A 103802-nucleotide genomic window follows, 5' to 3' on the forward strand; every position below is an offset into this window, starting at 1 on the left:
TCATATAAGATTGCACTCTGCTTTTTAAACTTTTTGATTTTCCCACATATATAATATGATCCGATGAATCTTTCATTAAATATACACCTGGAGAAGAGGGAAGCTGCTTTGCCTTATCCTTGATATTCATCGATCATCACTCCACTCTCAATACTTTTTATCATTGTACATTAGAATATTTAAAAACAATAAAGGAAAATAAGTTCTTATGAGAATAACATAACAAAAAATCAGTCATGAACCTCTGCTTAAACGTATAAGTTACGGTAGGAGGTGTTCAGTTAGTGGTTACTGTTTTATCCATAACTGCTGCAGTTATTTTTCTCTTGATCGCTATTTTTCAGGTGCTGCTGGCACTTGGTTTTCCGTTAGGAGAATTTGCGCTTGGAGGCTTTCATAAGGTCCTGCCAAAAAAACTGCGTTTTGTAAGTATAGGAAATGCCGTCATTTTGTTTTTATTTGCATGGATTTTTTTACAGCATGCATCTGTTTTAGAAAGTATTTTGCCTTTTTCAACACATGTGTTTGTTTGGATCATTGCCATTTTTTTAGCATTAAACTCGATCGCAAATTTGTTCTCTGTTAGTAAAAAAGAGAAATACGTCATGACCCCTTTATCTGCTGCAGCGTGTATCTTATGTTTCTGGATTGCTCTAATATAAAACTTTCAGATAGGCGGTGTCTATATGAATAAATTAGCATCAAAACGTTTTTGTAGAAAAGAATACCTCACAATAGATGGGCACAAACACGGCATGTTTATCGAAGGTACCAGTCCCGATCACCCGGTTATGCTGTATCTGCACGGAGGGCCAGGCTACCCGCAATATCCAATGATCCAATCTGCAGGTTTAAATTGGAGTGACTATGTAACGGTATGCTACTGGGATCAGCGGGCAGCGGGCATGTCTTACAATTCAAAAACGCAGGGAAAATTGACGATTGAACGATTTGTTCAAGATGCACTAGTCGTCACCGCTTTTTTAAAAAGGGAATATAAAAAAGAGAAAATCTATTTGTTCGGACATTCCTGGGGAACATTAATAGGCTCTATTTTAGCCAGCACTTACCCAGAGCATTTTATTTCCTATATTGGTGCGGGACAAATGGGGAGGCATCTGCAATCGAATGCAGATACTGTGGAGTTCCTCTTGCAAACGGCAATTGAAAAAGGCGACCAAAAGGCTGAAGAGGAAATTCGAAAGGTAGAGATTGATGAGCATTTTTATAAGGATAATCAGTATCGGAAGGTGTTCAGCCGTTATTTAATCAAATACGGAGGAGGAATGAAGAGAGCTGATTATTCACAAATGAAAAGCTTGTTAGAATTGTTTTCGTGCAGAAGGTATACCTGGATAGAAAAGCTGAATATTCCAAAGGGGATTTTTATGAGCTATGAGGCATTTGCAGAACAGCTGGCGAAGCTTGATGTGGCCGAACTAGCACATGAGTTTAAAATTCCGGTATACGTTGTGCAGGGAAAATACGATTATCAAACCTCTTATAAAGAAGCGAAGCGGTTTTTTGATAGCATCACTGCACCTTATAAAAAAATGTATACGTTTGAAAACTCTGCACATTCACCCTTTTTAGAGGAACAAGAAGCATTCATGGAAATCTTTAAAGATGAAATCCTCTTAATGCAGAAATAAATGAAGAGGCTGTCCAAGTGTTTTGCTTTTGGAGGCCTCTTTATTATGGTGTCTTAATTATTTAGATCGTAAAGTCCAGGTGCATGCTCATTCGGCATATCAGGAAGCTCAGGAACTGGATAACCTTTAGGCGGTTCAGTTACTGCCAGCTCTCCGCCATTTCTGCTTGGCGTTGTGCCAGAGAAAACCTCACCGATTCTTGTTTCATCAAGACGGAAATTAAATTGAGCATTGTGGAAGCCCATATCTACATATTTGCGGCATTCAGGATATTTATTGAGGTCATAGTTAGGAACAGGGAATGTTTTGCCCCAATCAACACCCAATGTTTCTAATGCTTTAGCGAAAGCATTTTGATGAGCGTTATCACGGACCATCAAGAAAGCGATTGTCTCTCTTAATGTTTTGTTGCTGCTCATTTCATAAATGCGTGACTTTTGCAGAACACCTGTTGATTCGAGTACAACATTATTAAGAAGATTGGCAACTAGATTTCCATGATCATAAACCCAAGAGCCATTCCACGGATTTCCGCCAGCATCAACAGGCAGTGATGCTTTTGCACCCATAATATAATGATGCGGGTTTGCTCCAGATTGAATTACATCGTCAAGTGGTGCTCCGTCAGATGCTTGATTTCCTGGAAGCTCGCCTCCAGATTCATTCAGCAGCTGGTTAATAGTAGTCTGTACAAGCTCTACATGGCTAAGCTCTTCAAGAAACACGCCTCTAATTAGGTCACGGTATTGCTTTGCTTTTCCTCTGAAATTCGCACTTTGGAAAGAGAACTGCATCAGTGTTCTCATTTCTCCGAATTGTCCTCCAAGTGCTTCCTGAAGAACCTTTGCTGCAGCAGGATCTGGACGATCAGGAACAATCATATTGATTAAATCTTCACGATAAAAATACACGGCACCAACCGCCTTTCTTTTAAATTCACATTTATTTTGCCAAAGAAAAAATTTCCTATACAGGCTGATTAAACGATTTCTAGTGATAAAAAAATACTGATGAAAAACTTTAGTAGAGGCTGTTTTTGCAAAAATTTTTGCTATGAACGTAAATGAGTAGAAGATGATTTTCGCTCCAGACTGCTTGCTGTCCGAGGAGAGGGGGTGAGAGTAGCATCTATCACTTTTTCATTTAATCAACAGGCATAGTACGAAATTGATTTTCTTAAAAATTGCCGAAATAACAAATCCTCATAAATAGACGGAGAAATTCCGCTTAAATCGTAAAATCACTTAAAATCTGCCTAAATAGACGGATATATTCCGACTAATTGACCAAAAAACGTGCAAATGAGTGATTTTATTCAACATAGCCGGAAAACCTCCGCTTATTTCGCCGGAAAATAGCTCAATTTTTGAAATAAGGGTAAAACCTCCGCTTATTTTCACTGGTTCATCATATGGAAGGCAGAAGAAAGTATACATCTTATCACTCTGCAGTAATTCAAAAAACAACAATCGTTCAGAAAAGAGTAAAAGCAATTATGCGACTTCTAAATGCACAAAAACACACTGGAATTTTTGTGTAAATGTCCGATGTTTACTCTTTTACATAGGTGTATCATTAAATTGTAAGTAATTTCAAATAGAAGGCAGCAGGTTTTTTTACGCTAATAAACAATGATTAATCATGTGAAAAGAATCACAAATAAACAAGAGTCATAAGCGAAAAAATAATAAAGTGAGGGGTTAGAAATGGCCATTCCGCAAAAAAAGCTAGAAGTAGTTGAAAAAACTCCGACTAAAGGATTTTATTATAAGTATAAAAAATTCATTTTGCTATCACTTTGTGTCTCGGTTGGCGCAGCAATTTGGTTCTATCCTGCACCAAATGGTTTTAGTGAGGCATCTTGGCATCTATTCGCCATTTTTGCCAGCACAGCTTTAGGATTTATGCTTCAGCCGGTACCTAATGGTGTTGTAGCTATTCTGGCTTTAGTAATGACAGTAGCAACAGGAATTTTAGAAATTAATCAAGCACTGAGCGGATTTTCTGCGAGTGTTATCTGGCTTATTGTATCAGCCTTTATTTTCTCGGTAGGCTTAATTAAGACAGGATTAGGTGAAAGGGTCGCCTACTTATTAATGAAGAAGTTTGGAAGCAATTCTCTCAGACTTGGCTATTCACTTTCATTTGGTGATCTTCTGCTAAGTTTATTTATCCCTTCTAATACAGCAAGGTCTGGAGGCATTATGTTTCCGATCATTAGAAGTATTTCTGAGGTAACGGGTTCCACTCTTGAAAAAAGACCAAGAAAGATCGGGGCATATTTAATTCAAACCGTCATGCAGACAGAAAACATAACGAGTGGATTAACGTTAACAGGAATGGCCGGAAATCTAATTATTATTGCATTTATATCACAGATTGCTAATGTAGAAATCAGCTGGATTGCCTGGTTCGCAGCCGCAATTGTTCCATGCTTAATCTGCTTGCTTTTTATTCCATGGATTGTCTATAAACTTTATCCGCCAGAAATGAAAGAGACACCTGAAGCAAAAGTCCTTGCAGAAAAAGCGCTGGCTAAACTCGGTCCGATGAAGTGGCAGGAAAAGGTTTTAGGAATAATATTAATTTTAACGATTACAGGCTGGGCAACAACAAATCTGACGAATATTGACGCAACCACAATAGGGTTGGCAGCCGTATGAGCGATGCTTATTTCAAATGTGATTAACTGGAAGGATGTTACGAATCAAAGTAATGCTTGGGACACATTGATTTGGATGGGCGGAATGTATAGCTTAGCTGATAATTTAGCTAAATTGGAGTTCTTTGATTCTTTTGCCAACAATGTGGGAGGTGCTCTGGAAGGAGTTTCATGGGTGCCAGCTCTAATCCTGCTAGTGCTGATTTATGTGTTTTCGACTTATGCATTTGCCAGCGGAACAGCTCATATTTTAGCCATGTATCCCATTATGTTAGGGCTTGCTATTGGGCTGGGGGCTCCTCCTTATTTGGCAAGTTTAGTCCTTGCTTTTTCATCGGCAATCTTTCAATCCATGACTCACTATTCATCTGGACCAGCAGCTGTTTTCTATGCTGGAGGATTCGTTGAACAGAAAACATGGTGGAAGCTTGGCTTACAGCTTGTGTGCCTGTATTTAATCGTCTTTGGCCTGGTCGGCTCTCTCTGGTGGAAAGTATTAGGGCTTTGGTAACTCATTATTCACAGGTCCCTTATGAGGGGCTTTTTTATTTTTACTAATAAAAATTCATATCCATTTCAGGTTGTTTGACAAGTTCTTAAAAGGAAATTGCAATTCACAAAACTTTGTATTTGCACAAAAAAATAAAATAATCCTTGTTCCTTTGACCGATGATTTCTATGTTATGCACATATACAATGAACTTGTAAAGAATAACTAAGCTTCAAATTTTATTGTGAATGTAATCACAAACTATTCAATCCATATAATAAGTCATCAAAAGATATCATCCTGAATGAGATTTTCATCAGGTTCTAATTTTAAGAAAGTTTGTGAATGAAATCACAACAATTACTTCGTTTCACATGGCAGCTTACTTTAAAGATGATGCTTCTAACCTCTTAATCATGTGAATTTTAGTAACTTAAATCAGAATGTGGAGGTGAGCGAGAGAGCACGCAAGGTGAATTTTCTAAATCAATCTTTTTAGACGCAGAAGTATTCAAAAAATTGGAAGGGAAGTGGCAATATGTCACGCAGAATCGTGTTAAATACGTTAGCTTACAAGCAAATTTTTTCACAAGATCCGGCCCTTACTCAACTCGACATTCTCCAAGAAATTAAAGCAGCAGGATATCAGGATATTGAAATTCGCAGAGAATATGTAAAAGCTGGCGAAGAAGAGATTAAAAGAATTGCAGTGACCGCAAAAGTGCAAAACCTAAATCTTTACTATTCAGTCCCAGACGAACTATTTAAAGACTCAGAATTGAATCCTGTCTTAGAGATGTATTTTAAAGAAGCTGCCATATTAAACTCATCGCAAGTCAAACTCAATCTCGGAAAACTTCACACACTTCTACCAGAACAAGCACAGAAGCTACTACAGGTAACTAATACGTATCCTGCCATTAGGCTGTTAATCGAGAATGATCAAAATCAAGAAAAGAGTAATTCTCTTAGACTTAAGACTTTTATGGAACAGGCAAAGGAATTCAATGTACCAGTTGGATTAACCTTCGATATTGGGAATTTTCATGTCATTCAAGAGGATGTATTTGAAAGCGTAAACAATTTGCTTCCCTATGTAGAGTATGTTCATATCAAAAACGCGAAGAAGACAGAAACAGGCTATGAATCTACTGATATAGCTTCCGGAGATGTAAATATTGAAAAGGTGTTAAAACTCTTCCCGCCAACCATTCTTTGCGGTATCGAATACTCTTGCGGAGGAAAAGAAGAAATTCAGCAAAAAATGGAATATGAAAGAAACCTAATTTTAGAGATGGCTGCACAGGGATCCCTTTAAGATCACACAAATAATGATTTAGGAGGAAAAAAGATGAACTATAAAGTACTAATTCCACAAGATATTGCTCAAGAAGGAAAAGATTTTTTATTGGAAAAAGGCTATGAGGTGAAAGTTGGCTCTGGAACAGACGAGGCAACGGTGATTTCAGAAGGAAAAGACGCTGATGCAGTACTGTTAAGAACCTCTGTCGTTGACCGGAAAATTTTAGAATCGCTGCCAAATGTCAAAATTGTGGCAAGGCATGGAGTAGGGTTTGATAACGTAGACATTCAGGCTGCGGCTGACTTAGGTATTTGGGTGACAAACACGCCTTTATCTAATGCAAAAACCGTTGCAGAGACAACATTTGCCCTTATCCTGACTGCCGCCAAAAATATTATTGATGTAAGCCAGAAAATGAGAGAAGGAGATTTCTTCTATAAAAATCAGCATAAAGGAATGGATTTAGAAGGAAAAAAATTAGGGATTCTCGGATTTGGAAGGATCGGCAAGATGGTTGCAAAACAAGCGGATGCATTTGATATGGAAGTGTTGGTTTATGATCCGTTTGTTTCATCTAGTGTAGAAGGATTTCCAAATATTAAAATAGTGGATCGGGAAGAACTGTTTAAGCAAGCGGACATTGTAACACTTCATCTCCCTTCAACAGACGAAACAAAAAATAGTATCGGCGAAAAAGAATTCAGTTTAATGAAGGAATCAGCTTATTTTATTAACCTTGCAAGAGGAGAAATTGTGAATGAGCCAGAGCTGATCAGCGCATTGAAGAATAAGCAAATTAGAGGAGCCGTTTTAGATGTCTTTTCGCAAGAACCGCTGCCGATGGATCATCCCTTATTTGATTTAGAAAATGTCATCCTTACTCCTCATATTGCTTCAAATACAGAGGAATGCATGGCGAGAATGGCCTTGCATGCTGCGATGGAAATAGACAGAGTATTATCAGGAGAAAAACCGAGCTGGCCTGTAAATTCACCGCAACGATAGTAGTCGTCACTGGAATTGAATCTATAGGAAATGAGGGATCTCAATGGGTTTACCACAGCAAAAACCTCATGTAGAAGAACAGAAGAAGCCAGACGGTTTTTTTAAGAAATACAAACGCTTTATTTATCTCGCAATTTGTTTTCTCATTGGTGCAGCAATTTGGTTCTATCCTGCTCCGGCAGGTTTTAGTGAAGATGCTTGGCATTTATTTGCGATTTTCTTTGCTACGGTAGTAGGGTTCATATTACAGCCCATACCAACTGGTGCTGTAACCTTTATTGCCATCGTCATATCAGTTATTACCGGAATATTAAACATTGGGCAGGCAATCAGCGGATTTGCTGCCAGTGTGATTTGGTTAATTGTTGCCGCTTTCATTTTTTCTGCCGGCTTACTAAAAACAGGATTGGGAGAAAGAATAGCCTATCTTCTAATGGGGAGATTCGGAAAAACTTCATTGAGTTTAGGGTATTCACTCTCCCTTGGAGATCTTGTATTAAGTTTATTTATCCCTTCCAATACCGCACGATCTGGTGGAATCATGTATCCAATAGTAAGAAGCATATCGGAGGTTTCAGGGTCCACTCCCGATCATAAGCCAAGAAAAATCGGTGCTTACTTAATCCAAACGGTCGTGCAAACAGAGAATATTACCAGTGGTTTAACCCTGACAGGGATGGCTGGAAATCTCATGATTATCGCGTTTATTTCACAAATTGCCAATATTGAAATGACATGGATTGGATGGTTGGCCGCAGCGATTGTTCCTTGTGTTATCTGTCTCGTCATGATTCCATGGCTGGTTTACAAGCTCTATCCACCTGAAATGAAAGAGACACCGCAAGCAAAAATCATTGCAGATGAAGCGCTTGCTAAGCTAGGACCAATGAAAAGGGAAGAAAAAGTATTAGGGATCATCCTTCTCCTTACTATTATTGGCTGGGCTACTACAACTATTACTGGTATTGATGCCACTACTGTTGGCTTAACTGCCGTATGTGCAATGCTAATCACTAGTGTCATTAATTGGAAGGACGTTACGAGTCAGACGAGTGCATGGGATACAATGATTTGGATGGGCGGAATGTACGGAATAGCTGATAATTTAGCTAGGTTAGAATTCTTTGATGCATTCGCTGTTACCGTTTCCAGTACTCTTGATGGAATTTCATGGATTATAGGCATGATCATTTTATTTCCGCTATATGCTTTTTCAGCTTATGCTTTTGCTAGTGGAACAACTCATATATTAACAATGTATCCAATTTTCTTAGGGCTTGCGATTGGAATAGGAGCCCCGCCGTATTTAGCAGGCTTAGTATTTGCATTTGCTTCTGCGGTCAATCAGACAATGACACATTATGCATCTGGACCAGCGGCTGTTTTTTTTGCAGGAGGATATGTTGAACAAAGAACCTGGTGGAAAATTGGATTTCAATTGTTAGTATTTTATATTGTTGTCTTTGGTGTAGTTGGATCAGCATGGTGGAAAGTGATTGGACTTTGGTAGAAATAATATTCACGGGCCCTTTTTAGGGCTCTTTTTTTCAACCCAAAATGATAAATGTGCAACGTAAAGCCGAAGAGTATTCAATATCCATTGTTCTTGTTTCTGGTTATGCTCCTGTTGGGGGAAATAGTTAATATTTATATTGCAGATTAAGAAAACATCATTTACATATGGAAAACAAGTATAAATAATAACTGAGATTTTTCTCTTTACATACCCTTTAGGGGTATGTTATTCTGAGTATAAGTTAGGAGGGATTAGTATTGGAGAATTCATGTTGTGATACTGGTCATATAATCTCTGACCGAAGAAGTCATCATTCTGAAGAGGTTAAAAAGAATCTAACCTCCCGCTTAAATCGCATTGAAGGCCAGATACGAGGCATCAAAGGGATGATTGAGAAGGATGTTTATTGTGATGATGTTATTACACAGCTAGCTGCGACTCAATCGGCACTAAATAGTGTAGCTAAGATTTTATTAGAAGGCCATCTAAAAGGCTGTGTAGTTAATCGACTTTCAGAAGGCGATCTAGAGGTATTAGATGAATTTGTGGTTACCGTTCAAAAGTTAATGAAAAAATAATTATATTTTTTTAGGTTTTATATACCCCTATAGTGTATATAGTGATAAATATAACATCATATTAAGGAGAGAATATAAATGAAAAATGTAACGTTAAATGTACAAGGAATGTCATGCGGACATTGTGTAAAAGCGGTAGAAGGCAGTGTTGGTGAATTAACAGGTGTTGAACAAGTAACTGTAAAATTAGATGATGCGCAAGTAGAAGTTGTTTATAATGAATCACAAGTTTCCCTTGAAAAAATCAAAGAGACGATTGATGATCAAGGATATGACGTAGAATAAGAGTGCTTCTATAGCACTCTCTCATTTTAATAAAAATATACCCCTAATAGGTATGTGAGGTGAAAGGTATGAGCTCTCTAGCCAATGAAGCAAAAGAAGCTAATATACAAATTACAGGTATGACATGTGCAGCATGTGCGACCCGGATTGAAAAAGGGTTAAACAAAATGGAGGGTGTACAGTCGGCAAACGTCAACTTAGCACTCGAAAAGTCCTCCATTAAATACGATCCATCAAAATTAAGTGAAGCAGATTTTGAGAAAAAAATAGCAGCACTTGGCTATGGTGTTGTAAAAGAAAAAGCAGAATTCGAAATTACGGGTATGACCTGTGCAGCATGCTCTTCCAGGATTGAAAAAGGTCTAAATAAAATGGCTGGCATTGCCTCAGCAAATGTCAACTTGGCTCTTGAAAAAGCTACGATTGAATTTAACCCATCCGAAGTAAGCATCGGTGACATTATTGGGAAAGTAGAGAAACTGGGTTACGGTGCACACCAAAAGAAAGATGACAAGAAAGAACAAGTAGACCATCGGGAAAAGGCAATTAAGAGCCAGGAGAGAAAATTCATTATTTCTGCCATTCTATCACTGCCTCTTCTTTGGACGATGTTCGGACACTTTTCATTTACATCGTTTATGTATGTACCTGATCTATTGATGAACCCATGGTTCCAAATGCTATTAGCAACACCAGTTCAATTTATTATTGGTAAACAATTTTACGTTGGTGCTTATAAAGCACTTCGAAATGGAAGCGCCAATATGGATGTTCTTGTCGTAATGGGTACATCAGCCGCTTACTTCTATAGTGTCTATCAGGCGATTGTTTCGGTTGGAGAACATCATGGTCCGCATCTTTATTTTGAAACAAGTGCAGTGTTAATCACACTCATTCTTTTAGGAAAATTATTCGAAGCAAAAGCAAAAGGACGTTCATCTGAAGCGATTAAAAAACTAATGGGACTTCAAGCAAAAACAGCGATCGTTTTACGTGATGGAGCAGAAAAAGAAGTACCTTTAGAAGAAGTGGTGATTGGTGATACCATTTTAGTAAAGCCGGGCGAAAAAATTCCGGTCGATGGTGAAGTTTTAGAAGGAACAACTGCAGTTGATGAGTCGATGCTGACAGGAGAAAGCCTGCCAGTAGATAAAAAGAATGGTGACGTTTTATACGGCTCTACCATCAACAAAAATGGATTCATTAAAATGACAGCAACAAAAGTAGGACGAGATACAGCACTAGCACAAATTATCAAGGTTGTCGAAGATGCACAAGGTTCAAAAGCGCCGATTCAGCGTCTGGCCGACCAAATTTCAGGCATATTTGTTCCGATCGTAGTCGGGATTGCCGTTCTGACATTTCTGGTTTGGATTATTTGGGTCCAGCCTGGAGAGTTTACGCCTGCATTGGAAGTATTAATTGCCGTGCTTGTTATTGCTTGTCCATGTGCACTCGGGTTAGCAACGCCTACTTCTATAATGGCAGGGAGCGGACGTGCAGCTGAATTCGGCATTCTTTTCAAAGGCGGAGAGCATCTGGAGCAAACGCAAGGCATTGATACTGTTGTTGTTGATAAAACAGGTACTGTCACACACGGGAAACCGGTTTTAACGGATGTTTTAACAGCTGAAGGACAGGATGAGGAACAATTTTTATCCTATATTGGCGCAGCTGAAAAACAATCTGAACATCCGCTGGCAGAAGCAATTGTCCAAGGAATTCAGGAAAGAGGAATTGAACTAGGAGATGTTCAATACTTCGAAGCCATTCCTGGTTATGGTGTGCAAGCAACGATTTCAGGTCAAGCTGTAATCGTTGGAACTCGGAAGCTAATGCAGCGATATGGCGTTGATGTTCAGGAAGTTCTATCAACAATGGAACAGTTAGAAAGCGACGGTAAAACAGCGATGCTTGCAGCCATTAATGGCCAGTACGCAGGAATTGTAGCTGTTGCAGATACAATCAAAGATACTTCCCGCCAAGCTATTCGCCGCTTACAGGATATGGGCATTAATGTCATTATGATGACAGGTGATAACCAGCGGACAGCAGATGCAATCGGGAAAGAAGTTGGCGTCAATTCAGTGATCGCTGAAGTGCTTCCTGAAGGTAAAGCAGATGAAGTGAAAAAACTGCAGGAGCAAGGAAAGAAAGTAGCGATGGTTGGAGATGGAATCAATGACGCACCAGCACTTGCGACAGCAGATGTGGGGATGGCGATTGGCACTGGTACGGATGTAGCGATGGAAGCAGCTGATATCACACTTATTCGCGGAGACCTAAATAGTATTGCGGACGCGATTCTCATGAGCCGCAAAACAATGCGCAATATTAAACAAAACCTATTTTGGGCATTTGCCTACAACACAATCGGAATTCCAATTGCCGCAATCGGCTTGCTTGCACCATGGGTGGCAGGAGCAGCTATGGCATTCAGCTCGGTATCTGTTGTGTTAAACGCATTGCGATTACAGAGAGTTAAATTATAAAAAACAAATGAAGAGTAAACTGCCTGATTGCAGTTTACTCTTTCATTCATAAAGGGGTGTGAGAGAATGCAAGAAACACAGAAAAAAATAAAACTGGCTATTAACGGGGGGATAACGTTTGGAGCCAAACTGAATGCGAAACAGCTTGTGACGATCTCAGAATACATGAATGATGAAGATGAACTGGAGTTAACCACCTTTCAGCAGCTTTACATAGAGGTTCAAGAAAGTAAGGTTGAAGAAGTTGAGGAGAAGCTTCGAGATGTTGGATTGTCCTGTTACCCGGTTGGAAAATATGTGAAAAGCTTAAGAACATGCAACTTTTGCAAAGGTTCAGAAGAAGAAGGCATGCCCGTAGCAATTGAATTAAATAACCGCATTGCAGGAAAGCCGGTTCCGTTTACTCTTCGGCCAGCATACACAGGATGTCCGGTTGGATGCGGAGAGCCGCTTGTAAATGATATCGGCGTCATGAAAATTAAGGATACGTATCATTTATATCTAGGCGGAAAAGCAAAAGGAAAAGATGCTCATGTAGGTGCCTTATTCATGGAGAATTTAACACCTGAAATGCTTTATGAGACAGTTGAGAACATACTGGATATCTATGCTGAACATGGGAAGAAGAGAGAGCCATTCTTCAAGTTTCTGAATCGATTTGGGCTTGAGAATTTAAGAAATCTTGTCGTACTATAACAATCGACCAATCATTAAATTTTTGCTAATCTTAAAGTGAGTAAGTCTAGAAACAACTTAAAACGCAGAGAAATGAGATCAATTATATGAAAAGAATAGAGTTCCTGCACTGGGTTTTAGAGATTGATGTAGACAAAACGAAAGATTTTTATAAGAAAGAACAAGAGGTTTGTACATGTTTGGATTGTGAAAACTTTAGAAAAGCATGTAAATATATCAACAGCTCTGTAATGGAGCTGTTTTTGCAGTTAGGCGTAGATCCGTCGAAACCAAGTCAGTTATCTGAATTTGGAGAAGATGAGGATGGGAAGCGGTTTTATATAGGCAATTACCATTTGACAGGTAAAGTAGTGAAAGGACCCACTTGCACAAGTTCGACCTGGAATGCTGAAAATACAGCCACCGTTGGAGATGCAACAATTGGATTTGAGATAGATCTTATGGATATTGCAGATACTCTTTCGTCTCCTGTATTACAAATAGGTTTTGAAATGAAACTGCCTTGGGTTTTAAAGGAAGATCTTGAGCAGGATGAATAACGGTTTACTTTTCAATGATGAGTAGAAATGGAGAGTTGTTTATGAAGCCTAAAATGAATAAAAAAGAATTAGTTCATAAAGATGACATTTGGAATGCAGTAATCTCTGTCTTAAGCGAATATGACTATTCTTCAGAAGACAAAACAGCAAAAGAAGCTTTTACGGTATTTCAATATTACTCCGAAATGGAAAGCGGCGGGCATGAAATTTTACTCAATTGGACTTCCGATTATATAAAAGAAGTAGGAATTAAAGTATATGTAAAAGAATTAATAGAGAATCTTGAGAAGATAAATGCCCATGATTATGCTGCGATCATCAGAAAATACGGGGAGCAAATGTGGAAGCTGCATATCTCCTTAGAAAATGATGAAGTGGAAGAAAGTGAATACTATGAAGTTATTGAAAAAGCTGATGGAGAATATTACAGTTTGGACGATCAATTAGCTGTATTATTAGAAGCGTATTTCGTGGAAATTTATGAGGAATTGATTGATGTGGTGGAGGATTGAGTGTTTGGTAAAAAAAGGATGGAACAATCTAAAAGCCCATCCTTAAATACAGTATATTCTAGCTTTCAAAACAAGTCCGTTGCGGACACTTGCTTTCCGCTGGGGAGCTAGCTGAGCATTCTCGGCAAGCCTGTCGGGTCTCAACCTTTGCTCTACTTCCCGCAGGAGGCGAGTGTCCTCCGCTTCATTTCACTCAGGTTTAAACATTATATTTCTAATCAATCATTAAAAATGTAAGTTTCTAATCTTGATTATAATCGACTCGTCCAGTTATTGAAAAATTCCCTCTAAAGCCGACTACTCAATTAGTTCCTTGAACTTCTCTATAACATCTCCCTTCAAAATTTCCTCTTGATAAAAATGATTCACATATACAGTTAGGATCATTTCGTTTTCTTCGTTTATTTCAATTTTGCTAAGAACAGTGTTAATGATGTCCGCCAATTCCTGAGGGCCACGATACATCGTGTTCCATGCACGCACTTGTAATTCCAAGTCATCACTTAAAGCCGCATCTTCCAGCTCGTCTGCTGGTACAGGCTCATTTTGCTGTTCATAAGGGTTTTCATATGTATCAGTGTAAATAAACTGAAGAGGAGAGTATTCTTCGATATCATATGTAAATTGCTTATGATGTGTGGAAATAAGGATTTCATCCTCAGTTATTTTCAATGATCCATTATCGATAAGCAGTTGACCTGAATCAATTTGCATATCTAATTCAGCATCAGGTGTAAAAAGCCAATAGCGGTGATCAGGATTCAGCTCTGAAACGTATTCTTCAAGAGATGTGGATTCAAACCGATCTTCATCATATAGTAGAGAATATTGCTTTGGGCGATAGAAACTTCTGGAATCGACTTCCTTCATCGTAATGGTCCATTGTGATTCTGGACAATCAAATAAAACGCGAAAAGCAAAGCCATATTCAGTTTTCTGAAGTTCATCATAGATAAAGTATTGCCCAGCCTCCAGCGGCACATCTGTTTCTTCTGACGTAACTCCTTTTAACATTAGATGAACATATGCTTTAGTAGAAAAGCCGCCTTCTGTATTGATGTAAATATGAAGTGTATCACTTTCTCTTATGATGCGTTCGATTCTTCCATCATGAAAGCTCTCATTAAACACTTCCTGAGCTGCAGCTGATAAAAAAGGAATCGCATGCTCCGTACTCTCACCTGCAGCTTCTAATATCTGTTCAAATTCCTGATCACCTTCACGCATCCACTGTAAATAATCTTCTCGAACAGCTTTCGGAAGTGAAGGATGATTTAAAGTATTATTATCTAAATATGGAATAAAACGGCTTGGCAGCACTTGCTGAAGCTCTTCCCGAACTTCATCGAGATCTTCTTTTAATGAGGCAAAAAGATCCTCGCCTTCTTCCTCTGCTTCACTTAAAGCAATCTCCCACTCTTCATCACTCTCGTGTATAGGCAGAAGATTTACCTGAGCAAACCTTACTTGTGCTTCTCTAGTTAAATGCCACATTAGGATCACCTCTTAAGTATTGGTAAATTTAGTATACTATAAGTTTTTGGTATATGGGATGGGATCGGTTTGCAGTATTTAAAAGGTGAAGAAGTCGTTTAATGGGAAATCTTTATAATTTGATAGGAAAACAAAAAAGTTTGATAGGAAAGCGATCGAGATTGATAGGAAAGTTAAAAACTTTGATAGGAAAATCAAAAATTTTGATAGGAACCCTACTATTCAATGCAAAATCAATCGAATTTAACAGCATCCGAGTTAAAATCTCCCCGCTTCTAAAGAAAATCAAACGAATATACAGGCACATCCCTCATTCAAGGTCCAAATGTTTGATTTCCTCAACTGAAATCAACAATCTTTCAAACTTTTATAAAAATTTCAAAACCAACCTTCAATTTCCAATTCAATAAATGATAAAATAGTAGTAATTTACAAAAATAGTAGGTGGGATAGGCTTGAAGGAGTTAATAGATAAGATTACTGCGTTTAGAGATGAACGCGGCTGGTCGCCTTATCATAATGAAAAAGATCTCGCAATTTCCATTTCGCTTGAGGCGAATGAACTATTAGAGAATTTCCAATGGAGAAGCAGCGAGGCAGCAGTTGCTGAAAATAAACAAAATATAAAAGAAGAAATGGCGGATGTATTCATTTATCTTTTGCAATTGGCTGAGAAGATGGATGTGGATCTAATGGAAGAAGCTTTTAAAAAAATGGAGAAAAATGCAGTGAAGTACCCAGTTAAATGAGAAAAAGACAGGATACAGGGGGAAATACATTCATGATCCCAGCAAAAACGGATAAGGTGCATGTCAGCAATATGAGTGATAGCAGTTTGATTGAAACACTTTCCTGGTTCGGTCAGCATAGTCAATCGCTTTACAATATTGCCTTGTGCCATTTCACAGACCATCAGAAAATAGAAGAAGTTTTTTATCAATCTATTTTAAAAACGGACAAGGAATCTTCACGATTTAAGAGAGAAACCTCATATGAAGGCTGGGTTACCGCAAACTTTGTACATAAATGCCAAGAGCTTGCTGGTGGTGGAAATCGAGAGGAGACAGAGGGAACAGAAGAACTGATCGCCGCGATTTATCAATTAAAAAAGCAAGAGAAGGAAGCTATCCTTCTAACTTATGTAAAAGGAATATCATATGATGAAACGGCAGCTCTGCTGCAAATAAATATGGATCAGTTAAAAGCCCTTTTAGCTACAGGAATTCAGTCCATCAGAGAGACAATAGGAGATGGGCCAGAATTCCAGGGCTGCCAGGAATTTATTCCACACTATCTTACTTATTTAAACCGGGCCATGGAGCGATCCGAAAAGATTGATTTTGAGATTCATCTATACCACTGTCAAAACTGCCAAGAGGATTTAGCGACATTCCAAGAAGTCACGCTGATGCTGGCAGATCTGCCTAAAAAACAGATGCCTGCTGCCATATGGAGAAGGATCAAAGAAAGTGTGGAAGAAACAGAAAAACAAAGACAGCAGAAGAGAAAAAAACGAAGAAGATTTGGCCTTATCACAGCAAGTGTTTTTACGGTACTGATCGCATTAGGATTTATTACAGGTATTTTTGCCTCTACTTATTATGCCCTGTCAGAGGATGATCCTGAACTGCGCTATTATCTGCAGGAAAACCTAGGAGAGCGGCTGAACCTGGTGGCGGAAGATAACGGAATTAAAATTAAGATTAAAAGTGTTATTGCCGATGAATATCAGACACTTGTTTATTATGAAATTGAAGATTTGGAAGAAGAGAATCAATATATGATGATTTATGAAGATGGAGTTACTGTGGAAAACGAATACCAAAGTTTAAACAGCATGATTTATCCGCGCTACTTTATGCCGGATATGGAATCGGATTTGAACAAGAGAGAAAAAAATGTGTATCATGGAAAGCTTAGTCTACGGCCACTCGTAAAGGATAACGCGACGATTAACCTTAATATTAGAAGCCTTCATCAGGTGACTGAAGAAGGGAGTATCAACTATGAATATACACAGGCTGCAAAAGGGGAATGGGAATTTGAACTTCCTCTAACGAAACAACCTTCAACTGAATATACCTTGGATGGAAGTGCAGAAATTGACGGAACAGAAGTAACCTTTAATACATTGACGTATGCACCGACTTCAACCGTGCTTCAGTACACAGTAGAAGGAGATCCTAACATGCAGAGAATGTATACCTACATGATTGACCATTTAGAAGTTGATGAGACAGTCATTCAGTCAGACTATTACGGTTCTTACTATAACTCAACTCACAATAACAATGGGTCAATAACCACTGAAAGCTTGTTTGATCCTCTTTTAGGTGCAGAAGCAAATGAAATGAGCATTCATTTTGGATCTGTTCATTTATCGGTGACGGATTCATTAACCATTCCGTTGGATACGATCCAGGAATATCCTTATACATTAGAATATGCAGATAGCACCATTTCAATTGATAATGTCCAATCGAAGGATGCCACTGAAATTACGCTCAGTAATTATGAAACTGAGAATCGAAGTTTTGATTCCTTACAGTACAATGTTGCAACTGAAAACGATGCTGAAATCACCTCTATGGAAATGGATGGAGAAGGAGTGATTGTCGATAAAAACGGTAAAGAATATGATATTCATAATCCCACCATTCCATATGAAGAGCTAGTTCATCCCCGCCATATAAGAACTGTGGAGAGAACAAAATATTACGGCAACAATGTTAAACCTACTGCAATTGAACTGTATGGGTATGATTCTACTAAATACTTAGATGATGTGGTAAAAGTAAAAATTAACCCAGCTGAATAATGGAAATGAAGCCCTGATGTCGTAATGGTGAATTAAGACATCAGGGTTTTTCTCTTGGTGAAAAATTAGGATGTATTTGGTTTATATGCAACTTAGCACCTGAAAAATGCAACATAAGTGAAGTGCTATTGAGGAAAACGATCAGCTATTTTACACTTTAAAAAAATGAGGACTGGAGGAACTGATATGAAGGTTACGGTTGAGTATATTTCAACAGGTGATCAAGAAATTGTTATTAAATGCAAGCAGATGGATTCAACTATTCAAAGCCTCCTGACCTGCATAAAACAGGCAGATGAAAAGATATTTGCTGTAAAAGAGCGGGAAACATTTGTATTGCATTCAGGAGATATTTATTATGCAGAATCTGTGGATCATAAGGTGTTCCTTTATACCAAAAGTGATGTTTTGGAATGTCAGGATTCACTTTTAAATCTGGAAAAGAGCTTACACTACAGCGATATTGTTCGCATTGGTAAATCCCAGTTGGTCAACCTGATGCATATACAAAAGCTAAAAAGCATCCTTCACAGCCGAATAGAGATTACACTTACATCAGGGGATAAACTAATTGTTTCACGTCATTATTCACAAGCATTTAAAAACAAGTTAGGTATAAACCCATAAACGAAGGAGGGAAAGGAAATGAAAAAATGGCAGGAAATTTTTCTATTTATGTATGAATCAAAAGCAACAGCAGGTATGTACTTTATTGCCTTTGTATTTTTCTATCTTGTGCTTGGGAGTATTGATAAGAGTATGCAAACCTCACTGCAATTTTGGACCTGTATTCAACTCTTTTTGGCTTGTTTGCTCATCGGCTTAGGTCAAGGGATTATTTTATCTAAAAGGGATTTGACGGTGTGGAGACTAATACTATGGAGCGGCTGGTCTCTTTTTATAACCATCTTGTTTACAGAATTCTTTTCATGGTTTGCAGGGTATCCGAACTGGTATCGTTATACCTTTTATGGCGCTATTACTCTTTCATTTATCATTTTTGGGCTGGCCTTAAAATGGAAATTAAACAAAGAAACGAGAGAATTGAACATGGCTTTACACCACTATAAGGAAAATATAGACAAAATATGAAACTGTTTATTATCTCAAACGTATATAAAATAAGGAGAATCAATTTATGGAACGAGTTGTAGAAACAGTGTCAATAAACGGCCGTCAGTTGGAATATTCGATTTTGGGTGAGGGTGAACCTATCCTGGTTATGCATGGGGGACATTCAAACTGTTATGAAGAATTCGGATATAAAAGTTTACTTGATAATGGGTTCTCCATCATTACGCCATCAAGACCTGGGTATGGTCGCACTGTGAAAGAAATTGGCGAAAATCTGGCTTCAGCTTGTGAATATTATCTGGATTTACTGAACCAGTTAGGAATTGATAAGCTGCATGTTATTGGAATATCAGCAGGCGGACCGAGTGCTATATATTTTGCTGCTCATTATCCTCAACACGTCAAAACCCTCATTCTACAATCAGCAGTCACGAAGGAGTGGCTTACACCAGAGGATTTGACGTATAAATTAGCACATGTTATTTTTCATCCTCGAATCGAAAAAACGACATGGACATTGCTGTCTAGGATCAATCAGCTTTTTCCAGCGTTTATTTTCAAGCAGATGTTTTCATCCTTTAGCAGTTTAAGCTATCGGGAAGCGAAAAAGAGAATTGGTACAAATGATATTGAAGAAGTTAGAAAAATGAACAATCGGCAAAGATCCGGACATGGTTTTTTAATCGATTTAAAACAAGTAAACGAACTGCCGGGAAATGAGTTAGAAAAAGTACTTTGTCCTACACTTATTTTGCATAGTGCATTTGATGGCTCTGTTCCATTGGAGCATGCCTATTATGCGGCAGAAAAAATTTCAGATGCAAAGATTTATGTATTGGATTCATGGGGCCATTTGATCTGGCTTGGAAAGTCAGCCAGTGATATGAACGAAGCCTTGATGGAGTTCCTTAATAACAATTATTAGAATAAAAAGAAAACGATCCGATTTTTAGTGTTACAGTACTAAACTAGACGTCCCATCTAATCTGAAAAGCAGGAAAAGGGGGAAACAGAATGGATGCAAATCAAGTCAGCAATATGAGGCTAAGGCAAGCGGGCACAATCAATATGTTAATACTTGTTCTTCTCGCTGTTTTTTTTCTTATTGTCAATGTCTTTACGCTAACGTTCTCTCAATTTTATTTAACTGCGGGGATATTAGTATTGATTCAGAGTGTTTTTGGTCTCATAAAGAGAGATTCTACAAAATCTATATTCCCAATACTTGAGCAGGCAGCAGAATATGAGAAAGAAAAAATGGGCAGTGAGTGGTATAAGTATAAAAGAACAGGACATATTTGGAGCTTAGTACTGGGCTGCATGTTCATTTTACAATCCGTTTTGTTCAGTGATTCTGGTGACGGTGTTTTTGATTTAGAGATCGTGCTGATGCTGATTATTGCATTTACAGTTTTTATCATGATTAATGTCAGTTTGATCATTCATTTTAGAAAAGTAGATCAGGCGAGCACCCCCTTCTGCGTTTAAAGGCTATACGAGGAAATCTTATGCTGCTGCTTTTGGAATTGGAATAGCATTAGGGATTCTGCTGATCTTCTTTATTGTTTCACTTTTTTTACCATGACTTTAAGAAAAGGAAAGGGTGCAGGAAATGAAGGTTTTTATGACGCTATTTTTCTTTCTACTAATCGGATTATATGCTTTTAAATTTCTGCAGCTTCTCGTTAAAATGAAACAGAAGCCTGTATTGCCTTTGACGAATGAAGAACTGCAGGATATTCGTAAAAATCCTCAGACACCTGTTGAATTCCCGACTTTTTCTAATCATAAAACCGGCCTAATCATTTATGCCTTGCTGCTTGTCTATTTGAGTGTCATGGTCTGGATGGGGGTATTCTATTGGGACATTGAATGGGCTCTGTATTTGTGTATATTTCTTCCGTTAATTCATACAAATAATCTCCTGAACTTATTCGCTGTTTTAGATGATGGTCTATTATGCGGCACGCGGTTCGTACATTGGAAAAGCATCAAATCTTTTCAATTTATTCCAATTGATCAGAATCATAAATTTTATGGATATGGCAAAGAGGTGAATGGAGGCTATGAGCTGAAAATCCAAACAAAATTCCTGCCGGTCAGCTGTATTGTGACGTCAGATAGTATGAAGGAAAAATTAACAGTGATTATGGAGGATAGGAGTACACAAATAGAAAGAGATCTTAATCACACGATATAAATGTTCGATATAAAATATTTTTAATTAAAGGTAAAAATACGGTTGACTTCTTTAACTGTAAATATTAATATTACAGTATAAGGTGATAACGATTATCACTTATTCATTTATTTAAACTGTAATTTTTTATATTACATTTAGACTAATACTATGTCGGGAGTGTTGAAACTCATGGTACATTTATATACGACTTCAAGCTGCACATCTTGCAGAAAAGCAAAAGCATGGTTAGAGGAGCATCAAATCGATTTTGTAGAAAAGAATATTGGAACAAACCCTTTAACAGTGGATGAAATTAAATCGATCTTAAGATTAACTGAAGCAGGGACAGAGGAAATTATTTCAACAAAATCAAAAACGTTTCAAGCTTTAGATGTGGATGTGGATGCACTACCGCTGAAGGAATTATATCAGTTAATTATGGATCATCCGCAAATGCTGCGCAGACCCATTTTGTTGGATGAAAAACGTTTGCAGGTAGGTTTTAATGAAGAAGAAATCCGCAGTTTTCTGCCGCGCAAATTCCGTTCATTTTCCTTTAGTGAATTGCAGAAAATGGCGAACTAATGCACTCGGACAGGATTCTTGACAACCCTATCTGTAACAATTAATATTACAGTACAGATAACAAACTTTGCATTTTTTGGAGGCAAAAAATGAATAGTGACTTTACTCTTGCCATACACAGTTTAACGTATCTTGCTCTTCAATTGGATCATATGTCAACGAGTGATGCTATTTCGGAAAGTGCATGTGTACATCCCGTACGAATTCGCAAGGTTTTAAGTTTATTAAAAAAACATGGGTTCATTGTATCAAAAGAAGGAATCGGCGGCGGTTTTATCTTTTCAAAAGATGCAAGTGAAGTCAACTTGTGGGATATATATCGTATCACTTCAGATGGAGCCTTACAGCCCAAATGTCCAGATTCGAATGAGGATTGCGTAGTAGGCGCAAACATGCAAAAAGTATTATTTTCGATTTTTATCGGTGCAGAACAGCATCTCGGACAATATTTAAAAAACTATACTATTAAAGACATTGTGGATCTTGTTAACCAGAAAAATCAATTATGCTGACAGGGGAAAGAACATTTTTTCCTGCAGTCTAACTGTAATGAAAATATTTACAGTTTAAAATAAAAGAGTAGGTGAACATATATGACGAATTTGCAAATCGGCGATTGGATCAAAGGACAATCAGCAGATGGAGAATTAATTTTAGGATACATTGATTCCGTAAATGAACAAGAACAATTTGCAAAGGTAATCGTTGTAACCTCTGATAACAATGAAGCAGTTGGAAAGAAAATTCCGATTCTGCAGAAACAGCTAAAGAAAATCCCTAATGCCAAGGTGACTAACCTAGAACAGCTTCGCTTTCTCATTGATCTTGCTCTTGAAACGGGAGACCGAGAGTGGTTTAACGAACTATCAAACAAGCTGAACTCCATGAAGAAACTTGTGGATGATGTGAAATAAAAAGTTGAGTGAACAGGTTAGACTTTAAAGCCTATTAAAAGAGCTTGGGACATAAATATTTAACATCATACTTGAATGATTAGAAAAGGAGTTATTTCTAATCATTCGGGTTTTTAGTGTTGCTTTTAAAATACGAGAGCTATTTTGACATATCCTCTTCTTCTCCTCCATAAAAAATGAAGCATTGCTTTAACATACAATCAGAAATCACATTCGCTTTCTGCGAGAACATTGGCCGGTACTCCCTTTAATTCTCACGCTAAAAAAGGTATATTGAAGATATAACAATGTGATATGTGGAGGTTAGTCTGTTGCCGCAAAAGCCTAAAAGAATTGCGAAATATAAAATCATTGAAGAATATATACTTGAAAAAATAAAAAGCGGAGAATATACAAAAGGTCAATTAATTGAAACAGAACAGGAATTGATTGAAAAGTTTAGTGTAAGCCGTGTGACTGTCAGGCAGGCTACCAATAATCTAGTGGCGAAAGGATATCTATCCAGAAGCCAGGGGAGTGGCACCTTCGTTTCAAGTCAAAAAATTGTTGGCAGAACGACCAATGTGAAAAGTTTTACAGATGAAATGAAAGAAATGGGGAAAGTGGCCAGTACAGAGGTGCTTGAATTTAAAATTATTTCGGCAAGTCCGGAAATTGCACTTAAATTACAAATGGAAAAGGGCAAACCCATTTATTTTATTAGAAGACTCCGGAAAGCGGACAATGACCCAATGATGCTGGAGACTAGCTATATGAGTGTAGAAGATTACCCAGATCTATCCTATGGAAATATAACTGGATCTAAATATCAGTATATCGAAGAAGTAAAAAATCAAACCATCGATCATTCCCATCATGTAGTAGTGCCGATTATGCCGACTGAGGAAATTGTAAAATACTTTAACTATAACCCAGAGCAGCCTTTAATAAAGTTATTGAATACAACCTTTTTAACAACAGGAAAAATTCTGGATTATACAGAGGTCATTTTAAACTCAGAAAAGTATCAATATCAATCCATAAGAGCAAAATAATTTGTATTAACAAATTTTATGATGTCTATATAAAATTTACAATTGAAATAGCAAAACAATAATGGCATTCATCAATTAGGTGAGTGCTTTTTTTCATTTAATAAAAATAATATTCCATTTTATACATAAGCTTTGCAAAGAAGCAGACACTTACAGTCATAAAAGGCTTAGGAATATGGAGCAAAGGTGTTTACTAACGTCTTTTAAATATATAGATATAGTAATCTATATTATTTATTAATACGTATTGTTAAAATGTATTGACATATTTAATGGATTTGATATTATGTTTATAGAGATTGATTTAACCGTTTTCAACATTCAAACATGAGTAAAAATTTTTAAGGATGGTGAAAGCGGTTCCTATTAACTGTTAATTTTACAAAGAGAAAGGGGTATAAACATGAAAGACGCACTGATGGGTTTTGGTCAAAAACTTGGAAAAGCGATTTTACTGCCAGTAGCGATCCTTCCAGTAGCGGGATTATTGCTAGGAATATCGTCCGCTTTATCTGGTCAAGCAGTTCTTGAAACATATCCAATTTTAGACAACACCATTTTGCAAGCGATTTTACAGATAATGAAAGCAGCTGGATCAGGGGTTTTTAATGCTCTCCCATTAATATTCGCAGTAGGGATAGCGATTGGTTTAGCTAAAAAGGAAAAGGGTCCTGCAGCTTTAGCAGCTGTTGTTGGTTATTTCGTCTTAATTATTACGATCAATGCACTTTTAACTATTACAGGCGAATTAGCTCCACCAGATGCAGATCCACGGGCATATGGACAAGGAGCACAATTTGGAGTTCTGACACTTCAAATGGGTGTTTTTGGAGGTATTTTAACAGGTATTGTAACCGGTTTAATCCACAATCGTTTTTATAATATAAAATTACCTGAAATGCTTGCCTTCTTTGGAGGCTCAAGATTTGTTCCAATTATTAATACATTCGTATTCTTAATTGTTGGTGCTTTAATGTATATCATTTGGCCATTTATCGGTAATGGAATTGCCGCATTTGGAGAATTTGCAACAGGACTTGGTACACTTGGAGCATTTTTATATGGTTTAATGCTTCGTACTCTTTATCTGTTTGGTCTTCACCATGTTTTCTATCTTCCATTCTGGACGACTGCTGCCGGTGGAACATTAGAAGTTGGCGGACAAATGTATGAAGGATTCCAAACGATTTTCTTAGCGCAATTATCTGATCCTGAAACAACTAAATTCTTTGGAAACTTAGCACTATTTAATAGTGGCCGTTATTTACACATGATGTTCGGTATGATCGGTATCGTTCTTGCGATGTATCATGCAATTCCTAAAGGACCAAAGAGAAAAGCAACAGCTGGTTTCTTATTATCAGTAGGTTTAACAGCATTTGTAACAGGTGTTACTGAGCCAATTTCTTTCGCTCTATTATTCGCTTCACCACTTCTTTTCGCAGCAGAAGCAATCCTTTTTGCTCTAAGTTTTGTAGTAGCGAGCATTGCCAATATTACAATCGGTTCAACTTTCTCAGCAGGACTTGTTGAATTCCTTCTATTCGGAGTATTCCAAGGAAACGATAAAACGAATTTCCTTTGGGCTCTCCTGTTAGCCATTCCGGTTATAGTTGTTTACTATTTTGTCTTTAAGTTCTTGATTATCAAGCTTAATGCAAAAACACCTGGCCGTGATGATGACGAGGTGACAGAAGAAGAACAAAGTCATGTAGCAGCAGTAGTAACAGAAGATGATAAAGCTAAATTAATCATTGAAGGTCTTGGCGGTTTTGATAATATTACAGAAATTGATAACTGTGCAACAAGACTAAGAGTAACTGTAGTGAAGCCAGATAAGATTGATGCAAAGGTATTAAAGCAGACTGGCGCCATGAATACAGTTGTCAGAGGCAAGGCGATTCAAGTGATCTACGGACCAAAGGTAAACATTATCCGCGGTGAAGTAGATGATTATATCGAACAAAACAATATTAAGCATTTGTAATAGGGGAAGCGCTCTATCGATTTTTTGATAGAGTCTTTGCCGTTATCCTGAAAGGAGTTTTACGATGAAAAAGAATGTAATCTATATACACACACATGATAGCGGAAAAGTTCTTAGTCCATATGGTTATGATGTTCCGACACCTGCACTGCAGCAGTTTGCGGAAGAAGCAACCATTTTTAGACAGGCATATTGTGTAGGGCCAACTTGTTCACCGAGCCGGGCAGGACTTCTGACAGGAATGTACCCGCATAGCAACGGAATGTATGGTTTATCTCAGCGGGGATTCCAGCTTCATGATTATAATCAGCATTTAGTAAATTTCTTAAAGAAGCAAGATTATCATACTGTCCTTTGTGGTATTCAGCATGAGGCTGGCAGCTATACAGATCATAAAAATGGCGCAAAAATGATTGGATATGATCAGGATATTACGGCTGATAATTCTGGACTAACTGAACAGGAGCTTGTGAAGTGGGATTATGAAAACGCGAATCAAGTTCGTGAATGGCTGCAGCAGACAGATAAGGATAAGCCTTTCTTCTTATCCTATGGAATGTTTGCGACACACCGCAAGTTTCCGGAAGAAGCACACGAGGATTACCCGGAGTTTGATCCAAAGTATGTAATGCCTCCATACCCAATGTCGGATGATAAGAGAATTCGTGAAGATTACACGGGATATCTTAACTCTGCAACTTGGGCAAACGAATCATTTAAAATCGTGATTGATGCATTAAAAGAAGAAGGTTTATATGATAACTCCATTATTATTTTTACGACGGACCATGGTTTAGCTTTCCCATTCGGCAAATGTACATTGTATGATACCGGAATCGGTGTTTCATTAATCATGCGTGTTCCAGGAAGTAATATGATTGGTGAGGAAGTAGAAGGTCTTGTATCTCAGGTAGATATCTTCCCTACATTATGTGAATTGCTGGAGATTGAAAAGCCTTCTTATCTGCAGGGTGTTTCTTTTGCAGAGATGTTTAAAGTGATGGATCATGAGGTGAGAGACGAGATTTTTGCTGAGATCAATTATCACACGTCCTATGAGCCTGCGCGAAGCATCCGCACGAAAAGGTATAAGTATATTAAATATTATGATGAAAACTATTTGAAAATTAACCGTACAAATATTGATAATTCACCAACAAAAACATTATTTCATGAAAATGGCTTAGAAGAAGCTATGAAGCCTCATGAAGGTTTATATGATTTATTGTACGATCCAGGCGAAAGAAATAACTTAGCTGGTGATGAGCGGTACAAAATGATTCTTGAAGAAATGCGTCAAAAAATGCATGACTATCAAGTGAAAACAAATGATCCGATTTTGTCAGGTCACTTCAAAATAGAAGAAGGCTGGAAGGTTAATCGTGCAGAAACGTATAACCCTAGCTCGAAAGATCCTAATGACTATTTAAAGGCTGGTGAGTAACATGTTTGGACTTTTTAATAAAAAGAAAAAAGATAGTTTTGTCAGCCCTGCTGCCGGGACGATTAAATCGATTGATCAAGTAAACGATGAAACTTTTTCACAAAAAATTATGGGTGATGGCTTTGCGATTGCACCGAGTGCTTCGCAAGTATTCTCTCCTGTAGATGCTGTCGTTGATTTTGTTTTTAAAACAAATCATGCGGTCGGCTTAAAGACAGAGGACGGTAAAGAGATTCTCATTCATGTGGGCGTAGATACTGTAAACTTAGAGGGTAAAGGATTTACTTCTCACATCCAAGATGGACAAAAAGTGAAGCAAGGTGACCTTTTATTAACGGTTGATTTTGATTCAATTAAAGATCTTGTTCCTTCAACAGATATTATTCTGATTTTTACAAGCGGGGAAGCCTGCAAAGTAAACAATCCAAATGAAAAAGTAGAAGCACAGCAGGAAAATATTGTTGACCTAACAAAATAAAAGTGCTGGGTAACTCTCGCTTATTCTTCTGAGTAAGCGGGATTTTTCCATTATGTAATCTAAATAGAGGAGGTAATGGTGAAATGCAATCTTATAATGAGAAACAGCAGAAAATGATCCAGCAATTAAAAAATGGTCTTATTGTTTCATGTCAGGCAAAGAAGGACGACCCGATGTATATGCCAGGCATTATTACAGGGATGGCCAAGTCTGCGATATGGGGAGGAGCAGCAGGCCTGCGTCTTAACACTCCGGAACAAATCAGCGAGGTCCGCCAAATCACAGACCTTCCTATTATCGGTTTGTGGAAGCAGCATTCAGAGAATAGTTCTGTTTTTATAACGCCAACCATGGAAGCAGTTGATGAGGTTATAGGGGCAGGTGCCGATATTGTGGCAATTGATGCAACTGACCGGATCAATGCAGATGGTGAAAAAGCATATCTCCTAATTGAAAAAATCAAACAAAAATACCCTGAAACCATCATTTTAGCGGATATCCGCAATGAAGAAGAAGCTGTCATCGCACTGGAGCAAGGTGCTCATATGGTGGCTCCAACTCTGTATCGATTTAATGATAATCCGAAGTCAATTGATAGTCCTGACTTTGAAATGCTGGCTAAAATTGTCCGTGCATGTGAGGGCAAAGGACTTGTCTTAATGGAAGGAAAAATCAATACACCTGAAGAGGCAATTGAAAGTTTATACTTAGGTGCCTATGCAGTCGTGGTTGGAAGTGCCATTACGCGACCACACCTGACGACATTAAGGTTTACAAATAAAATTAATAAATATGAAAATAAAATGCCACTCTATTATTGATTGCTGAAATTTTGCAAAACTCCTGCCCGAATGGGAAAATGATAAAAGTGAGATTTTCTATAGGGAGTGATCCAATGGACAACCAGAAAAGCTGCTGTTCAGCATCCAGATCGTCTATTTCTGTGAATAATACTATTTCAGAAAGTGAACAAAATCTTGAGAGCCAAGTGAAACAGAAGGATAAAGAAAGTATGGTTTACCTTGAAGGAGGCACCTTTTTAATGGGAACGGAGGATGATGACGCCAATCCGTTTGACCAGGAAGGACCGATTCGGGAAGTAAAGGTTGACCCTTTTTATATTGATCCATATACCGTAACAAACCGCGAGTTTCAAGAATTTATTAACGATACAAACTATCAGACAGATGCCGACAAATTTGGCTGGTCTTTTGTTTTTCATCTGCTAATATCTGAGGAAACAGCTGCAAAAGTCACACAGGCACCAGTACAAACCCCATGGTGGCGTGTTGTACATGGAGCCAATTGGCAGCATCCAGAAGGTCCTGATTCTTCAATTGAAGACCGAATGGATCACCCTGTTGTGCATGTTTCCTGGAATGACGCTCAGGCTTATTGCAAGTGGGCTGGAAAAAGACTGCTGACAGAAGAAGAGTGGGAATATGCCGCAAGAGGCGGGCTTGTTCAGAAGAGGTATCCATGGGGAGATACCTTACAGCCTGACGGAGAGCATTACTGCAATATATGGCAAGGTCAATTTCCGGTAAAAAATACAGAAGAAGATGGCTATTTAGGAACAGCACCTGTTCATGCTTTTCCGGCAAATGGATATGGTTTGCACAATATGGCAGGAAACGTTTGGGAATGGTGTGCAAATTGGTTTGATCGTTCTAAAAAAGATGATTCTAACACCAACATGCAGATGCCAGAATCACCAAGAACAATGCGAGGCGGTTCTTATTTATGTCACGATTCATACTGTAATCGCTACAGAGTGGCAGCCCGGAGTTCGAATACAGAAGACAGCTCTTCAGGCAATGTAGGATTCCGCTGTGCAGCTGATGTTTAAGAGAAAAAAGAGGCATCTACAAGCGTAGATGCCTCTTCTTTTTAACAACAGCCTGCAAAAAATTGAATTAAAAAACCTTATATTCCTGGGCTATTAGCCGATAAGACTCGTATTTATCACTAGGATCATACGTAATTGTCACAATCATAAGCTCGTCAGCATGATATTGATCCTGCAATTGGTCAAGTCTCTGCTTAACTTCAGCAGGATTCCCGAAAATGATCTTTTCCTTCATGGCTTCGAGCTTCGTTTTTTCTTCAAAAGACAGCGGGGCATTTTTTGCATTCTCTATGCTTGGTACTCCTTGGTTTCCCTCTTTCTTTTCTCTCTGAATAGACCAGATTAAAGAGCTTAAAGCAATTTTTTCAGCTTTTTCCGTTGTCTCAGCGCAAAACACAGTTGCCGCTATAATGACATAAGGTTTTTCTTTGTGTGGAATTTTGCTGTAAACATCCCGATACTGCTCCACAATTGCAGGGCCATCCTTGTCGCTCATAAAATGGCCGAATACATAGGATATTCCTTTTTCACCGGCAAGAATGGCGCTTTTTTTGCTTGTGCCGAGCAGCCAGGGCTGGGGTGATTGATCAGGGATAGGAGCTGCCTTTACTTTTGCATAGGAATGATCTTCCGGAAAATCATTGTCCAGAAAATGCAAAAGGTCATCAATTGAGTCAGGAAAGGACCATACGCCTTTTAAGAAATGATCAGATAGTGCCTGGCTTGCTTCAGCAGATCCGCCTGGCGCACGGCCAAGCCCGATATCAATGCGGTCTGGAAACAATGTGGCAAGCATATTAAAAACCTCTGCAACCTTATAAGGCTTATAGTAAGGTAAAAGAACGGCACCGGACCCAATTCGAATGGTATTCGTTTGTGCACCAATATAACTCAGCATGATCTCTGGTGCGGGGCAGGCTAGTCCGTTTAAATCATGATGCTCTGCAATCCAGTAGCGGGAATAACCATATTTTTCACCGTGCTGGGCAAGCTTCAAGGAAGCTTCCAGTGCTTCTTTTGCTGTTTGATTCGCTGAAATAGGCGATTGATCCAAAATGCTTAGTTTCATTGTGTTGCTCGTTCCTTTTCAAGAAAGGTTACCGTGTACTCTCCAACATTTCCTTTTTCATAAAGGTTTGTAAGCGAGGTATAGTAGTGAACGATTTCTCCCGTGAAAGCCAGTTGTAGGGAAGGTACGGAAACTTCAAAGGTTTTTTCATATAATAATACTGCGATGTCATGATATTCTTCACTGTTTACATTGAAGACAACAGTGATTTTATGAAGACCCGCTGCTACGTCGTGATTCAAGCTTTTAACTTTAATAGATGTGCCGTTTAAAAGAATTTCATTATTCATATCAAAAGCCTCCTAGCTCTTTCTTAGAAAAACTGCTTAGTTTAATTTTATCCAATTAGAATAAAACTAGCGAACAATGCGCTTGAATAGCAACTGGACAACAGTATCGTAAAAAAGGGATAAAGAAGATAGGGTAATCCAATAAATGGAAAATAAAGTCGTGAAAAAGGGATAAACGAGACACGAAAGTCCAGTAACTGGAGAAAAATGTCGTGAAAAGGGGAGAAACGAGACACAAAAGTCCAGTAACTGGAAAACAGAGTCGCGAAAACAAGAGAAACGAGACATGAAAGTCCAGTAAATGGAAAATGGTGTCGCGAAAACGAGAGAAACGAGACACGAAAGTCCAGTAACTGGAAAATGGTGTCTCGAAAACGAAAGAAATGAGACACGAAAGTCCAGTAATTGGAAAACAGTGTCGAGAAAACGAGAGAAAAAAGACACGAAAGTCCAGTAACTGGAAAACAGTGTCGTGAAAACCGGAGAAATGAAACATGAAAGTCCAGTAAATGGAAAACAATGTCGTGAAAAAGGGATAAACGAGACACGAAAGTCCAGTAAATGGAAAACAGTGTCGTGAAAACCGGAGAAACGAGACACGAAAGTCCAGTAACTGGAAAACAGTGTCGCGAAAACGAGAGAAACGAGACACGAAAGACCAGTAACTGGAAAATAGTGTCTCGAAAACGAAAGAAATGAGAGACGAAAGTCCAGTAACTGGAAAACAGTGTCGTGAAAAACGAGAGAAACGAGACACAAAAGTCCAGTAACTGGAAAACAGTGTCGTGAAAACCAGAGAAATGAGAGACGAAACTCCAGTAATTGGAAAATAGAGTCGTAATAATGGGAGAAACATGCCCTTGAAGTCCAATAAATGGAAAATAGCGTCGTTAAAACCGGTGAAACAAGCCACGAAAATCCAATAAGCGGAAACCGGTAACGTGCAAATGGAAATAATAGAAAATATTCAAGTCTCTTTTAACGGAAGAACAATACAAAAAAACTCCAATACCTAAATAGCTAGCGGTTGAACGATGAGGATAGCAACGATTTCATAACTTTAAGTAAAAACCACTCCTTCAAAGCAAAGTAAAAAGAGGCCTGGAGCAGCCCAAGCCTCTTCAAAAAAATTAAATTTCTTCACTCGTTTCACTTTGAGTTTCTCTGCCGCCGCTTCGCATTGGCATGTCGATCCCTAGTTCAGCTAGTTGTGATTGTGCTTCTTCACGGGTAATCGTCCCACCCTGCTCCTGCTCCATGATTTCTTGTACTTTTTGCTGTGTTTCTTCATCAAGATCTCCAAACAGATCGTTTGGCATCCCGCCTCCCGGTCTTATCCCGCTGCCATCAGGATTTGGCGCACCTTCACCATCTCCAGGCACTACCTGCTCACCTGAAGTGTCAGTCTCTGCAGTTTGTTCACCCGGTGCTCCCAATCCGCCGCGAGCTCCACCGCCGCCAAAGCCCCCGCTGTTTGCCTCGGTTACACCAGACTCATTTATCCATGTAATGGTATCTGAAGTGGTGAATTCTACCAACTTAGTTCCTCCTTCATAGCTTCCTTCAGCATATAAGCCGTTTGTATTGTCCTCAGCGGAAGACCCACCAGAGTACAATGTGTAAGCAGTATCTTTTTTCAGATCAGCTGTACTGATAAAAACAGATTGGTATTCTTTAGCTGGTGCGAATGTTAAAATTGTGTTTCCTTCAGCGTCTTCAAGATGAATGATTGTGCCAGCTTCTTGCTGTTCTGGGTACGTCATCATGATTCCCGCTTGTTCTGATTGAGCTGAAGCGGCTTGGGTCATACCTGAACTTCCGGCAGCAATGATCGTACCGCCGCTGATGGTGAAGCTTCCATCATAGTCCAATGATCCATTTCCGTTGTTCACAGGACCATTTACGAAGACCGTACCACCAGTCATTTCAATCGATCCGTTTGCATCAAGGCCGTCCCCACTTGCATCTACATAGAGTGCACCGCCATTAATTTGCAGCTTATGCTCACCGGAAGAGGCTTGGAAATCCATTGCCGATCCATCATTCCCGCCAGCAGCATTCACTCCATCATCACTGGCAACCAGCTGAATGTCACCATCGTTGATTGTAATATCATTCGCTTCAATTCCTTCATAGCTCTTTGTAATGTTGATATTTCCGCCATTCACCTCAATTGCAGCATCGGCATGAAGTGCGTCATCACCAGTAGCAATCGAGAACTGTCCATCATATATGCTCAGGCTATCATTACTATGAAGGGCGTCATCCAATGTATCAATGGTGAAATCTCCTCCTCCAATCATAATTTGTGCTGAAGCCTTTAATCCTTTTGTGCTCGTTGTATCTTCTTCTGTAACAGCTTCAGTTTCGTTTGTGCTGCTAAAAGGTCTGCCCATTCCAGTATCTTTAACGGCTATTGTATCAGGGCTGCCTCCGCCTGCAGTGACCGTGTATGTTCCTCCTGCAATTAATAATGAAGAAACTGATTGCACGCCATCACTGTCTGCTATTATATTAAAAGTTCCATTTTCAAGAGCAATACTGCCCTTGTCCGCATCTTTATCGTTAGATGATTTTAAGCCATCACCACCAGCATCTATGGTGAATGAACCTTCTTTTACTGCAAGCAGATCCCGTCCCATAATGCCGTCATCAGCAGCCGTAATCTGATACTCACCGCCTGTAATCTTTAGTTCGTCTTTACTTGTTATGGCGTTATTATATTGTCCATTTACGATTAATTTGCCAGGACCATTAATCGTCAGGTTGTCTTTGCTGAAGAGAGCAGCATTTGGTTCGTCCTCATTTTCATCTGCAAATATATAATTTTCTCCGTCTGAAATGGTATTTACTGTGTCTTCAGCAAGAGAGATAACCGTCTTTTCAGCATTTGCAACATAGATGGCAGAACCAGTAGTATTATTGATTTCCACGCCATTTAAAACAAGCTTTACGGTGTTTTTATCTTCAGCATCAATTTTGATTTGGCCGTTATCCCACGTGCCGCTGATTTCATAAACTCCGCCGGCTTTAATTGTAAGAATATTATCTTCGAGTAAAACAGTTGCATCAGAAGGGAATTCTGCTGCGGATCCATTTAAGACTATGCTTGTTGCATTTTCCTTTTTCCAGTCCGAATAGTAATCCTCATCGGTATATGACACTTGTTCATTAATGAGGGCTAATACTTCTTCTGCGCTCGCTGATGTTGCTGCCGTGGCAGAGTTTTCGGGTTCCTTTCCGTCATTGCTGCATGCAAATAATACATTTAAACTTAACAGCGCTGCCGCTGTTTTTACATATGCTGATTTGTTCATATTAAAAGTCTCCTTTTCTTATCATTGCAATGTTACTTGCTAAAGCCATTATGCTGAACCAACCTTAAGGAAACCTTAAAATAAAAAAACATTTTGCTTTTTACACTGTTCGTCCTATAATCTACATATCTTGAAACGGTCGTATATAAGGAGAGCTGGACATGAAATTACTTATTATAGAAGATGATATATATCTTTCTGAAACGATTAAAGAAACGACCATGGGGATGTTTGAGGTAAAGCAGGCGTTCGATGGGGAAGAAGGTTTGTTTTTAGCTGCACAGAATATATTTGACTGTATCATCCTCGATATCATGATGCCGAATATGAATGGATATGAAGTGTTAGAGCAGCTTAGACAGGATCAGATCAAAACGCCGGTTATCATTCTAACGGCTAAAGATGGAATAGATGATAAAATTAAAGGCTTTAAAGTGGGGGCAGATGACTATTTGGTCAAGCCGTTTCATCGTGAGGAATTGCTGCTGAGACTTGAGGCCATTGTGCGCAGAGCAGGTGGTGAGTTTAAAGAACATACACTCACCTTTAAACAGCTGCGAATGAATCTGCAAAATAAGACAGCTCATATTGGGGAAGAAGAAGTGAAGCTTAACGGAAAACAATTCGATTTGCTGGAGTATTTGATCAACAATAAAAATACAATCCTGACAAAAGAACAAATATTTGACCGCATATGGGGCTTTGAATCGGATACTTCCACAACAGTGGTTGAGGTGTATGCGAGCAACCTGCGGAAAAGCTTGAAAAAGTTTCATTATGATGCTTATATAAAAACATTTCGGGGATTAGGCTATATGCTCACAGAAAAAGGTGAAGCGGATGTTTAAAAATAAGGTATTTAGGAATCAGCAGCTCAAATTTATGCTGTTCAACTTAATTGCCTTTACCGTCATTTTTTCAATTTTTGGCATCATTATTTTTGGCCAGGTTCAAGGGACTTTATTCTCAAAAACAGATGATGAGCTTTTGCGGTTCAAGCAAATGATGGAAGAACAGTTTCCAGGGGAGATGAAACTGGAACCAGACCGAGGCACAGAATTTCCGGATGAGCCTCGCCCTGATGATCGTAAGGGGTTCGAGATCAATCCAAGAATAATTATGTTAAGCTGGAATGAATCTGGCGAGATTGTGAACCAAAATCAAATTGGAACACTTTTTTACAATAATTATTTAGAGGATTATCAGCTTGAAGTTGAGAATATGGATGTGATCACCAACATAACTTTTCATGATGAATATGATTTTCGATATTTGCTGTTTGAAGACCAAAATGAAAGTGATGAAATTGCTTATCATCAGCTATTAATCAATATCGATGGAGAAACGGCGATAATTGATCATTTTGGTGAGCTATTAGTACTTTGTTCATCCATATTTGTTATTTTATCGATATCAGCGAGTTACTTATTATCAAAAAAAATGATGAAACCGATTATTCAATCCTGGAACAAACAAACTGAGTTTGTTGAAAATGCTTCACATGAACTGCGTACGCCGTTAACAATTATCCAGAATAAGCTGGAACTGCTCTTAGTAGAACCAGATGAAAAGATAATGAATAAGTTTGAAAATATTGCCTTGAGTTTATCTGAAACAAGACGTTTATCAAAGCTCACCTCAGACTTGCTGACTTTGGCGAGAGCAGATTCGGCTGAAACAGAACTGGTTAAACAGCCATTGGTACTTGATAGATTTATAAAAGATGTATGCGCACCCTACATTGAAATTGCAGAATCACAGGAAAAGCAAATGTGGCTGAATTTACATGCACAAGCAGAGGTAAAAGGAGATGAAGTGCGTCTTCATCAGCTGTTTGTCATCCTGCTTGATAATGCTCTTAAATATACGAATGAAGGAGACAGCATCGGTGTGAGCACTAGCATTTCCGACCATAAAGCGCTCATTGAAATTAGTGATACAGGAATCGGAATTAAGCAGGAAAATGCTGATAAAATCTTTGACCGTTTTTACCGGGAAGACCGGGCGCGTTCCCGAGAAACTGGAGGAGTGGGCTTAGGCCTTTCCATCGCATCCTGGATTATAGCCAAACACGGCGGAACAATTAAAGCCTCCCAAAACAAACAAAAAGGCACAACCTTTACGATTACGCTGCCTATGTAAATAAGCATAAATGAAGAAATCACTGTTATGGTGGTTTCTTTTTTTTGCAAAATAAGAAGCCTTAACGCTCAAGTGAAGTAAACGAGTGCTCCGCAGCATACTTTTTTTGTTTCTCCTTTTTAAGGTTTGTTTAAGCTTCATCCTCAATAATACATACATACACAACAGGAGAGGAGAAACAGAATGATCAGGTCCATCGGCTTAGACGGTTTAAAAGGAAGAAGAGAACTGAAATTTGAAATGACCACAATGGATTGCTACTTACTTCGCAATAAACTAAAGCATTTCATGGAAATCGACCCTCACGCGAACAAAGATGGAAAATATTTAATTCGCAGCGTGTATTTCGATAACTTCAACGATAAAGTATTAACTCAAAAGAAAGAAGGATTCTATGAACGGGATAAATTTCGCGTCAGACTTTATGATTTCAACACAAACTATCTAAATCTCGAAAAGAAGAGCAAACGAAATAATTTAACATACAAGCAGAAATGCAGGCTTACAGCAAATGAATACGAAAAAATTAGAAACAGTGAAATAGTCTGGATGGAAAACGATAGCCGGCCTCTCGTACAGGAATTATATGTACAAATGAAGCTATATCAATTAAAACCTGTAACAGTTGTTGACTATGAGCGCGAGGTCTTTATTTACCGATATGGAAATGTTCGCATCACCTTTGACGGATCTATAAAGACCAGTCTGCGCAACAATGATCTGCTTAATTCAGACCTTGCCATGGTTCATACCAATCCAGAAATAGTTGTGCTAGAAGTAAAATACGACGAATTTTTGCCAGGTATTATTAAGCAGCTGCTGCAGGTAGGCGATATGAGGCAGGGAGCTTATTCAAAATATCATGTCAGCAGAATGTATGGATAATTTAGGAGGAAATAAAAATGGAAAGCATTAATTTTACTGATATATTTAAATCAAGCATCTTAGAAAAGACAAGCAGTTTTTCAATCATTGATTCTCTAATCGGGTTAGCGGTTGCGTTTATCGTCGGTTTGTTTATATATTGGGTCTATAAAAAGACCTTTTCGGGCGTCATTTACTCTCATAGCTTTAATATTTCGCTTATTATTATGTCAATGGCGACTGCCTTAATCATCATCGGTATTTCATCTAATGTTTTATTATCACTTGGTATGGTAGGGGCGCTGTCAATTGTTCGTTTCCGTACGCCTATTAAAGATCCAATGGACCTTGTATACCTATTCTGGGCGATCATTGCAGGGATTTTGTGCGGGGCGGGCTTTATTCCGCTTGTTATTATAGGATCAATTTTAATCGGTCTCGTATTGTTGTTTTTCGTTAATAAAATCAAAATAGAAAATCCTTATTTATTAGTGATTCGGTATTCAAATCACAATATTGAAAACTCACTAGAGCATGTACTATCAAGCAGCACGAAAAAGCATTCAGTTAAGTCTAAATCCATCATGCCAGGTAATGACTTCGAAGTGACCTATGAAGTGCGAGTAAAAGAAACAGACATGACCTTCCTGACAAGCATCTCTGACATTGAAGGTGTGAAATCAGCTGTTATGCTGAGCTATGATGGGAACTTCACGGCATAAAAAGTATTTCAAAATAACAAAACATCTCCAATCATAATGTGAAAGGAGATGTTTTTTATTACCCAGAAATGGTTAAGCAATGATTTAAATCCGGTATCCAAGCTGCTTAGAAATATTTCTCGCAGTTTCCTGAATTTTGTTTTGGAGCTCATCGTCTATTCGTTCCATCGTAATCCGGCTGCTTGGTCCGGAAATACTAAAGCTGGCAATAATTTTACCAGTATAATCATATATCGGAGCAGCAATGCAGCGTATGCCTTCTTCGTTTTCGATATTATCTAGTGCATAGCCCTGTGCTCTAATGGTTTCTACTTCACGTTTTAATTCATCGCGTGAGCGGATCGTATTCTCTGTACGGGTGATAAAATCAGTCTTTGCTGCAATTTCCTCGAATTGCTCTTGATCTTTACCAGAAAGCAAGACCTTTCCCACGCCTGTACAATACATAGGGGCTCTGCTCCCAATTCTTGAATACATGCGGATCGTTTGATTGCTCTCGATTTTGTCAATATAGACAACTTCACCTTTATCCTCCATGCATAAGTGAATCGTTTCATTCACGTCAGAAGAAAGTTTTTTAAGAAAAGGCTTTGAAATAGGGATCAATTCAATATTATTCAATACATTTCTTGAAATATAAATGATCTGGAAACCAATTTTATACTTATCTGTTTCAGTATCTTTACTTACATAATTCATGTCTATCAGTGTGGACAGAAGTCGGTGAACAGTACTTTTTGATAGTCCGACCTGTTCAGCTAGACGTGTAATTTGAATTCCGTTTGGATATTCGGATAGTACATTCAGCAAGGTAAGTGCACGTTCCAATGATTGTACATTCGCCATAATTTCCCTCCATCGTTAACGAACGAAGACTGATCAATGATCATATCTAGATAACTTTTATTATTTATTATTCACGGCAGGTTGACACATTTATCATAGTAAAATCAAATTGGTTTGTAAACTGTGGAAAAATATTATGTATCCCCTTTCATTTTTTTGACTTAAAAGAAAATTTCTTATTGAAATTCATCAGATATCATTTATAATAAAAATTATAGAACATGATTCTATAATGTGGAACAAAGAGGAATTGTTAGTTAAAAGGCAAACGAAGGACGCGGAGAAATGATATCGCTTTCCAAACGATTTAATATTTCAGAGGGGGAATTTTTAAAATGAAAATTCATTATGCACACCATCCGGATGATGTCAAAAACTATACAACTGAAAAACTACGTAATGAATTTCTTATGGAAACTGTATTCAAAGAGAATGAAGTTGAGTTAGCATACAGCCATGTGGATCGCATTATTTATGGAGGAGCAATGCCTGTCGGGAAAGAGCTGACGTTGGATGCTGGTAAAGAACTGGCTGCAGAATATTTCCTTGAGCGACGTGAAATGGGCGTTATCAATATTGGCGGAGACGGAGTAATCGTTCTCGACGGAGAAGAGTATCAGATCAATAACAGAGAAGGAATTTACATTGGCAGAGGAACAAAAGAGGTTGTATTTAAATCAAATGATGCAAATCAGCCTGCTAAGTTCTATATCAATTCATGTCCTGCTCATAAAACATATCCAACCGTAAAAGTAGATTTAGAGAAAGCAATCGCACGCCCGCTTGGAGAAGATACAGCGATGAATAAAAGAACGATTCATCAGTTTATTCACCCGGATGTGCTGGATTCTTGCCAGTTGAGCATGGGGATGACGGTTCTTGAAGAAGGAAGCGGCTGGAATACAATGCCTGCTCATACGCATGAACGAAGAATGGAAGTCTATTTCTATTTTAATATGGAAGAAGACACACGTGTATTTCACTTAATGGGACAGCCACATGAAACAAGACATATTGTCATGAGCAATGAGCAAGCTGTACTGTCACCGAGCTGGTCCATTCACTCTGGAATCGGGACGCGCAATTATACCTTTATCTGGGGAATGTGCGGAGAAAACCAGGATTTCGATGATATGGATCATGTAGCAATGAAGGATTTGCGTTAATAGCGCAAATCCTTCGAATCTACTTTTAACGCTTGAAGGAGGCTGCCATGACAAAGCCCAGAATTATCATTACAGATTGCGACCATGAAAATATTGATATAGAAACAAATGTTTTTCGAAATGAATCATTCACTTTTGAACACTTGGACTGTAAAACAGAAGATGATGTCATTGCTAATTGTCAGGGAGCTTCTGTTTTTCTCAATCAATACGCTCCTATTACAGAAAAAGTTATGGCGAATTTGCCTGATTTGAAGCTGGTTGTCCGCTATGGTGTTGGAGTGAATAATGTGGATCTGGAAGCAGCAGATAAATATGGAGTTCAAGTGTGCAATGTTCCTGATTACGGCACTAATGAGGTTGCGGATCATGCATTGGCGCTGATGCTTGCTCTAACCCGAAAAATACCGCACATGAATCAGCTGGTAAGGAGCGGCGATTGGGATTACCAAAAAAGCATTCCGATCTACCGCCATAGTGAACAAACTGTCGGCATTATCGGGTTAGGCAGAATTGGCACTTCTTTTGCACAAAAAGTGCAGGCTCTTGGCTGCCGCATTATTGTATGCGATTCCAAATATAAAAACAATCAATCTAGAAAACTGCCAGATGGAATGGAGCTTGTCGAATTAGATGAATTGCTTGAGCAATCTGATGTTGTTTCCATCCACTGCCCGCTTGAATCTGCATATAACTTATTAGATGTAGACCAGCTTAAACGGATGAAAAATACTGCTTATCTGGTGAATGTGTCGCGCGGAGGAATCGTGAATGAAAGTGCCCTTGATACAGCACTTGAAGAAGGGTGGATAGCTGGGGCTGCTGTTGATGTAGCGGAAAAAGAACCGCTGTCTGCAGACTCGCCATTATTCAAACACGATCATTTCTTATGTACACCGCATATGGCTTGGTACTCTGAACAGGCCGCATTGGAATTAAAACGAAAAGTAGCAGAGGAAGCTGTGCGTTTCTTGAAAGGCGAACCTGTGCACTACCCAATAAATGAGATTCATAACCTTATAAAAGAGTAGGAGTGGAGTAAATGAAAAAGACTTTTAAAACTTTTGCTATAGTTGTAACCGTTTTCTTTGTAACGATGTTAGCTGCTTGCGGCGGATCTAGTTCTTCTGGTGATACATCAGATGGAGGATCAGGCGGAAGCGGATCAGCTCAAGAAATTAAAGTAGCTTTCAACCAGCCTGAAAACCATCCGCAGTACAAAGCAATGGAAGAGTTCGGTGAAAAATTTAAAGAATTAACGGATGGTGCATATGAAATCAAAATGTATCCAAACGAACTTTTAGGTGCACAGCGTGAAACAATGGAGCTTGTTCAATCTGGGACAATCGGCATGTCCATTGTTGCAGGAAGCTTAATGGAAAACTTCAATGAAGAATTTGTTGTATTCAACTTGCCATACGTGTTTGATTCTAAGGATCACCAAATGTCCGTTTTAAATAACCAGGATATTGTAGGCGATTTATATACGTCAGTTGAAGATCAGGGCATGACAGTATTAGCTGGTTTCCATGGCGGTGTTCGTAACGTTTATAACAGTGAAAAGCCAATCAATACACCAGAAGATTTAGCTGGTCTGAAGATCCGTATTATCGAAAGTGATACAAACATTAAGATGATGGAAAACATGGGCGGAACAGGTACGCCAATGGGTCAAGGGGAAGTTTACACAGCGATTCAATCAGGCGTTATTGATGGCGGAGAAAACAACGAGTTAATCTACTCTAATCTGAAGCATGTGGAAATTGCACCGTACTACTCTTATACACAGCATTTAATGATCCCAGACTATTTGATCATTAACACAGATTTATTAAATGGCATGTCAGAAGAGCATCAAAACATTTTTAAAGAAGAATTGGCAAAAGCAGTAGATCGTGAAGTTGAGCTTTGGGATGCAGATGTAGAAGCTGCGAAAAAAGCTGCTGAAGAAGCAGGTGCTGAATTTAACGAATTAGATATTAAAGTTTTCCAAGATGCCGTTCAGCCGGTCATTGATGAAAAGTTAAGCTCAGACAGCGCAAAAGCTTTATATGAAAAAGTTAGAGAAGTAGCTGAATAAGAGCTGGAGTGATTTTATGAAACTCATAAAAACAATTTTAGACAAAATCCTTGGAAGTGTCTGCATCATTCTTTTCGCTTTCCTTGTATTGCTAGTAACTTGGCAAGTTATCACTCGGTTCGTCTTTGACGATCCGAGTGTCATTTCAGAAGAATTAGCGAAATATTGCTTCGTTTGGCTTGTTTTGTTTGGAGCTGCCTATGTATTTGGTGAAAGAGGACATATGGCTATTGAATTTGTAAAAGATAAATTTCCAACCGGAATCAAAATGGGTGTTGAGCTGTTTATCGAGTTAGTAGTAATCCTTTTCGCAGCCCTGATCCTTGTACAAGGCGGATATGCAGCAACAAGTTTAGCTTGGACACAATTATCCGGTGCGCTGCAAATTCCAGTAGGTTATTTATATGCGGCAATTCCGCTTAGCGGAGTATTTATTATTTTTTACTGTATCTATAATATGTATCTCATTATTAAACATAAGAAACCACTAGAGCAATAGTTAGGCTGAAAGGAAGTAGATAATATGGATATTGCTGTTCAAGCGGCACTGATACTATTTGCTGGCGTGGCATTCTTATTAATAATAGGTGCACCAATTAGTATTAGTGTTGGAGTTGCATCTGCCTTGGCGATGTTCTCTATCATTGACTTTAATAATGGTCTTTTGACCTCAGCGCAAAGAATGTTTACTGGAATGAACTCATTTACATTGCTTGCGATTCCGTTTTTTATTCTAGCCGGCGTTATTATGAACAACGGCGGGATTGCAACCAGACTGGTCAACTGTGCTAAAGTACTGAGCGGCCGTTTGCCGGGTTCTTTAGCACATACCAATATCGTTGCTAACATGATGTTCGGATCCATCAGTGGTTCAGCGGTTGCTTCTGCAGCTGCAGTTGGAGGAACGATGGGACCGCTGCAGAAAAAAGAGGGATATAATCAGGAATTTAGTGCGGCCGTAAACATTGCATCCGCACCAACAGGAATGCTGATTCCGCCAAGTAATACATTGATTGTATACTCCCTTGTAAGCGGTGGAACATCGATTGCAGCTCTCTTCATGGCAGGATATGTACCGGGACTTCTATGGGGTCTGGCTTGTATGGTTGTTGCGTTTATTTTGGCTAAAAAGTATGGATATAAAGGCGATGACAAAGTTAGCTTTGCGGTCGCATTAAAAGTATTTTTAGATGCCATTCCAAGTCTTTTGTTAATTGTGATTGTTATTGGAGGGATTATTGGAGGCGTGTTTACGGCAACAGAAGGTTCTGCCATTGCCGTGGTTTATTCGCTGCTGCTCTCCTTCATTTACAGAACCATTAAAATCAAAGATTTGCCTGGTATTTTATTAGATTCAGCAAAAACAACTTCTATTGTTATTTTCTTAATCGGTGTTTCTTCTATTATGTCATGGGTTATGGCATTTACGAATATCCCGGGCATTATTGCTGATACATTGCTAAGCATTTCAGATAACATGTTTGTTATTTTGCTCATCATGAACCTGGTACTTCTAATTGTTGGAACGTTCATGGATCCAACACCAGCGGTTTTAATCTTTACGCCTATTTTCTTGCCAATTGCGACAAGTTTTGGGATCGATCCGGTTCACTTTGGAATTATGATCGTATTCAACTTATCAATTGGTACCATTACACCGCCTGTTGGACCTGTGTTATTCGTGGGCACAAAGGTAGCTGGTCTGAGAATTGAGAATGTAGTGAGACCGCTGATGCCATTTTTCCTAGTGACCATCTTGGTGCTGTTTCTGATCACATACATTCCACAATTGTCTTTATTTGTACCAGAGTTATTTAACTTAACAGGAAATTAATAAAAAGTGGACAGGTACATGTAGCGTGGAAACGGGACTGTACCTGTTTTTATAATGAGAGTTTGAGAAGCAACTAGAATAATGTTAAATATGTTTTTTTATGTAATGGAGGGATTGATCATGAAAGCCATTTTTTATGAGGGTGCGGAACATGTTGCCTTCAAAGAAGCAGAGATGCCTAAACTGCCAGAAGGATGGGCACTCATTAAAACTTCCCATGTTGGGATATGCGGAACAGATCTAAATATCTATGCAGGAACACATCCCCGCGCTGCGGCGCCTTTAATCATGGGGCATGAATTTTCCGGTACGGTGCTTGAAGGACATCCAACACTAAAAGAAGGAACAAAAGTAACAGTAAACCCATTATTAAGCTGCGGCACATGCGGACCTTGTGTATCAGGACAGTCCCATGTTTGTGAGTCTCTAAAGCTGATTGGCATTGATTGTGATGGCGGGATGGCAGAATATGTTGCTGCACCGGCCGACAGCATTATTGCTTTGCCGGAGGAGATGAATTTAGAGGCAGGAGCATTGGCAGAGCCGGTTGCAGTTGCGGTTCATGCGGTCCGTCAGGGCGGTTATGTGCCGGGAGATCGGGTTGTTGTTTGTGGTGCGGGCACGATTGGCTTATGTGTAGCACTCGTTTTGAGAAGCTTGGGTGCAACAGATATCATTGTGGCTGAAACGAACGAACATCGTCTTGCCATGGCGAAAGAGCTTGGTTTTGTTGCGGTAAATCCACTGAGTGAGGATGTTCACAGTGTGGTTTTAGAGCATACGAACGGCTTAGGTGCCGATTTTGTTTTTGATTGTGCAGGCCATCCATCGGTATTAACTCAGCTGACCGAGCTTGTAAAGGTCAGAGGAAATATAATCATTGTGGCGGCATATAAAAAGCCAGCTCCAGTCAACCTTCTTCAAGGAATGTTTAAGGAGCTCTCCATTCAATTTGTGCGTGTTTACACACCAAGAGACTTTGAGATTGCGATTGACCTATTAAACTCACAAAGCAGCTTTGAAAAAATGATTACACATGTGCTTCCTCCTGAAGAAGCCGAAAAAGGCTTTGAGCTGCTGACAACAGGAACAAATGCGGTGAAGGTTATGTATTCTTTTTAAGAAAAATATTTGCCCTTTAGAAAGGAATAAAAACATGAATAACTTATTTGATCTAACAGGAAAAGTCGCGGTAGTAACGGGCGGTAATCGTGGTCTTGGAAAGGAAATGGCTTTAGGTCTTGCCAGTGCTGGAGCTGATGTTGCAGTGGTAGCGAGAAATGTCACAGAAGAAGTACTGGAAGAGATCCGCAATCAAGGAGTAAAAGCGATCGGCATCAATTATGATATTCGGAATGTGGATGGCTACGGTTCACTAGTGGATCAAGTGATAGATCAAATGGGCAAAATTGATATTTTAGTGAATAATGCAGGAGTGCAAAAACGTCATCCCGCTGCCGAATTTCCGAAAGAAGATTGGGATTTTGTGATGGATATTAATGCAAATGCCGTATTTTATCTTTGTCAGACAGTAGGAAAACATATGCTTGAAAGAGGAAAAGGGAAGATCATCAACATTGCTTCGCTCCTATCCTTTCAAGGCGGTTTAACCGTTCCAGCCTATGCAGCGAGCAAAGGAGCGGTCATGCAATTCACGAAATCATTAGCGAATGAATGGGCAGGCAAAGGAGTAAACGTAAATTGCATCGCACCAGGCTATATGGCGACAGAAATGAATACAGCGTTAATTGAAGATCCAACAAGAAGCAGGCAAATCCTTGAGAGAATCCCTGCACAAAGATGGGGCAATGGCCAGGATATGCAAGGTGCTGCAATCTTTTTAGCATCTGATGCCTCTGACTATATTCACGGCTATACACTGGCGATTGATGGCGGCTGGTTAGGACGTTAAGAAAGAATAGATTAAAGGGAAGAAAGACCTTTAAAACTTGTTCAAACAATAAATTGTAAACCTTAAATAAAATAGAATGATGAAATAAAAAATTTATCTGTATAAAACGAACGGAGGATACACATGACATTTCAATTGGATTACTTTTCACTAAAAGGGAAAACGGCATTAGTTACAGGAGCAAGAACGGGAATTGGCCAAGCAATTTCAATTGGTTTGGCAGCTGCCGGTGCACATGTCCTTCTCTTGGGCCATCGTGATAACTTACAGGAAACACAAACGAAGATTGAGGAAATTGGCGGAACGTACGATACCATCTTAATTGATCTAAGCAAGGTCGACACAATTCGTGAAAAACTTAAACCAATCATTGAAAAACACGAGATTGATATTTTAGTCAACAACGCAGGTGTCATTTACCGTGAACCAGCCGTAGATTTTAATGAGCAAGAATGGATGCGTGTCATTGATGTTAACGTGAACTCCATTTTCGTATTGTCTCAGGAAATTGGGAGAGGAATGGTGGAAAGAGGATCAGGCAAAATCATTAATATTGCATCCCTTTTATCCTTCCAGGGCGGTATTTTCGTACCAGCTTATACGGCAAGCAAGCATGCAGTTGTAGGATTGACAAAGGCTTTAGCCAACGAGTGGGCTGGCAAAGGCGTTCAGGTAAATGCAATTGCTCCTGGATATATTGAAACGAACAACACCGAAGCCATTAGAAACGATGAGCAGCGCAATAAATCAATTTTAGAAAGAATTCCGGCAGGACGCTGGGGAGAAGCAGATGATCTGGCTGGTGCTGCAGTCTTTTTATCCTCCAAGGCTTCTGAATATGTCAATGGCCATGTACTAGTCGTGGATGGCGGCTGGCTGGGACGATAAACATAGGCTAGAAATAACATAAAAAACGGTAAGAGCGTTAAAAGCTCTTGCCGTTTTTTTGTATGATCTTCATGAAAAAGTGTAAAGTTACCTTGACGTAAAGTTTCTTTTACTTTATTGTAAAAATATGAGAGGTGATGAAGTGAAAAATCGATTGCCTGAGTTACGGAAAACGTTTGGTTATTCGCAAGAGCGTCTTGCAGCCAAGCTTGGAGTGTCGCGGCAGACCATCATTTCAATTGAAAAAGGAAAATACTTTCCTTCGCTGCCGCTGGCTTTTGAACTAGCAGCAACATTTGAGACAACAATTGAACATGTATTTATTTATGAAGGAAAAAAGGAGGAAGAATGATGGGATCAAGAAAAACTTTCTTAGTCATGGGGATACTATTTACGCTAATGGGGGGATTTGTAGGATACGCAGGAATTATGGCAGACTCAGCTCCAATATCCATGACCTATATTGTTCTTGCCATGGCTTACATGTCCTTTTGTCTCAGCTACTTATTTCCGCAATTTAAAGAAAATGATGAGCGGGTGAAATTAATCAAGCAGAAGGGGATGTTTGCTTCATTTATAGCGTTTATGCTGTATCTGATTCTGTTTCAAATAGGAATTCAGCTAGGCTGGGTTAACCTCAGCGCATTACAGCTTCTGCATATTTTGAGCACATTAATGATTTGTACAGTCTTTTCTTCATTTGTCATATATTCTAAGAAAATATGAAAACATTGTTTGATCCCATTATTTCCTAGGGAATACTGTCGATTCGGAAATACCAAATCTTTAGGCTGTACCTATATGTTCGACACCTGTTTATAGAGACTCTTAGTTGAGGAAATCCTGCAGAGTTAATTGCTTTAAAAGCATCCAACATAAAAATCAGCAATAGCCTCCTTTTTTTAATAAATATAGGCAACTGTCTCAAACATAAACGAATGTCCAGCATATTTTATCTTATAAATTGGCTGTGCAAATGCATTTGAATTATTTCGTTTCTCTTCCGCATTTTAAATACTGAAAAAGCATGAAAGCTTAGAATAATGTCAGCCATGTGGAAGTAAGGTGCGATTATGATTGGGGCTAAGCCAATTAATTATTATAGGGGGGAGCCTATTAATATGTATGGAAGAAGACCTTATGGATTTGGTTATGGAGGATTTGGCAGAAGACCGTTCGGTTATGGTTTTGGCGGACCGTTTTTAGGCGGTTTTGTTGGAGGTTTGGCAGCAGGAGCACTTCTTACACCTGGATTCGGATATGGCGGTTATCCTGGATATCGACCGTTTTATCCGCCATATTACTATTATTGATAAATGTGGCTGGCTTTTTGCCAGCCATTGCTGTTTTTGCGAGGAATATTATTCTAGTCATCTCTGAATATTTTATTGGAAAAAGAGGTTTACTCTATATAAAATTAGGGAAAAAAGAAGTGTGGATGATCCTTGTGGTTATAAGGAGAAACCAAACTCTGCTGTTTTTCTAAGGGAGCAGCAGCGGTTGATATTGTTTTTTAGTTATGATAAGTTCATATATAAGAAAGGAGGACAGCACAACAATTGGAAATGGAATTATTTTTCCTATATTCGTAATAGTGTACTGAAGAAGGGGATCTGTACTATACAGATAAAGAATGCAGTGCACAACGAGATTATGAGGATATGAAAATTAATTCTTTACGGCGAAATTTATTCTTGCACATAACTCTAGTTTTATTCGCTTCGTTTCACTTCGCAATTTACTTCTTTTATATTAAAAAACCAAATGTTCTTTCCCTTCGTACTAAAACGATCTGAAAGGAAGAATCAATGAATTCTCAAAAGAAAAAATTAAATATAGTTTTTTATGCATCGGCGGTCATTATTGCAAGTTTAGTATTGGCAGGTGCTTTCATGCCAGCGGCTTTTGCAGAAGTTGCCAACACAGCGCTGCAATTCACAACGCATAATTTTGGCTGGCTTTATTTAGGAGCGATATTCATTTTTGCGATCTTTTTAATTTACTTAATTTTTAGTAAATATGGATCGATTCGATTGGGAGGCAAAAATGAAAGACCGAAATATCCGCTATTTACATGGATCGGTATGCTTTTTTCAGCAGGTTTTGGTGTCGCTCTTGTTTTTTACGGAATCGGTGAACCTATGTCGCATTTCTTTGCACCGCCATTTTCAGATGTAGAGGCGCAATCTACAGAGGCAGGAAGAATCGCGATGGGTTACTCTTTTTTTCACTATGGAATTAGCCAATGGACCGTTTTTGGTATAGTGGGTCTTGCAATGGCATACTTCCAATTTAAAAAGGGCACAGATGGAATGGTCTCTACGACTCTTTCTCCAATCATCGGAAAAGGAAAACATGAAAAGCCAACAAAGAGACTCGTTGATATTTTGGCGATCGTAGCAACAGTACTAGGTGTAGCGACTTCAATTGGGTTAGGCGTCATGCAAATTAATGGAGGAGTTACGTCCACATTTGGAATTGCAGAATCCCCATGGACGCTGATCATAATTATGGCCATTTTGACTGGCTTATATCTGTTGTCAGCTACAACAGGATTGGATAAAGGAATTCGCTGGCTAAGTAACTTCAACCTAGGTGCTGCTTTAGTGTTTATGTTGTTTGTATTTGTTACGGGTCCAACAGTGTTCATTCTGGATACATTAATTGTTGGTCTTGGCGATTATATTACAAACTTCATTTCCTATAGTCTGAGATTAAGTCCTTATAGCGGCGGTGAATGGGTCTATGATTGGACTGTGTTTTACTGGGCATGGGCGATTGCTTGGGCGCCGTTTGTTGGAGCTTTTGTAGCACGTGTTTCCAGAGGCCGTACGATTCGTGAATTTATCTTAGGTGTCATGGTCGCACCTCCTGCCATTGCTTTACTGTGGATTGCCGTTTTCGGAGGAACAGCACTTCATATGGATTTATTTGAAGGAGGAACAATTGCGGCTGCTGTTAACAACGACATTACAAGTGCTTTATTTGCTACTTTAGCAGGCTTGCCTTTTACAGAAATTGTTTCCGTATTTGTCCTTCTGTTAATCTTCACTTTCCTAATTACTTCTGCTGACTCGGCGGTATTTATTTTGAGCAGTATGTCGACTGGGGGCTCACTCAATCCTCCAATTAGAATAAGAATTATTTGGGGAGTATTAATGAGTGGAATTTCTTTAATCCTTCTCCTTGCAAGCGGACTGACTGGATTGCAGACAGCTTCAATTATTGCTGCATTGCCATTTGTCATTATTCTCTTGCTGATGAATTTCTCGATCTTTAAAGTCATTAGAGCTGACTATAAAAAAGAAGCAGTTGCCAAAAACCCGGCTGCAGTGAAAAAAGAAACAAGAGAGAAAACACAGAAAACAAGCAAGTTAAAAGAAGATAGTGCAAGTGTCTCATAATAAAATAGAAAAGATTCAAGGCGTTTATGCCTTGAATCTTTTTTTATTCAGGTTTCTATTATACTTCTTTATTTTTCTCTAATCTTGCAGAAATTAAAAGATAAATAGCAATGCCGCCAAAGGTAATCAGTGTGCCTGTAATCAGTCTTGCCTCATCTTGCAGCGATGTTTGTTCAAGCAGGTAGTCAGGCAATGTGATAAGTGCCAGAACAATCACCATAACCCAGGTTTTAGCCCAAAGGGAGGTCCCAATTAGAAACACTAGCAGAATAGTCCCGGTAATGATACTTCCAAGAGTGCCAAAATCGATGACAGGAGTGGCGATCGCTTTGTTTAAAAAGATTAAGCCGAGAAAAAGTCCAATTGGAACAATGGATATCCCCATAAAGATCAATCCTTTTTTTATAGGAGAGCGTTCCAATGTAGAGATTGCCTTAAATCCAATCAATACAAAAGCGATAAAAATAACGGCAATCACGATATGTCCGACAATTTCTAAAACAGAATATGAGAGTGTTCCTTTCAGCAAATCTGGAATGATGTTAAAGGAAAATGAACCTAAAACAATCAGACATATATATTTGAACCACGTCCTCATATCAATAGACATTTCATTTGAAATCATCTGCATATACTCTTTTGGGGACTTTCCAACAATTTTCTCGATTGGTTTCCCCTTTTTTTCTGCTTCATATAGATGAACTTCTAATTCTTCAATCATTTCCTCAATCTCTTTTGGATTTTTACCGCTGGAAAATAAATAAACCCGCAGATTTTCTAAGAAATTCTGGCTTTTTTTCGATAATGTGAATTCATTATTCAACATTTTCAGCTCCTTTTGTTTTATTGTCCAGTGTCTGATTCATGATGAAGCACCCTATTGACACTGCTCTCCAGCTGATGCCAGCGCTCCATAAACTTCTGTAATTCCAGTTCTCCTTTTGGTGTAAGTGAGTAGTATTTTCTTCGTGGACCAGCAGTCGATTTCTTTAATGTAGAAGTAACCAACTCTTCCTTTTGCATCCTAATAAGCAAAGGATAAATGGTTCCTTCACTGAAGGAATGAAATCCATATTCTTCAAGCTTTTCGGCCAGTTCGTAGCCATAGACTTCTTTATTATGAATAATGGCAAGAATACAGCCATCAATAATTCCTTTAAGCATCTGAGTAGATGACAAAGAATTTCACTCCTTTTTCCACTAACTTGTAATACAAGGGTTATGGGTTTTATATACCTTGCAATGCATGATATTAATTAGTATAACTTTGATTATCTTGTAATGCAAGGTAAAAGAAATAATAATGTTATAGCGATTTAAGAATAGGGAATGCAATCAACATAACAAGAATTTAAATAACATATATCAGGAGTGGCAGAATGAATGTCTGATTTTGTCACCTTTTGTATAAATATGATGGTTGAAATATTCGAAAAACAAGCTAAATTAAAAAAATATGCTATAATTTATTTTGTAAATTTATATGAATAGGAGTAATCGCTATGGTGTTAAAAGATGTGTTTATTGGCCTTTCCCAAAATCAATTCTTAAATAATACGGCGAAAAAATACGGGTTAAAATTGGGTGCTCAAAGTGTTGTTGCAGGCACTAACTTAACCGAAGCGATTAAGAGTATTAAAGAGCTTAATGCGAAGGGAATTTCTTGTACTGTAGATAATCTTGGCGAATTTGTATTCGAAAAAAGTGAAGCTACAGAAGCAAAAAATCAAATCCTTGAAGTCATTGAAGCGATTCATGAACATCAAGCAGATGCGCATATCTCTTTAAAGCCGTCCCAGCTGGGCCTTGATATTGATTACTCTTTTTGCTTAGAGAACCTGAGAGAAATTGCAGCTCGGGCCTATCAATATGGCATCTTCATTAATATCGATATGGAAGACTATAATAGACTGCAGCCTTCATTCGATATGCTCGATGAACTCTCAAAAGAATACGATAATCTTGGCACAGTGATCCAAGCGTATTTTTTCAGAGCAGATGATGACATTGAAAAGTATAAAAATTACCGATTGCGCATCGTTAAGGGAGCTTATAAAGAACCCGAAGATGTTGCTTTCCAGACAAAAGAAGAAATAGATAAACATTATATTCAACTGATTGAATGGCATCTGCTTAATGGCAAATTTACATCAATCGCGACACATGATCATCGAGTGATTAATCATGTAAAGCAATTTGTTAAAGAACACCAGATTTCAAATGACAAGTTTGAATTCCAAATGCTATATGGTTTTAGAAAAGAGATGCAGCTCGATCTTGCCAGCGAGGGTTACAATTTCTGCACATATGTCCCTTTTGGACATGATTGGTATGGCTATTTTATGCGCAGATTAGCTGAACGCCCGCAAAACTTAAATCTTGTGGCAAAGCAGGTCTTTACAAAGAAAACGAATACAATTATTGGAGTGGCTGCAGGAGCGTTCTTGCTTGGCAGACTCACGAAAAGAAGAAATAAATAAATGTATTGCCTGTTCGTATGATTACGAGCAGGCTTTTTTGTATATTCGAAGAGAAAAAGGAACTAGAAATCTAGGAGATTGCAAGCAAATTGGAAGATTTTCTGACAAAAAAATAAAATTTATTGTTTTAATTATTCAGATTCTTTAGTAGAATGGATATTAAAATATTAAAGGGGCGGTATCATATGAGTGATATTTTTATATGTGGTGAGATTATTCAGAAGTAAGAACTCCATTTAATGGGTGAGGAGATTACTGTATTTAATTAAGAAAATACTAAAAGTAAAAGAACAGGGGTTATGATTATGAAACTATTAGAAACAATCAGCTCAATCGCTGGTAAATTTTTTGCCGTATGGGTGATCATCATTGCTGTTATTGCTTTTCTAGTGCCAGCGCCATTTCAGCAGCTGGGAGGCTATGTGACAATTCTTTTAGGTGTAGTAATGTTCGGAATGGGATTAACATTAAAGCCTGTAGACTTCAAGATCATTGCCACCAATCCATTTCCTGTTTTAATCGGCTTTGTAGGACAGTTTACAATTATGCCGCTTGTAGCCTTCCTGATTGCAACAGCACTAAACTTACCAGCTGAACTTGCAGCAGGCTTAGTTCTTCTGGGATCTGTACCAGGCGGAACAGCATCAAATGTTATGGTATTTTTAGCGAAAGGAAATGTACCGCTATCAATTGCAATGACGTCACTTTCAACATTGCTGGCTCCTGTTGTAACACCACTTATTTTATTGTTATTAGCAGGGCAATGGATGCCAGTTGACGCAGCTGCAATGTTCTTATCAATTGTTCAAGTCATTATTGTACCAATTGCATTAGGGTTATTGATTCGAAAAGTTTTCCCAAAGACAGTGGAAAAGAGCATTGGGGTTCTGCCATTGATTTCTGTTGTGGCAATTATGATTATCGTTTCAGCCGTTGTATCAGGCAATGCTGAAAGACTTGCACAAACAGGATTGCTTGTTTTTGTTGCCGTTATGCTTCACAACGGTGCAGGATTACTGCTGGGATACTTTGCAGCCCGTATGTGCGGGCTTGATGAAAGTAAACGCCGGGCCATTGCACTTGAAGTAGGAATGCAAAATTCAGGGCTTGGGGTTACACTTGCTACCGCACACTTTGGCCCGGTCGCTGCTATTCCAAGCGCACTAGGGGCGGTTTGGCATAATATTTCAGGACCGATTCTTGCGACTTACTGGGCGAAAAAACCAGTGGTAGAACATGAAGTAAATGCTTCTGTTGAAAGCACAGAACAGGCTGTAAAACATACTCCAATCGGATAGTTGGAAAGGAGTACTGCTCGTAATGAGTGGTACTTCTTTTTTTATGTAAAAAAGACCTAACATATAGTTTCTATGCAGGTCTTATCATACAGGGGGGTGTGCAATTTTTCCTGAATTATAATAGTTTTGTTATATCATCTTCAATTTTTCCAGGCTCAGTAGTAGGTGCATATCGTTCAATGACCTGACCATTTCGATCCACCAGGAATTTTGTAAAGTTCCATTTAATATTTTTGGATAAAACGCCTTTTTTCTGTTCTTTTAAATGTGAAAATAAAGGAGCAGCATTTGCTCCGTTCACGTCAATTTTTCCAAACATCGGGAAGGTTACACCATAGTTGAGCTGGCAAAACTGTGTCGTTTCTTCAATATTATCAAACTCCTGATTATTGAACTGATCACAAGGAAAACCTAAAATTTCCAACCCTTGATCCTTGTATTTATCATATAGACTTTGCAAACCTTCAAACTGAGGAGTTAATCCACATTTGCTTGCTGTATTCACGATTAATAAAACCTTGCCTTTATACTCATCTAATGATTTTTCATTGCCGTTTGTCATTTTAACTTGGAAATCATGTACCGTGCTCATTGTATTTCCTCCCTAATGTAAAATTAAATCGTGTACGATCTAATTTTAAGGTGTTTTTAGGTGAAAAGCAATTGAGAGGTATTTGCTTAAATACCCGCAGATAATCACCAGTTAAAAAAAGCACAATCTGTCACACAATCCTCAAACTTTCACAATCATGCATAAAAGAGATCTAATCAATATATGTTACACTCTATATAGATATAAATGATAGATAACTGAGGTGTACACAGTGAAAACAGTATTAGTCATCGGCGGCGGCATTACTGGAATGGCTGCCATGTATGAACTGCAAAAATGGAAAAAAGAAAACAGCTCTAATGTGAAGCTAATCCTTGCAGAAGGAGCTGATCAGCTGGGCGGAAAGATCCGCTCTGTTAAACAAGATGGATTTCTTATGGAGTCTGGTGCAGATTCAATCGTTACGCGCAAAACTCATTCTATGTCTTTTATGAAGGATTTGAATCTTGAAGACAAAGTGGTATACAATGCATCAGGCAAATCCTATATATATTCAGATGGTCAGCTGCATCCGATTCCATCCAATTCGGTCTTTGGCATTCCGGGAACCATTGAGGCATTAGCTGAGAGCACGCTTGTTTCAGCTGAGGGGAAGGTTGCGGCTTTAAAGGATTTTTATACAAAAAATGAACACTTTACAGAAGAAGATTCAATTGGAGAATTTCTAGAGCACTTTTTCGGGAAAGAGCTGGTAGAAAAGCAAATCGCTCCTGTATTATCTGGCGTGTATTCGGGTGATCTGAATCAATTGACGATTTCAGCTACATTGCCGAGTGTGCTCAAATACAAAAATGAATATGGCAGTATCATAAAAGGCTTTGAAGCCAATCTGGCGATGTATCAAAGCAGCGGCGAAAAACGGTTTTTATCATTTGAAAATGGACTCCATACCGTTATTGATGCCTATGCAGATCGTTTAGAGGACGTGCATCTGCTTATGAATAGTAAGGCTGAGCGAATTGAAAAGCAGGATGGCCACTACAACGTGACGTTTACGAATGGGGAAGTGGTAACTGCAGATCATATTATTTTAAGCATTCCGCATAAGGCTGCTGAAAACATGCTTGCTGACCAGAAGTTGCAGGATAGCTTTCAGCAATTAAAGTCCAGTTCTTTAATTAGTGTCTATCTTGGTTTTGAAGTGCCTGATAGTATACTGCCTGCTGATGGAACAGGCTTTATTTCAGCAGATCCTGATGAATTAACATGCAATGCTTGCACATGGTCCAGCAGAAAATGGTCTCATACGTCAAAAAGCGGAAACCTTCTGTTAAGACTATTTTATAAAAGCAGTCTGACCAATTACGCTTCTATAGAAAAGATGACAGAAGAGGAACTGCTGCAGACAGCCTTAACAGATGTGAAAAAGGCATTAGGAATTGAGGCGGCACCTGCCATCAGCGAAATTACCCGCTGGGAAAACAGCATGCCCAATTACTTAATTGATCATAAAGAAACAGTAACCAGCCTAGAACAAAAACTTGCGGAAATCTATCCTGGCATCGAGCTTGCCGGCTGCTCCTATTACGGAGTAAGTCTGCCGGATTGCATTGAAAATGGAGAGAAGACAGCGCAGAAGGTTATATCTGAATTAGTGTGAAGAGAGGAGGCAGCCAGTGGGGCTGCCTTTTCATTTTTGTATGGAGACAAAAAAAACAGCGATTACTCGCTGTCTTTTTTCAATTATTTAAATATAATCGATACCAATTCGTCCATGGTCATGCCGCTCTCAACTTCAAATGTACCTGGACGCAATTCGTTGGATAAGCCGCGTTTTTCAACTTCTTTGAAAAAGTCGTTAGCGTTTTTGATGACGTTCGCTCTTTCAAGTGCATCACCGACATCAATGCTTGTCATTCCGGAAGTAACAGTCAGCATCGTACGGTATACGACTTTCTCAGCTGATTCTGTTTCCTTCTCATCTTCTTTGGCAGGTTCTTCTGTTTTTGCAGGTTCAGCAGAAGCTTTTGCTTCAGCAAGCTGCTTGCTCCATTCATCCTCTGTAAGAATGATATAGTCTTTATCAGTTAACTCTGCTTTCATCTCATCTTCAGTTAAAGCTATGGCTTCTTCTTGTACTTCTTTTGCTTCTGTTGTTTTAGCTTCACTAGGACTAAGGAAATAAACGATGGCGACTAAAGTGGCAGCTGCCAAAAGGCCCGCTGCAAAACTGCGCATTGTACCAGCTGTCATTGAGCAACCTTACTCCTTTCATCCTTTTGTTTCATATAAGGAGCGAGAACCTGCTGAACTTCATTTGGCGTCAGCTTCATTTTCATTGCAATGCTTTCAAATGAATAGCCGCGGCGATGCATCTCGAGCATCTCTCTCAATGTATTCTTACGTTCTTTCTCATCAGCGGCAATGCCAGCTTCCGTATCAGCGATTTCGCTGTCTAGTTCAAGATTGCGGATTTGCTGCTTCAATTGATGAATTTCATCCATTAGTGAAAAAGAAAGCTGATCGATCTGCTGATCTGTGCTTGCAGCTGTTTTTCTCGCTTTAATAAAAGATAATACGAGTAGTACAGCGGCTGCACCAAATAAAACTGCGATTACCCAACCCATAAAAATTCCTCCTAAAATTAAAGATACATCTATCAATCTGTCATTATGTGAAACTGAATATTAGCAGCAATGGTATGTACCATATAGCCTTTTTGATGGCTGTCATTAAACCTATTTTATTATACACTGCTTACTGCCGAATTTCGATGACATTCGCCAAAATAACACAATAGTCATATCTTTATGAGAATATAAGGAGAAACTGCTACTTTTTTCTGTATGGCCGGACACCTTGCCTTCATACAATGTACTCATGCTGGGGAGATGCTTTTACCTTCTAAAGAGGCGGTTTGATAGCAAACCGGTAAATTTGATAGGAAAATTGGTAAGTTTGATAGGAAAGCTGAAAAGTTTGATAGGAAAGTCAGAAATTTTGTTAGGATACAACAGATATTTGATAGGAAACCCCCAATTCATATACAAAAATCTCAAAGATTGAAGGTGAAAATCCAAATATAGCTCAGAATAAACGATCTGTGTCCCTAACTTTAGTATAAAACCCAAGGATACCAACATTTTCAGCACAATTTCTCATTGAATCATACAAAAGTTCAAAAATTCACATTACCTTCATGCAAATTTGCTATAATACACCATATCCTTTTTAGACAGGTGGTTAGTTTAATGAGAACTAAAGATCATCAGATTGAATCATTTAAAAATAAGATGAAGAACCGGGGCAGACTGTTAATTCAATGTCCAGATCAGCCAGGCATTGTAGCAGCTGTTTCACAGTTTTTATTTGAAAATGGAGCGAATATTATGGAGTCAAATCAGTTTTCAACAAATCCAGAGGGAGGAACGTTTTTCATTCGTATTGAGTTCGAATGTCAGGATTTGCTGGAGAGAAAGAGCTCTCTTCAAGAAAACTTTGCCAAGATTGCAGAAACTTTTTCGATGGAGTGGAAGCTCACGTTTGTTCATGATCTTAAAAAAACGGCGATTTTTGTATCAAAGGAACTGCATTGTTTACGCGAGCTTTTATGGGAATGGGAAAGCGGTGAATTAATCACAGACATTTCGCTTGTCATCAGCAACCATACGGAAGCAAAAGAACTGGTAGAATCGTTTGGCATACCTTTTGTTCATATCCCGATGAGCAAGGACAACAAACGGCAAGCAGAAGAGAAACAGCTTCAGCTTCTGCAGGAGTATGAAGTGGAGACCATTATTTTAGCAAGGTATATGCAAATTTTATCGCCAGATTTTGTGGAAGCACACCCTTTTAAAATTATTAATATTCATCATTCCTTCCTGCCGGCGTTTGTTGGTGCACGTCCATATGACCGGGCGTATCAGCGTGGCGTCAAGATTATTGGAGCGACTTCACATTATGTTACAAATGAATTAGACGAAGGTCCGATTATTGAGCAGGATATAATCCGGGTTGATCATCGAGATCATGCCGATGATTTGAAAAAAACAGGAAGAAGTATTGAGCGCAGCGTACTTGCGCGTGCCGTTAAGTGGCATCTGCAGGATCGTGTGATTGTTTATGGAAATAAGACGATTGTATTTAATTAAGCATGAACAAAAGGGCGCATGAATTTAGCGCCCTTTTTACATCTGTAGAATTGGAGAAATTCTATTTACTCTATGAAAGGTCTGTCATTCCTGAAAAGAACGGAACCCACAGATTTCAGGAATTACCCAAGGCGAGTCATTTCCGAAAAGAACGGAACCACAGATTTCGGGAATGACCGAAGGCGAGTCATTCCGAAAAGAACGGAACCTACAGATTTCAGGAATAACCCAAGGCGAGTCATTCCCGAAAAGAGGAGATGAATTACCGAAGGCGAGTCATTCCCCGAAAAGAGGAATTACCGAATTACCGAAGCGAGTCATTCCCGAAAAAAACGGACTTGATTTCAGGAATAACCCACAGATTCCCGAAAAGAACGGAATTACAGATTTCGGGAATGACCGAGTCATTCCCGAAAAGAACGGAAGCCACAGATTTCGGGAATAACCGAAAAGAAGGCGAGTCATTCCCGAAAAGAACGGAACCCACAGATTTCAGGAATTACCGAAGGCGAGTCATTCCCGAAAAGAACGGAAGCCACAGATTTCGGGAATGACCGAAGGCGAGTCATTCCCGAAAAGAACGGAACCCACAGATTTCAGGAATTACCCAAGGCGAGTCATTCCCGAAAAGAACGGAAACCACAGATTTCAGGAATAACCCAAGGCGAGTCATTCCCGAAAAGAGGAGAAGACACAGATTTCGGGAATTACCCAAGGCGAGTCATTCCCGAAAAGAACGGAACCCACAGATTTCAGGAATAACCCAAGGCGAGTCATTCCCGAAAAGAACGGAAGCCACAGATTTCAGGAATTACCCTCACCCCATTTATTCTTATAATGAGCAAGTGCGAGCAGCGGAAATATATAACGATAGCTATGATAATGAATATATAACTCGCCAGCCATCCCTTGGCCGTGCGGATAATCTGTTGTCCAATCATCTTGATCGAGGTTTTGAATTAGGAAGGATATTGCCTTTTTAATTTCAAGAGTTGGGTGGTCTGAGATGGAAATCAGTGCATCAGCTGCCCAGGCTGTATGTGTTAATGTACTTGTTCCTAGCGGAGTGTAGATCATGTTAGAGTCACTTTTACACGACTCTCCCCAGCCTCCATCAGCATTTTGGATTTTTTTAAGCCAGCTTTTGGCTTTTTCAATTGCTTTATGCTTTGGAGAAACGCCTGCTGCTGCTAATCCTGTTAAGGCTGCCCAGGTGCCGTATATATAACAAATTCCCCATCTGCCATACCACGAACCGTTGCTCTCCTGATTTGAGACAAGCCAGCGGATACCATCCTTCATTGGTGCTAAAGTTTTCCCCATATTTGTATATTTTCCCAAGTATTCAAGCGTTCTTCCGGTCAAATCGGCACTGGAGGGATCGGTCAGAATAAATTCTCCTTTTTCAATCGGCAAAAAGGAGAAAAATCTGCTGTCCGTATTTTTTTCAAAAGCGGGCCAGCCGCCATCATCATTTTGCATCGAGGTAACCCAGTTTGTGCCTTTGTCCCATGCGTATAAGACAGGGCTATGATCTGTTGCTTCTGCTGTAATGGCACGCAGAGTGGCCGTGCTGTCATCTACATCAGGGTTAATGGTATTAATGTTCGAAAAGCCCCAGCCGCCAGGCAGACTTTGTGGATTATGCACCGCCCAATCACCATATTTGCGATGCTGTTTTTTGAGTAAAAAATTATTTGCTTTCGCGATTATGGGATCGTGGGAAGAAACTCCCGCTTCTTGAAGCGCATGACTGATTAAACTTGTATTCCAAATGGAAGCGGTCGTATATTGCATATGTGTGGTTCCTTGAATGGCTGTTCTCATGGATTTCAAGCCATTGATAGCGTTTTGGATAATGGGATCATTTTTAGAATGTCCAAGCGAAATCATCGCATAAATCATAAAGAAGGTGGAGCTGAAGTAGCTGTAAAACGTACCATCCTCTTCAATTCGGCCAAGGATATACTGCTTTGTCTGACTCACTGCCATACTGTGCAATTGGGCGGGCAGGCCGGCAAGATAGGTAAGGCTGTTTTTAATAGCAGAAAAAACCTGCTGCCATTCATTTGAGCGGGACCAGCTGAAAAAAGCATCTTCTCGATTTCCATACAGTTCACGGAGGTCGGGGCGATTTTTTGTTTTTAACCGAAATCTTTTATCAGCTAAGATCATGATAGGTTTAATGTTAGAGCGGCCATAAACGGAGAGACTGTAAAAGTTGATCGGAAAGGATGACGGCAAAAGAATAAATTCAATGGGAAGCGGAAAAAAAGCAGGCCAGCGCTGCTGCCCTGTCAGGGTAAGCATCATTTTCGTGAACATATTCGCTTTTTCCATTCCGCCGTTGTTTAGGATAAATCTTCGGGCTGCACGAAGGCGCGCATCATTTTTCTGATAATAGCGTGAGTAAAGAAGGGCGTAATAGGAGTCAATCGTTGCCGAAATATTTCCGTCGAGCTCATCGTGAAAAAGCTTCCAAGCTCCGTTTTGTTCCTGTCTGCTCATTATCCGCTCTGCTAATTCTTCAATCAATTGTTCATCATCAATCTCTAAGGACCTTAATAAAATAATCATATAGGCATCTGTCGTAATCCCCGTCTCAAATGGATATTCCCATGAACCTTGCTCTGTTTGGTCGTGTTTTAAACGTGTAACCAGGTTATCAATTGACTGAGTAATGTTCATCTTTCAAACCTCCTCGAAACAATCTTCCATAATACATATTCTGAAGAGGGAAACACCATTCACAAAGATAAGGAGGCTGAAGCATGGACGTACTTTTAAAAGTGCTAAAACAACTAAGATTGCCCCCTGAGCTGCAGCCGCTCAAAAAAGAATTGAAAAAAGTGCTGAAAGAGAAGCACAGTGTGAAAGTGTATTCAGCCGAGGACGAAGAACTAATAGCTAAAATTAAAGCTGAGACAATCAGATTAAATAAAAATAATGTGACCAGAACGCAGGCCTACTACGACTACTACCAGGAATGTCCGGAGATTCATTGGTCCTTCTTGGCACATATGGTTTCAAGAAATGCAGGCTGGAACATGACCGATTTACGCGGTGAGTTTCTATCCAGAATTTTAAACGGGGAAGAACAAAAAGCCTTTTTTGCCTTCTTGGAAAGAGGAAACTGGCTGATTTTCCAGGATGCATATCCGCAGCTTCTGCTTTATAGAGAATGGAAAAGAACACGTAAAAATAGGTTCCATTTATTAGCTGATTTTCATGTTTCGGCTTTTATGGAGGTGGTTTGGAACCATTATCTGCAAAGTAAAGATGTTGGGATCTTAACACATGGATTAATCATCAATGAACAGAATTATATCCAAAGCAGAGTGATGAATAATGCTGTCTTTCAAAAGAATGTTGTAGATACATTGGAGTTTAAACTGCAGGATTATTTGGCATTTAATCACATTCTTTTTCCATACATGCAGGATGGCAATGTTTCGTTAAAAGGGGATACTGTTCATCAATTCCAGCATGTGGAGGCACGGATACGGTTCGGGAAAAAGCTGTACCAGATCCTTTTTAGCACTGAAAAAAATCAAGTGAAGCAATGGGCAGCTGCAAACCAGCATACAGGCTCACGAAAGGATTATTGGTCACATCTCTTTAGTGATATACAAGACAAAGTGCCAGATGCTGCTTATACAGCCAAGCTTCAGGGATGCCATCTAAAAAACGCCAGCAGTCGTTTATATAGTCCGCAGCTTTTAGCAGTATGGGATACGTTTGACCATGAACCAGCACAGGCAGAAGAGTGGTGTAAGGATTGGCGAATATTATATTTACTGAAGGAAGAAGAGGCTGCAGGAGACGGAAGAATTGAAGCTGATTATTGTCAGTCCTTAGAGGGGTTAGAGCTTGCAGCTCTTGCAAAAAAAGTAATTTCCGTCTTTACTTGAATTTCAGAAATAATTTTGTGCAAACGTTTGCTCTTTTCGCTGTTTTTGTGGATAATGAAGAGAACGTTTACATTAAATTATATAGAATTAGGTGATACGTAATGGAATGGTGGAAAAAAAGTGTAGTATATCAAATCTATCCGAAGAGCTTTATGGATAGCAATGGAGATGGAGTCGGGGATATTCCAGGCATCATCAGCAAACTTGATTATTTAAAGAAGCTGGGCGTAGATGTCATCTGGCTTTCACCGATCTATGATTCTCCGCAAGAAGATAATGGCTATGATATTCGAGATTATCAGGAGATTTTTCATCAGTATGGAACGATGGCAGATTTTGAACAGCTTCTGGAAGAAATGCATAAGAGAGAGTTAAAGCTTGTGATGGACTTGGTTGTGAACCATACGTCGGATGAGCATCAGTGGTTTGTGCAATCAAAGCAAAGTAAGGACAGTGATTATCGAGATTATTACATATGGAGAGATGGAAAGGATAATGGAGAGCCGCCGACAAATTGGGGTTCAACCTTTGGCGGATCGGCATGGACATTGGATGAGGAAACCGGTCAATATTATCTTCACATTTTTGCTAAAAAACAGCCTGATCTAAATTGGGAAAATGTTAGCTTGCGAGAAGATGTTTATAGCATGATGAAATTTTGGCTGGATAAAGGCATTGATGGATTTAGAATGGATGTCATTAATTTTATATCAAAGGATCCAGATTTCCCAGAAGGTGAAAAAAATCCAGGTGATGCTTATGGAAACGGCGGGCAGCATTATATTAACGGACCGAGAATTCATGAATACTTACGCGAAATGAATCAAGAGGTTCTCTCCAAATATGATGTGTTAACAGTCGGCGAAATGCCAGGAGCAGCTCCGGAAGATGCACAAATTTACACAAACCCGGAGAATCAAGAACTGAATATGGTGTTTACGTTTGAGCATATGGACTTAGACAGTAAGAATGGCGATAAATGGAGTTTTACTGATTTACATCTCCAAGATCTAAAAGAAAACTTTGAAAAGTGGCAGACATCTCTGCATGGTGTCGGCTGGAACAGCTTGTATTGGAATAACCATGACCAGCCGCGCATTGTATCACGCTTTGGGAATGATGGGGAATATCGTGTCAAGTCAGCCAAAATGCTTGCCACCTGTCTGCATATGCTGCAGGGAACTCCGTACATTTATCAAGGCGAAGAAATAGGAATGACCAATGTACGATTTGATAAATTAGACGATTACCGTGATATTGAATTGATCAATATGTACCATGACCGCAAGCAGCAAGGCTGGAATCATGAGAGATTAATGGCGGCAATTTATAAAAAGGGGAGAGATAATGCCCGCACGCCGATGCAATGGAACAGCAGGGAAAACGGCGGTTTTACAACAGGTACACCATGGATCAAATCTAATCCAGTCTACACTGATATCAACGCTGAGCAGGCTTTGGATGATGAAAATTCAATCTTCTACTATTATCAAAACCTGATTCAACTAAGGAAAAAGCATGACATTATAACAACAGGTAAATTTGAATTGCTGCTGAGAGAGCATCCTCATATTTTTGCCTATAAGCGTGTGGAAGGAAATCAGCAGTTATTGGTTCTCTGCAACTTCTCGGATCAGGAGCTGGTGATTGAAGATGAAGAGATTCTGCAGTTCATTGGAGAAGCATCTGTGTTGATTGCGAATGAAGATGCTCGGGAAAATGAAAAGCTGTCTCCTTATGAAGGGATTGTTTATTCATTATAGTGATTTGGGAGAATGGCGGATAAAGTGCTGTTTTTGGCGGATAAAATTTTTTGACGGCGGATAAATCATAAATAACCACGGATATCCTGGTTATTAATCTATTATTTAATGATAAAAAGATAAAATTTGAAGGTCAGAGGGTGTTTCTCTCTGGCTTTTTTATATTTTTCGTTAATAAATAGCAGAGTAGATGAGAAGCTTGAAGCATAACTCCAAACTCCCATGTGATCTCCTAACCTATTCAATCATCTGGTTCGCGATTGCGATGATTTCCTCTCGATGCTGTTCCACAGGAATATCATCATTCATATATACCACAGTAAAGACGACATCGTCGATCTTGAAAGAAAGTGCGCTTTTTAGGTAATAGCCTGTTACACCGTTTTTCATTTCCACTTCTTCATAATTGGGATAACTGCTGTCTGAAACAGGATAATCCGCTTTTACTCTTAAGAGGATTTCTTCATTTTCATTTGCAGAGCGTGCTCCGAAATCAGCGCTGATCATTTTGCCATCACCGTTCAGATCATTGATCACCGGAGGCATATAAGGTTCTGCGTCAAATGGCAGTTCTTCTGGCAAGGTCATGTCAAACGGAAGAGCATCGAGACCTTCTTCTACAGTAGCTGCTTCGTAAGTGGTCGGTGAATTGCCCTGCTGCTCTTCAGTAATGTCTGTTAAGTTAGTTGTGTCTAGTGCGCCAATACTAATATTTAGGAATTGACAGCCTGTCAGGAAAAAAAGACTCAGCAGACTGATAGATGCTATTTTTTTCAGAAAAACTCCCCCTAATTTATTCTCTATTTTTATTAATTTTAACATTAAATACAATAATAGGTAATTGTATTATCAAAATATCTACGCAAAAAAAGCAGATCGTAATTGATCTGCTTTACTGTATTATTTTAACGCTTCCTCAAACTCCTCAAATTCCTTTTCTACTTCTATTGAAGGTTTAGCTGTAAGCATACTTACAACAACAACTGCCAGTAAGCTAGCAGCGAAGCCTGGAATCATTTCATATAAGAAATCGGACAGATCTGCCATTGACCAGATAATTACCGTAGCGGCACCAACGATCATTCCGGAAAGCGCGCCAGCTGATGTCATCCGTTTCCAGTAGAGACTTAAGAGAATGAGAGGTCCAAAGGAAGAACCAAATCCTGCCCATGCATAGCCGACTAGGTCAAGGATCGTTTCATTTTTCTCCCAAGAGATGAAAAGAGCAATGACTGCGACAACTAGCACTGATAAGCGCCCAATCAAGACAAGCTCCTTATCTTTTGCCTCGCGGCGGAAAAATGTTTTATAAATATCTTCCGTTAATGAACTGGATGTTACCAAAAGCTGTGAAGAAATTGTGCTCATGATGGCTGCTAAAATAGCGGCGATCAGGAACCCTGTAATGATCGGATGAAAAAGAATTTCGCCTAAAGTAATAAATACCGTTTCAGGGTCATCGAGCGTTTGGCCAGCCTGAGAAAAGTAGGTAATGCCCAGGAAACCAGTAAACATGGCTCCGATGATCGAGAAAATCATCCAGCCCATTCCAATGTTTTTGGCCTTTTTGATTTCTTTTACTGACGAAATGGCCATAAAGCGCACGATGATATGCGGCTGGCCGAAATATCCGAGACCCCAAGCGAAAAGGGAGACAATTCCAAGTACGCTTGTGCCTGTAAAGATATTCAGAAGAGCAGGATCAATTTCCCGCGGAACCTCCACTGCAGGTCCAATGCCGCCAACATGAAAAATCGTAACAAGCGGAACAAGAATAAGTGCAAGAACCATGATAATTCCTTGAATAAAATCGGTCCAGCTTACTGCTAAAAACCCGCCAAAAAGCGTATAGGCAATAACAACAGCAGAAACCATCCAAAGCCCTGTATGATATTCAAGTCCAAAGATGCTTCGGAATAAAATTCCGCCTGAAACCATGCCAGATGAAACATAAAAAGTAAAAAAGATTAAGATAACTAAACCAGAAATAAGGCGAAGCAACCTTGAGCGATCTTTAAAGCGGTTTTCAAGATAGCCTGGAATGGTAATAGAATCATTGGCAATCTCTGTGTAAGTACGCAGGCGCGGAGCAACATAAATCCAGTTTGCCCAGGCACCCAATGTAAGGCCAATGGCAATCCAAGAAGCACTTAAACCGGAGGCATACATCGCACCTGGCAGCCCCATCATGAGCCAGCCGCTCATATCTGAAGCACCGGCACTTAGCGCGGTAACCGCGGGTCCAAGCGTACGACCTCCCAGCATATAATCTGATAGATTGGAAGTCTTTCTATAAGCCCAGATTCCAATCCCGATCATCCCCGCCATATAGACTGTAATAGAAATGATTAAGCTATAATCCATAATATTCTCCCTTCTTCCCCTAGTAAATGATATAAAATTATGAATTTTAAATCATTTGCCATATTATACAACACTTTAATGCGTCTAGGTGATAAATTTTTCAAACAGAAGAAACTTTATAAAAATAAAATTCGTCTAGTTTAGGGAGGGAGGGATTCTGGTGAATCTGATGAAAAGTTTATTATTTCTTGCACTATGCGGGGTATTACTGCTTGGATGCGGTAAAGAAAATCAGGTTGATACATCAGAAGCTCCTCAAATCGATTACGAACTGATCGCAAGCGAGAAAACACTGCCTGCTAACTTTGATGAGATCGCTTATGAAAGAGAAGAATCTCCTGCTTTTCAGTATTTAATCAAAGCAGCATACAACCCAATTGACTTTGAGCAGTTGTGGAATTTATTTGATTTTGAGAAAAAGATCCCAAAAGTGGATTTTGAATCAAAGAATGTCATGATTGTCGGGCTGCATGAATCCAGCTGTCCCACTCATATAGAAGAGATTAATAATGAACAAGAAACGCTCACCATTAATGTGGCTACAAAGGAAAATACTTGTGATGAGCTTGCTGCACCAAGAGCCTTTGTGATCGAATTAGATAAGGGGATTTCTGAATCTCTGCAAGAAGTTATGATCGTTGAGAGCGAAATAAAAACCATAGTTCCTATTCAGTAAAAAAATTGGGAAAAGCCTAGGAATGTCCTAGACTTAGGTGAATGGTTCCTATTTTCCAACGACTTTATTAACAGCGTCTTCTACATCGTTTCGGCTCATTTTTTCTTTGCCTTCCATTAATGCCTGAAGCGTTCCATGTGCCAGTGTTAATGGGATTTTGCAGAAGTGCAGGATGGTTGTATTGTCGATATCCTTAATATAGAGGTCTGCTAATTCAAGATTGCGCTGTGCATAGGCAAACATCTCATCAAGATTCCAGCCTTCCGGAAAAAAGCTGACACCACGTGTTTCGTCTTCCTTATAATTGCGGAGAATGTTAACGGCCTGGAGTCCTCTGCCAAAAGCAATGCCAAGATTTTTATCCGCGGTTGTGCCGTCATACCAATTCCAGATATCTGTCAGCATGACACCAACTAGCCCTGCAACCGTATAGGTATAATCATCGAGTTCTTCCTCATTGGTGATCTTCCATTCCTTTTCCACCCACTTTGCCATCCCCTCGGCCATTATTGAAGTGGATTTAAGAACCTCTTTTCGAATGCCTTCAGGACAATAGGTAACCCAGTCTGAAATTCGGCTGGTTACTTCCGGAAGTCGGTTTTGATGTGGCTTTAATAATTCATTCAGCTGTTCGCGAGGATCATCTTCTTTAAGAATGGTACTGATTGAAGAGAGAAGCTGTATTTTCAGACTGCTTTCCATTTCTGGATCATCTTCAATTTCATCAATTGCCCTCATGCATAAATAGGCTGAACCAACGCCTTCCTTTAACCCTTCCGGCAGCAGGCTAATAGGAATAAAGAAGGTTCTGCTTGTTTCTTTTAGGACTTCGGTTGCTTCCGTATGTAAATGATTACTAGTTTTCACCGTGTCATACCATCCTTTTTTCATATTCATCATTTTATATTGTACCACCATTCATGAACATATGGTGTTTGCATACATTAAGACTACTGTAATTGTAGCGTGTATGCAAAAGTTTTGTCATGTATAAAGGAGATAGTTTGAGATGGTGTTTTTTTACATATAGAGTGTTCATCATGGGGGATGATAAGAGCAGATAATGAATAACTAGGAATAATGACACCTTTGGGGTGGTAAATAGAATCCAGACTGTATTTTTCACAAAAAACAAACAAATATTCACCAAATTATTTAAAAATTTTGCAAAAGGTTATATGATAAAAAAATACACTTTAATATTTAGCTTTTCGAAAGAGTTTCGCTATAGAGATTTAGGGGGCATTGAATGAAGAAGATCGCTGAATTTTTAAAGCCATATCAACTGGCGGCCGCTGTAGCTATTGTGCTGATGCTGACCGAATTGGCTGCTGAGCTGCTGCAGCCGCTCATTATGGCTAAAATTATTGATGACGGTATATTAGTGCAGGATTTACATGTTATTACGGTGTGGGGGACGATACTGATCGCGATTTCCATGCTGGCATTTGCATCTGGAATCATAAATTCTTTTTATGCAGCACACGTAAGTCAGAGCTTTGGATTTGATGTGCGCACGAGCTTATTTAAGAAAATACAGTCCTTTTCATACGCGAATTTCAATCTTTTTCCGACATCATCTCTTATAACGAGAATGACCAACGATATTACACAGCTGCAGAATACAATTTTTATGGGCTTACGCATCATGATGAGGGCGCCGCTTCTCATTGTCGGGAGTCTGGTGATGGCGTTTGTGGTCAACTTTCAACTCGCGCTGATTCTGTCGGTTGTGATTCCCTTTTTGTTTTTCTTTCTTGTATGGGTGATGAGAAAAGGAGGAGCACTGTTTCAATCTGTCCAAAAGAAACTGGATGGAGTGAATAGTGTCATGAGGGAAAACCTGACGGGCATTCGTGTCATTAAAGCTTTTATCCGCAGAAGCTATGAAGTTAAACGGTTTACAAAAGCAAATGATGAATTGAAGGAAAAGACGACAAAAGCACTGCGGTTAATGGAAGTAACAATGCCGATTCTGCTCTTGATCATGAATGGAGCGATCATCGCTGTTTTATGGTTTGGCAGCATTCAGGTGAATACAGGGGAAGTGCAAGTGGGTGAAGTTGTTGCTGTAGTTAATTACGCCATGAGAGTAACCTCAGCTTTTTCGATGCTATCGTTTATCATTATGGCATTTTCCCGTGCGAGAGCTTCATCAAAACGGATTGCGGAAGTGCTTGAAACAGATGCTGATTTGGTCGATAAGCTGGCAACAGATCAAAATCAAACTGTAACAAACGGAAAAATACAATTCAAACAAGTGGCTTTTAAGTATCCAGAAACAGATAAGCATGTACTAGAAAATATTAATTTCACTATTCACAGCAGGCAAACAGTAGCGTTATTAGGAGCTACTGGCTCTGGAAAAACCTCGCTGTTTCAGCTTATTCCCCGTTTATATGAAACAAGCAGCGGAGAAGTGCTGATTGATGGTCAAAATGTAAAAGAAATGAAGCTTGAAGATCTTAGGAGAAAAATTGGTTATGTACCGCAGGATGCTCTTTTGTTTAGCGGAAGTGTCAGAGACAATATCGCCTGGGGGAAAGAAGATGCGACCATGGATGAAATCATCCTTGCAGCGAAAAATGCTCAAATTCATGACACCATTGAGAAACTGCCCCATCAGTATGAGACGAAGCTTGGCCAAAAAGGCATTAACTTATCTGGCGGACAGAAACAGCGCTTAACGATTGCAAGAGCTTTAGTACGCAAGCCGAAGATCCTTTTGCTTGATGACAGTACCAGTGCACTCGATATGAAAACGGAAGCAAAGCTTCTGGAGGCGATCAAGCAGTATGACTGCACAACGTTTATTATTACGCAAAAAATCAATACAGCGATGGAAGCAGATCATATCTTTCTTTTAATGGAAGGAGATTTGATTGCTGAAGGCAGCCACGAAGAGTTGTTGAAGACATCCGGCCTTTATCGAAGCATTTATGAGTCACAGACAGGAGGAGAGGATCGGAGCTATGCCTAAAAAAGATCTGTTAACGCCTTTCCAATATGATAAATCGATTTTTGCCAAGCAGTCCAGCAAAACACAGGAACAGAAAAAAGCAAAACCAGGCAACTATAAGGAAACATTAAAGAGACTTTGGAAATACTTAGCAGTCAATAAAAGCCTTCTAATCTGGGTAGTCATCATGGTAGTGATCAGCTCGGCAATGGGCTTGCTTGGACCATATTTAGTCGGATACGTCATTGATCATTATATTGTGGAGGATGGAACTGCAAACTTCCTGACTCTATTAGTGATGTTAGGCATCATTTATCTGTTATTTTCCTTGTCAACATGGTATCAGAACTATTGGATGATTGGAATTGCGCAGAAAACCGTTTTTACTTTACGGACGAATTTATTTGCGCATCTGCAAAAACTGCCAATTCCTTTTTTTGATAAAAGGCAGCATGGAGAATTAATGAGCAGAGTGACAAACGATATTGAAAACATTAGCTCAACATTAAATAGCTCTGTTATTCAAGTTATATCGAGTGTTTTAACCTTGGCAGGCACACTCGGCGTCATGCTTTGGATGAGCCCGCTGCTGACTCTGCTGACGCTGACGATTGTTCCGCTTATGTTCTTCGGGATGAAGTGGATTACAAACCGAACAGGCAAGTTATTTAAGGAGCAGCAGAAGAATCTTGGTGAATTAAATGGCTATATCGAGGAAACGATCTCTGGGCAGCGGATTGTTAAAGCATTTTCACAAGAAGAGAAGGTAATCAATGAATTCTTAGAAAAAGGGGATAAGCTCCGCACAGCTGGCTTTTGGGCACAGACGTATTCCGGCTTCATTCCAAAGCTTATGAACGGACTGAATAACCTTTCTTTTGCCATTATTGCTGGAGTAGGAGGCATTCTTGCGATTAATGGCTGGGTTTCCATCGGTACGATTGTTATTTTCACAGAGTACTCACGCCAGTTTACTCGGCCATTAAATGATCTCGCCAACCAATTCAATACCCTGCTCTCAGCTATTGCTGGAGCAGAGAGGGTCTTTGATATTTTAGATGAGCAGGAAGAGTATAAAAATGAAGAGGGTCTTGATGAACTGAGCTCAATCAAGGGTGAAGTAATTTTCGAAAATGTTTCCTTTGAATATGAAGAAGGAGGCAAGACGCTAAAGGACATTTCGATCTCTGTGATGCCTGGCGAAACCGCCGCCTTTGTCGGTCCCACTGGGGCAGGAAAAACGACGATCATTAATTTGCTTTCCCGCTTTTACGAAGTGAATGCAGGCAAGATTTATTTGGATGGAACAGATATTAGCAAGATAAAAAAAGAGAGTATGCGAGAGCATATGGGCTTTGTGCTGCAAGACCCCTTTTTATTTCAGGGAACGGTCATGGATAATATTCGCTATGGAAGATTGGATGGAACAGATGAGGAAGTGGTGGAGGCGGCTAAACTGGCAAATGCTCATTCCTTCATTATGAAGCTGCCGAAAAAATATGAGACCGTCTTAAATCAGGACGGCAGCGGAATCAGTCAGGGACAGCGCCAGCTGCTTTCCATAGCCAGAGCCTTTCTGGCAAATCCATCGATCTTAATTTTAGATGAAGCAACAAGCAGTATAGACACAGTGACAGAGCTGAAAATTCAGGAAGCATTGCAAAAACTGATGGTGGGGAGAACAAGCTTTGTCATTGCCCACCGTTTAAATACAATCCGTCAGGCTGACAAAATCTTTGTTCTGCAAGACGGCAGAATTACGGAAAAAGGAACACATGAGCAATTAATGAAGAAAAAAGGGTTTTATTTTGAGCTCAATCAAGGCTTGGCAGCAGTTGGAGAGCATGTGACATCCTGACTTGCAATCCTGCAGTAGCCAAACAATATATAAAAAACAGCCCCTGGATCTCCAGGGGTCATTTTAATCAGTCAGATCTTCTTGTTATACGCTGATTAGCAGCGTTTGCTCTTGCAATGACTTCAAGCTCAGCTTGATCTGTCAGTTCTCCAGCATACTCTTCATTCGGAGAATTTTTTAAGTTTTTAGGTGTTTGCGGCAGCTTTGCTTTTGCTTTGGAGTTATGATGCTGATTGCCTAAGCGTCCCATAGTAATCCCCTTTCAATGCTTGATAAGCATAAAAAAAGCGCTCATCAGCAGGCTGAAGTACGGATGAGTGCTCCGTAAATATAGTTTGCTCAAGAGACGCTTTTATATGATACAAAAGGGTAAAATTATTAAAACTTATTGCATTGTCCAGTTGCAGCGCCTAGCCCCCTTTGAGGTCTTCAGCCAAGCCAGCGAAAAGGTCAAAGAACGACCTTCTGTCTAGCTCGTCTTAAGCTTGGGGGTCACAGGATGTGCAGACGTTGCCACAGGACGTGGCGGTTTTAGACTGCGTACCTTAATTTGAGAAAGGCGCTTCCGTTTTTCGTATTGTCCAGCTCCAGGCGCTAGGGACTCGAGTCTTAAGCTGATCCAGTCAAAAGGTTAAAGAGCAACCTTTCACCTGGCTCCTCTTAAGCTTGTCGTCCCTGGGCAAGCGCCTTCCGCTTTTCGTATTAATGTTTTGAACGGCCGCCTGTATAGCCGCCAGCGCGATCAGCCATTTTGAATTCCCGGCTATATGTAACTTCCTGCATGCTGGATAAAGTGCTTTTCGTTTTTTCCTTACGCTTTTTTTCTCCTGTCATTTCAGACACACCCTTTCAAAATTTAAGAAGCATTAGCAATTTTCCCTAATTAAGAGGTGTTCATACATAGGGGTTAATAAATATCCTCTAATGCGTCCTTTAAATGGGGATATGAAAAGGGGTAACCTGCTGATAAAAGTTTTTTCGGTGTGACATGCTGTCCTTCGAGCATCAGCATACTCATTTCACCTAACATTATTTTCATAGCAAAACCAGGCAAAGGGATCCAATGAGGTTTATGTAAAACTGCTCCTAGTGTTTTCCCGAATTCATTCATTTGCACAGGGTTTGGTGCGGTAAAATTAACTGGGCCATCTATTTTCTTATTTTCCAGGCAATAAAGAACGGCTTTGACCACATCTTCTATATGAATCCAAGACATCCACTGAATGCCTTTTCCCAATTTTCCGCCTGCGAAGAATTGATAGGGAAGAACCATTTTCGGCAGTGCACCACCATGCTTTGAGAGAATAATGCCAAAGCGGGTAAAGACCAGGCGGCTATTTGGAAGCTTACCTTCACGGGCAGTTTGTTCCCATTTATAGACTGTTTCTGCTAAGAAGTCCGAACCAGCCGCTGTTACTTCTTCTGTAAAGAATTTTGTATCAGACGTGCCGTAATAGCCAATTGCACTCGCTTGAATGACAACATTTGGAGCTTCCTTTAAGTTATGTAAAATACGATTGACCTCTTGTGCCGATTGCGTCCGGCTTTTTATAATCCTTTTTTTTCTTTCCTCAGTCCATCTGCCGCTGTTAATTGACTCTCCAGCTAAGTTAATGAACGCCTCAATGCCTTCTAATTCCTTTTCTGGTGCATCACCATCATTAAGCCATTGCACGTACTTCACTTGATCGGCTGCTGTCTTATTTTGAGTATTTCTTGTGAGAATGAAAATTTCATGACCTTTCTGCTTTAATGCTTCTGTTAAATAGCTGCCAACAAAACCGGTTCCTCCAGCAAGCGCAATTTTCATATCATTTCCCCTTTCACCCTTCAATATATATCTCGTTTATGTATCTTTAATAGTTCTCTCTTTCCTCTTAAAACCCTTTTCTGATATGCTACAAACATAATGATGAGGTGATGAGAAAATGCCGGTGATTACAAAAATTTCAATCCAAAAGAAAAATAAGGACCGTTATAATATTTTTACCGATGATGGAAGCGGGGAAGCGTATTCCTTCAGTGTGGATGAAGATGTACTCATTAAGCATGGACTTAAAAAAGGTATGGAGCTTGATGAATTTCTACTATCTGAAATTGGCTACCATGATGATGTCCGCAAGTCTTATAATGATGCGATTGGCTATCTTTCAAGGCGGATGCGTTCTGAGTATGAAGTAAGGACGTTTTTAAAAGGAAAAGAAGTGGATGAAGCCATTATCCAGGAAACCATTCACAAATTATATGATTACAGCTTTTTAAACGATGAAGAATTTGCTCTTGCATTTGTACGCACACAGATGAATACGACGGATAAAGGCAGAGGCCTGATTAGAATGGAGCTAAAGGAAAAAGGAATCAGTGATGAGCTGATAGAAAAGGCACTAGAGCAATTCAGCTATGAACATGAGCTAGAAACAGCGATTAAATTATGTGAAAAAAACTTGAGAAAAAACACGAAGGAGTCCACCAGGATTGCCAAGCAAAAGCTAGAGCAGGTACTAAGCAGAAAAGGATTTTACTCTGACATCATCAAAGAAGCTATTTCTGCATCTGCACCGGAAAAAGAAGAAGACGAAGAACTGGCTGCATTGCGGCATCAAGCCGAAAAGGCAAGCCGAAAATACAGAGCGCTTCCTGAATTTGAGTATCGCCAGAAAATGAAACAGGCATTAGCACGCAAAGGATTTTCGTTTGATTTAATTGATAAGGTGCTGAGGGAGGAAGAGTAAGTTTCCTGCAATTCCCTTGCTTTGAAAGGACCCTTCTGCTTATCTAATTCTTTGCTTGGTGAGCTATTTTTACTATACTTATACTGAATATAACAAAGGGGCGCTTAGAAAATGTCAGAAAAAAGATATAGCGAACTGACTCCATACGAATTACAGCAGGAAATTGCCAGCTTAAACGAAAAAGCACGTAAAGCAGAACAAATGGGAATGCTCAATGAATACGCGGTCCTTGAGCGAAAGGCTGTAATGGCCAAATCATACCTGCTTGATCCAAAGGATTTTATTAAAGGCGATATTTACGAAATTGAAGGAGACCCTGGCCAATATTTTAAAATTGATTACCTAAACGGCGTGTTCGCCTGGGGCTACAGGCTGGCTGGAAATAAAGAAGAAGAAGCCCTGCCGATCTCTATGCTGAAAAAAACGGCGGCAGTGGAATAGGATTTGGATCTACTGGGGGCTGGTCGGTCGAGAATTGGTGAGAGTCCATTCCTCCACGGCGCGAAAATAGGCATGAAGGAATGGAAAGCTATGAACTCCACACCCAACCGTGCCAGGAGCCAAAAAAAAAGCTTCCAAAGAGAAATTCATTCTCTCTGGAAGCACGCTGCATTTAAAAATCAGGTGTGTCACTGTCGCGGTTAGTTGAAGCTCTCATTCGCTCCTGCGGATGAGTGTTTATGGTGCCGTCTGCGCGTTTTGATGCATATTCAGCTTTTGCGCGTGGTTCACCTTCAAATTTATTGTTGTTTTGATTTGGGAAATTAGTTACTTTGTTACGCATTCTGTTTCTCCTCCTCAGATCGGGGAAATGGTGAATCAGAAATAGTATTTGTAAAAAGACAGCTTATGATACAGCGTAAGAACATGAGAAAGAGGGATTTTTTATGAATGAATATCAGCAAAGACTATATGAACTGCTTTTAGAAAAAAACAAACAAATTTCTGCAGCTCAGGCTCAAACATGGATTGAATTGCTTTGGGAAGATTTTGAAACAACATATGCGAAGGCAGGCCGTGAATATAAGGGAAGTGAAATGACGGCAAAGGTTGTTGGTCAATGGATTGAAAACTATGGAGAAAAGCTTCATGAATTTGTAGCCAAAAATCCTAAATACAAGCATTTACTCAACGAGGATCCTAAAAAACTGCATTAAAAAACGAGCCTTTAAAAAGGCTCGCCTGCATGTTAATTTGGAATAATATCTAATTTTTTTCTTAGCTTTTCCTCACTAAAAATCCAGCCAGTGTAAGAGGTTTTGATATTATAGTCCTGATCGAGCTGAACGACAGCTACGAATGGATAGTAATCGTTGCTGCGATACCTCAAGTCGATGAAACGGACCTCATAATAGTCATCATATTCATCAACCTCCCAGCGGTAGACCGGAGAGAAGGAAAGAAAAGCTGAAAGATTTTCGTCTTTTTTTGCTTCCTCAATAACCTTTGTTTCTGGAACAGGCACCCGGTTAAACTGATCTTGAATCAAAATTTGTTTATTTTCAGATCGTCCCACAAAGAATTGATGCTTGTTTGTGGCGGCAATTCTCCAGCTGTGCATTTTCATGGTTGGTGCAATGATGATATCATGCGCATCTGGGATTAGTACTTTAACCGCCTTCAGCACTTGACGCTGGGCGATAAAACGATAAATATAATACAATATCAGAATCCCGTAGATGATTAAAAAGGTGTACCCGGGATCTGCACCAAACGCCCAAATGAACAAACCAACAACATGAATTCCGAATATAAACGGATCAAAAGTATTAATTGTGCCTAGAGCCACCCATTTAGGGGAGAAGGGTCTTAAGGCTTGAGTGCCATAAGAATTAAAAATATCAACAAAGACGTGTAAAAATACGGCAAGGAATGTCCAAAGCCATAAATGAAGCAAATTAGCTTCTGGGAAAAAAGGATAAACGACAGCTACAATGACTAATGGCCATAAGAGCACTGCCGGTATCGAATGTGTAATGCCGCGGTGATTTCGTATATATACAGCATTATTTCTCAGCTTTAATACGGTATCAATATCAGGAATTTGTGAGCCAACAATTGTGCCAATCATGATGCTAGTCGCTGTAACCGAGTTTTCGGCAACGGCTGGATCAAGTGTTGCCAACCCGCCGAGTGACAGCCCCATGACAACGTGTGTACCAGTATCCAAGAGGAAAAAACCTCCTTGTTTGTTGTATTGCAGCTACTGTCATTTTAGCAGTATTTGTTTTCATATAAAAGTTAAGATTTATTTTTATACGAACAGACAGTATAAATGAGCAGACCAGAAGAATGATCGATATAGCGGCTCATTCCAGGAATGTAGTATAAGTGCAGCTAAGCTTCTGTCTGCGTCCTTTCAGGGACTTGCCAATCGGCAAGTATCATTATGAAAAAAATACTGTTTGTATGAAAAGCAGCTTCATTTGATTGTATGAGTTAAAATGAACACTTACCTATTATATTCCCAAATTTACGTTTCTTTAACATCATGGAGGGGGAAAAACTTGGACAAACAAGATGTACAGCCATTAGAAACCATTGACATAGAGCAATTTCAGACAGACTTAATATCCTGGTTTCAAAAAGAACAAAGAGAACTGCCATGGCGAAAAGATAAGGATCCATACAAGGTATGGGTTTCTGAAATCATGCTGCAGCAAACAAGAGTAGATACCGTTATTCCTTACTTTCATCGTTTCTTAGAACTATTTCCGGAAGTAAAAGACTTAGCACAGGCGGAAGAAGATCAGGTTCTAAAAGCATGGGAGGGGCTGGGCTACTATTCAAGAGCCAGAAACCTCCAGAGTGCCGTGAAAGAAGTGTATGAAAAGTATGGCGGAATTGTCCCGAATACGCCGAAGGAAATTTCGTCCCTGAAAGGAGTTGGCCCATATACCGCCGGGGCAATCCTAAGCATTGCTTACGGGATTCCGGAACCAGCTGTAGATGGCAATGTGATGCGTGTCTTCTCCAGAATCCTTTCCATTTGGAATGATATTGCAAAACCGGCCACAAGAAAGGTCTTTGAAACGGCCGTAAGAGAACTGATTTCGCATGACAATCCTTCCGATTTTAATCAGGCATTAATGGAGCTTGGTGCCTTAATTTGTACACCAACGTCCCCGTCCTGCCTGCTCTGCCCAGTCAGAGATCATTGCGCTGCTTTTCACGAAGGCACTCAGCATGAATTGCCGATTAAAACGAAAAATAAAAAGCAGAAGCATGTGAAAATGGCAGCAGCCATTCTAGTGAATGATAAGGGAGAGATTCTAATTCAGAAGCGCCCGGCAAAAGGTTTGCTTGCGAATCTCTGGGAGTTTCCAAATGTGGAAAGTACATTAAGCTATGTTGATGAAAAAGCATTGCTGGAAGATCGCTTTGCAGATCTTTATTCAGGGAATGTTCACCTTAACCGTTCTATCGGGCAATTAGAGCATGTATTTTCACACCTTATCTGGAATATCAATATATATGCCGGCACAATCGATGATGGTTCAGCCAGCGAACTTCAAAATGTGAAATTTGTTTCGATAGAGGAACTGAACCAATATGCTTTTCCTGTTCCATATCAAAAAATGTTTCGTATGTATCAGCTTGAAAAAGAATAAGGTTAAAATATGTAAAAAGGGCCGCAAAATGTGAGCCCTTTTTTTAATGCAGAGGAGTAAAGGTAAGACTGATGCTTACATAATTCAGCTAAGTTTAAGCTGTTTTTACTTGCGGGCTTGCCGGTCTATCTAAAGGCAGGGTGGACGCTCCCGTATATCCGATTTAATCATAGCTGATTTTTGTGCCGCTCGTATACGTTGCTTCTCTTCGCTCGTTGCCTCCACGTCTTTCAATTTCTTTAATAATTTCCGTCTGAATCGTATGACCCTCAGCGTTTAAATATGGAGTGATTTGCTGTAAAGAATGATGAAAATAAGCTAGCTCACTATCATTCCAATCTGTTTTAGACATCATGGAAAGCTCGGTCATATCTCTGCCTACGTACATGATAATTCCTCCCTTCTCTATAAGAGTATTGTTGTAATCCAGATTGCCAACTATACATGGAAAAGCTAAAATGATAGCAATAGTGTTTAGTACATAAGCATGGTAAAGAGAGGGTTTTGAATATGACACAAAAAGTAGCATTGATTACAGGAAGCAGCAGAGGGATCGGGAAGGAAACAGCCTTAACATTAGCAAAAGAAGGCTACGATATCGTTATAAACTATGCACGCAGCAAAACGGCCGCACAAGAAACGGCAGCGGAAATTGAAAAGCTGGGAAGAAAGGTTCTTACCGTTAAGGCAAATGTAGGAGATGTGGATAAAATTAAGCATCTTTTTGCAGAAATCGATCGTGAATTTGGCAGACTTGATGTGTTCGTCAATAATGCTGCCTCAGGCGTTCAGCGTCCTGCAATGGAGCTAGAGGAGTCACATTGGAATTGGACGATGAATATTAACAGCAAGGCCCTGCTGTTTTGTGCACAGGAAGCAGCGAAACTGATGGAGAAAAACGGAGGCGGAAAAATCATCAGCGTCAGCTCACTTGGATCCATCCGCTATCTAGAAAACTATACGGTTGTTGGTGTGTCAAAGGCTGCATTAGAAGCTTTGACAAGGTATTTGGCTGTAGAGCTATCATCAAAAAATATCGTGGTAAACGCTGTTTCTGGCGGAGCAGTTGATACAGACGCATTAAAGCACTTCCCAAATCGCGAGGAATTGCTGACAGAAGCAGCTGAAAAAACGCCAGCTGGCCGCATGGTATCAATCGATGACATGGTAAATGCAATCATGTTTTTAACAAAAGAAGAATCAAGCATGATCCGCGGGCAAACGATTATTGTTGATGGCGGCATTTCACTGTTAGTTTAAACGGAATTGATTTTGCTCATGGAATCATAGGCTGTAATCATCAAAAAAAATATTTGTTTTTTTTCTAAAAAAAGTTGGATACTTTTCTGCGTTCGGGGACAAATTAATGAGCGTGGAGGTGATTACAATGGCAAAACAACCAAACAGAACACAATCTGGTACTAACGTTCAAGAAGTAAGACAACAAAACGCTCAATCTGCTGGTCAAGGTCAATTCGGCACTGAGTTCGCTTCTGAGACAGACGTACAAGAAGTGAGACAACGCAACCAACAAGCTGAAGCTAACAAAGGTAAAAACTCTGGCTACAGCAAATAATTGATACGTAACGAAAAAAGCACCCTTTCAACGGAGGGTGCTTTTTTCTGGCATTGAGACCAAGAAGTCAAGAGGACAGGTAACTGTCCCCTAAGAATCCCGGATTATTTTAATGATACATTATGGAAGAATGGAGTACCGCTGAAGTTTACAAATAGTCCTTCAATTCCATTAAGTGCATGGACAAAGTCAGGATGCTGCAAGTAAACCATTGGCACTTCTTCTACTAGAATTTCTGAAATTTCTTTGTAAGCTTCATTACGTGCATCTGTATCTGATTCAGATCGTGCAAGATCAAGCAGCTCATCAACACGTTCGTTCTTATAGAAAGAACGGTTACCCGGTGAACCAAACTGTGAAGAATGGAATAATGCATACAGACCGTAATCAGCGTCAGCTGTTACTGTAGTCCATCCTAAGATAAACATTTCGTGGTCACCAGCAGCAGTTTGCTCTAGGAATGCACCCCACTCAACAACTTCGATTGATACATCGATGCCGATAGGAGCTAAATGTGCCTGAACCATTTCAGCAATGTCTGCACGCTCTTGGCTTCCATCATTAACGTATAGAGTAGTTTCGAAACCATCTTCGAAGCCAGCTTCAGCTAATAATGCTTTTGCCTCTTCCACATCATAACCCAGCGGCTCTAAATCCTGGTAGTTTCCTACAACTGTTGGCGCAAGAGGTCCAACTGCAGGAATCCCTTGACCATCCAAAATTCCAGTTACAATTTCATCTTTGTTAATCGCCATGCTGATTGCCTGACGAACTCTAACATCATTAAACGGTTCTTTTGTAACGTTGAAGCCAACATAGTCCATACGTGTGCCTTTCACGCGATCGATATCAATGTTTTCCATTGCTTCTACACGGGAAACGTCAGATGCACCTAAAAGCATAGCATGTGCTTCACCAGTCTCAATCATCGCAACACGAGTTGCTTGTTCAGGAACTACTACGAATTTAAGGGTATCGATTTTTGCAGGCTCGCCCCAATAATCTTCGTTCTTTTCGAATACAATTTCAGCACCGCGGTTCCAATTTGAAAGCTTGAATGGGCCAGTACCGATTGGGTTTTCATCTACTTTTTTACCGCCGCTGTTTTCTTCTTCAATTGCTGATGGAGCAATGATCGAACCAGCATTATGCGCTAAGTGAGCCGGAAGTGGAGCAAATGGCGCACTTGTCTTGAATTGAACTGTGTAATCATCCACAATGACAACCTCTTCAATTACATTCAAAATAAATGCTTTCGGAGAAGCAAAGTCAGGATTTGTAATTCTCTCAATATTCACTTTTACAGCTTCTGCATTGAAGTCTGTACCGTCATGGAATTTTACGCCTTCACGCAACTTAAACTCCCAAGTCGTATCATCAATCGCTTCAAATTCTGTTGCCAGCAATGGAATGATTGAGCCATCTTCACTATAATCAACTAATCTTTCTAAAATTTGTGTAGTAGCAGTATTGGATGCTGTGTCATTAACACCATGAGGATCTAAAGTTGGGGCATCCGATGGGGTAACAAATACTAATTCACCGCCATCAGTACTAGGCTGTTCGTTCTCAGTAGCATTTTCGTCATCACTATCATTATTATCATCTGGTTCTGTGTTACTTCCTGTGCTGCATGCTGCTAACACAAGAATGAGTGATAGCAATAAGATTAAAAAGGCATTTTTTTTGTTTCTCATTTGACTCCCCCTAAAAATAGTAAAGTTTACACACACTTGGCATGTGTATTTTTATAATAGTCTAAAAATTCGATAAGTACAACTAGATTTTTAACAAAAATATAGAATTATTTGAATATTATAGGAATATAAGAAAGTTTTCTCATTAATGAAGAAATATCCTTTCTATTGGACTATCTGCAAACATAGGATATAAGAACAGTGAAATCCAAATAATAAAACTATTGTAATAATTATGAATACTATATATTATAAAAAAGACTGAATTGAAAGAATAATCGACAGAAAGGAAGGAAAAAGAATGAGTCATCCCCAGTTGCAAGAATCTACAGGTATTCCTATTAAAACAAAAAATAAAAGTACAACTCCTTGGGTTTCGTTTTACAAAAAATTAGCAAAAAACAAAGCAGCTCTCGCAGGGGCAATCGTCGTGCTGATTTTTACGATCCTGGCAATCCTCGCACCGCTAATCGCTCCCTATGATCCTACTGCGATGGACATGAGTAAAAGATTAGCACCGCCGTCTGCGGACCATTGGTTTGGAAACGATGACAAAGGGCGGGATATTTTAAGCAGAATTCTATATGGTTCTCGTATTTCATTAACGGTTGGAATCCTATCAACAATCCTAGGTGCAGTCGTTGGCGTCATATTAGGAATCGTTTCAGGTTATTACGGAAAATGGGTAGATTCATTGATTATGAGAATATGTGATGTTCTACTGGCATTTCCGGGAATTCTTTTAGCGCTGGCTATTGTCAGTATTCTTGGTCCAAGCACTACAAATGTAATTATTGCCGTTGCATTTTTTGCTGTTCCTACTTTTGCAAGGATTGTGCGCGGTTCTACTCTCAGTGTAAAAAAGCTGGAGTATGTCGATGCCATTCGCGCAGTGGGAGCAAGTGATTTTAGAATTATTTTTAAACATATCTTACCGAATATTACCTCACCCATCATTGTCCAATCAACCTTATACATAGCATCAGCTATCATTACTGCAAGTGCATTATCATTCCTGGGACTCGGAACACAGCCCCCAACGCCTGAGTGGGGAACAATGCTGGCTCAGGGACGGTCATTTATGGCCCAAGCACCACATATCAGTTTATTTCCTGGTCTGATTATTTTAGTCGTTGTAGTTGGCTTTAACTTATTTGGAGACGGATTGCGAGATGCACTGGATCCTAAAACAAAAAGATAATGAAGGAAGGTGAGAGACATGTTTGTTTTTATCATTAGAAGATTATTTCAAACAATTCCTGTCATGATCGGTGTGACGTTAGCTGTATTTCTTATGATGCATTTGATTCCTGGGGATCCTGCGCAAATAATGGCAGGGGAGAGAGCAGATGAAGCTCAATTAGAACAAATGAGGGAGAATTTAGGGTTAAACGATCCGCTCTATCAGCAGTATTTTCGCTATGTCGGAAACGCCATTCAAGGTGACTTGGGCACCTCTATCCGGACAGATCGGGCCGTAACAGAAGAGATATTTACAAATCGTATATGGATTACATTTGAGTTAGCGCTTTATGGGACGGTTTTAGCGGTGATTTTAGGATTAATCGCTGGGATTATTTCTGCTACTAGAAAATATTCATTTTCGGATGTATCTCTCATGATTGTCGCCCTTTTCGGGATGTCGATGCCGAATTTCTGGCTCGGAATTATGCTAATCTATTTCTTCTCTGTTAATTTAGGCTGGTTCCCAACGATTGGCTGGGAATCATGGAAACATATGGTGCTTCCTGTGTTAACGATCGGTACAGGCGGAGCAGCCATTATCGCGCGTATGACACGTTCCAGCATGCTTGAGGTCCTTGACAACGATTATATCCGCACAGCCTATGCAAAAGGGGTTCATGACAGAGTAGTCATTTATAAACATGCTTTGAGAAATGCGCTCGTTCCGGTTGTCACAATCGTAGGTTTGCAGTTTGGTACATTACTGGGCGGAGCGGTTATCACAGAAACCGTTTTTGCTATTAATGGGTTGGGACGCTTAGTTGTCGATTCAATCCGGATGCGTGACTTTCCAATGGTTCAAGGAACGATTCTCGTATGTGCCGTCTTGTTTGTCGTCGTGAATTTTATCGTTGATATCACATATCGTTTAATTAATAAACGAATTGAGCTGAATTAAAGGAAGGTGAGAAGGATGACTATATCAAATCAAGAGAATATCCTGGAAGTTCGAAATCTCTGTACCTCCTTCTTCACAGATGAAGGAGAAGTAAAGGCCGTTGATGGAGTAGATTTTTCAATAGAAAAAGGTAAAACCATTGGAATCGTGGGGGAATCTGGTTCAGGCAAGAGTATTACTTCCTTATCTATTATGCGTCTGGTTCAAGAACCAGCAGGTAAAGTGGTCGATGGAGAAATTGTTTTTAAGGGAGAAAATCTTTTAACGAAAACAAAGAAAGAAATGAGAGATATCCGTGGAAATAAAATCTCTATGATCTTTCAGGAACCTATGACCTCCCTAAATCCGACCTTAACATGTGGTGAGCAAATTGCAGAGTCACTCCGCATTCATCAAAAGCTTAATCGAAAAGAAGCACGGGTGAAAGCGATAGAAATGCTGAAATTAGTAGGAATTCCATCTCCAGAGAAAAGGGTCAAGCAGTATCCGTTTGAACTATCTGGGGGGATGCGCCAGCGTGTTATGATCGCGATTGCCCTTGCTTGTAATCCCGAGCTATTAATTGCTGATGAACCGACAACTGCCCTTGATGTGACGATCCAAGCGCAAATATTAGAATTAATTAAAAAGCTGCAGGAAGAATTGGGAACCTCTTTAATGATTATTACCCATGATCTTGGGGTCGTTGCGGAAATGTGTGATCGTGTCGCCGTTATGTATTGTGGAAAAGTCGTTGAGTATGCTGATGTGAAAACCATTTTTACGGATCCAAAGCATCCTTACACGATTGGACTCCTAAATTCAGTTCCAAGACATGACTTAAAGGTTGAAGGGGAATTGTCTGTGATCAAAGGGTCTGTGCCAAGTCCATTTGAATTGCCGTCCGGCTGCAGATTCGTGACAAGATGTCCACATGCGAGAGAGATCTGTCATAGAGAGCTGCCTGCATTGGAAACGAAAGAAGATGGAAACCAAGTGCGCTGCTGGATTCACACCGATCAATGGGAAAAGCAAGCAGAGGCGGTGTCAACTCATGAGTAAGAAAGCGTTATTAGAGGTCAATAATTTAAAGCAGTATTTCCCGATTAAAGGCGGCGTGTTTGGCGGTACAGTCAACCACGTAAAGGCTGTTGATGATATTAGCTTTGTCGTGTATGAAGGAGAAACAGTCAGTGTTGTTGGAGAATCCGGCTGCGGAAAATCAACGACAGGAAGGGCGATCCTGCGTTTAGATGACCCCACTTCAGGTGATATTTTATTCGATGGAGAAAATTTATTAGGTTTAAATAAGGCCAAAATGCGAAAAAAGCGCAAGGACCTGCAAATCATTTTTCAGGATCCTTATGCCTCTTTAAATCCACGGCAAACGGTAAGACAAATCTTGGAGGAAGCGCTTGAGATTCAAAATGTTGTTTCCAGGAAAGAGAGACGCCAGAAGGTAGAGGATCTCCTGCAAACAGTAGGCATTGGAGCGCATCAAATGGATCGTTATCCACATGAATTTAGCGGCGGACAGCGGCAGCGGATTGGGATTGCCCGTGCCTTATCGGTCGATCCGAAACTGGTGATCTGCGATGAAGCTGTGTCGGCATTGGATGTATCGATCCAGGCTCAAGTCTTAAACCTATTAAAAGAACTTCAGCAAAAGTTCCAGCTGACGTATTTATTTATCTCACATGATTTAGGGGTTGTCCGCCATATATCGGACCGCATCATTGTTATGTATCTCGGCAAAATAGTGGAAATAGGGGATAAGGATTCTCTGTTTGAAAATCCGCAGCATCCCTATACAAGAGCACTTTTATCTGCAATCCCAAGCATCAATGTGGGAGAGAAAAAGAAAGAAAGAATCATCTTAAAAGGAGATGTGCCGTCGCCGATTGATCCGCCAGCAGGATGCCGCTTCCACACCCGCTGCCCATATGCTATGGACCGCTGTGCGGTGGAAGAGCCTAAGCTCCATTCGCTGAGCGAGGTCGAACATAAAGCAGCATGCCATCTGCTTGAAGATGGACCTTATGATTATTCGTAGAAACCAGGGGAAGTTTCTCCTGGTTTTTTTGCTGCTTCAATATAGAACATTAGCACTCCTCGACAAAACTTCCATTAAGTCTACATTATCAGTCAAAGGGAAAAGGGGTTCTGCCGCGAATTTGTATTAAGAGATCACAAAAGGGATGGTGGCAAATGGTGCGTGAATTTAACCTTTTAGTATCAGAGCAGATGAAGACAATGGACAAGCTATTGTTTCTACAAGGGGAGCTGGAGCGCTGTGAAGAGATTGAGGAACAGCTGCAGCTGATTCAGCAGGAGACAGAACTTGAAAGCATTCAGCATGAAATTAAAATGATGAAAAATGAATTGAAGGCCATTCATAAAATATTCGAAATACAGACAGAAGAGGTGATCCGGTCTTATCAGGACATGAATGTTCCTGTATAAAGGACAGGTTCTACAGCAAAATAGATGCATTATTTAAACCATTGAGCCATTTCAATGGTTCTTTTGTTTTAAAATGAACGTATAACCGTTATAATAAGAAGAAATAGGAATCGTTCTTTGCAAGCCTTTCGTCGTTTGGAGTGAAGAAGAATTTTTAATGATAAAAATTCTTTTCAAAGGATCAGATCAGATAACTTTATTTGAACAGCGGGTCAGCAGATTTACTGCTCCATATTCATATAAGGTACTTCAGTGTCTAAAAGAGAAGCAGCCGTTTTGCTTGCTTCTAGAGGACTATAGGTTTCAAAGCTTCCAGAAATGAAAGAAGGGGAAAAAATGGCCGTACCCATAGAAGGATCTCCAATACAAATACACAGCTATAAACATAATGGGCACATCCATCGCGTCTGGGAGGAAACAACGGTATTAAAAGGTACGCAAAATCTTGTCATTGGCGGCAATGATCGGACCATTGTAACAGAATCGGACGGCAGAACATGGGTAACGAGAGAACCGGCAATCTGTTATTTTCATTCCCAATACTGGTTTAATATTATTGGAATGATCAGGGAAGACGGCGTTTACTATTATTGCAATATCAGCTCGCCGTTTATATATGACGAGGAAGCATTAAAATATATCGATTATGATCTGGATATTAAAGTGTTTCCTGATATGACCTTCAATTTATTAGATGAAGACGAATATGAACGCCATCGTCAAGAAATGAACTACCCTGCTCCGATTGATCAAATTCTGTGGTCCAATGTGGACAAGCTCATTCAATGGATTCGCCAGCGCAAAGGTCCATTTGCACCGGATTTTATCGACATTTGGTATGAGCGCTATTTAACGTACAGACGCTAGGATTTTGGATTAAAAATGCCTAAGAGTTGCCTGTTGAACGGATCGTCAACAGGTTTTAGCTTTTTAAATGTTTTAGCAGCATAGAAATATACGTGAAGCCTAATGATTGTCTTTTCGGCTTGCCAATATGGCAAGTTTTCTTTTTGCATTGAAGGGAAGAAACATTAGGTATGAAAGCATGAGGAACGGGTCAATTTAAAATGAGTGCAAAAGATATGCATTTTTATAGGCCTTGAAAGGGTGGAGGCTACTTGAACAGTATTAAAAGATATATGCAATTTGTAAAGCCATATCGGCTTCAGATTATCGGAACGATTATCATTGGAATTATTAAATTTGCCATTCCTTTGTTGATCCCGCTTCTGATTAAATATGTCATCGATGATATTATTGGCGGTGATGCAGCCGATTCTGAAAAAACAAGTACACTTTTTTGGCTGATGGGCGGTATGATTGTCATTTTTGTTCTGGCAAGACCGCCGATTGAATATTATCGCCAATATTTTGCACAATGGGTATCCAGCAAAATCTTATACGATATCCGTGACCGCTTGTTTGTACATATTCAAAAGCTAAGCTTTAAGTATTATGCCAATACACGCGCTGGGGAAGTCATTTCCCGGGTCATCAATGATGTTGAGCAAACGAAAACCTTTGTTGTCACAGGATTAATGAATCTTTGGCTTGATGTGTCTACGATCATTATTGCTGTCATTATTATGTTTAATATGGATATCACATTAACGATCGTGTCATTGATCTTATTTCCGTTTTACGCTTTTTCGGTTAAATACTTTTTCGGCAATCTGCGAAAATTAACACGTGTACGTTCCCAGGCACTCGCCGAGGTGCAAGGCTATCTGCATGAGCGGGTGCAAGGGATGGCTGTCATTAAAAGCTTTGCGACAGAGGATTATGAACAGGGGAATTTTGACCGCCAGAACAGCAATTTCCTGCAAAAAGCGATTGACCATACAAAATGGAACGCAAAAGCCTTTGCAGTTGTGAACACGATTACCGACATTTCGCCGCTGCTCGTCATTGGCTATGCTGGCTACCAGGTAATTCAAGAGAATATCTCACTCGGTGTAATGATGGCGTTCATTGCTTATATTGATCGCTTATACGCACCACTGCGCAGACTTGTTAATTCATCGACTACACTGACACAGTCAATTGCTTCAATGGACCGTGTATTTGAGCTCCTTGATGAAAAATACGATATTGATGATGCGCCAAATGCAGTGGAATGCAAGGAAGTAAACGGCCATATTCAGTTCAAGGATGTCAGCTTTAAATATAATGAAAATGAGGAAGATGTATTAAAACATATCAACCTCGATATCCAAAAGGGAGAAACCGTCGCCCTAGTCGGCATGAGTGGAGGCGGAAAGTCTTCCTTAGTGGGCTTGATTCCGCGTTTTTACGATGTGTCAGATGGATCAATCCTTCTTGATGGGAAAGATATCCGTTCTTTCAAAGTCCGCAGTTTAAGAGATAAGATTGGCATGGTTCTGCAGGATAATATTCTATTCAGCGAATCGGTTAAAACCAATATTCTGCTAGGGAAACCAGAGGGAACAGATGAGGAAGTTATTCAGGCGGCAAAAGCAGCCAATGCGCACGATTTTATCATGAGTCTTCCAGAAGGCTATGATACGAAAGTGGGCGAACGGGGCGTGAAGCTGTCAGGAGGACAAAAACAGCGGATTGCGATCGCGCGAATCTTCCTGAAAAACCCGCCGATTCTAATTTTAGACGAAGCCACGTCTGCATTGGACCTAGAAAGCGAGCACCTCATTCAAGAGTCTTTAGAGGAGCTGGCAAAAGACCGAACCACGTTCATCGTGGCACATCGCCTTTCTACCATTACCCATGCAGACCGGATCATCCTAATCGAGCATGGTCAAATCATGGAAGAAGGCTCTCACGATGAGCTCATGAAAAAACAAGGAAGTTATTATAAGCTCTTTCAAGTGCAGCAGCTGGAGAATTAAAAAAACGCCTGGAGGCTTCGTGTTCTCCAGGCGTTTTCTATAAGCTTCCAACAAATAATATGAAAATAAGAATAGCTGCCAACCCTAGTGTTAATACCACAGAGATAATACTCCGAACAGCACCTTTCCAATTTTGAATCCCTAAGAATCCTATTAAGCTTAATATAAAAGTGAATATGGTAATAAAGAAAAGAAGATAGAGCGGATGTAAACCAAAAATAGATTCAGTTCCAGGCATTAAAAAAAAGAGAAAAACGAAGCAGAGAGATAATATAAAAGACCAAATATTGATTTGTTTTGTCATAGGTGGACTCCTTGTGTTGAATGGTATATCTCATACTTCCATAAAAAATGAAAAATTCCTCTTTTTGATTAAAAAAACAGCTGACAACATGGTCAGCTGTTTTTATTAATTTTCTGGCGTTTCCTCAATCGATACTTCGTTATCTTCTTTATGATAAGCTTGAAAGCTTGAAATCAGCATATCAAGATGTTCGACTTGCTCAAGATAATCCATGAATGCAGAAACGATTTGCATGGTATGCGGAAGCATGGATTCTTCAATATCGCGATCAGTGTCCATCTGCCGCTGCTGCTGAATGAAGACCTGGAAGAGCTCACGTCTGTTTAACGTGACTTCTCCTTCTTCAAAAGAAACCTGCGGACGAACCTTGCCAATAAACTTCAGCATCACATGTTCATGATAGTGGATAAGGCAATCCAGCTGCTGCTGCAGGGTATACTGAAATTCCTCTGTAATATCCGCCATATCATTATCAAAACGATGGAGCTTCTTCAGCGTTTCTAATGCGCGTTTTGTGGTTGATATCATTTGTCTGTATATAACCAGCTTTCGTGACTTTGCAAGAGCATTATTTTTAAAATAGTTTCTTTCTTCTTTATACATTCCATAGAGCATGTCCAATTTGCTGATAGAATCCTGCATTTTTTCAATATCAGACTTTAAGGTGTGATGCTCAGAGGCACGGCGAACGGTCAGTCGAAGCCACTTAGTCACATCCTCCGTAACATTTGAGATGCGGTTATATAGCTTATTCTCATATTTAGGAGGTAAAAATACAAGATTAATGATAAAGGCTGAAAAGACACCAAGCATTATGGTAGAAAAACGGATGAGAGCAAATTGAATAAAGTCATCACCTGGTGATTCCATAATGGCAAGCAGTGTAACCAGCGATAGTGCAATCGTATTTTCAATTCGAAGCTTTAAGTTAATCGTTATGAGAATAATTGCGCCTAAACCGATGATAAAAATATCATTGCCGAATAATAAAACAAAAATGACGGCGATAAAAGCGCCAATCGAGTTACCTTGAATCTGCTCAATGATGGATAAATACGATCTGTAAATGGTAGGCTGCAGAGCAAAAATGGCTGCGATCCCGGCAAATACAGGGTTAGGCAGCTGTAATAATTCGGATAAAAATAAAGCCAAAATAATTGCGATTCCCGTTTTTAAAATGCGGGCGCCAAGTTTCATACAAAATGTGTTCCTTTCTTATACAGGAGTCTTAATGAATACCTATTGTTTGACGTATTAACATCAAAAAATGTTTCACTCTAACCAATATATACTTCTAAAAATGATGAAGTATGTCCATATTATCTACTTTAAACGTTTTTACAGGTTGTTAAACAATAATGTACTATACAGGGATTATACACGAAGTTCAAGTAACTTTTGAAAGAAAAACAGCCTAAATTTTGAAAGTTTTACTACCTTTTAAATGGAAACGTTTTAATAAGGTGACTTGGTATTGAAGGGGTGTTGTGTTATTTTTAGGGGAATTTATATGTGGTGTGATAACTTTTAAACATGAGATGGAGGCACGGTGTGATATTGTAATCACAACCACTACATAAGTAATAGAGGAAAAAAAGAAACGTTCGCACAAGCAAACGTTTCTTCTCTTTTTATATTTCTCAATCACTCAGTAGAAACTGATGGATCTGCCTGTTCTTTCACAGGGATCACTTGAAGGAAGTGATCATCAAGGTTTTCGAGGAGCTGTGATAATTCAGCAGCTTCTTCGAATTGTTCCTGTGTTTTTAGCATCGCGATGTATTGGCCAAGCAGTTCTTGGATATCTTCTTTGCCTTTTTCAGAAAGGGATGTAATCGTTACTTTTGCTCCTTTGGCGATACGGCGCTGAATGGCTTCTTTTGTCAGGCCTTTTTCTGGCTGATGGCGTAAATAAACGACACCGCCTGTCATGCCTGCGCAAATCCATGGGCCAGGATCGCCAAGGACGAGTCCGCGGCCATTAGTCATATACTCAAAAGCAAATCCTTTAATATTCGCGTTTGTGCCAATATTGCCGAATTCGTTTTCAGGAATAGACTTCGTAAGCTGTCCGCCAATGATCATATCTGCGCCAGAGAGACGAATCCCTGCACGCGCATCCGCATTTCCTTGAGCAACAAGCAGGCCTTCCTGTGCTCCATATCCAAATCCTTTTCCGACAGAGCCATTATAGTAGCGGCCGTTTTTGCCTTTGGATTTGAAAATAAGGATCTGTCCGCCAAATGATGTTTTTCCGATCCCATCTTGTGCACCGCCGGCAACTTCGATATTGATGCCAAAGCTATTATATGCGCCAAGTCCGTTGCCCGGAATGGAGCCGTTTTTATATTTAAGATCAACAGGCGGAAGGGCTTTATAAGATCCATCCAGTCTGCCTCTGACACGGTGGCAGGAAACTCTGCTTCCGAGCACTCGCTGTTCAGAGGTAATGCTGTTAAATTCGCGTGAGCTATGCAATTCTTCGACCGTTGCATCTAAATACTCGGCTCCAACTGCCACTTGAAGCTGTGCTTCGGATAAAGCCGAAGCTGTTTCGTGCTTATCAAGCTGGCGGATTTCCAATGTTTTTAACAGGAAAGTTAAGTCGAGCTGGTCGCTGCCTTTTGCTTGTTCTAAAAGATCGGAACGGCCAACAGCGTCTTGAACGTTTTGGATGCCCATTTCAGCAGCCAGTGTTTGAAGCTCCTTGCCAAAGGCAGAGAATAAATTCATAATGCCCTGTACAGCTAAATCAAATTGGCGCGGCACAAAACGTCTTAAGCCGTGTTCCTTTGCTTGCGCTTCTGAATCGATTTGTGTAGCAATTCCCACATGGCATGTATCTAAATGACAGCCGCGGCAAGTTGTACAGCCAATCGCAAGCATTGATAATGTACCAAAGCCAACCCGGTTTGCACCAAGAAGCATTACTTTTAACACATCAGAAACGCTTTTAATACCGCCGTCTGCCCAAATTTCCACCCCATCACGCAATCCAGCTTCCAAAAGGGCATTATGTGCCGCTTTGACGCCAATTTCAACCGGCAGTCCAACATGCTGAAGCGCATGTATTCTTGCAGCACCAGTTCCGCCATCAAAGCCGCTAAGTGTGATGAAATCAGCGCCAGCTTTGGCAATTCCGACGGCGATTGTACCGATATTCGGAACGACAGGGACCTTAACCGCAACCTTGGCTTTATCATTTGCTGTTTTCAGCTCATGAATCATTTGCGCAAGGTCTTCGATGGAATAGATGTCATGGTTATTAGATGGCGAAATTAAATCCGAGCCAATGGTTGCGTTACGTGCTTCCGCAATTTTGGCGGTAACCTTTGAACCAGGCAGATGTCCGCCTTCTCCAGGCTTCGCACCTTGCCCAATTTTAATTTCAAGCAGGTTCGTCGAGTTTAAGAGCTCAGCGTTAACTCCAAATCGTCCAGAGGCAATCTGCTGTCCGCGTGTGCGCGGATATTTGCCGAGCATATCTTTAATTTCTCCGCCCTCACCATTAAAGCTGATCATATTCAGACGGTCGGCTCCTTCTGCATATGCACGGAACGCTACTTCGTTTTGCGAGCCAAAGGACATGGAAGAGATCATAAATGGCAAGTCATGATCGCCAACCGCGATATTTACCTCTTCAGGCGATAGTGCTTCGCTTGCTTTTTTAAAGTTTGTTAAGTGGCGAATCGTTGTTGGATTTTCTTCTTCCTGCTCGGTAATTTTTTCTTTATAAGCGCTATAGTCACCAGTTGAAGCAACTTCGCCAATGGCTTTCCAGATACGAGGGAAGAGGCTGAACGTTTTGCCGATTCGTTCTTTTTCATTGTTGTAATCAGCTGCACGGGCAATCCCATCTTCACGCATAGAAGCGAAATTGTATTTCAGCTCCTCAGAGCCAAAGAAGTTTACAATATTAAGCTCATCCGCAACTTCTTTGCTTAAGCCGATTGATGAAAATAAGCGGCCATATCCTCTTAATTCATGAATCCCAATGGTAGAAATGACTTTTTCAAGACCTTTCGTTAATGCTGCAAAAAGATTGGTTAAAGGAGCAGTCTGATCCTCATCAGCAACGGTTATAAACATATAATATGGACTTAATAAATCTGCTCCAAGTCCAAATGCTGTAATGATGTCATGCAGGGAGCGGATGGAAGCAGAGCGTAATAATAATGAACAATCCCGTCTTAGCGCTGCTTTTACAAGCGCCTGGTCAATGGCAGACACCGCTAAATGCGGATCAATCCAATAGGCACCTTCCTGATGAACATTCGAATCATCAAGGATTAGCAATGTCTTTCCGCTTTTTACTGCTTCAATCGCTTCACTCTTGAGACGCTCAATTGCGTCGTTTAATGTTTCGTTTTCGTGGAAATGAATATGAATATAGGAAACAAGCTTTTCTTCCTGGAAAAAGTTTGTCACTTGGTCAAAGCTAGGCTGGTTCAATTCGCTGACACAACGATATCCTGACATTCCTTCTATTAAAATAGGAGAAAGCAGTTCGATCGCTGTACCCGGTGATTCTGTTTCAAATAGAGATGGGCGTTTTCCAATAACCGTTCTTGTGGAAAAATGCTCCGTTTCTCTGTCGCGGTCAATCGCTGGGTTTGTAACAACCGCCACGCTTTCCTTAATAAAATCTGCAATGTTCTTACGCTGCGGATTAAGTGCTGCAAGTGGAGAATCATGTCCAAGCGAGCGAATCGGTTCGGCACCATTTTTCGACATTTGCTCCACAAGCTGAACATGATCTCGTTCCCAGCCAAAGGCTTTGTACTGGCCATTATGAATTTTATCTGGGTAGTTCATCGTTACAACTTTATCAAACTTCGGCGGTGTCAGACGTAATTTATATTGATCAACTAGCATTCTAGCGGAAAAGCGCTCATACACTTCCTGCTGGTACTCATTCTGTTCATACAGAACAATGTCATTGCCGTCCCATTTGAGGCCAACTTTTTCACCAGGTGATAAAGGTTTTGGATCATTTACATATTCACTGGACGGAATAATGCCCGGTTCTGATGAAAATAGGTAAGAACTTTGGGTTTCAAGCATCCAGAGAGGGCGCAATCCTAGAGCATCAACACTGAATACCGCTTCGTCGCCAAATCGGGAGATGATGCCTGCAGGACCCTGTGCAAAATGTCCCCATGCTTCGCGGATATAAGCATACAGGTTCTGCAGATGTTCAGGATATGCTTTAATTTCATTTACAATCGGCGGGAAGAGAATATCTACCGCCTCAAACAAAGAATAACCATCACGGCTGATCAATGTGTCAATCGTCCGGTTTAAATCCTGCGAATCACTGCCGTCTTTTACAAGCGGCACACCTACCATTTTTGCTTCATCACGCAGCTTTGCAATCGTGTTAATTTCACCGTTATGGCCAAGTACACTAAATGGCTGCACACGAAAAAAGTTTGAAAGTGTATTCGTAGAATAGCGATTGTGGCCGAGTGTCATGGTTGACGCCACAAGCGGGTTAGCAAGATCATGATAATATTTAGGCAGAATATCTCCAGCGCCCATTACTTTATAGACCGCATGATGCTGACTTAATGAAGCAACATGGACATGTTCGTTCTCTTCAAAATCAATGGTAAGAGCAAAAAGTGTTTTAGAAAGTTCACTTTCCTCTAAATCTGCTGTACAAGCAAATTGCCAGAAAACAGGGTTTTCCTGAATTGCGATTGGTCCTAGTGCAGATGCTTCTGTCACTTGTTCAGATTGAAACACAACATTTAAACCATTATTTTCTAACTTTTCAATCAATTTTTCTTTGAATTGTGCTGTATCTTGTCCTCTAGACATGAAAATATGGCCGACAACAAAATTACTTTGATCTGCAGCACTCTCGTCTGCACCAGCTGCTGCTAATTTTTCCTTCCATAATACACGGGGGATATCGATATGAATACCTACGCCATCACCTTCGCCGTTAATAAAGCCGGCTCTGTGATTCATCGTTACGAGGGCATTTATACAACTGAAGATATTTTCTCTTGTAGGGGTTTTTTGCTTCTCAACACTTGCGACAATTCCACATGCATCGTGTTCCTGTCGATGAAACTGATTGAATTGTGAAGGAGTCCATTGCTCTGTCATCATTTCGGCTATATAGGCTGGGCCTTTAAGCCGTTCACCTCCTGTATAGAAAAATTAATCTGAAACTTCATCGTGTTCATTATGATAGTAGGCTGAAATGTTTGAGGGACGAGATCAGCAGTTATACATAATGAAGTACCGCGTTACCACGTGAAAGTAGCAAAGGGTGTTTTACACAAGAATATTGATTTAATAGTATCATATGAATTTTCAGAAATCAATTAAATATACAGAAAGTTGGATAGAGGGTAGTGGGGTAATTTTATAATCTGTGAATAAAAAGCAATATATGTAAACGTTTTCATCGTTGGTTCAGTGTAAACGAAGGCTAGAACAGCCTTCGTTTAATGAATAAAAAATGTATAATTATTGAGCTGCTAATGCTTCAAATGCATTGTTGACTGCGTGTAATGTTGCTTCAATATCTTCCTCTGTATGAGCAATTGTTAAGAACCATGCTTCATATTTGGAAGGAGCGAGGTTGATGCCTTGGTGCAGCATGAGCTTGAAAAACTTAGCAAACATTTCACCATCTGTGTTTTCTGCTTGCTCGTAGTTTTCTACCTTCACGTCTGTAAAGTAGAGTGTTAATGCACCCTTTAAGCGATTGATTGTGATCGGAATGTTATGCTCTTTCGCTGCTTTTAGGATGCCTTCTTCAAGCATTGCACCTAATCGATCTAAATACTCGTAAACTCCGTCTTGTTTTAATACTTCTAAACAAGCAATTCCTGAAAGGATGGATGCCGGGTTTCCGGCCATTGTGCCTGCCTGATAAGCAGGGCCAAGCGGAGCGACTTTTTCCATGATTTCTTTCTTGCCGCCATATGCTCCAATCGGCAATCCGCCTCCGATGATTTTACCCATTGCCGTTAAATCAGGACGTACACCAAGCATGTCCTGTGCACCGCCATATGAAAAGCGGAAGGCAGTAATTACTTCATCATAAATAACAAGCGCGTTAGCATCATGTGTTAACTCATTCACCTGTTCTAAAAATCCGGGGTGGGGTTCTACAATTCCGAAGTTTCCTACAATTGGCTCAACAAGGACAGCAGCCACTTGATCTCCCCATTTTTCTAATGCTTCTTTAAAAGGTTCGATATCATTAAATGGAACAGTGATCACTTCTTGAGCAATGCTTTTTGGAACACCTGCAGAGTCAGGCGTACCTAAAGTAGATGGACCAGATCCTGCAGCAACAAGCACTAAATCGGAGTGCCCATGATAACAGCCGGCGAACTTGATGATTTTATCTTTACCTGTATAAGCTCTGGCAACACGGATCGTTGTCATAACCGCTTCTGTACCGGAGTTCACAAAACGAACCTTCTCCATCCATGGCATTGCTTCTTTTATCATCTTGGCAAACTTTACTTCATGCTGTGTTGGAGTGCCGTATAAAACGCCTCTTTCAGCAGCTCTTGTGATCGCTTCTGTAATATGAGGATGTGCATGTCCAGTAATGATCGGACCGTAAGCAGCAAGATAATCGATATACTGATTTCCGTCTACATCCCAAAAATATGCACCGCTCGCTCTTTCCATCGCAATCGGAGCACCGCCGCCAACTGCCTTATAAGAACGAGATGGGCTATTTACACCGCCTACAATATGTTCTAGCGCCTCGCTATGTAATCGTTCTGAATTTGTGAATTGCATGGGTATTCCTCCTTGAATCTCTTCTATACACTTTTTAAATACAGGTGTCTCACCTTAAGCTTGTCGTCCCTGGGCGAGCGCCTTCCGCTTTTCTAGTTGTCTAGCTCCAGGCGCTAGGGACTCGAGGTCTTAAGTCAATCCGTCTAGAAGGTTAAAGAACAACCTCCCAGCCGTCTCGCCTTAAGCTTGTCGTCCCTGGGCGAGCGCCTTCTGCTTTTCTAGTTTACCACGTTTTCTCTATAGAGTATGTGCCGGGAACATGACAAGCACTCATAGAAGATATTTTTTGCGCATATGAATGAGTAGACAGGCTTGAAATGAGGTATGGTGATGGTACTTTATATTTCTTTAGCATTAATTCTGCTTTGCATGATCATGAGTCTGCAGAGCTTATTTACTTCAAAAAGGATCAAAGGGAAATGGGTTTCGATTGAGAACATGATTTATTTAGTGTTTTTGTATGGAACGATCATGATCGGGTTTGGGCTCATCTATATTATTCTTGATTTAAATGGACATATTGTTTTAATAGAAGAAACTAGCTATCTGGAGGTCAGTTTTTTGGATCGGCTGGAGACTGGTTTTTATTTTAGTGCGATGACGCTGTTTTCTGTGGGATATGGAGATATTGCGCCAATCGGCATCGGCCGGATGATTGCTGTCATTGAGGCGCTCATTGGTTATGTGATCCCAACTGCATTTGTAGCGCGAGTTGTTTTTGATATCGATCAGCAGACATGATGCTTATTTGTTGTTTTTCTGTTCTTTTTTCATTAACGTAAAAGTGGAGAAGCTTTTGGACAGTTTATTATTTTTTTGAAGAGGGAAACTACTTTTATATATGAATAAAGGAGAGGTCATAATGACAGCAATTACAGGAGAATTCGCTCCGGATTTTTCACTGCCGGCAAGTACAGGGGAGACATTTACTTTATCAGAGCACAGAGGTAAGAATATTGTATTATATTTTTATCCAAAAGATATGACGCCTGGCTGTACGACACAGGCTTGCGATTTTCGAGATCGTCACAGTCAGTTTGCGGAAGAGGATACCATCGTGATTGGCATCAGCCCGGATCCTTTGAACAGACATGATAAGTTTGTTGAAAAGCATGAGCTGCCATTTCCGCTGCTTGCTGACGAGCAGCATACAGCAGCTGAACTATATGATGTCTGGAAGCTGAAAAAGAATTTTGGAAAAGAATATATGGGAGTGGAGCGTTCTACTTTCGTTATTGATAAAGAGGGACGGATTGCAAAGGAGTGGCGCAAAGTAAAAGTTAAAGACCATGTAGAGGAAGTCCACAGCTTTGTAAAAGAAGAATTGAAATAAAGAGGAACCCAATTGAGTCGGATTTCCAGCCTATTTTACAAATTCAAGGCTTTTGTCCAATTCAAAAAGCGGCAATCTGAATATCATTTTATTAGGGCATACCTCCTCAGATAGTCATAATGCGGACCTTTAAAAGGTCCGTTTTTTTATGTCTCGAACAGAACAAAAGGATGATGGGGATTTTAAGTAATGTTCACCTTTAAAAACGTATATACTATTTAAAGAATCATGATTGTTGGACAGGCATATAGAGGAAGAATAATTGTCATTGTTGACAAAGTCACTGTAAAATGAGTACACTATTTATAAACATTATAAAGTAATAATCTATGTTAGAAAGAGGTGCATGACGTGACGCACGATCAACTTAAAGAAGCGCTGGATACTTTAAAAGATACAGGAGTCCGCATTACTCCTCAGCGTCATGCGATACTTGAATATTTAATAAACTCCATGTCACACCCTACAGCAGATGATATTTATAAAGCTCTAGAAGGAAAGTTTCCGAATATGAGTGTGGCTACAGTTTACAATAATTTGAGAGTATTTCGTGAGGTTGGATTAGTAAAAGAACTAACTTACGGGGATTCTTCAAGCCGTTTTGATTTTATTACAACACAGCATTATCACGTAATCTGTGAGCAATGCGGCAAAATTGTTGATTTTCATTACCCGGGTCTTGATGAAGTGGAGCATCTTGCTTCCCATGTAACGGGTTTTAAAGTTAGCCATCACCGTATGGAAATCTACGGAACCTGTCCAGAGTGTCTTGCAAAAGAAGCGCATTAATCTAATTCATTGACTAGGCTGCCTAATTTAAGGTGGCTTTTTTATTTTTGTCTTTCATAGCAAAATAGGAACGAAATAGCCAAACAAAAAACTCGGCATTAGTTTGCCGAGTTTTGCTGTGATTTACGATTGTATTTTTCATCAAACTCTTTGCCTTCTAATGTTTTGTCTAATGTTAAAGGCTCTTTGCAGTACATGCACATATCGACGCGGCCAAGTACCTTTGTATATTTACCGCAGCTTGGACACACAACTTGTACAGCTTTCGTGGATAATAACCCGATCCAGAAATAAACACCTGTACTAGCAACAATGAATATAGTTCCAAGCAACATAAAAAAGGTCATGAGAACAGGAGATTCTCTAAAGAAGATTCCGATATACATAACAATAAAACCGACAAAGATCAAACTCAGTGCAAAGGTACGAATTTTATTGATTTTACTTGAATATTTAGCCATGCAACACCCTCCTAAAAGTTAACTATAGCATATAAGCCTGCCTGCTATAAATATCAATTCCTGTTCCTGTCGAAAATTGTCCTTGTTTTATGAAGGAATTCAACTTCATTTTGGCGAAAGTATTACGTAAATGACCCTCTCTAACTGGCTAAATTCAATTGTTAGCAGGGAAAAGAGATCGTAACTGTTCGTTATGGTCTGGTATAATGACTATTATTGTTTGAAAAAAGGATTGAAGTTTCACTTTAATTAATGGAGGAATTGTAATGGAAGATATTCTCCGCCCGATCTATCAGGAGCGGGCAAGCCAGGCAAACACAAAGGGTGTTTTGCTTGTTGAGAAGAGGCAGAAAGCACTGCCGACAACCGATACCTTTGATGCGGTTCTGCTGATTATTGTAACGGAAGCGGATGAACCGGTTTTTATTAAACATTATACATATATGGAAAAGAAGGCTGCATTATATATCATTACGGAGCAGCAGCTAAATGAATGGCTGCTGATTGGCACTAATAAAAAGGTGTTTGATTGGATTTATAATGGGAAGATTCTGTTTGATCGTAATGAATATATGCAAACTGCGAAGAAAGAACTGCAGGAATTCCCTTTTCACGGACGTAAGTTGAAAATGGGTCTTGAATTTGCCAAGCTTATTAAGCGGTATATGGACGGAAAAGCATTTTTTGAGAACAAACAATATTTTGATGCATATAATCATATTGTTCATTCATTGCATCATTTGGCCAGACTTGCTGTGATTGACCATGGTTTTCATCCGGAGAACACGGTTTGGAATCAGGTCAAACAAATCGAGCCGGAGATTATGAAGTTATATGAAGAGCTAGTAAATAGCCACGAACCTTTAGAAAAACGGCTTGAGCTATTGTTTCTAGCAAGTGAGTTTCTGATTCATTCAAGAACCAAGGATGGAATCAGCCATCTTATTGATATATTAAGTGAAAGAGAGCATTGGACTGTGCAGGAGATCTTAAATCATGAAGAACTCGGCTTATATGCAGTGGATTTAACGATGCTTCTAGAGTATCTGATTGATAAACATTATGTTGAGGTTGTGAATGTGGAGACCAAAGGAAAAGGGATACTCCATCGCTATTATAAAGTCGGGAAAAAATTATCGTAAAAAAGTTTTAAAAAGTATTGACCTTTAATAAAATACTTGGTATATTTATATCCGTCGCTGAGAAACGAACAAAAAACGTTTTTGCAGCTGACGGATGTTTTTTAAAAAAGTGTTGACATGAAAAACTCAACATGTTATATTAAGAAAGTCGCCTCGGAGCGACACTTAAGAAAAATTGCTCTTTGAAAACTGAACGAACAATAAAACGTCAACGTTTAAAAAGATTCTTCGGAATCAACAATGTACTTTAAGTACACAAGAGCTAATCAACTCTTTCTTGGAGAGTTTGATCCTGGCTCAGGACGAACGCTGGCGGCGTGCCTAATACATGCAAGTCGAGCGGACAGATGGGAGCTTGCTCCCTGAAGTCAGCGGCGGACGGGTGAGTAACACGTGGGCAACCTGCCTGTAAGACTGGGATAACTTCGGGAAACCGGAGCTAATACCGGATAATGCTTTTGGACTCATGTCCTTAAGCTGAAAGATGGTTTACGCTATCACTTACAGATGGGCCCGCGGCGCATTAGCTAGTTGGTGAGGTAACGGCTCACCAAGGCAACGATGCGTAGCCGACCTGAGAGGGTGATCGGCCACACTGGGACTGAGACACGGCCCAGACTCCTACGGGAGGCAGCAGTAGGGAATCTTCCGCAATGGACGAAAGTCTGACGGAGCAACGCCGCGTGAGTGATGAAGGTTTTCGGATCGTAAAACTCTGTTGTTAGGGAAGAACAAGTACCGGAGTAACTGCCGGTACCTTGACGGTACCTAACCAGAAAGCCACGGCTAACTACGTGCCAGCAGCCGCGGTAATACGTAGGTGGCAAGCGTTGTCCGGAATTATTGGGCGTAAAGCGCGCGCAGGCGGTCCTTTAAGTCTGATGTGAAAGCCCACGGCTCAACCGTGGAGGGTCATTGGAAACTGGGGGACTTGAGTGCAGAAGAGGAGAGTGGAATTCCACGTGTAGCGGTGAAATGCGTAGAGATGTGGAGGAACACCAGTGGCGAAGGCGACTCTCTGGTCTGTAACTGACGCTGAGGCGCGAAAGCGTGGGGAGCGAACAGGATTAGATACCCTGGTAGTCCACGCCGTAAACGATGAGTGCTAAGTGTTAGAGGGTTTCCGCCCTTTAGTGCTGCAGCAAACGCATTAAGCACTCCGCCTGGGGAGTACGGCCGCAAGGCTGAAACTCAAAGGAATTGACGGGGGCCCGCACAAGCGGTGGAGCATGTGGTTTAATTCGAAGCAACGCGAAGAACCTTACCAGGTCTTGACATCCTCTGACACTCCTAGAGATAGGACGTTCCCCTTCGGGGGACAGAGTGACAGGTGGTGCATGGTTGTCGTCAGCTCGTGTCGTGAGATGTTGGGTTAAGTCCCGCAACGAGCGCAACCCTTGATCTTAGTTGCCAGCATTCAGTTGGGCACTCTAAGGTGACTGCCGGTGACAAACCGGAGGAAGGTGGGGATGACGTCAAATCATCATGCCCCTTATGACCTGGGCTACACACGTGCTACAATGGATGGTACAAAGGGCTGCAAGACCGCGAGGTTTAGCCAATCCCATAAAACCATTCTCAGTTCGGATTGCAGGCTGCAACTCGCCTGCATGAAGCCGGAATCGCTAGTAATCGCGGATCAGCATGCCGCGGTGAATACGTTCCCGGGCCTTGTACACACCGCCCGTCACACCACGAGAGTTTGTAACACCCGAAGTCGGTGGGGTAACCTTTTGGAGCCAGCCGCCTAAGGTGGGACAGATGATTGGGGTGAAGTCGTAACAAGGTAGCCGTATCGGAAGGTGCGGCTGGATCACCTCCTTTCTAAGGATGAAATGAAGTTTATCTTCATTAAAAGACGTCTTTATTTGTTCGTTCAGTTTTGAGAGAGCAATCTCTCACTGCTAGAATTCAATTGCTTTGTGATTGAATCAGTAGTCTTGTTCCTTGAAAACTAGATAATGCAATATAGAAGAAGATTACCAAGTAATCGCCATCTTAGTTTTTTCTCTCTTATTTATTTTAAGTAAGAGCAATAACCATAAACACTGGTTAAGTTAGAAAGGGCGCACGGTGAATGCCTTGGCACTAGGAGCCGATGAAGGACGGTACTAACACCGATATGCTTCGGGGAGCTGTAAGTAAGCTTTGATCCGGAGATTTCCGAATGGGGGAACCCATCATCCGTAATGGGATGATATCTTTACCTGAATACATAGGGTATTGAAGGCAGACCCGGGGAACTGAAACATCTAAGTACCCGGAGGAAGAGAAAGCAAACGCGATTCCCTGAGTAGCGGCGAGCGAAACGGGATTAGCCCAAACCAAGAGGCTTGCCTCTTGGGGTTGTAGGACACTCTACACGGAGTTACAAAGGAGCGAGGTAAGTGAACAGGTCTGGAAAGGCCGGCCAGAGAAGGTAAAAGCCCTGTAGTTGAAACTTCGTTCCCTCCAGAGTGGATCCTGAGTACGGCGGGACACGAGAAATCCCGTCGGAAGCAGGGAGGACCATCTCCCAAGGCTAAATACTCCCTAGTGACCGATAGTGAACCAGTACCGTGAGGGAAAGGTGAAAAGCACCCCGGAAGGGGAGTGAAATAGTTCCTGAAACCGTGTGCCTACAAGTAGTCAGAGCCCATTTACGGGTGATGGCGTGCCTTTTGTAGAATGAACCGGCGAGTTACGATTACATGCGAGGTTAAGTTGATAAGACGGAGCCGCAGCGAAAGCGAGTCTGAATAGGGCGAATGAGTATGTGGTCGTAGACCCGAAACCAGGTGATCTACCCATGTC

The 103802-nt window shown here is 40.0% G+C and carries 98 protein-coding genes, 2 rRNA genes and 1 pseudogene (2 of these 101 running past the window's edge); 72 read left to right on the forward strand and 29 right to left on the reverse strand.

Going from position 1 to position 103802, the window contains the following annotated elements; all coding sequences use genetic code 11:
• Positions 1 to 130, reverse strand: the beginning of a protein-coding gene (locus J1899_RS04445; protein ID WP_214477847.1) for a GIY-YIG nuclease family protein. The gene continues 953 nt to the left of window position 1, outside the view; the window shows 130 of its 1083 coding nt (coding positions 1–130); it begins with the start codon at positions 128 to 130; its stop codon lies beyond the left edge, outside the window.
• A gap of 154 nt (positions 131 to 284) precedes the next feature.
• On the opposite strand from J1899_RS04445, the gene J1899_RS04450 reads away from it, so the two are divergent.
• Positions 285 to 662: a hypothetical protein gene (locus J1899_RS04450; protein WP_214477848.1), complete on the forward strand. Its 378-nt coding sequence runs from the start codon at positions 285 to 287 to the stop codon at positions 660 to 662.
• A gap of 24 nt (positions 663 to 686) precedes the next feature.
• Positions 687 to 1652 carry an alpha/beta fold hydrolase gene (locus J1899_RS04455; RefSeq protein WP_214477849.1) on the forward strand — a complete coding sequence of 322 codons (966 nt, stop codon included), beginning with the start codon at positions 687 to 689 and terminating at the stop codon, positions 1650 to 1652.
• 53 nt (positions 1653 to 1705) lie between these two features.
• Here the strand turns inward: J1899_RS04455 and J1899_RS04460 are convergent, their stop codons facing one another.
• Positions 1706 to 2563 carry a manganese catalase family protein gene (locus J1899_RS04460; protein WP_214477850.1) on the reverse strand — a complete coding sequence of 286 codons (858 nt, stop codon included), beginning with the start codon at positions 2561 to 2563 and terminating at the stop codon, positions 1706 to 1708.
• Positions 2564 to 3358: 795 nt separating this feature from the next.
• Here J1899_RS04460 and J1899_RS04465 point away from each other — a divergent pair.
• From J1899_RS04465 to J1899_RS04515, 10 genes and pseudogenes are all read left to right on the forward strand, one after another.
• Positions 3359 to 4825, forward strand: a pseudogene (locus tag J1899_RS04465) (anion permease).
• Positions 4826 to 5342: 517 nt separating this feature from the next.
• Positions 5343 to 6122, forward strand: coding sequence for a sugar phosphate isomerase/epimerase family protein (locus tag J1899_RS04475; protein ID WP_214477853.1), 780 nt, complete (start codon positions 5343 to 5345; stop codon positions 6120 to 6122).
• 33 nt (positions 6123 to 6155) lie between these two features.
• Positions 6156 to 7112, forward strand: a complete 957-nt coding sequence (locus J1899_RS04480; protein WP_214477854.1) for a hydroxyacid dehydrogenase — start codon at positions 6156 to 6158, stop codon at positions 7110 to 7112.
• Between the two features lie 43 nt (positions 7113 to 7155).
• Positions 7156 to 8622, forward strand: coding sequence for a DASS family sodium-coupled anion symporter (locus J1899_RS04485; protein ID WP_214477855.1), 1467 nt, complete (start codon positions 7156 to 7158; stop codon positions 8620 to 8622).
• A gap of 263 nt (positions 8623 to 8885) precedes the next feature.
• Positions 8886 to 9206, forward strand: a complete 321-nt coding sequence (locus J1899_RS04490) for a metal-sensitive transcriptional regulator (RefSeq protein ID WP_214477856.1) — start codon at positions 8886 to 8888, stop codon at positions 9204 to 9206.
• A 78-nt stretch (positions 9207 to 9284) separates the two neighbouring features.
• Positions 9285 to 9491: a copper chaperone CopZ gene (copZ, locus tag J1899_RS04495; protein WP_066449423.1), complete on the forward strand. Its 207-nt coding sequence runs from the start codon at positions 9285 to 9287 to the stop codon at positions 9489 to 9491.
• Positions 9492 to 9559: 68 nt separating this feature from the next.
• Positions 9560 to 11983, forward strand: coding sequence for a heavy metal translocating P-type ATPase (locus tag J1899_RS04500; RefSeq protein ID WP_214477857.1), 2424 nt, complete (start codon positions 9560 to 9562; stop codon positions 11981 to 11983).
• Positions 11984 to 12049: 66 nt separating this feature from the next.
• A complete protein-coding gene (locus tag J1899_RS04505; RefSeq protein WP_214477858.1) occupies positions 12050 to 12679 on the forward strand; it encodes an NAD(P)/FAD-dependent oxidoreductase in 630 nt (209 codons plus the stop codon).
• Between the two features lie 86 nt (positions 12680 to 12765).
• The gene (locus J1899_RS04510; RefSeq protein WP_214477859.1) at positions 12766 to 13218 is read left to right on the forward strand and encodes a hypothetical protein; all 453 of its coding nucleotides are present in this window, start codon (positions 12766 to 12768) and stop codon (positions 13216 to 13218) included.
• Positions 13219 to 13259: 41 nt separating this feature from the next.
• Positions 13260 to 13730: a DMP19 family protein gene (locus J1899_RS04515; protein WP_214477860.1), complete on the forward strand. Its 471-nt coding sequence runs from the start codon at positions 13260 to 13262 to the stop codon at positions 13728 to 13730.
• Between the two features lie 297 nt (positions 13731 to 14027).
• Here the strand turns inward: J1899_RS04515 and J1899_RS04520 are convergent, their stop codons facing one another.
• Complete coding sequence (locus J1899_RS04520; protein WP_214477861.1) at positions 14028 to 15224, reverse strand: DUF4085 family protein; 1197 nt, start codon at positions 15222 to 15224, stop codon at positions 14028 to 14030.
• A gap of 455 nt (positions 15225 to 15679) precedes the next feature.
• Here J1899_RS04520 and J1899_RS04525 point away from each other — a divergent pair, with 455 nt between their 5' ends.
• The 16 genes from J1899_RS04525 to J1899_RS04600 all read left to right on the forward strand — a co-directional run bounded on the left by J1899_RS04525 (position 15680) and on the right by J1899_RS04600 (position 29589).
• Positions 15680 to 15973, forward strand: a complete 294-nt coding sequence (locus J1899_RS04525) for a nucleotide pyrophosphohydrolase (RefSeq protein ID WP_214477862.1) — start codon at positions 15680 to 15682, stop codon at positions 15971 to 15973.
• 32 nt (positions 15974 to 16005) lie between these two features.
• Positions 16006 to 18042, forward strand: a complete 2037-nt coding sequence (locus J1899_RS04530) for a DUF4179 domain-containing protein (RefSeq protein ID WP_214477863.1) — start codon at positions 16006 to 16008, stop codon at positions 18040 to 18042.
• Positions 18043 to 18228: 186 nt separating this feature from the next.
• A complete protein-coding gene (locus tag J1899_RS04535) occupies positions 18229 to 18669 on the forward strand; it encodes a LytTR family DNA-binding domain-containing protein (protein WP_214477864.1) in 441 nt (146 codons plus the stop codon).
• A gap of 18 nt (positions 18670 to 18687) precedes the next feature.
• Positions 18688 to 19134, forward strand: coding sequence for a hypothetical protein (locus tag J1899_RS04540; protein WP_214477865.1), 447 nt, complete (start codon positions 18688 to 18690; stop codon positions 19132 to 19134).
• Between the two features lie 46 nt (positions 19135 to 19180).
• The gene (locus J1899_RS04545; protein WP_214477866.1) at positions 19181 to 20041 is read left to right on the forward strand and encodes an alpha/beta fold hydrolase; all 861 of its coding nucleotides are present in this window, start codon (positions 19181 to 19183) and stop codon (positions 20039 to 20041) included.
• Between the two features lie 89 nt (positions 20042 to 20130).
• Entirely contained in the window at positions 20131 to 20604 is a 474-nt protein-coding gene (locus J1899_RS04550; protein WP_214477867.1) for a hypothetical protein, read from the forward strand.
• A gap of 124 nt (positions 20605 to 20728) precedes the next feature.
• Complete coding sequence (locus J1899_RS04555) at positions 20729 to 21316, forward strand: hypothetical protein (protein WP_214477868.1); 588 nt, start codon at positions 20729 to 20731, stop codon at positions 21314 to 21316.
• A 171-nt stretch (positions 21317 to 21487) separates the two neighbouring features.
• Complete coding sequence (spxA, locus tag J1899_RS04560; RefSeq protein WP_066449385.1) at positions 21488 to 21883, forward strand: transcriptional regulator SpxA; 396 nt, start codon at positions 21488 to 21490, stop codon at positions 21881 to 21883.
• Positions 21884 to 21972: 89 nt separating this feature from the next.
• Complete coding sequence (locus J1899_RS04565; protein WP_066449384.1) at positions 21973 to 22395, forward strand: RrF2 family transcriptional regulator; 423 nt, start codon at positions 21973 to 21975, stop codon at positions 22393 to 22395.
• A gap of 81 nt (positions 22396 to 22476) precedes the next feature.
• A complete protein-coding gene (locus J1899_RS04570; protein ID WP_214477869.1) occupies positions 22477 to 22797 on the forward strand; it encodes an IDEAL domain-containing protein in 321 nt (106 codons plus the stop codon).
• A 311-nt stretch (positions 22798 to 23108) separates the two neighbouring features.
• The gene (locus J1899_RS04575) at positions 23109 to 23831 is read left to right on the forward strand and encodes a GntR family transcriptional regulator (RefSeq protein WP_214477870.1); all 723 of its coding nucleotides are present in this window, start codon (positions 23109 to 23111) and stop codon (positions 23829 to 23831) included.
• A 403-nt stretch (positions 23832 to 24234) separates the two neighbouring features.
• Complete coding sequence (locus tag J1899_RS04580) at positions 24235 to 25818, forward strand: PTS transporter subunit EIIC (RefSeq protein WP_214477871.1); 1584 nt, start codon at positions 24235 to 24237, stop codon at positions 25816 to 25818.
• A 64-nt stretch (positions 25819 to 25882) separates the two neighbouring features.
• Entirely contained in the window at positions 25883 to 27262 is a 1380-nt protein-coding gene (locus J1899_RS04585; protein ID WP_214477872.1) for a sulfatase family protein, read from the forward strand.
• Position 27263: 1 nt separating this feature from the next.
• On the forward strand, positions 27264 to 27740 hold the full coding sequence (locus tag J1899_RS04590) for a PTS sugar transporter subunit IIA (protein ID WP_214477873.1): 477 nt from the start codon (positions 27264 to 27266) through the stop codon (positions 27738 to 27740).
• An 83-nt stretch (positions 27741 to 27823) separates the two neighbouring features.
• A complete protein-coding gene (locus J1899_RS04595) occupies positions 27824 to 28561 on the forward strand; it encodes an N-acetylmannosamine-6-phosphate 2-epimerase (RefSeq protein ID WP_214477874.1) in 738 nt (245 codons plus the stop codon).
• Positions 28562 to 28635: 74 nt separating this feature from the next.
• On the forward strand, positions 28636 to 29589 hold the full coding sequence (locus tag J1899_RS04600; protein ID WP_214477875.1) for a formylglycine-generating enzyme family protein: 954 nt from the start codon (positions 28636 to 28638) through the stop codon (positions 29587 to 29589).
• A gap of 67 nt (positions 29590 to 29656) precedes the next feature.
• On the opposite strand, the gene J1899_RS04605 is transcribed toward J1899_RS04600, so the two are convergent.
• The 3 genes from J1899_RS04605 to J1899_RS04615 all read right to left on the reverse strand — a co-directional run bounded on the left by J1899_RS04605 (position 29657) and on the right by J1899_RS04615 (position 34265).
• Positions 29657 to 30658 carry an LLM class flavin-dependent oxidoreductase gene (locus J1899_RS04605; RefSeq protein ID WP_214477876.1) on the reverse strand — a complete coding sequence of 334 codons (1002 nt, stop codon included), beginning with the start codon at positions 30656 to 30658 and terminating at the stop codon, positions 29657 to 29659.
• A complete protein-coding gene (locus J1899_RS04610) occupies positions 30655 to 30948 on the reverse strand; it encodes a DUF3219 family protein (RefSeq protein ID WP_214477877.1) in 294 nt (97 codons plus the stop codon). Before J1899_RS04610 ends, J1899_RS04605 begins: the two co-directional genes overlap by 4 nt.
• Before the next feature lie 1130 nt (positions 30949 to 32078).
• Positions 32079 to 34265: a carbohydrate-binding domain-containing protein gene (locus J1899_RS04615; RefSeq protein ID WP_214477878.1), complete on the reverse strand. Its 2187-nt coding sequence runs from the start codon at positions 34263 to 34265 to the stop codon at positions 32079 to 32081.
• 161 nt (positions 34266 to 34426) lie between these two features.
• Between J1899_RS04615 and J1899_RS04620 the strand changes: the two genes are divergently transcribed.
• The 4 genes from J1899_RS04620 to J1899_RS04635 all read left to right on the forward strand — a co-directional run bounded on the left by J1899_RS04620 (position 34427) and on the right by J1899_RS04635 (position 37993).
• Entirely contained in the window at positions 34427 to 35113 is a 687-nt protein-coding gene (locus J1899_RS04620) for a response regulator transcription factor (RefSeq protein ID WP_214477879.1), read from the forward strand.
• The gene (locus J1899_RS04625) at positions 35106 to 36407 is read left to right on the forward strand and encodes a sensor histidine kinase (RefSeq protein ID WP_214477880.1); all 1302 of its coding nucleotides are present in this window, start codon (positions 35106 to 35108) and stop codon (positions 36405 to 36407) included. The genes J1899_RS04620 and J1899_RS04625 overlap by 8 nt, the downstream gene beginning before the upstream one ends.
• 183 nt (positions 36408 to 36590) lie before the next feature.
• The gene (locus J1899_RS04630; RefSeq protein WP_425514995.1) at positions 36591 to 37292 is read left to right on the forward strand and encodes a polyphosphate polymerase domain-containing protein; all 702 of its coding nucleotides are present in this window, start codon (positions 36591 to 36593) and stop codon (positions 37290 to 37292) included.
• A gap of 17 nt (positions 37293 to 37309) precedes the next feature.
• Positions 37310 to 37993 (forward strand): DUF4956 domain-containing protein, encoded by a 684-nt coding sequence (locus J1899_RS04635; RefSeq protein WP_214477881.1) that lies wholly within the window; start codon positions 37310 to 37312, stop codon positions 37991 to 37993.
• An 84-nt stretch (positions 37994 to 38077) separates the two neighbouring features.
• Here J1899_RS04635 and J1899_RS04640 read toward each other — a convergent pair whose 3' ends face one another.
• On the reverse strand, positions 38078 to 38839 hold the full coding sequence (locus J1899_RS04640; RefSeq protein WP_214477882.1) for an IclR family transcriptional regulator: 762 nt from the start codon (positions 38837 to 38839) through the stop codon (positions 38078 to 38080).
• 335 nt (positions 38840 to 39174) lie between these two features.
• Between J1899_RS04640 and kduI the strand changes: the two genes are divergently transcribed.
• The 12 genes from kduI (at position 39175) to J1899_RS04700 (ending at position 50123) form a co-directional block, all read left to right on the forward strand.
• Positions 39175 to 40005, forward strand: coding sequence for a 5-dehydro-4-deoxy-D-glucuronate isomerase (gene kduI, locus J1899_RS04645; protein WP_066449357.1), 831 nt, complete (start codon positions 39175 to 39177; stop codon positions 40003 to 40005).
• Positions 40006 to 40052: 47 nt separating this feature from the next.
• Positions 40053 to 41036 (forward strand): C-terminal binding protein, encoded by a 984-nt coding sequence (locus J1899_RS04650; protein WP_066449354.1) that lies wholly within the window; start codon positions 40053 to 40055, stop codon positions 41034 to 41036.
• A gap of 11 nt (positions 41037 to 41047) precedes the next feature.
• The gene (locus J1899_RS04655; protein ID WP_214477883.1) at positions 41048 to 42085 is read left to right on the forward strand and encodes a TRAP transporter substrate-binding protein; all 1038 of its coding nucleotides are present in this window, start codon (positions 41048 to 41050) and stop codon (positions 42083 to 42085) included.
• A gap of 16 nt (positions 42086 to 42101) precedes the next feature.
• The gene (locus J1899_RS04660; protein ID WP_066449336.1) at positions 42102 to 42584 is read left to right on the forward strand and encodes a TRAP transporter small permease; all 483 of its coding nucleotides are present in this window, start codon (positions 42102 to 42104) and stop codon (positions 42582 to 42584) included.
• Positions 42585 to 42614: 30 nt separating this feature from the next.
• The gene (locus J1899_RS04665) at positions 42615 to 43919 is read left to right on the forward strand and encodes a TRAP transporter large permease (protein WP_371806981.1); all 1305 of its coding nucleotides are present in this window, start codon (positions 42615 to 42617) and stop codon (positions 43917 to 43919) included.
• Positions 43920 to 44039: 120 nt separating this feature from the next.
• Positions 44040 to 45041, forward strand: coding sequence for a zinc-dependent alcohol dehydrogenase (locus J1899_RS04670; RefSeq protein WP_214477884.1), 1002 nt, complete (start codon positions 44040 to 44042; stop codon positions 45039 to 45041).
• A gap of 34 nt (positions 45042 to 45075) precedes the next feature.
• Positions 45076 to 45831: a 2-dehydro-3-deoxy-D-gluconate 5-dehydrogenase KduD gene (gene kduD / locus J1899_RS04675; protein WP_214477885.1), complete on the forward strand. Its 756-nt coding sequence runs from the start codon at positions 45076 to 45078 to the stop codon at positions 45829 to 45831.
• Between the two features lie 123 nt (positions 45832 to 45954).
• A complete protein-coding gene (gene kduD / locus J1899_RS04680; protein WP_066449304.1) occupies positions 45955 to 46719 on the forward strand; it encodes a 2-dehydro-3-deoxy-D-gluconate 5-dehydrogenase KduD in 765 nt (254 codons plus the stop codon).
• A gap of 142 nt (positions 46720 to 46861) precedes the next feature.
• On the forward strand, positions 46862 to 47071 hold the full coding sequence (locus J1899_RS04685) for a helix-turn-helix transcriptional regulator (protein ID WP_066449297.1): 210 nt from the start codon (positions 46862 to 46864) through the stop codon (positions 47069 to 47071).
• Positions 47068 to 47445, forward strand: a complete 378-nt coding sequence (locus tag J1899_RS04690) for a permease (protein ID WP_066449294.1) — start codon at positions 47068 to 47070, stop codon at positions 47443 to 47445. Before J1899_RS04685 ends, J1899_RS04690 begins: the two co-directional genes overlap by 4 nt.
• Positions 47446 to 47840: 395 nt before the next feature.
• A complete protein-coding gene (locus tag J1899_RS04695; RefSeq protein WP_156495821.1) occupies positions 47841 to 48032 on the forward strand; it encodes a spore coat protein in 192 nt (63 codons plus the stop codon).
• Positions 48033 to 48527: 495 nt separating this feature from the next.
• Positions 48528 to 50123: a BCCT family transporter gene (locus tag J1899_RS04700; RefSeq protein ID WP_066449285.1), complete on the forward strand. Its 1596-nt coding sequence runs from the start codon at positions 48528 to 48530 to the stop codon at positions 50121 to 50123.
• 58 nt (positions 50124 to 50181) lie between these two features.
• Here J1899_RS04700 and J1899_RS04705 read toward each other — a convergent pair whose 3' ends face one another.
• Positions 50182 to 50949 carry an HAAS domain-containing protein gene (locus J1899_RS04705; protein ID WP_214477886.1) on the reverse strand — a complete coding sequence of 256 codons (768 nt, stop codon included), beginning with the start codon at positions 50947 to 50949 and terminating at the stop codon, positions 50182 to 50184.
• A 17-nt stretch (positions 50950 to 50966) separates the two neighbouring features.
• Positions 50967 to 51287, reverse strand: coding sequence for a PadR family transcriptional regulator (locus J1899_RS04710; protein ID WP_066451740.1), 321 nt, complete (start codon positions 51285 to 51287; stop codon positions 50967 to 50969).
• A gap of 338 nt (positions 51288 to 51625) precedes the next feature.
• Here J1899_RS04710 and J1899_RS04715 point away from each other — a divergent pair, with 338 nt between their 5' ends.
• Both J1899_RS04715 and J1899_RS04720 read left to right on the forward strand, forming a co-directional pair.
• Positions 51626 to 52603: a proline dehydrogenase family protein gene (locus J1899_RS04715; protein WP_214477887.1), complete on the forward strand. Its 978-nt coding sequence runs from the start codon at positions 51626 to 51628 to the stop codon at positions 52601 to 52603.
• A gap of 305 nt (positions 52604 to 52908) precedes the next feature.
• Positions 52909 to 53901 carry a bile acid:sodium symporter family protein gene (locus tag J1899_RS04720; protein ID WP_214477888.1) on the forward strand — a complete coding sequence of 331 codons (993 nt, stop codon included), beginning with the start codon at positions 52909 to 52911 and terminating at the stop codon, positions 53899 to 53901.
• 115 nt (positions 53902 to 54016) lie between these two features.
• Here J1899_RS04720 and J1899_RS04725 read toward each other — a convergent pair whose 3' ends face one another.
• Positions 54017 to 54493 carry a glutathione peroxidase gene (locus tag J1899_RS04725; RefSeq protein WP_214477889.1) on the reverse strand — a complete coding sequence of 159 codons (477 nt, stop codon included), beginning with the start codon at positions 54491 to 54493 and terminating at the stop codon, positions 54017 to 54019.
• 232 nt (positions 54494 to 54725) lie between these two features.
• Here J1899_RS04725 and hemG point away from each other — a divergent pair, with 232 nt between their 5' ends.
• Entirely contained in the window at positions 54726 to 56114 is a 1389-nt protein-coding gene (gene hemG, locus J1899_RS04730) for a protoporphyrinogen oxidase (RefSeq protein WP_214477890.1), read from the forward strand.
• 83 nt (positions 56115 to 56197) lie between these two features.
• Here the strand turns inward: hemG and J1899_RS04735 are convergent, their stop codons facing one another.
• Together J1899_RS04735 and J1899_RS04740 are read right to left on the reverse strand one after the other, a co-directional pair.
• Entirely contained in the window at positions 56198 to 56707 is a 510-nt protein-coding gene (locus J1899_RS04735) for an endolytic transglycosylase MltG (protein WP_214477891.1), read from the reverse strand.
• Positions 56704 to 57081 (reverse strand): hypothetical protein, encoded by a 378-nt coding sequence (locus J1899_RS04740; RefSeq protein WP_066449265.1) that lies wholly within the window; start codon positions 57079 to 57081, stop codon positions 56704 to 56706. Before J1899_RS04740 ends, J1899_RS04735 begins: the two co-directional genes overlap by 4 nt.
• Positions 57082 to 57705: 624 nt before the next feature.
• Between J1899_RS04740 and purU the strand changes: the two genes are divergently transcribed.
• On the forward strand, positions 57706 to 58605 hold the full coding sequence (gene purU, locus J1899_RS04745) for a formyltetrahydrofolate deformylase (RefSeq protein ID WP_214477892.1): 900 nt from the start codon (positions 57706 to 57708) through the stop codon (positions 58603 to 58605).
• An 804-nt stretch (positions 58606 to 59409) separates the two neighbouring features.
• On the opposite strand, the gene J1899_RS04750 is transcribed toward purU, so the two are convergent.
• A complete protein-coding gene (locus J1899_RS04750; protein WP_214477893.1) occupies positions 59410 to 61293 on the reverse strand; it encodes a terpene cyclase/mutase family protein in 1884 nt (627 codons plus the stop codon).
• Between the two features lie 83 nt (positions 61294 to 61376).
• Here J1899_RS04750 and J1899_RS04755 point away from each other — a divergent pair, with 83 nt between their 5' ends.
• Positions 61377 to 62516: a DUF2515 family protein gene (locus tag J1899_RS04755; protein WP_214477894.1), complete on the forward strand. Its 1140-nt coding sequence runs from the start codon at positions 61377 to 61379 to the stop codon at positions 62514 to 62516.
• 101 nt (positions 62517 to 62617) lie between these two features.
• Complete coding sequence (locus tag J1899_RS04760; RefSeq protein ID WP_214477895.1) at positions 62618 to 64279, forward strand: glycoside hydrolase family 13 protein; 1662 nt, start codon at positions 62618 to 62620, stop codon at positions 64277 to 64279.
• A 237-nt stretch (positions 64280 to 64516) separates the two neighbouring features.
• Here J1899_RS04760 and J1899_RS04765 read toward each other — a convergent pair whose 3' ends face one another.
• Positions 64517 to 65101 (reverse strand): hypothetical protein, encoded by a 585-nt coding sequence (locus tag J1899_RS04765; protein WP_214477896.1) that lies wholly within the window; start codon positions 65099 to 65101, stop codon positions 64517 to 64519.
• A gap of 78 nt (positions 65102 to 65179) precedes the next feature.
• Positions 65180 to 66643 (reverse strand): sodium/proline symporter PutP, encoded by a 1464-nt coding sequence (gene putP, locus J1899_RS04770; RefSeq protein ID WP_214477897.1) that lies wholly within the window; start codon positions 66641 to 66643, stop codon positions 65180 to 65182.
• Between the two features lie 160 nt (positions 66644 to 66803).
• Here putP and J1899_RS04775 point away from each other — a divergent pair, with 160 nt between their 5' ends.
• Positions 66804 to 67319 (forward strand): hypothetical protein, encoded by a 516-nt coding sequence (locus J1899_RS04775; protein WP_066449246.1) that lies wholly within the window; start codon positions 66804 to 66806, stop codon positions 67317 to 67319.
• Positions 67320 to 67367: 48 nt separating this feature from the next.
• Here J1899_RS04775 and J1899_RS04780 read toward each other — a convergent pair whose 3' ends face one another.
• Positions 67368 to 68186: a squalene/phytoene synthase family protein gene (locus J1899_RS04780; RefSeq protein WP_425515006.1), complete on the reverse strand. Its 819-nt coding sequence runs from the start codon at positions 68184 to 68186 to the stop codon at positions 67368 to 67370.
• 382 nt (positions 68187 to 68568) lie between these two features.
• Here J1899_RS04780 and J1899_RS04785 point away from each other — a divergent pair, with 382 nt between their 5' ends.
• Both J1899_RS04785 and J1899_RS04790 read left to right on the forward strand, forming a co-directional pair.
• On the forward strand, positions 68569 to 70299 hold the full coding sequence (locus J1899_RS04785) for an ABC transporter ATP-binding protein (protein ID WP_066449239.1): 1731 nt from the start codon (positions 68569 to 68571) through the stop codon (positions 70297 to 70299).
• Entirely contained in the window at positions 70292 to 72136 is a 1845-nt protein-coding gene (locus J1899_RS04790; RefSeq protein ID WP_214477898.1) for an ABC transporter ATP-binding protein, read from the forward strand. The genes J1899_RS04785 and J1899_RS04790 overlap by 8 nt, the downstream gene beginning before the upstream one ends.
• 67 nt (positions 72137 to 72203) lie before the next feature.
• Here J1899_RS04790 and J1899_RS04795 read toward each other — a convergent pair whose 3' ends face one another.
• The 3 genes from J1899_RS04795 to J1899_RS04805 form a co-directional block, all read right to left on the reverse strand.
• Positions 72204 to 72386, reverse strand: coding sequence for a YfhD family protein (locus tag J1899_RS04795; RefSeq protein ID WP_066449234.1), 183 nt, complete (start codon positions 72384 to 72386; stop codon positions 72204 to 72206).
• A gap of 452 nt (positions 72387 to 72838) precedes the next feature.
• Positions 72839 to 72970, reverse strand: a complete 132-nt coding sequence (locus J1899_RS04800) for a YfhE family protein (RefSeq protein WP_082851741.1) — start codon at positions 72968 to 72970, stop codon at positions 72839 to 72841.
• 73 nt (positions 72971 to 73043) lie between these two features.
• Positions 73044 to 73946 (reverse strand): TIGR01777 family oxidoreductase, encoded by a 903-nt coding sequence (locus J1899_RS04805; protein WP_214477899.1) that lies wholly within the window; start codon positions 73944 to 73946, stop codon positions 73044 to 73046.
• Between the two features lie 118 nt (positions 73947 to 74064).
• On the opposite strand from J1899_RS04805, the gene recX reads away from it, so the two are divergent.
• The gene (gene recX / locus J1899_RS04810) at positions 74065 to 74868 is read left to right on the forward strand and encodes a recombination regulator RecX (RefSeq protein ID WP_214477900.1); all 804 of its coding nucleotides are present in this window, start codon (positions 74065 to 74067) and stop codon (positions 74866 to 74868) included.
• A 111-nt stretch (positions 74869 to 74979) separates the two neighbouring features.
• Positions 74980 to 75309: a YfhH family protein gene (locus J1899_RS04815; protein WP_214477901.1), complete on the forward strand. Its 330-nt coding sequence runs from the start codon at positions 74980 to 74982 to the stop codon at positions 75307 to 75309.
• A 172-nt stretch (positions 75310 to 75481) separates the two neighbouring features.
• On the opposite strand, the gene J1899_RS04820 is transcribed toward J1899_RS04815, so the two are convergent.
• On the reverse strand, positions 75482 to 75652 hold the full coding sequence (locus tag J1899_RS04820) for a small, acid-soluble spore protein K (RefSeq protein WP_066449225.1): 171 nt from the start codon (positions 75650 to 75652) through the stop codon (positions 75482 to 75484).
• Between the two features lie 103 nt (positions 75653 to 75755).
• Here J1899_RS04820 and J1899_RS04825 point away from each other — a divergent pair, with 103 nt between their 5' ends.
• Positions 75756 to 76025 (forward strand): YfhJ family protein, encoded by a 270-nt coding sequence (locus tag J1899_RS04825; RefSeq protein ID WP_214477902.1) that lies wholly within the window; start codon positions 75756 to 75758, stop codon positions 76023 to 76025.
• Between the two features lie 32 nt (positions 76026 to 76057).
• Here the strand turns inward: J1899_RS04825 and J1899_RS04830 are convergent, their stop codons facing one another.
• On the reverse strand, positions 76058 to 77038 hold the full coding sequence (locus tag J1899_RS04830) for a metal-dependent hydrolase (RefSeq protein ID WP_214477903.1): 981 nt from the start codon (positions 77036 to 77038) through the stop codon (positions 76058 to 76060).
• Positions 77039 to 77375: 337 nt separating this feature from the next.
• On the opposite strand from J1899_RS04830, the gene mutY reads away from it, so the two are divergent.
• Positions 77376 to 78479, forward strand: coding sequence for an A/G-specific adenine glycosylase (gene mutY, locus J1899_RS04835; RefSeq protein ID WP_066449216.1), 1104 nt, complete (start codon positions 77376 to 77378; stop codon positions 78477 to 78479).
• A gap of 163 nt (positions 78480 to 78642) precedes the next feature.
• On the opposite strand, the gene J1899_RS04840 is transcribed toward mutY, so the two are convergent.
• Positions 78643 to 78867 (reverse strand): hypothetical protein, encoded by a 225-nt coding sequence (locus J1899_RS04840; RefSeq protein WP_066449213.1) that lies wholly within the window; start codon positions 78865 to 78867, stop codon positions 78643 to 78645.
• A 122-nt stretch (positions 78868 to 78989) separates the two neighbouring features.
• On the opposite strand from J1899_RS04840, the gene fabL reads away from it, so the two are divergent.
• Together fabL and J1899_RS04850 are read left to right on the forward strand one after the other, a co-directional pair.
• Positions 78990 to 79739 (forward strand): enoyl-[acyl-carrier-protein] reductase FabL, encoded by a 750-nt coding sequence (gene fabL, locus J1899_RS04845; RefSeq protein ID WP_214477904.1) that lies wholly within the window; start codon positions 78990 to 78992, stop codon positions 79737 to 79739.
• Positions 79740 to 79866: 127 nt separating this feature from the next.
• Positions 79867 to 80055: a gamma-type small acid-soluble spore protein gene (locus J1899_RS04850; protein WP_066449208.1), complete on the forward strand. Its 189-nt coding sequence runs from the start codon at positions 79867 to 79869 to the stop codon at positions 80053 to 80055.
• Positions 80056 to 80159: 104 nt separating this feature from the next.
• Here the strand turns inward: J1899_RS04850 and J1899_RS04855 are convergent, their stop codons facing one another.
• Positions 80160 to 81752: a glutathione ABC transporter substrate-binding protein gene (locus J1899_RS04855; RefSeq protein WP_066449205.1), complete on the reverse strand. Its 1593-nt coding sequence runs from the start codon at positions 81750 to 81752 to the stop codon at positions 80160 to 80162.
• A gap of 301 nt (positions 81753 to 82053) precedes the next feature.
• On the opposite strand from J1899_RS04855, the gene nikC reads away from it, so the two are divergent.
• The 5 genes from nikC (at position 82054) to J1899_RS04880 (ending at position 86337) form a co-directional block, all read left to right on the forward strand.
• On the forward strand, positions 82054 to 82953 hold the full coding sequence (nikC, locus tag J1899_RS04860) for a nickel transporter permease (protein WP_066449202.1): 900 nt from the start codon (positions 82054 to 82056) through the stop codon (positions 82951 to 82953).
• A gap of 18 nt (positions 82954 to 82971) precedes the next feature.
• On the forward strand, positions 82972 to 83895 hold the full coding sequence (locus tag J1899_RS04865) for an ABC transporter permease (RefSeq protein WP_066449199.1): 924 nt from the start codon (positions 82972 to 82974) through the stop codon (positions 83893 to 83895).
• Positions 83896 to 83910: 15 nt separating this feature from the next.
• Positions 83911 to 84936, forward strand: a complete 1026-nt coding sequence (locus J1899_RS04870; RefSeq protein ID WP_066449195.1) for an ABC transporter ATP-binding protein — start codon at positions 83911 to 83913, stop codon at positions 84934 to 84936.
• Positions 84929 to 85927, forward strand: coding sequence for an ABC transporter ATP-binding protein (locus J1899_RS04875; RefSeq protein WP_214477905.1), 999 nt, complete (start codon positions 84929 to 84931; stop codon positions 85925 to 85927). Before J1899_RS04870 ends, J1899_RS04875 begins: the two co-directional genes overlap by 8 nt.
• A 158-nt stretch (positions 85928 to 86085) precedes the next feature.
• Positions 86086 to 86337: a YgaB family protein gene (locus J1899_RS04880; protein WP_214478753.1), complete on the forward strand. Its 252-nt coding sequence runs from the start codon at positions 86086 to 86088 to the stop codon at positions 86335 to 86337.
• A gap of 221 nt (positions 86338 to 86558) precedes the next feature.
• Here the strand turns inward: J1899_RS04880 and J1899_RS22710 are convergent, their stop codons facing one another.
• On the reverse strand, positions 86559 to 86687 hold the full coding sequence (locus tag J1899_RS22710; protein ID WP_257298544.1) for a hypothetical protein: 129 nt from the start codon (positions 86685 to 86687) through the stop codon (positions 86559 to 86561).
• On the opposite strand from J1899_RS22710, the gene ntdP reads away from it, so the two are divergent.
• Both ntdP and J1899_RS04890 read left to right on the forward strand, forming a co-directional pair.
• The gene (gene ntdP / locus J1899_RS04885; protein ID WP_066449191.1) at positions 86674 to 87204 is read left to right on the forward strand and encodes a nucleoside tri-diphosphate phosphatase; all 531 of its coding nucleotides are present in this window, start codon (positions 86674 to 86676) and stop codon (positions 87202 to 87204) included. The genes J1899_RS22710 and ntdP overlap by 14 nt on opposite strands.
• 251 nt (positions 87205 to 87455) lie before the next feature.
• Positions 87456 to 89201 carry an ABC transporter ATP-binding protein gene (locus tag J1899_RS04890; RefSeq protein WP_281420636.1) on the forward strand — a complete coding sequence of 582 codons (1746 nt, stop codon included), beginning with the start codon at positions 87456 to 87458 and terminating at the stop codon, positions 89199 to 89201.
• A gap of 37 nt (positions 89202 to 89238) precedes the next feature.
• Here the strand turns inward: J1899_RS04890 and J1899_RS04895 are convergent, their stop codons facing one another.
• From J1899_RS04895 to J1899_RS04910, 4 genes are all read right to left on the reverse strand, one after another.
• A complete protein-coding gene (locus tag J1899_RS04895) occupies positions 89239 to 89505 on the reverse strand; it encodes a hypothetical protein (RefSeq protein ID WP_214477906.1) in 267 nt (88 codons plus the stop codon).
• Positions 89506 to 89610: 105 nt separating this feature from the next.
• Positions 89611 to 90702 (reverse strand): FUSC family protein, encoded by a 1092-nt coding sequence (locus J1899_RS04900; protein ID WP_214477907.1) that lies wholly within the window; start codon positions 90700 to 90702, stop codon positions 89611 to 89613.
• Positions 90703 to 91149: 447 nt separating this feature from the next.
• Positions 91150 to 95622, reverse strand: a complete 4473-nt coding sequence (locus J1899_RS04905) for a glutamate synthase-related protein (protein WP_214477908.1) — start codon at positions 95620 to 95622, stop codon at positions 91150 to 91152.
• Between the two features lie 366 nt (positions 95623 to 95988).
• Entirely contained in the window at positions 95989 to 97284 is a 1296-nt protein-coding gene (locus J1899_RS04910; RefSeq protein WP_281420637.1) for a glutamate-1-semialdehyde 2,1-aminomutase, read from the reverse strand.
• 330 nt (positions 97285 to 97614) lie between these two features.
• Between J1899_RS04910 and J1899_RS04915 the strand changes: the two genes are divergently transcribed.
• From J1899_RS04915 to perR, 3 genes are all read left to right on the forward strand, one after another.
• Positions 97615 to 98025 carry an ion channel gene (locus tag J1899_RS04915; RefSeq protein ID WP_066449180.1) on the forward strand — a complete coding sequence of 137 codons (411 nt, stop codon included), beginning with the start codon at positions 97615 to 97617 and terminating at the stop codon, positions 98023 to 98025.
• Positions 98026 to 98146: 121 nt separating this feature from the next.
• The gene (gene bcp / locus J1899_RS04920; protein WP_066449177.1) at positions 98147 to 98617 is read left to right on the forward strand and encodes a thioredoxin-dependent thiol peroxidase; all 471 of its coding nucleotides are present in this window, start codon (positions 98147 to 98149) and stop codon (positions 98615 to 98617) included.
• Positions 98618 to 98968: 351 nt separating this feature from the next.
• Positions 98969 to 99406, forward strand: coding sequence for a peroxide-responsive transcriptional repressor PerR (gene perR / locus J1899_RS04925; protein WP_214477909.1), 438 nt, complete (start codon positions 98969 to 98971; stop codon positions 99404 to 99406).
• Positions 99407 to 99504: 98 nt separating this feature from the next.
• On the opposite strand, the gene J1899_RS04930 is transcribed toward perR, so the two are convergent.
• On the reverse strand, positions 99505 to 99867 hold the full coding sequence (locus J1899_RS04930; protein ID WP_066449155.1) for a YgzB family protein: 363 nt from the start codon (positions 99865 to 99867) through the stop codon (positions 99505 to 99507).
• A gap of 266 nt (positions 99868 to 100133) precedes the next feature.
• Between J1899_RS04930 and J1899_RS04935 the strand changes: the two genes are divergently transcribed.
• The 3 genes from J1899_RS04935 to J1899_RS04945 form a co-directional block, all read left to right on the forward strand.
• Positions 100134 to 101009, forward strand: coding sequence for a nucleotidyltransferase-like protein (locus J1899_RS04935; protein WP_066449152.1), 876 nt, complete (start codon positions 100134 to 100136; stop codon positions 101007 to 101009).
• 274 nt (positions 101010 to 101283) lie between these two features.
• Positions 101284 to 102833, forward strand: a 16S ribosomal RNA gene (locus J1899_RS04940).
• Between the two features lie 226 nt (positions 102834 to 103059).
• Positions 103060 to 103802, forward strand: a 23S ribosomal RNA gene (locus J1899_RS04945); it runs 2191 nt beyond the window's last position.
• Together the 16S and 23S rRNA genes form the textbook arrangement of a ribosomal RNA operon.

This window comes from Cytobacillus gottheilii, assembly GCF_018582665.1.
Taxonomy (GTDB): domain Bacteria; phylum Bacillota; class Bacilli; order Bacillales; family Cytobacillaceae; genus Cytobacillus; species Cytobacillus gottheilii.

Excerpts from the sequence above, each read along its gene's own strand:
- J1899_RS04545 (WP_214477866.1), top strand. The coding sequence starts at position 19,181 with ATGGAACGAGTTGTAGAAACAGTGTCAATAAACGGCCGTCAGTTGGAA.
- putP (WP_214477897.1), bottom strand. The coding sequence starts at position 66,643 with ATGGATTATAGCTTAATCATTTCTATTACAGTCTATATGGCGGGGATG.
- J1899_RS04905 (WP_214477908.1), bottom strand. The coding sequence starts at position 95,622 with ATGACAGAGCAATGGACTCCTTCACAATTCAATCAGTTTCATCGACAG.
- J1899_RS04655 (WP_214477883.1), top strand. The coding sequence starts at position 41,048 with ATGAAAAAGACTTTTAAAACTTTTGCTATAGTTGTAACCGTTTTCTTT.
- J1899_RS04605 (WP_214477876.1), bottom strand. The coding sequence starts at position 30,658 with ATGAAACTAAGCATTTTGGATCAATCGCCTATTTCAGCGAATCAAACA.
- J1899_RS04865 (WP_066449199.1), top strand. The coding sequence starts at position 82,972 with ATGTTTGTTTTTATCATTAGAAGATTATTTCAAACAATTCCTGTCATG.
- J1899_RS04820 (WP_066449225.1), bottom strand. The coding sequence starts at position 75,652 with ATGCGTAACAAAGTAACTAATTTCCCAAATCAAAACAACAATAAATTT.
- J1899_RS04855 (WP_066449205.1), bottom strand. The coding sequence starts at position 81,752 with ATGAGAAACAAAAAAAATGCCTTTTTAATCTTATTGCTATCACTCATT.
- J1899_RS04765 (WP_214477896.1), bottom strand. The coding sequence starts at position 65,101 with ATGTTAAAATTAATAAAAATAGAGAATAAATTAGGGGGAGTTTTTCTG.
- fabL (WP_214477904.1), top strand. The coding sequence starts at position 78,990 with ATGACACAAAAAGTAGCATTGATTACAGGAAGCAGCAGAGGGATCGGG.
- J1899_RS04800 (WP_082851741.1), bottom strand. The coding sequence starts at position 72,970 with ATGACAGGAGAAAAAAAGCGTAAGGAAAAAACGAAAAGCACTTTATCC.
- J1899_RS04900 (WP_214477907.1), bottom strand. The coding sequence starts at position 90,702 with ATGAAACTTGGCGCCCGCATTTTAAAAACGGGAATCGCAATTATTTTG.
- J1899_RS04510 (WP_214477859.1), top strand. The coding sequence starts at position 12,766 with ATGAAAAGAATAGAGTTCCTGCACTGGGTTTTAGAGATTGATGTAGAC.
- J1899_RS04555 (WP_214477868.1), top strand. The coding sequence starts at position 20,729 with ATGAAGGTTTTTATGACGCTATTTTTCTTTCTACTAATCGGATTATAT.
- J1899_RS04825 (WP_214477902.1), top strand. The coding sequence starts at position 75,756 with ATGAATGAATATCAGCAAAGACTATATGAACTGCTTTTAGAAAAAAAC.
- J1899_RS04640 (WP_214477882.1), bottom strand. The coding sequence starts at position 38,839 with ATGGCGAATGTACAATCATTGGAACGTGCACTTACCTTGCTGAATGTA.
- J1899_RS04915 (WP_066449180.1), top strand. The coding sequence starts at position 97,615 with ATGGTACTTTATATTTCTTTAGCATTAATTCTGCTTTGCATGATCATG.
- J1899_RS04740 (WP_066449265.1), bottom strand. The coding sequence starts at position 57,081 with ATGGGTTGGGTAATCGCAGTTTTATTTGGTGCAGCCGCTGTACTACTC.
- J1899_RS04895 (WP_214477906.1), bottom strand. The coding sequence starts at position 89,505 with ATGACAAAACAAATCAATATTTGGTCTTTTATATTATCTCTCTGCTTC.
- J1899_RS04610 (WP_214477877.1), bottom strand. The coding sequence starts at position 30,948 with ATGAATAATGAAATTCTTTTAAACGGCACATCTATTAAAGTTAAAAGC.
- copZ (WP_066449423.1), top strand. The coding sequence starts at position 9,285 with ATGAAAAATGTAACGTTAAATGTACAAGGAATGTCATGCGGACATTGT.
- J1899_RS04505 (WP_214477858.1), top strand. The coding sequence starts at position 12,050 with ATGCAAGAAACACAGAAAAAAATAAAACTGGCTATTAACGGGGGGATA.
- J1899_RS04670 (WP_214477884.1), top strand. The coding sequence starts at position 44,040 with ATGAAAGCCATTTTTTATGAGGGTGCGGAACATGTTGCCTTCAAAGAA.
- kduD (WP_066449304.1), top strand. The coding sequence starts at position 45,955 with ATGACATTTCAATTGGATTACTTTTCACTAAAAGGGAAAACGGCATTA.
- J1899_RS04515 (WP_214477860.1), top strand. The coding sequence starts at position 13,260 with ATGAAGCCTAAAATGAATAAAAAAGAATTAGTTCATAAAGATGACATT.
- J1899_RS04815 (WP_214477901.1), top strand. The coding sequence starts at position 74,980 with ATGTCAGAAAAAAGATATAGCGAACTGACTCCATACGAATTACAGCAG.
- J1899_RS04530 (WP_214477863.1), top strand. The coding sequence starts at position 16,006 with ATGATCCCAGCAAAAACGGATAAGGTGCATGTCAGCAATATGAGTGAT.
- J1899_RS04755 (WP_214477894.1), top strand. The coding sequence starts at position 61,377 with ATGGACGTACTTTTAAAAGTGCTAAAACAACTAAGATTGCCCCCTGAG.
- J1899_RS04595 (WP_214477874.1), top strand. The coding sequence starts at position 27,824 with ATGCAATCTTATAATGAGAAACAGCAGAAAATGATCCAGCAATTAAAA.
- J1899_RS04475 (WP_214477853.1), top strand. The coding sequence starts at position 5,343 with ATGTCACGCAGAATCGTGTTAAATACGTTAGCTTACAAGCAAATTTTT.
- J1899_RS04840 (WP_066449213.1), bottom strand. The coding sequence starts at position 78,867 with ATGTACGTAGGCAGAGATATGACCGAGCTTTCCATGATGTCTAAAACA.
- J1899_RS04720 (WP_214477888.1), top strand. The coding sequence starts at position 52,909 with ATGAAACTATTAGAAACAATCAGCTCAATCGCTGGTAAATTTTTTGCC.
- J1899_RS04455 (WP_214477849.1), top strand. The coding sequence starts at position 687 with ATGAATAAATTAGCATCAAAACGTTTTTGTAGAAAAGAATACCTCACA.
- J1899_RS04760 (WP_214477895.1), top strand. The coding sequence starts at position 62,618 with ATGGAATGGTGGAAAAAAAGTGTAGTATATCAAATCTATCCGAAGAGC.
- purU (WP_214477892.1), top strand. The coding sequence starts at position 57,706 with ATGAGAACTAAAGATCATCAGATTGAATCATTTAAAAATAAGATGAAG.
- J1899_RS04705 (WP_214477886.1), bottom strand. The coding sequence starts at position 50,949 with ATGTTGAATAATGAATTCACATTATCGAAAAAAAGCCAGAATTTCTTA.
- J1899_RS04930 (WP_066449155.1), bottom strand. The coding sequence starts at position 99,867 with ATGGCTAAATATTCAAGTAAAATCAATAAAATTCGTACCTTTGCACTG.
- ntdP (WP_066449191.1), top strand. The coding sequence starts at position 86,674 with ATGGCCGTACCCATAGAAGGATCTCCAATACAAATACACAGCTATAAA.
- J1899_RS04500 (WP_214477857.1), top strand. The coding sequence starts at position 9,560 with ATGAGCTCTCTAGCCAATGAAGCAAAAGAAGCTAATATACAAATTACA.
- J1899_RS04570 (WP_214477869.1), top strand. The coding sequence starts at position 22,477 with ATGACGAATTTGCAAATCGGCGATTGGATCAAAGGACAATCAGCAGAT.
- J1899_RS04580 (WP_214477871.1), top strand. The coding sequence starts at position 24,235 with ATGAAAGACGCACTGATGGGTTTTGGTCAAAAACTTGGAAAAGCGATT.
- J1899_RS04590 (WP_214477873.1), top strand. The coding sequence starts at position 27,264 with ATGTTTGGACTTTTTAATAAAAAGAAAAAAGATAGTTTTGTCAGCCCT.
- J1899_RS04715 (WP_214477887.1), top strand. The coding sequence starts at position 51,626 with ATGGTGTTAAAAGATGTGTTTATTGGCCTTTCCCAAAATCAATTCTTA.
- J1899_RS04520 (WP_214477861.1), bottom strand. The coding sequence starts at position 15,224 with ATGTGGCATTTAACTAGAGAAGCACAAGTAAGGTTTGCTCAGGTAAAT.
- J1899_RS04540 (WP_214477865.1), top strand. The coding sequence starts at position 18,688 with ATGAAAAAATGGCAGGAAATTTTTCTATTTATGTATGAATCAAAAGCA.
- J1899_RS04790 (WP_214477898.1), top strand. The coding sequence starts at position 70,292 with ATGCCTAAAAAAGATCTGTTAACGCCTTTCCAATATGATAAATCGATT.
- J1899_RS04585 (WP_214477872.1), top strand. The coding sequence starts at position 25,883 with ATGAAAAAGAATGTAATCTATATACACACACATGATAGCGGAAAAGTT.
- nikC (WP_066449202.1), top strand. The coding sequence starts at position 82,054 with ATGAGTCATCCCCAGTTGCAAGAATCTACAGGTATTCCTATTAAAACA.
- J1899_RS04630 (WP_425514995.1), top strand. The coding sequence starts at position 36,591 with ATGATCAGGTCCATCGGCTTAGACGGTTTAAAAGGAAGAAGAGAACTG.
- J1899_RS04600 (WP_214477875.1), top strand. The coding sequence starts at position 28,636 with ATGGACAACCAGAAAAGCTGCTGTTCAGCATCCAGATCGTCTATTTCT.
- J1899_RS04700 (WP_066449285.1), top strand. The coding sequence starts at position 48,528 with ATGAATTCTCAAAAGAAAAAATTAAATATAGTTTTTTATGCATCGGCG.
- recX (WP_214477900.1), top strand. The coding sequence starts at position 74,065 with ATGCCGGTGATTACAAAAATTTCAATCCAAAAGAAAAATAAGGACCGT.
- J1899_RS04910 (WP_281420637.1), bottom strand. The coding sequence starts at position 97,284 with ATGCAATTCACAAATTCAGAACGATTACATAGCGAGGCGCTAGAACAT.
- J1899_RS04735 (WP_214477891.1), bottom strand. The coding sequence starts at position 56,707 with ATGACAGCTGGTACAATGCGCAGTTTTGCAGCGGGCCTTTTGGCAGCT.
- J1899_RS04805 (WP_214477899.1), bottom strand. The coding sequence starts at position 73,946 with ATGAAAATTGCGCTTGCTGGAGGAACCGGTTTTGTTGGCAGCTATTTA.
- J1899_RS04650 (WP_066449354.1), top strand. The coding sequence starts at position 40,053 with ATGACAAAGCCCAGAATTATCATTACAGATTGCGACCATGAAAATATT.
- kduD (WP_214477885.1), top strand. The coding sequence starts at position 45,076 with ATGAATAACTTATTTGATCTAACAGGAAAAGTCGCGGTAGTAACGGGC.
- J1899_RS04550 (WP_214477867.1), top strand. The coding sequence starts at position 20,131 with ATGGATGCAAATCAAGTCAGCAATATGAGGCTAAGGCAAGCGGGCACA.
- J1899_RS04485 (WP_214477855.1), top strand. The coding sequence starts at position 7,156 with ATGGGTTTACCACAGCAAAAACCTCATGTAGAAGAACAGAAGAAGCCA.
- J1899_RS04690 (WP_066449294.1), top strand. The coding sequence starts at position 47,068 with ATGATGGGATCAAGAAAAACTTTCTTAGTCATGGGGATACTATTTACG.
- J1899_RS04785 (WP_066449239.1), top strand. The coding sequence starts at position 68,569 with ATGAAGAAGATCGCTGAATTTTTAAAGCCATATCAACTGGCGGCCGCT.
- J1899_RS04635 (WP_214477881.1), top strand. The coding sequence starts at position 37,310 with ATGGAAAGCATTAATTTTACTGATATATTTAAATCAAGCATCTTAGAA.
- J1899_RS04725 (WP_214477889.1), bottom strand. The coding sequence starts at position 54,493 with ATGAGCACGGTACATGATTTCCAAGTTAAAATGACAAACGGCAATGAA.
- J1899_RS04850 (WP_066449208.1), top strand. The coding sequence starts at position 79,867 with ATGGCAAAACAACCAAACAGAACACAATCTGGTACTAACGTTCAAGAA.
- J1899_RS04620 (WP_214477879.1), top strand. The coding sequence starts at position 34,427 with ATGAAATTACTTATTATAGAAGATGATATATATCTTTCTGAAACGATT.
- J1899_RS04480 (WP_214477854.1), top strand. The coding sequence starts at position 6,156 with ATGAACTATAAAGTACTAATTCCACAAGATATTGCTCAAGAAGGAAAA.
- J1899_RS04710 (WP_066451740.1), bottom strand. The coding sequence starts at position 51,287 with ATGCTTAAAGGAATTATTGATGGCTGTATTCTTGCCATTATTCATAAT.
- J1899_RS04795 (WP_066449234.1), bottom strand. The coding sequence starts at position 72,386 with ATGGGACGCTTAGGCAATCAGCATCATAACTCCAAAGCAAAAGCAAAG.
- kduI (WP_066449357.1), top strand. The coding sequence starts at position 39,175 with ATGAAAATTCATTATGCACACCATCCGGATGATGTCAAAAACTATACA.
- J1899_RS04750 (WP_214477893.1), bottom strand. The coding sequence starts at position 61,293 with ATGAACATTACTCAGTCAATTGATAACCTGGTTACACGTTTAAAACAC.
- J1899_RS04660 (WP_066449336.1), top strand. The coding sequence starts at position 42,102 with ATGAAACTCATAAAAACAATTTTAGACAAAATCCTTGGAAGTGTCTGC.
- J1899_RS04875 (WP_214477905.1), top strand. The coding sequence starts at position 84,929 with ATGAGTAAGAAAGCGTTATTAGAGGTCAATAATTTAAAGCAGTATTTC.
- J1899_RS04565 (WP_066449384.1), top strand. The coding sequence starts at position 21,973 with ATGAATAGTGACTTTACTCTTGCCATACACAGTTTAACGTATCTTGCT.
- J1899_RS04615 (WP_214477878.1), bottom strand. The coding sequence starts at position 34,265 with ATGAACAAATCAGCATATGTAAAAACAGCGGCAGCGCTGTTAAGTTTA.
- J1899_RS04695 (WP_156495821.1), top strand. The coding sequence starts at position 47,841 with ATGTATGGAAGAAGACCTTATGGATTTGGTTATGGAGGATTTGGCAGA.
- J1899_RS04870 (WP_066449195.1), top strand. The coding sequence starts at position 83,911 with ATGACTATATCAAATCAAGAGAATATCCTGGAAGTTCGAAATCTCTGT.
- J1899_RS22710 (WP_257298544.1), bottom strand. The coding sequence starts at position 86,687 with ATGGGTACGGCCATTTTTTCCCCTTCTTTCATTTCTGGAAGCTTTGAA.
- bcp (WP_066449177.1), top strand. The coding sequence starts at position 98,147 with ATGACAGCAATTACAGGAGAATTCGCTCCGGATTTTTCACTGCCGGCA.
- J1899_RS04935 (WP_066449152.1), top strand. The coding sequence starts at position 100,134 with ATGGAAGATATTCTCCGCCCGATCTATCAGGAGCGGGCAAGCCAGGCA.
- spxA (WP_066449385.1), top strand. The coding sequence starts at position 21,488 with ATGGTACATTTATATACGACTTCAAGCTGCACATCTTGCAGAAAAGCA.
- J1899_RS04535 (WP_214477864.1), top strand. The coding sequence starts at position 18,229 with ATGAAGGTTACGGTTGAGTATATTTCAACAGGTGATCAAGAAATTGTT.
- J1899_RS04625 (WP_214477880.1), top strand. The coding sequence starts at position 35,106 with ATGTTTAAAAATAAGGTATTTAGGAATCAGCAGCTCAAATTTATGCTG.